This is a genomic window from Microbulbifer agarilyticus, from assembly GCF_019800665.1.
Lineage (GTDB): Bacteria > Pseudomonadota > Gammaproteobacteria > Pseudomonadales > Cellvibrionaceae > Microbulbifer > Microbulbifer agarilyticus_C.
In genome coordinates, this window is the sequence record NZ_JAHVKO010000004.1 from 576,715 (window position 1) to 692,057 (window position 115,343).

Annotated in this window: 101 protein-coding genes (2 of these 101 only partly in view); 49 read left to right on the forward strand and 52 right to left on the reverse strand. The window is 58.8% G+C overall.

Annotated features, from left to right (window positions below; translation table 11 throughout):
• Positions 1 to 1,060, reverse strand: the start of a protein-coding gene (locus tag KUV22_RS11930; protein ID WP_222231392.1) for a TonB-dependent receptor. The gene continues 1,166 nt to the left of window position 1, outside the view; only the first 1,060 of its 2,226 coding nucleotides appear in the window; the start codon lies at positions 1,058 to 1,060; the stop codon falls past the left edge of the window.
• Positions 1,061 to 1,173: 113 nt separating this feature from the next.
• A complete protein-coding gene (locus KUV22_RS11935) occupies positions 1,174 to 1,464 on the reverse strand; it encodes a hypothetical protein (protein ID WP_222231394.1) in 291 nt (96 codons plus the stop codon).
• Between the two features lie 153 nt (positions 1,465 to 1,617).
• Here KUV22_RS11935 and hisB point away from each other — a divergent pair, with 153 nt between their 5' ends.
• The 4 genes from hisB (at position 1,618) to hisF (ending at position 4,606) form a co-directional block, all read left to right on the forward strand.
• Positions 1,618 to 2,205 carry an imidazoleglycerol-phosphate dehydratase HisB gene (gene hisB / locus KUV22_RS11940; protein WP_077407486.1) on the forward strand — a complete coding sequence of 196 codons (588 nt, stop codon included), beginning with the start codon at positions 1,618 to 1,620 and terminating at the stop codon, positions 2,203 to 2,205.
• Between the two features lie 18 nt (positions 2,206 to 2,223).
• A complete protein-coding gene (gene hisH, locus KUV22_RS11945; RefSeq protein WP_222231396.1) occupies positions 2,224 to 2,868 on the forward strand; it encodes an imidazole glycerol phosphate synthase subunit HisH in 645 nt (214 codons plus the stop codon).
• A gap of 206 nt (positions 2,869 to 3,074) precedes the next feature.
• The gene (gene hisA / locus KUV22_RS11950; protein ID WP_077407482.1) at positions 3,075 to 3,818 is read left to right on the forward strand and encodes a 1-(5-phosphoribosyl)-5-[(5-phosphoribosylamino)methylideneamino]imidazole-4-carboxamide isomerase; all 744 of its coding nucleotides are present in this window, start codon (positions 3,075 to 3,077) and stop codon (positions 3,816 to 3,818) included.
• 17 nt (positions 3,819 to 3,835) lie between these two features.
• Positions 3,836 to 4,606, forward strand: coding sequence for an imidazole glycerol phosphate synthase subunit HisF (gene hisF / locus KUV22_RS11955; RefSeq protein ID WP_222231397.1), 771 nt, complete (start codon positions 3,836 to 3,838; stop codon positions 4,604 to 4,606).
• 84 nt (positions 4,607 to 4,690) lie between these two features.
• Here hisF and KUV22_RS11960 read toward each other — a convergent pair whose 3' ends face one another.
• The 4 genes from KUV22_RS11960 to gpmI form a co-directional block, all read right to left on the reverse strand.
• Positions 4,691 to 4,933, reverse strand: a complete 243-nt coding sequence (locus tag KUV22_RS11960; protein ID WP_222231399.1) for a DUF6316 family protein — start codon at positions 4,931 to 4,933, stop codon at positions 4,691 to 4,693.
• Between the two features lie 243 nt (positions 4,934 to 5,176).
• Positions 5,177 to 6,574, reverse strand: coding sequence for a S41 family peptidase (locus KUV22_RS11965; RefSeq protein WP_222231401.1), 1,398 nt, complete (start codon positions 6,572 to 6,574; stop codon positions 5,177 to 5,179).
• A gap of 209 nt (positions 6,575 to 6,783) precedes the next feature.
• Positions 6,784 to 7,926 carry a murein hydrolase activator EnvC family protein gene (locus tag KUV22_RS11970; RefSeq protein WP_222231403.1) on the reverse strand — a complete coding sequence of 381 codons (1,143 nt, stop codon included), beginning with the start codon at positions 7,924 to 7,926 and terminating at the stop codon, positions 6,784 to 6,786.
• Between the two features lie 51 nt (positions 7,927 to 7,977).
• Positions 7,978 to 9,522: a 2,3-bisphosphoglycerate-independent phosphoglycerate mutase gene (gpmI, locus tag KUV22_RS11975; RefSeq protein ID WP_222231404.1), complete on the reverse strand. Its 1,545-nt coding sequence runs from the start codon at positions 9,520 to 9,522 to the stop codon at positions 7,978 to 7,980.
• A 412-nt stretch (positions 9,523 to 9,934) separates the two neighbouring features.
• Here gpmI and KUV22_RS11980 point away from each other — a divergent pair, with 412 nt between their 5' ends.
• From KUV22_RS11980 to smrA, 6 genes are all read left to right on the forward strand, one after another.
• A complete protein-coding gene (locus KUV22_RS11980; RefSeq protein ID WP_222231405.1) occupies positions 9,935 to 10,345 on the forward strand; it encodes a rhodanese-like domain-containing protein in 411 nt (136 codons plus the stop codon).
• 44 nt (positions 10,346 to 10,389) lie between these two features.
• Positions 10,390 to 10,641, forward strand: a complete 252-nt coding sequence (grxC, locus tag KUV22_RS11985) for a glutaredoxin 3 (RefSeq protein ID WP_222231406.1) — start codon at positions 10,390 to 10,392, stop codon at positions 10,639 to 10,641.
• A gap of 137 nt (positions 10,642 to 10,778) precedes the next feature.
• Positions 10,779 to 11,282, forward strand: a complete 504-nt coding sequence (gene secB / locus KUV22_RS11990) for a protein-export chaperone SecB (protein WP_077407468.1) — start codon at positions 10,779 to 10,781, stop codon at positions 11,280 to 11,282.
• Between the two features lie 65 nt (positions 11,283 to 11,347).
• Positions 11,348 to 11,794: an acyl-CoA thioesterase gene (locus KUV22_RS11995; RefSeq protein WP_222231684.1), complete on the forward strand. Its 447-nt coding sequence runs from the start codon at positions 11,348 to 11,350 to the stop codon at positions 11,792 to 11,794.
• A 42-nt stretch (positions 11,795 to 11,836) separates the two neighbouring features.
• The gene (locus KUV22_RS12000) at positions 11,837 to 12,700 is read left to right on the forward strand and encodes an SDR family oxidoreductase (protein WP_222231407.1); all 864 of its coding nucleotides are present in this window, start codon (positions 11,837 to 11,839) and stop codon (positions 12,698 to 12,700) included.
• Positions 12,701 to 12,738: 38 nt separating this feature from the next.
• Entirely contained in the window at positions 12,739 to 13,335 is a 597-nt protein-coding gene (smrA, locus tag KUV22_RS12005) for a DNA endonuclease SmrA (protein WP_315857549.1), read from the forward strand.
• Positions 13,336 to 13,599: 264 nt separating this feature from the next.
• Here the strand turns inward: smrA and KUV22_RS12010 are convergent, their stop codons facing one another.
• The 4 genes from KUV22_RS12010 to KUV22_RS12025 form a co-directional block, all read right to left on the reverse strand.
• Positions 13,600 to 14,178, reverse strand: coding sequence for an META domain-containing protein (locus KUV22_RS12010; RefSeq protein ID WP_222231408.1), 579 nt, complete (start codon positions 14,176 to 14,178; stop codon positions 13,600 to 13,602).
• Positions 14,179 to 14,293: 115 nt separating this feature from the next.
• Entirely contained in the window at positions 14,294 to 14,767 is a 474-nt protein-coding gene (locus KUV22_RS12015; RefSeq protein WP_222231409.1) for an META domain-containing protein, read from the reverse strand.
• A 176-nt stretch (positions 14,768 to 14,943) separates the two neighbouring features.
• Positions 14,944 to 15,228, reverse strand: a complete 285-nt coding sequence (locus KUV22_RS12020) for a hypothetical protein (RefSeq protein ID WP_222231410.1) — start codon at positions 15,226 to 15,228, stop codon at positions 14,944 to 14,946.
• 249 nt (positions 15,229 to 15,477) lie between these two features.
• Positions 15,478 to 17,637, reverse strand: coding sequence for a TonB-dependent receptor (locus KUV22_RS12025; RefSeq protein ID WP_222231411.1), 2,160 nt, complete (start codon positions 17,635 to 17,637; stop codon positions 15,478 to 15,480).
• A 181-nt stretch (positions 17,638 to 17,818) separates the two neighbouring features.
• On the opposite strand from KUV22_RS12025, the gene KUV22_RS17520 reads away from it, so the two are divergent.
• The 3 genes from KUV22_RS17520 (at position 17,819) to KUV22_RS12040 (ending at position 23,433) form a co-directional block, all read left to right on the forward strand.
• On the forward strand, positions 17,819 to 21,247 hold the full coding sequence (locus KUV22_RS17520; protein ID WP_222231412.1) for a hybrid sensor histidine kinase/response regulator: 3,429 nt from the start codon (positions 17,819 to 17,821) through the stop codon (positions 21,245 to 21,247).
• A 67-nt stretch (positions 21,248 to 21,314) separates the two neighbouring features.
• Positions 21,315 to 22,514 carry an MFS transporter gene (locus KUV22_RS12035; RefSeq protein ID WP_222231413.1) on the forward strand — a complete coding sequence of 400 codons (1,200 nt, stop codon included), beginning with the start codon at positions 21,315 to 21,317 and terminating at the stop codon, positions 22,512 to 22,514.
• The gene (locus KUV22_RS12040) at positions 22,501 to 23,433 is read left to right on the forward strand and encodes an alpha/beta hydrolase (protein ID WP_222231414.1); all 933 of its coding nucleotides are present in this window, start codon (positions 22,501 to 22,503) and stop codon (positions 23,431 to 23,433) included. Before KUV22_RS12035 ends, KUV22_RS12040 begins: the two co-directional genes overlap by 14 nt.
• A 373-nt stretch (positions 23,434 to 23,806) precedes the next feature.
• Here KUV22_RS12040 and KUV22_RS12045 read toward each other — a convergent pair whose 3' ends face one another.
• The 5 genes from KUV22_RS12045 to KUV22_RS12065 all read right to left on the reverse strand — a co-directional run bounded on the left by KUV22_RS12045 (position 23,807) and on the right by KUV22_RS12065 (position 27,674).
• Entirely contained in the window at positions 23,807 to 24,484 is a 678-nt protein-coding gene (locus KUV22_RS12045; RefSeq protein ID WP_222231416.1) for a response regulator, read from the reverse strand.
• A complete protein-coding gene (locus KUV22_RS12050; RefSeq protein WP_224918208.1) occupies positions 24,469 to 25,254 on the reverse strand; it encodes a 3-hydroxybutyrate dehydrogenase in 786 nt (261 codons plus the stop codon). Before KUV22_RS12050 ends, KUV22_RS12045 begins: the two co-directional genes overlap by 16 nt.
• 118 nt (positions 25,255 to 25,372) lie before the next feature.
• A complete protein-coding gene (locus KUV22_RS12055) occupies positions 25,373 to 25,618 on the reverse strand; it encodes a hypothetical protein (protein ID WP_222231420.1) in 246 nt (81 codons plus the stop codon).
• Positions 25,619 to 25,910: 292 nt separating this feature from the next.
• On the reverse strand, positions 25,911 to 26,195 hold the full coding sequence (locus KUV22_RS12060) for a hypothetical protein (protein WP_222231422.1): 285 nt from the start codon (positions 26,193 to 26,195) through the stop codon (positions 25,911 to 25,913).
• A gap of 384 nt (positions 26,196 to 26,579) precedes the next feature.
• A complete protein-coding gene (locus KUV22_RS12065; RefSeq protein ID WP_222231424.1) occupies positions 26,580 to 27,674 on the reverse strand; it encodes a hypothetical protein in 1,095 nt (364 codons plus the stop codon).
• A 178-nt stretch (positions 27,675 to 27,852) separates the two neighbouring features.
• Here KUV22_RS12065 and serB point away from each other — a divergent pair, with 178 nt between their 5' ends.
• Positions 27,853 to 28,896, forward strand: coding sequence for a phosphoserine phosphatase SerB (gene serB / locus KUV22_RS12070; RefSeq protein ID WP_222231425.1), 1,044 nt, complete (start codon positions 27,853 to 27,855; stop codon positions 28,894 to 28,896).
• A gap of 28 nt (positions 28,897 to 28,924) precedes the next feature.
• Here serB and KUV22_RS12075 read toward each other — a convergent pair whose 3' ends face one another.
• The 7 genes from KUV22_RS12075 to epmB form a co-directional block, all read right to left on the reverse strand.
• Positions 28,925 to 29,116 carry a hypothetical protein gene (locus tag KUV22_RS12075; RefSeq protein WP_222231426.1) on the reverse strand — a complete coding sequence of 64 codons (192 nt, stop codon included), beginning with the start codon at positions 29,114 to 29,116 and terminating at the stop codon, positions 28,925 to 28,927.
• Between the two features lie 159 nt (positions 29,117 to 29,275).
• Positions 29,276 to 32,395: an efflux RND transporter permease subunit gene (locus tag KUV22_RS12080; RefSeq protein WP_222231427.1), complete on the reverse strand. Its 3,120-nt coding sequence runs from the start codon at positions 32,393 to 32,395 to the stop codon at positions 29,276 to 29,278.
• The gene (locus tag KUV22_RS12085) at positions 32,392 to 33,471 is read right to left on the reverse strand and encodes an efflux RND transporter periplasmic adaptor subunit (protein ID WP_222231428.1); all 1,080 of its coding nucleotides are present in this window, start codon (positions 33,469 to 33,471) and stop codon (positions 32,392 to 32,394) included. The genes KUV22_RS12080 and KUV22_RS12085 overlap by 4 nt, the downstream gene beginning before the upstream one ends.
• A gap of 243 nt (positions 33,472 to 33,714) precedes the next feature.
• Positions 33,715 to 35,733, reverse strand: coding sequence for a M1 family metallopeptidase (locus tag KUV22_RS12090; RefSeq protein ID WP_222231429.1), 2,019 nt, complete (start codon positions 35,731 to 35,733; stop codon positions 33,715 to 33,717).
• 220 nt (positions 35,734 to 35,953) lie between these two features.
• Positions 35,954 to 38,041 carry a GGDEF/EAL domain-containing response regulator gene (locus KUV22_RS12095; protein ID WP_222231430.1) on the reverse strand — a complete coding sequence of 696 codons (2,088 nt, stop codon included), beginning with the start codon at positions 38,039 to 38,041 and terminating at the stop codon, positions 35,954 to 35,956.
• Positions 38,042 to 38,320: 279 nt separating this feature from the next.
• Positions 38,321 to 40,129 carry a hypothetical protein gene (locus tag KUV22_RS12100; RefSeq protein WP_222231431.1) on the reverse strand — a complete coding sequence of 603 codons (1,809 nt, stop codon included), beginning with the start codon at positions 40,127 to 40,129 and terminating at the stop codon, positions 38,321 to 38,323.
• Between the two features lie 228 nt (positions 40,130 to 40,357).
• Positions 40,358 to 41,407, reverse strand: coding sequence for an EF-P beta-lysylation protein EpmB (gene epmB / locus KUV22_RS12105; protein ID WP_222231432.1), 1,050 nt, complete (start codon positions 41,405 to 41,407; stop codon positions 40,358 to 40,360).
• Positions 41,408 to 41,514: 107 nt separating this feature from the next.
• Between epmB and efp the strand changes: the two genes are divergently transcribed.
• Together efp and epmA are read left to right on the forward strand one after the other, a co-directional pair.
• A complete protein-coding gene (efp, locus tag KUV22_RS12110) occupies positions 41,515 to 42,087 on the forward strand; it encodes an elongation factor P (RefSeq protein ID WP_222231433.1) in 573 nt (190 codons plus the stop codon).
• Positions 42,088 to 42,352: 265 nt separating this feature from the next.
• Positions 42,353 to 43,321 carry an EF-P lysine aminoacylase EpmA gene (gene epmA, locus KUV22_RS12115; protein ID WP_222231435.1) on the forward strand — a complete coding sequence of 323 codons (969 nt, stop codon included), beginning with the start codon at positions 42,353 to 42,355 and terminating at the stop codon, positions 43,319 to 43,321.
• A 27-nt stretch (positions 43,322 to 43,348) separates the two neighbouring features.
• Here the strand turns inward: epmA and KUV22_RS12120 are convergent, their stop codons facing one another.
• The 3 genes from KUV22_RS12120 to KUV22_RS12130 all read right to left on the reverse strand — a co-directional run bounded on the left by KUV22_RS12120 (position 43,349) and on the right by KUV22_RS12130 (position 46,129).
• The gene (locus KUV22_RS12120) at positions 43,349 to 44,209 is read right to left on the reverse strand and encodes a GNAT family N-acetyltransferase (RefSeq protein WP_222231437.1); all 861 of its coding nucleotides are present in this window, start codon (positions 44,207 to 44,209) and stop codon (positions 43,349 to 43,351) included.
• 63 nt (positions 44,210 to 44,272) lie between these two features.
• Positions 44,273 to 45,103, reverse strand: a complete 831-nt coding sequence (cysE, locus tag KUV22_RS12125) for a serine O-acetyltransferase (RefSeq protein WP_222231439.1) — start codon at positions 45,101 to 45,103, stop codon at positions 44,273 to 44,275.
• A 39-nt stretch (positions 45,104 to 45,142) separates the two neighbouring features.
• Entirely contained in the window at positions 45,143 to 46,129 is a 987-nt protein-coding gene (locus KUV22_RS12130; protein ID WP_222231441.1) for a serine/threonine protein kinase, read from the reverse strand.
• A 132-nt stretch (positions 46,130 to 46,261) separates the two neighbouring features.
• On the opposite strand from KUV22_RS12130, the gene KUV22_RS12135 reads away from it, so the two are divergent.
• Positions 46,262 to 46,582 carry an antibiotic biosynthesis monooxygenase family protein gene (locus KUV22_RS12135; RefSeq protein WP_222231442.1) on the forward strand — a complete coding sequence of 107 codons (321 nt, stop codon included), beginning with the start codon at positions 46,262 to 46,264 and terminating at the stop codon, positions 46,580 to 46,582.
• Between the two features lie 101 nt (positions 46,583 to 46,683).
• On the opposite strand, the gene KUV22_RS12140 is transcribed toward KUV22_RS12135, so the two are convergent.
• The 3 genes from KUV22_RS12140 to KUV22_RS12150 form a co-directional block, all read right to left on the reverse strand.
• The gene (locus KUV22_RS12140; RefSeq protein ID WP_222231444.1) at positions 46,684 to 48,666 is read right to left on the reverse strand and encodes a S8 family serine peptidase; all 1,983 of its coding nucleotides are present in this window, start codon (positions 48,664 to 48,666) and stop codon (positions 46,684 to 46,686) included.
• Between the two features lie 430 nt (positions 48,667 to 49,096).
• Complete coding sequence (locus tag KUV22_RS12145) at positions 49,097 to 50,242, reverse strand: beta-ketoacyl-ACP synthase III (protein WP_222231446.1); 1,146 nt, start codon at positions 50,240 to 50,242, stop codon at positions 49,097 to 49,099.
• A 208-nt stretch (positions 50,243 to 50,450) separates the two neighbouring features.
• Positions 50,451 to 51,173 carry a ComF family protein gene (locus tag KUV22_RS12150; protein WP_222231448.1) on the reverse strand — a complete coding sequence of 241 codons (723 nt, stop codon included), beginning with the start codon at positions 51,171 to 51,173 and terminating at the stop codon, positions 50,451 to 50,453.
• Positions 51,174 to 51,390: 217 nt separating this feature from the next.
• Here KUV22_RS12150 and bioB point away from each other — a divergent pair, with 217 nt between their 5' ends.
• Genes bioB through bioC form a run of 3 tightly spaced genes read left to right on the forward strand, consistent with a single transcriptional unit; the run spans position 51,391 to position 55,297 of the window.
• Positions 51,391 to 52,458 carry a biotin synthase BioB gene (bioB, locus tag KUV22_RS12155; protein ID WP_222231686.1) on the forward strand — a complete coding sequence of 356 codons (1,068 nt, stop codon included), beginning with the start codon at positions 51,391 to 51,393 and terminating at the stop codon, positions 52,456 to 52,458.
• Between the two features lie 14 nt (positions 52,459 to 52,472).
• A complete protein-coding gene (gene bioF / locus KUV22_RS12160; protein ID WP_222231450.1) occupies positions 52,473 to 53,678 on the forward strand; it encodes an 8-amino-7-oxononanoate synthase in 1,206 nt (401 codons plus the stop codon).
• Between the two features lie 8 nt (positions 53,679 to 53,686).
• A complete protein-coding gene (gene bioC, locus KUV22_RS12165; protein WP_222231452.1) occupies positions 53,687 to 55,297 on the forward strand; it encodes a malonyl-ACP O-methyltransferase BioC in 1,611 nt (536 codons plus the stop codon).
• A gap of 20 nt (positions 55,298 to 55,317) precedes the next feature.
• Here the strand turns inward: bioC and KUV22_RS12170 are convergent, their stop codons facing one another.
• Positions 55,318 to 56,220 (reverse strand): cyclase family protein, encoded by a 903-nt coding sequence (locus KUV22_RS12170; RefSeq protein WP_261319471.1) that lies wholly within the window; start codon positions 56,218 to 56,220, stop codon positions 55,318 to 55,320.
• Between the two features lie 109 nt (positions 56,221 to 56,329).
• Between KUV22_RS12170 and KUV22_RS12175 the strand changes: the two genes are divergently transcribed.
• The gene (locus KUV22_RS12175; protein WP_222231454.1) at positions 56,330 to 57,448 is read left to right on the forward strand and encodes a winged helix-turn-helix domain-containing protein; all 1,119 of its coding nucleotides are present in this window, start codon (positions 56,330 to 56,332) and stop codon (positions 57,446 to 57,448) included.
• A gap of 27 nt (positions 57,449 to 57,475) precedes the next feature.
• Here KUV22_RS12175 and KUV22_RS12180 read toward each other — a convergent pair whose 3' ends face one another.
• The 6 genes from KUV22_RS12180 to KUV22_RS12205 all read right to left on the reverse strand — a co-directional run bounded on the left by KUV22_RS12180 (position 57,476) and on the right by KUV22_RS12205 (position 64,798).
• Positions 57,476 to 58,132, reverse strand: a complete 657-nt coding sequence (locus KUV22_RS12180) for a DUF6515 family protein (RefSeq protein ID WP_222231456.1) — start codon at positions 58,130 to 58,132, stop codon at positions 57,476 to 57,478.
• A gap of 102 nt (positions 58,133 to 58,234) precedes the next feature.
• A complete protein-coding gene (gene speB / locus KUV22_RS12185) occupies positions 58,235 to 59,113 on the reverse strand; it encodes an agmatinase (RefSeq protein ID WP_222231458.1) in 879 nt (292 codons plus the stop codon).
• A gap of 198 nt (positions 59,114 to 59,311) precedes the next feature.
• On the reverse strand, positions 59,312 to 60,505 hold the full coding sequence (nspC, locus tag KUV22_RS12190; protein WP_222231459.1) for a carboxynorspermidine decarboxylase: 1,194 nt from the start codon (positions 60,503 to 60,505) through the stop codon (positions 59,312 to 59,314).
• 75 nt (positions 60,506 to 60,580) lie between these two features.
• Complete coding sequence (locus KUV22_RS12195) at positions 60,581 to 61,780, reverse strand: saccharopine dehydrogenase family protein (protein ID WP_222231461.1); 1,200 nt, start codon at positions 61,778 to 61,780, stop codon at positions 60,581 to 60,583.
• Between the two features lie 38 nt (positions 61,781 to 61,818).
• Entirely contained in the window at positions 61,819 to 63,741 is a 1,923-nt protein-coding gene (gene speA, locus KUV22_RS12200) for a biosynthetic arginine decarboxylase (protein WP_222231463.1), read from the reverse strand.
• A 298-nt stretch (positions 63,742 to 64,039) separates the two neighbouring features.
• Positions 64,040 to 64,798: a DUF6515 family protein gene (locus KUV22_RS12205; RefSeq protein WP_222231465.1), complete on the reverse strand. Its 759-nt coding sequence runs from the start codon at positions 64,796 to 64,798 to the stop codon at positions 64,040 to 64,042.
• A 226-nt stretch (positions 64,799 to 65,024) separates the two neighbouring features.
• Between KUV22_RS12205 and panC the strand changes: the two genes are divergently transcribed.
• The 4 genes from panC (at position 65,025) to KUV22_RS12225 (ending at position 69,502) form a co-directional block, all read left to right on the forward strand.
• Positions 65,025 to 65,873, forward strand: a complete 849-nt coding sequence (gene panC / locus KUV22_RS12210; protein WP_222231467.1) for a pantoate--beta-alanine ligase — start codon at positions 65,025 to 65,027, stop codon at positions 65,871 to 65,873.
• Positions 65,874 to 65,889: 16 nt separating this feature from the next.
• Positions 65,890 to 66,279 carry an aspartate 1-decarboxylase gene (panD, locus tag KUV22_RS12215; protein WP_222231469.1) on the forward strand — a complete coding sequence of 130 codons (390 nt, stop codon included), beginning with the start codon at positions 65,890 to 65,892 and terminating at the stop codon, positions 66,277 to 66,279.
• 428 nt (positions 66,280 to 66,707) lie between these two features.
• Positions 66,708 to 68,573 (forward strand): GNAT family N-acetyltransferase, encoded by a 1,866-nt coding sequence (locus KUV22_RS12220; RefSeq protein WP_222231472.1) that lies wholly within the window; start codon positions 66,708 to 66,710, stop codon positions 68,571 to 68,573.
• A 2-nt stretch (positions 68,574 to 68,575) separates the two neighbouring features.
• Positions 68,576 to 69,502: a histone deacetylase family protein gene (locus tag KUV22_RS12225; protein ID WP_261319472.1), complete on the forward strand. Its 927-nt coding sequence runs from the start codon at positions 68,576 to 68,578 to the stop codon at positions 69,500 to 69,502.
• Positions 69,503 to 69,677: 175 nt separating this feature from the next.
• Here the strand turns inward: KUV22_RS12225 and KUV22_RS12230 are convergent, their stop codons facing one another.
• Complete coding sequence (locus KUV22_RS12230) at positions 69,678 to 70,031, reverse strand: cupin domain-containing protein (RefSeq protein WP_222231474.1); 354 nt, start codon at positions 70,029 to 70,031, stop codon at positions 69,678 to 69,680.
• A 368-nt stretch (positions 70,032 to 70,399) separates the two neighbouring features.
• On the opposite strand from KUV22_RS12230, the gene acs reads away from it, so the two are divergent.
• From acs to KUV22_RS12275, 9 genes are all read left to right on the forward strand, one after another.
• Entirely contained in the window at positions 70,400 to 72,337 is a 1,938-nt protein-coding gene (gene acs / locus KUV22_RS12235; protein WP_222231476.1) for an acetate--CoA ligase, read from the forward strand.
• A 457-nt stretch (positions 72,338 to 72,794) separates the two neighbouring features.
• Positions 72,795 to 73,646, forward strand: coding sequence for a universal stress protein (locus KUV22_RS12240; protein WP_222231477.1), 852 nt, complete (start codon positions 72,795 to 72,797; stop codon positions 73,644 to 73,646).
• Between the two features lie 43 nt (positions 73,647 to 73,689).
• Positions 73,690 to 74,166: a YciI family protein gene (locus KUV22_RS12245; RefSeq protein WP_222231478.1), complete on the forward strand. Its 477-nt coding sequence runs from the start codon at positions 73,690 to 73,692 to the stop codon at positions 74,164 to 74,166.
• Between the two features lie 31 nt (positions 74,167 to 74,197).
• Complete coding sequence (locus KUV22_RS12250; protein WP_222231480.1) at positions 74,198 to 74,614, forward strand: RipA family octameric membrane protein; 417 nt, start codon at positions 74,198 to 74,200, stop codon at positions 74,612 to 74,614.
• A gap of 155 nt (positions 74,615 to 74,769) precedes the next feature.
• The gene (locus KUV22_RS12255; RefSeq protein ID WP_222231482.1) at positions 74,770 to 75,159 is read left to right on the forward strand and encodes a VOC family protein; all 390 of its coding nucleotides are present in this window, start codon (positions 74,770 to 74,772) and stop codon (positions 75,157 to 75,159) included.
• 16 nt (positions 75,160 to 75,175) lie between these two features.
• The gene (locus KUV22_RS12260) at positions 75,176 to 76,162 is read left to right on the forward strand and encodes a TIGR00341 family protein (protein ID WP_222231484.1); all 987 of its coding nucleotides are present in this window, start codon (positions 75,176 to 75,178) and stop codon (positions 76,160 to 76,162) included.
• 358 nt (positions 76,163 to 76,520) lie between these two features.
• The gene (alaE, locus tag KUV22_RS12265; RefSeq protein ID WP_222231485.1) at positions 76,521 to 77,117 is read left to right on the forward strand and encodes an L-alanine exporter AlaE; all 597 of its coding nucleotides are present in this window, start codon (positions 76,521 to 76,523) and stop codon (positions 77,115 to 77,117) included.
• A 321-nt stretch (positions 77,118 to 77,438) separates the two neighbouring features.
• Positions 77,439 to 78,869 carry a response regulator gene (locus KUV22_RS12270; protein WP_222231487.1) on the forward strand — a complete coding sequence of 477 codons (1,431 nt, stop codon included), beginning with the start codon at positions 77,439 to 77,441 and terminating at the stop codon, positions 78,867 to 78,869.
• A gap of 90 nt (positions 78,870 to 78,959) precedes the next feature.
• Positions 78,960 to 79,331, forward strand: coding sequence for a DUF4870 family protein (locus KUV22_RS12275; protein WP_261319473.1), 372 nt, complete (start codon positions 78,960 to 78,962; stop codon positions 79,329 to 79,331).
• Between the two features lie 137 nt (positions 79,332 to 79,468).
• Here the strand turns inward: KUV22_RS12275 and KUV22_RS12280 are convergent, their stop codons facing one another.
• The 7 genes from KUV22_RS12280 to KUV22_RS12310 form a co-directional block, all read right to left on the reverse strand.
• The gene (locus KUV22_RS12280; RefSeq protein WP_222231489.1) at positions 79,469 to 80,728 is read right to left on the reverse strand and encodes a DUF945 family protein; all 1,260 of its coding nucleotides are present in this window, start codon (positions 80,726 to 80,728) and stop codon (positions 79,469 to 79,471) included.
• 140 nt (positions 80,729 to 80,868) lie between these two features.
• A complete protein-coding gene (locus KUV22_RS12285) occupies positions 80,869 to 81,789 on the reverse strand; it encodes a hydroxymethylglutaryl-CoA lyase (RefSeq protein WP_222231490.1) in 921 nt (306 codons plus the stop codon).
• Between the two features lie 86 nt (positions 81,790 to 81,875).
• The gene (locus KUV22_RS12290) at positions 81,876 to 83,879 is read right to left on the reverse strand and encodes an acetyl/propionyl/methylcrotonyl-CoA carboxylase subunit alpha (protein WP_222231492.1); all 2,004 of its coding nucleotides are present in this window, start codon (positions 83,877 to 83,879) and stop codon (positions 81,876 to 81,878) included.
• Positions 83,880 to 84,090: 211 nt separating this feature from the next.
• Positions 84,091 to 84,888, reverse strand: a complete 798-nt coding sequence (locus KUV22_RS12295; RefSeq protein WP_222231494.1) for an enoyl-CoA hydratase/isomerase family protein — start codon at positions 84,886 to 84,888, stop codon at positions 84,091 to 84,093.
• A 51-nt stretch (positions 84,889 to 84,939) separates the two neighbouring features.
• Positions 84,940 to 86,547, reverse strand: a complete 1,608-nt coding sequence (locus KUV22_RS12300) for a carboxyl transferase domain-containing protein (RefSeq protein ID WP_222231496.1) — start codon at positions 86,545 to 86,547, stop codon at positions 84,940 to 84,942.
• Positions 86,548 to 86,720: 173 nt separating this feature from the next.
• Complete coding sequence (locus tag KUV22_RS12305; protein WP_222231498.1) at positions 86,721 to 87,890, reverse strand: isovaleryl-CoA dehydrogenase; 1,170 nt, start codon at positions 87,888 to 87,890, stop codon at positions 86,721 to 86,723.
• Between the two features lie 44 nt (positions 87,891 to 87,934).
• Entirely contained in the window at positions 87,935 to 88,336 is a 402-nt protein-coding gene (locus tag KUV22_RS12310; protein WP_222231500.1) for a MerR family transcriptional regulator, read from the reverse strand.
• 285 nt (positions 88,337 to 88,621) lie between these two features.
• Between KUV22_RS12310 and KUV22_RS12315 the strand changes: the two genes are divergently transcribed.
• The 3 genes from KUV22_RS12315 to KUV22_RS12325 all read left to right on the forward strand — a co-directional run bounded on the left by KUV22_RS12315 (position 88,622) and on the right by KUV22_RS12325 (position 90,142).
• Positions 88,622 to 89,119, forward strand: coding sequence for an RNA polymerase sigma factor (locus tag KUV22_RS12315; protein WP_222231502.1), 498 nt, complete (start codon positions 88,622 to 88,624; stop codon positions 89,117 to 89,119).
• Complete coding sequence (locus tag KUV22_RS12320) at positions 89,116 to 89,748, forward strand: hypothetical protein (RefSeq protein WP_222231504.1); 633 nt, start codon at positions 89,116 to 89,118, stop codon at positions 89,746 to 89,748. Before KUV22_RS12315 ends, KUV22_RS12320 begins: the two co-directional genes overlap by 4 nt.
• A gap of 106 nt (positions 89,749 to 89,854) precedes the next feature.
• Positions 89,855 to 90,142: a superinfection immunity protein gene (locus KUV22_RS12325; protein ID WP_222231505.1), complete on the forward strand. Its 288-nt coding sequence runs from the start codon at positions 89,855 to 89,857 to the stop codon at positions 90,140 to 90,142.
• An 86-nt stretch (positions 90,143 to 90,228) separates the two neighbouring features.
• On the opposite strand, the gene hutH is transcribed toward KUV22_RS12325, so the two are convergent.
• The 3 genes from hutH to hutC form a co-directional block, all read right to left on the reverse strand.
• Positions 90,229 to 91,779, reverse strand: coding sequence for a histidine ammonia-lyase (gene hutH, locus KUV22_RS12330; protein WP_222231506.1), 1,551 nt, complete (start codon positions 91,777 to 91,779; stop codon positions 90,229 to 90,231).
• Positions 91,780 to 91,812: 33 nt separating this feature from the next.
• Positions 91,813 to 93,504: a urocanate hydratase gene (gene hutU / locus KUV22_RS12335; RefSeq protein ID WP_222231508.1), complete on the reverse strand. Its 1,692-nt coding sequence runs from the start codon at positions 93,502 to 93,504 to the stop codon at positions 91,813 to 91,815.
• 239 nt (positions 93,505 to 93,743) lie between these two features.
• Positions 93,744 to 94,481, reverse strand: a complete 738-nt coding sequence (gene hutC, locus KUV22_RS12340; protein WP_222231510.1) for a histidine utilization repressor — start codon at positions 94,479 to 94,481, stop codon at positions 93,744 to 93,746.
• Between the two features lie 384 nt (positions 94,482 to 94,865).
• Between hutC and hutI the strand changes: the two genes are divergently transcribed.
• Positions 94,866 to 96,095 carry an imidazolonepropionase gene (hutI, locus tag KUV22_RS12345; protein ID WP_222231512.1) on the forward strand — a complete coding sequence of 410 codons (1,230 nt, stop codon included), beginning with the start codon at positions 94,866 to 94,868 and terminating at the stop codon, positions 96,093 to 96,095.
• Complete coding sequence (hutG, locus tag KUV22_RS12350) at positions 96,079 to 97,032, forward strand: formimidoylglutamase (protein WP_222231514.1); 954 nt, start codon at positions 96,079 to 96,081, stop codon at positions 97,030 to 97,032. Before hutI ends, hutG begins: the two co-directional genes overlap by 17 nt.
• Positions 97,033 to 97,053: 21 nt before the next feature.
• Here hutG and KUV22_RS12355 read toward each other — a convergent pair whose 3' ends face one another.
• Positions 97,054 to 97,650: an NUDIX hydrolase gene (locus KUV22_RS12355; RefSeq protein ID WP_222231516.1), complete on the reverse strand. Its 597-nt coding sequence runs from the start codon at positions 97,648 to 97,650 to the stop codon at positions 97,054 to 97,056.
• Positions 97,651 to 97,933: 283 nt separating this feature from the next.
• Here KUV22_RS12355 and ampC point away from each other — a divergent pair, with 283 nt between their 5' ends.
• The 4 genes from ampC to rluA all read left to right on the forward strand — a co-directional run bounded on the left by ampC (position 97,934) and on the right by rluA (position 101,703).
• Entirely contained in the window at positions 97,934 to 99,148 is a 1,215-nt protein-coding gene (gene ampC, locus KUV22_RS12360) for a class C beta-lactamase (protein ID WP_222231518.1), read from the forward strand.
• Between the two features lie 47 nt (positions 99,149 to 99,195).
• Positions 99,196 to 99,972: a 4'-phosphopantetheinyl transferase family protein gene (locus KUV22_RS12365; RefSeq protein WP_222231519.1), complete on the forward strand. Its 777-nt coding sequence runs from the start codon at positions 99,196 to 99,198 to the stop codon at positions 99,970 to 99,972.
• 225 nt (positions 99,973 to 100,197) lie between these two features.
• Positions 100,198 to 100,887, forward strand: coding sequence for a TetR/AcrR family transcriptional regulator (locus KUV22_RS12370; RefSeq protein WP_222231520.1), 690 nt, complete (start codon positions 100,198 to 100,200; stop codon positions 100,885 to 100,887).
• Positions 100,888 to 101,025: 138 nt separating this feature from the next.
• Positions 101,026 to 101,703 carry a bifunctional tRNA pseudouridine(32) synthase/23S rRNA pseudouridine(746) synthase RluA gene (rluA, locus tag KUV22_RS12375; RefSeq protein WP_222231521.1) on the forward strand — a complete coding sequence of 226 codons (678 nt, stop codon included), beginning with the start codon at positions 101,026 to 101,028 and terminating at the stop codon, positions 101,701 to 101,703.
• Positions 101,704 to 101,772: 69 nt separating this feature from the next.
• On the opposite strand, the gene KUV22_RS12380 is transcribed toward rluA, so the two are convergent.
• On the reverse strand, positions 101,773 to 104,121 hold the full coding sequence (locus KUV22_RS12380) for a Tex family protein (RefSeq protein WP_222231522.1): 2,349 nt from the start codon (positions 104,119 to 104,121) through the stop codon (positions 101,773 to 101,775).
• Between the two features lie 328 nt (positions 104,122 to 104,449).
• Between KUV22_RS12380 and KUV22_RS12385 the strand changes: the two genes are divergently transcribed.
• From KUV22_RS12385 to KUV22_RS12405, 5 genes are all read left to right on the forward strand, one after another.
• Complete coding sequence (locus tag KUV22_RS12385) at positions 104,450 to 105,670, forward strand: efflux RND transporter periplasmic adaptor subunit (protein ID WP_315857552.1); 1,221 nt, start codon at positions 104,450 to 104,452, stop codon at positions 105,668 to 105,670.
• A 2-nt stretch (positions 105,671 to 105,672) separates the two neighbouring features.
• Positions 105,673 to 108,807 carry an efflux RND transporter permease subunit gene (locus tag KUV22_RS12390; protein WP_222231523.1) on the forward strand — a complete coding sequence of 1,045 codons (3,135 nt, stop codon included), beginning with the start codon at positions 105,673 to 105,675 and terminating at the stop codon, positions 108,805 to 108,807.
• A gap of 183 nt (positions 108,808 to 108,990) precedes the next feature.
• Positions 108,991 to 109,731, forward strand: coding sequence for a 16S rRNA (uracil(1498)-N(3))-methyltransferase (locus tag KUV22_RS12395; RefSeq protein WP_222231524.1), 741 nt, complete (start codon positions 108,991 to 108,993; stop codon positions 109,729 to 109,731).
• A 13-nt stretch (positions 109,732 to 109,744) separates the two neighbouring features.
• Positions 109,745 to 110,107, forward strand: coding sequence for a hypothetical protein (locus KUV22_RS12400; RefSeq protein WP_222231525.1), 363 nt, complete (start codon positions 109,745 to 109,747; stop codon positions 110,105 to 110,107).
• A 22-nt stretch (positions 110,108 to 110,129) separates the two neighbouring features.
• Positions 110,130 to 110,789, forward strand: a complete 660-nt coding sequence (locus tag KUV22_RS12405) for an HAD family hydrolase (RefSeq protein ID WP_222231526.1) — start codon at positions 110,130 to 110,132, stop codon at positions 110,787 to 110,789.
• Positions 110,790 to 110,802: 13 nt separating this feature from the next.
• Here the strand turns inward: KUV22_RS12405 and KUV22_RS12410 are convergent, their stop codons facing one another.
• Positions 110,803 to 111,555, reverse strand: coding sequence for a hypothetical protein (locus KUV22_RS12410; protein ID WP_222231527.1), 753 nt, complete (start codon positions 111,553 to 111,555; stop codon positions 110,803 to 110,805).
• A 265-nt stretch (positions 111,556 to 111,820) separates the two neighbouring features.
• On the opposite strand from KUV22_RS12410, the gene KUV22_RS12415 reads away from it, so the two are divergent.
• Positions 111,821 to 112,474, forward strand: coding sequence for an OmpA family protein (locus tag KUV22_RS12415; RefSeq protein WP_261319476.1), 654 nt, complete (start codon positions 111,821 to 111,823; stop codon positions 112,472 to 112,474).
• 41 nt (positions 112,475 to 112,515) lie between these two features.
• Here KUV22_RS12415 and metF read toward each other — a convergent pair whose 3' ends face one another.
• The 3 genes from metF to metK form a co-directional block, all read right to left on the reverse strand.
• Positions 112,516 to 113,355: a methylenetetrahydrofolate reductase [NAD(P)H] gene (gene metF, locus KUV22_RS12420; protein WP_222231529.1), complete on the reverse strand. Its 840-nt coding sequence runs from the start codon at positions 113,353 to 113,355 to the stop codon at positions 112,516 to 112,518.
• Between the two features lie 63 nt (positions 113,356 to 113,418).
• Positions 113,419 to 114,795, reverse strand: a complete 1,377-nt coding sequence (gene ahcY, locus KUV22_RS12425; RefSeq protein ID WP_222231531.1) for an adenosylhomocysteinase — start codon at positions 114,793 to 114,795, stop codon at positions 113,419 to 113,421.
• 73 nt (positions 114,796 to 114,868) lie between these two features.
• A protein-coding gene (metK, locus tag KUV22_RS12430) for a methionine adenosyltransferase (protein WP_222231533.1) crosses the window boundary here: on the reverse strand, positions 114,869 to 115,343 show its 3' portion. 746 nt of this gene lie beyond the right edge of the window; 475 of the gene's 1,221 nt are visible here — the last part of the coding sequence; its start codon lies beyond the right edge, outside the window; it ends in the stop codon at positions 114,869 to 114,871.

The following is a 115,343-nucleotide window of genomic DNA, read 5'->3' on the forward strand; positions in this document are numbered from 1 at the left end:
GCTCAACGTGCTCGTAGTCGTTGTAACCCAGACGCACGCTCAGTTTTTCCCAGTATTCGCTGTTGAAGCGGTGCTCGCCCTTCAGGTCGTAGCGGGTTTGCTGCAGGGCGATGCGCACGGCTTCTGCGCCCTCTTCGTGTTCTTCATGCTCTTCGGCGAGCTCTTCACCTTCATGCTCTTCTTCATGGTGGTGGTGTTCGTGTGCGCCCAGCGGGATACCGTAGTTGTTGTCCAGCTGGTTTACGGAGAAGCCGACAAAACCGGTGTCGGTGATCCAGGACAGGCCGCCGCTGTAGCTGCTGGCGCGGGAATTGGTGTTGCCCACGAAGCCGTCGGTGTTGAATTCTTCCTCGTGCTCTTCATGGGTTTCGCCGGCCATTTCGTCGGCGTGCTCTTCATGTTCTTCGTGGTGCACGATGGCTTCGCCCGGGATCTGGGTGTTGCCGTTCTCGCGGTACACGCCGTCCAGGTACCAGGCCAGCTGACCTGCACCGCCGTTCAGGCGGAAGACGCCGGCGTCCTGGCTGTTGCCGCTGTCGTGGCGCAGTTCAAAAGCGCCTTCCACTGCTTCCGGTACTTCGCTGGGGATGCGGCCGTCGAGTACATTCACCACACCGCCGATGGCGCCGCTGCCGTAACGCAGGGCAGCCGGGCCGCGCAGGATTTCAATACGCTGGGCCAGCAGGGGTTCGATACTGGCGGCGTGGTCAGAAGAGGTGTTGGAGGCGTCGGATACGTCCAGGTTGTCGCTCAGCACGCGCACGCGGTTGGCGCTCTGGCCGCGAATCACCGGCAGGCCAACGCCGCTACCGAAGGAAGCATTGGCCACGCCCAGTTGGTTGGTCAGGGTCTGGCCCAGGGTGCCGGCAGCTTGCTGGCGCAGTTCTTCGCCGGTGAGGATGGAAACCGGGGCGGCGACTACATCGGCAGGCTTGGCCAGTGGGGAAACGGTGACATTCACCAGCTCCAGGTTTTCGTTCTTGTCAGTGTCGTTTTGAGCGTAGGCAGCAGAAGACAGCGCGCAGGCAACGGCCAGCGCCAGAGTGTTTACTCGGTACATTGTTTTTTATCCTGTCGAACACGGGCAGCGGCCACCCAAGAGGCGGTTGCCCGGAAAATAAGCGTTATTAGGTCGCCCGGCGGCCTGGTAACGGCGGCATGGCGACAGAGAGATCAGCTAAGAGACAGGATTGCGGGAGGCCCACGGGCGGACTGACGTTCCGGTTGGCAGTCGCGTGCTGCTGGGGCCTGCTGCTCAATGTAAAGCGGTGCGAGGTCGTCGGAAACAAAAGTGAGGTCACTACCACCGAGGGCGGGGGCGTGATTATTGGACAGGTCGCACAGCTGGTGCGCGCGATCTTCGATGTGAATATGCTCCGCCGCTACCGGTTGCGCGAGCATCAGCGCAAACAGCAGGCATAGGCTGACCCAGACGGGGGTCTTATGGCGGGGACATAGGTTCATGCCGCGTATGATATTTGATCTTTGGGGTGAATCAAGTTACATCTGAGACTATCCCCCAAATTTCGCCTCATTTGGGCGTATAATCCGCGCCATCTATCCTCTGGGGCCGGCCGAGCGGGTCATCCCCACCTCGCAACAAAGGATGTAGCCCCTATGCGCACCGCCAGCGTCAACCGCGACACTCTGGAAACCAAGATCCAGGTCAGCCTCAACCTCGACGGCAAAGGTACCGGCAAATTCAACACCGGCGTTCCATTCCTCGAGCACATGATGGACCAGATTGCCCGCCACGGCATGATCGACCTGGACATCACCTGTGACGGCGACGTGCATATCGACGACCACCACACCGTGGAAGACATCGGCATCACCATCGGCAAGGCCATCAACCAGGCCATCGGCGACAAGAAAGGCATGACCCGTTACGGCCACGCTTACGTGCCGCTGGACGAGGCCCTGAGCCGCGTCGTTATCGACTTTTCCGGCCGACCCGGCCTCACCATGAACGTGCCCTTTACCCAGAAGCGCATCGGCAACTTCGATACCGAGCTGTTCTACGAGTTCTTCCAGGGCTTCGTAAACCACGCGCTGGTGACCCTGCACATCGACTGCATCCGCGGCTTCAACGCGCACCACCAGATCGAGACCGTATTCAAGGCCTTCGGCCGCGCCCTGCGCATGGCCCTGACCCCGGACCCGCGCATGGAAGGCGCCATGCCCTCCACCAAGGGCGTGCTGTAAGCCAGGAGACTGCTCAAGATGCAAAAGATCGTCGTCCTCGACTACGGCATGGGCAACCTCCACTCCGTGGCCAGCGCCCTGCAAAAGGTCGCACCCGATGACCAGGTCGTCCTCGCCACTACACCGGAAGAAGCCGAAGGCGCTGACCGCCTGATCGTTCCCGGCGTCGGTGCCATCCGCGATTGTATGGAAGGCTTCATCCGCCCGGGCTTCGTGCCCCTGCTGAACCAGAGCATCGAATCCGGCATGCCCATTCTGGGTATCTGCGTGGGTATGCAGATCATGATGTCGCAGAGCGAAGAGAACGGCGGCGTCGACTGCCTGAGTATCTTCCCGCAACCGGTGAAATTCTTCGGCAGGGACCTGCACGAAAACGGCGAACGTTTGAAAGTCCCGCATATGGGCTGGAACCGCGTAAAGCCGACCATCGACCACCCCATGTGGGATGGCATTGAAAGCGGTAGCCGCTTCTACTTTGTGCACAGCTACTATGTGCCCGCGGAAAACAATGATGCCGTTGCCGGCCAGACCGACTACGGTGTGCCATTTGCGGCTGCGGTTACCAAGAACAATATTTTCGCTACCCAGTTCCACCCTGAAAAAAGTGCGGATGCGGGTATGCAGTTGCTGAAAAATTTCGTTGGCTGGAACGGCGTTGCCTAATGGGCCGCGACAGTTGCTAACGAAGTAAGAATCTCATCGCGAAGGCTAAGTGCCGGGGATGGATTTTCGGAAGCGTCGGCGACAGGGATGTCGCCGACGCAGCGTACAGGGACGTATTTACAGCGGTTCCGAAAATCCATCCCCGGCGCTTAGCCGCCACGGGGCCTAATAAGCATCAATGGCCCAAGCTACAGGAAGTTATACAAATGATCGTAATCCCAGCCATTGATCTGAAAGACGGCCAGTGCGTGCGCCTGCGCCAGGGCGAAATGGAAGACGCTACCGTTTTCTCCGACGACCCGGTTGCCACCGCCGAACACTGGCTCGGCCAAGGTGCCAAACGCCTACATATCGTCGACCTCAATGGTGCCTTCGCCGGCAACCCCGTTAACGGTGATGCCGTCAACGCCATCGCCCGCCAGTTCCCGCAATTCCCCATCCAGATCGGTGGCGGCATCCGCGACCTCAAAACCATCGAATGGTATCTGGAAGCCGGCGTTAGCTGGACCATCATCGGCACCGCCGCCGTAAAGAATCCCAAGCTGGTGAAAGAAGCCTGCCGCGAATTTGAAGGCCACATCATCGTCGGCCTCGACGCCAAAGACGGCCTCGTCGCCACCGAAGGCTGGGCCGAAGTCTCCGACGTGCAGGCCACCGAACTGGCCAAGCAATTCCAGGACTGCGGCGTCAGCGCCATCGTCTATACCGACATCGCCCGCGACGGCATGATGCAGGGCGTGAACCTCGAATCCACCATGGATCTCGCCCGCGCCGTGCAGATCCCCATCATCGCCTCCGGCGGTGTCAGCTGCATCGAAGACATCGAACAGCTGCTGAAAGCCGGCGACGACAAAACCGAAATCTTCGGTGCCATCACCGGCCGAGCCATCTACGAAGACAAGCTCGACCTGCGCAAAGCACAGGAACTGTGCGACAACTGGACCAAATAACTTACCGGGAACCGACCATGGGCCTCGCCAAACGCATTATCCCCTGTCTCGACGTTGACGCCGGTCGCGTCGTCAAAGGCGTTAACTTTGTCGACATCCGCGATGCCGGTGACCCGGTAGAGGTGGCACGTCGCTACAACGAAGCCGGTGCCGACGAAGTCACCTTCCTTGACATCACCGCCACCCACGAAGGCCGCGACACCACCCTGCACACCGTGGAAAAAATGGCCACGGAAGTATTTATCCCGCTGACCGTTGGTGGTGGCGTGCGCGAGCTGCAGGACATCCGCAACTTGCTAAACGCCGGCGCGGATAAAACCGCGATCAACTCCGCCGCGGTATTCAATCCAGACTTCGTGCGCGAAGCCGCCGACCGCTTCGGCAGCCAGTGCATTGTCGTAGCGATTGATGCCAAGCAGGTGGGTAATGACAAGGAGCCCAAATGGGAAATCTTTACCCACGGCGGACGCAAGCCCACCGGTATCGACGCGGTGGAGTGGGCGAAGAAAATGGACAGCTACGGCGCCGGCGAAATCCTGCTAACTAGCATGGACAGAGACGGTACCAAAAACGGCTTTGACCTGGCACTGACCCGCGCGATTTCCGATGCGGTATCGGTACCAGTGATTGCCTCTGGCGGTGTGGGTAATCTGCAGCACCTGGCCGACGGTGTATTGAAGGGCGGGGCCGACGCGGTACTGGCGGCGAGCATCTTCCACTTCGGTGAATACACCGTGGGTGAAGCCAAGGCCTTTATGCAGGACGCGGGAATTGAAATGCGACTTTAATCCGCCGCTGTCGTATTAAAAAGGGCCGCACCCGCAGGGGTGCGGCCCTTTTTTGTTTGACCGTGAAGATACGCAAAGCAGCGTTCAGAACTTTTGGTCCCGGCGCCAGCGCCGTGCACGCAGGCTGCCGAACGGGCGTACGTTGCCTGTATAGTCCTGCGCCGGGTTCAGAAATTCATCCAGCGCCTTTTCTGCTTCTTCTCTACAGCGAAAAGGCCCAAACGCCTTGCCGCCACGCACATTGAAATACCAATCGTCACCGAGTTTGTAAAAACGGTCTGAACGTACGGGAATTGGGGTGCCCTGTTCGCCACTACGATACTGCATGACTACCTCGTTACTGCTTTGCGGCTTGGAAGGCACAGGTGCAGCGCAAGTCCGCAACGGACGTCCACTGGCAGAGCCATCCAAAATAGAAAACCGGCGTTCCTGAAGTAAGTTTAGCTACTGGGTAGCTGCAGCAAATCGCAGGGGCGCCGGTTTAATTTTCAGAGCCGTTGTTTGGCAGAACTTTTCAGGTATCTACAGTTCTCTCGGGAATTTTCCTCAAGTGGTTTCTCGGGAGCCGCTCTACAGGTCTTCCGGATTAACCCGTGCAACCTTGTCCTTGGGCTCCGGCTCGGCGGTGGCCTGGTCCGCATCGCGGTTGACTGGCGCGCGGCGCACATACAGGTTCAGGCCCTTCAGCACATTTAATGCTTCGAACACCTGGTTGTCGCGACTGTACCAGTCTTCTTTCTCGGCCTTGGCTCGTTTGCGATCCTGGGAACCGCTTTCCTTGCCGCCGTTGCCGTTGCCCAGGTGGCCCGCCAGATCCGCTTCGGTCGAGCGCGAGCGCCCTTCCATGCGAGTGATCTGTACCCGTTCCACGGTAATGTCAGGCTTGATGCCCTGGGCCTGGATGGAACGGCCTTTGGGCGTGAAGTAGAGCGCCGTGGTGAGTTTGATGGCGCGGTCATCGTTGATCGGAATAACCGTTTGCACCGAGCCTTTACCAAAGCTGTCGGTACCCATCACCACCGCGCGGCGGTGATCCTGCAGCGCGCCTGCCACAATTTCCGCGGCGGAGGCGGAGCCGTCGTTGATCAGTACCACCAGCGGTGCGCCCTTGGTCACATCACCCGGGCTTGCGGAGTAACGCAGATTGGAAGCATCGTTACGGCCTTCGGTGTAGACCACCAGGCCCTCTTCCAGAAACGCATCCACTACTTCGACGGAAGACTGCAATACGCCGCCGGGATTGTTGCGCAGGTCGAGTATCAGGCCTTTCAGTTCGCCTTTTTTCTCCAGTTTTTTCATCGCGCGCATCAGGTCGCCGCCGGTATCCAGCTGGAACTGACTGATGCGCAGATAACCGTAGCCATCTTCCAGCATCTCACCGCGCACACTGTACACGCGCACCTTGTCGCGCTTGAGCGTCACATCGAATGGCTGCTTGTGGCCCTTGCGGCCGATGGTCAGGGTTACGGAAGAGCCCACCGGGCCACGCATCTGTTCCACCGCATCATCCAGGCTTACGCCGCGCATGGATTTACCCGCGAGGCGCAGGATCACGTCCCCGGCGCGCAATCCGGCGCGTTCCGCGGGCGTGTCGTCCATGGGGGTAATGATGGTGATGTAGTCATCCTCGACGCCCACCTCGATACCAAGCCCGGCGAACTCGCCGGTGGTGTTGGCCTGCAGGTCGGTGAACGAGCGGCTGTCCAGATAAGAGGAGTGGGGATCCAGTCCCTGCAGCATGCCCTTGATGGCAAATTCCAGCAGAGTGCTGTCGTCGACTTCTTTGACATAGCCGCGGCGAATCTGCTCGAACACCTTGGCAAAGCTGCGCAGGTCTTCCAGTGGTAGGCGGGATTCTGCCTCCAGCGATACGCGTTCTTCGGGGTCGCCCTGGCTGAGTCCCATCAGCGGCAGTGCGGTGAGTGCCGCCACGCCTAGAAGGCTGGTCAGCATTTTGGGGGTGAACATAATCTGCACGTCCTTGGCATTTATCGTTACTGTCTAAATCGCGGCTACTACTCGTGATGTTCCATTTGAAATTGTAGACCCGGGGTTAACCCGGGGTTTTCAACTTGGCGGCGATTCGAACTGGGGTGCGCGCGGCGGGATAAAAAGGACAGGGAAAATATGTTAGGGCGAGTGGTCGGTGGGCAGCGCAGTAAATGGAGTGTCGGAGGTTATCCCCGACACCACGCGGTAGGATCCTGGGGTTTGCCATTGCGGCGAATTTCGAAGTACAGGCCGGACTGACTGGCGCCACCGGTATTGCCTACCTTGGCAATGGTGTCACCGCGCTCTACCCACTCGCCCACCGCTCGGGTCAGTGACTGGTTTTGTCCGTACAGGCTCATATAGCCGTCGCCGTGGTCGAGGATGATCAGCATGCCCTGACCGCGCAGGTAATCGGAAAACACCACGCGTCCGCGGTGAATGGCGCGCACCGGGTTGCCCTCGTTGGCACGCAGGGTGACGCCGGTCCAGGTGATGCCGTTGGCGCGGCGCTGGCCGAAGGCGTTGGCGCGACGGCCTTTGGTTGGCCACTGCATTCGCCCGCGCTGCTTGGCGAAGGGGGTCTCATCGCTGGGGTTGATCAGGGTGGCAATGGCGCGGCCCACTTCGTCCACCAAGCGCTGCAGGCGACTGCGGTCGCTGTGCAGCTGATCCAGTTCGCCACCCTTACTGGCCAGTTGTTTGGCGAGCTTATCCAGGGTGCGCTGGCGCTTGTCTTGTGCGCTGACTAACGCGCGGCGTTTGTCTTCCAGCTGGTCGCGTTCGCGCGCAAGGGTATCGCGTTCCCGTTCGATACCGGTACTGACGGTGGAGAGTTGGTCGAGGGTGCTGACGTAGTCGTCGATCACGCGGCTGCGTTGTTGGAGAAAGTAGTCGTGGTAGCGGAGTTGGCGGGCGATGTGCTGGGGATCTTGCTGGTTGAGGAGCAGTTTGATCTGCTCCTGGCGACCGAGTCGGTAAGCGGCGGCGACTTCCTGCTCGACCCGCCGCTGCATACTTCGGCGGGATTCCTCGAGCTGTTTTTCTTCCTGTTTCAATTCCTGCAGTTTTTCACCGCGGCTCTGCATGTCGGACTTGATTTTGTCGATACGCTGCAGCAGTTCCGAGATGTCTTTCTCGTTGGCTTCCAGGTCCCTGAGCAGCTGGTCGCGCTCACCTTTCACCTGGTTGAGTTCCTGCTGCAGGGTTTCAATACGCTGCTTGATTTCCGCCAGCCGCGCCTGCTGCTCTTCGTCACTGGCCTGAGCAAAGCAGGTAGGCGCCAGGACGAAAGATAACAGTGCGGCGAAGATAATCCGGGGAAATTTCATCGTCTCTGCTTTTCTCGCATTTGGGAGTGCCCGCGCGGCGGGCATCCTCGATTAATTTACTTTGATCAGCGGCTCGCCGTTCATTTCTGCCGGCTGCGACAAGCCCATCAGCGCCAGCATGGTCGGTGCCACATCCGCCAGGCTGCCACCGTCGCGCATGGTGACGTCGCGCTCGCCCACGTACACAAACGGTACCGGCAGGGTGGAGTGCTGGGTGCTGACCTGGCCGGAGCCCGCGTCAAACATTTCCTCCACATTGCCGTGGTCGGCGGTAATCAGCACTTCGCCGCCGGCAGCCAGCGCCGCCTGGATCACGCGGTCCACACAGCCGTCCAGCGCTTCCACTGCCTGTACCGCAGCGTCGAATACACCGGTGTGGCCCACCATGTCGCCATTGGCGTAGTTGCACACGATGGCATCGAACTTGCCGCTTTCGATGGCGGATACCAGGTTGTCGGTGACTTCCGGTGCGCTCATTTCCGGCTGCAGGTCGTAGGTGGCGACATCCGGGGACTTAATCAGGATGCGCTCTTCGCCATTGTAGGGCTCTTCGCGGCCACCGCTAAAGAAGAAGGTCACATGTGCGTACTTTTCTGTCTCGGCAATGCGCAATTGGGTCTTGTTCTGGCTCTGTAGGTACTCGCCGAAGGTGTTGACCAGGTTTTCCGGCGGGAAGGCGCAGGCAGCGTCAATGGAGCTGGCGTATTCGGTGGTCATCACGAAGTCGGCCAGCTGCGGTGTGGCGGCGCGCTCGAAGCCGTCAAAGTCTGCATCGGTAAAGGCGCGGGTCAGCTGGCGCGCGCGGTCCGGGCGGAAGTTCATAAAGATCAGGGCGTCGCCATCGTTCAGCGGCGCGGGTTCACCGATCAGGGTCGGCGCGACAAACTCGTCGTTCTCATCGCGTGCGTAGGCCGCTTCCAAACCGGCCAGTGCGGATTCCGCCTGGTATTCCGCTTTGCCCTGGGTGATCAGGTCGTAAACCGGTTGCACGCGCTCCCAGCGGTTGTCGCGGTCCATGGCGAAGTAGCGGCCGGCGATACTGGCGATGCGCGCAGTGCCCAGCGCGTCGCACACCTGGCTCAGGCGTGCCAGCGGGGTTTCGGCGCTGCGCGGCGGCGTGTCGCGGCCATCGGTAAATGCGTGGATATACACCGCTTTGGCACCGCGCTGGGCGGCCAGGGTGGCCATGGCGACAATGTGGTCGTCGTGGCTGTGCACGCCGCCTTCGGAGGCCAGGCCCATAATGTGTACCGCGCCTTTGCTGGCGATGGCCTTGTCCACCGCGGCGGTGTAGGCCGGGTTCCGGAAGAAGTCGCCGTCCTGGATCGCCTTATTGATACGGGTGAAGTTCTGGTACACCACGCGGCCGGCGCCGAGGGTCATGTGGCCCACTTCCGAGTTGCCCATCTGCCCTTCCGGCAGGCCTACCGCCATTCCAGAGGTATGGATCAGGGTCTTGGGGCGGCTCGCCCAAATTTCGTCCCACACCGGACTTTTGGCCGCGGCAATGGCGTTGTGTTCGCTGTGCTCGCTGTGGCCGAAACCGTCGAGAATCAGCAGTACCAGGGGACGTTTGGGCGAAGTCTCGGAGGCCATGGGTTCGGAATTCCTGTATTGGGTTTTCTGTGGGTCAAACTCAGGTTTTGACTGGGAGATCGTACGGCGTCATTGCCGGAAACCGGTCGTTAAGCGGATGCACGGCCCGGGCCACGCCGGGAGGTGCACAACAGCAGGTGGCGGATTTTACCCTGTTGTGCGGCTCAGGTCAGTAATTGCTCAGTACCAGTTGGTCATTTTTCCGCGGTGTACCAGGGGAGCTGGTCCCAATTGGCTGAATAAGATATGGCCGTCATCGTGTATACTGCGCCACCTCTGAATTGAGTGTATGAGAGTGTCGCCAAGTGATTGCTGCCCAGCAGTTTTACCCTCGGCGGCACTAAACTGGTGGACTGCCTGGTCTGTGGTCGCACCGTATCAAAACAACGAATTGTGAATATTTGGGGGCGAAGTGGACTTTTTCGTCTTTATCAGCGAGCAATGGCTGCTGGTGAGTCTGTTGGTGGCGCTGATTTATGCGCTGGCTATCACCGAACGTATCAAAGCGGGTAAGCCCGCGTCGGCCCACGAGGCCACCTTGCTGATCAACAGCGATGGGGCCAAGGTGATCGACCTGCGCGACCGCTCCGACTTCTCGGCCGGGCACATTGTGGATGCCATCCACATTCCCCATAGCGAGATCGAGAAGCGCATCGGTGAGCTGGCACCCTATAAAGAGAAGACCCTGATTCTGGCCGACAAGATTGGCCAGCACGCAGGCCCAGTTGGCCGCCAACTGAAAAAGGCGGGCTACACCGTGCGCCGTCTGGAAGGCGGTATGTCCGAGTGGAGCAACCAGAAACTGCCGCTGGTAAAAGGCTGATCCGGCAGTCATTGGACTAAGTGACGCAAAGAGGTTTTCTGGTCGTGAAAGACGTTGTTATCTACACCACCCGTTACTGCCCTTTCTGCATCCGCGCCAAGTACCTCCTGGACAACAAGAATGTCCGTTACAAGGAGATCTCCGTGGATGGCGATCGCGCAGCGCGCGCGAAGATGACCGCCAAGGCCGGGCGCCATACGGTGCCGCAGATCTGGATCGGCGACCATCATGTGGGCGGTTGCGATGAGCTGATGGCCCTCGAGCGCAGCGGCCAGCTGGACACCCTGCTGGCTTGACGTGTGCCGCAAGGCAAAGAAATTTAAAACAGTGCCTTGAAAGGGGTTTTCGAGGCCCCCATAAGTAAGACTCATACAGGGAGTCTTCTTTCAGGGAAGGCATTTAACCAACATTATTGAGTGAACAGGCTACTAACATGGCTGAAGAACAAAACGGCGCTGCGGTAAACGGCGAAGAACAACAACAAGTACAATTCGCGATGCAGCGCATCTACCTGAAAGACCTGTCCTTCGAAACCCCGATGGGTGCAGAGATTTTCAAGAAGCAGTGGCAGCCCCAGGTGAACCAGGAGCTGAACACCAAAACTGCGAAGATCGACGAAGATCTGTATGAAGTGGCGCTGACCCTGACCATCACCGTCAAGGTTGAAGACGAAACCGCTTTCCTGGTGGAAGTGCAGCAAGCCGGCCTGTTCGGCATCAAGGGTCTGGAAGGTCAGCAGCTGGCTCAGGCGCTGAACACTGCGTGCCCGAACATCCTGTTCCCATACGCGCGTGAAGTAATCGACAACGTAGTCACCAAGGGCTCCTTCCCTGCCCTGATGCTGCCGCCGATCAACTTCGACGCTCTGTTCGCCGCCGCTCTGCAGCAGGCGCAACAGCAAGCTGCCGAACAAGGTGGTGAGAAAGCCGACGCCTAAGCGACGGTAACTCGGAAAAAGGCTCCTTCGGGAGCCTTTTTTGTATCTGGAAGGAAGCCGTGTCTATGCAGTGGGACTACCCCAACCCCTTTATCCACCGCGTGCAGGTAGCGCCGGAGCATGTGGACGGCCTGCACCACGCCAACAACGCGGAATACCTGCGCTGGTGTGAACAGGCCGGCTGGTCACACAGTGTCGAACTGGGCCTGGATGTCACAAATTACCAATCCCTCGACCGGGGAATGGCCATTCGTCACGCGGAGTACGACTATATACTGGCGTCGAGAGAGGGCGATGAGCTGCTGATCGGCACCTGGCTGACCAAGGTCGATGGCCGCCTGAATATGACGCGCAAGTTTCAGATTTATCGCGCGAATGACCAGGCGCTGATTCTGCGCGGGGTGTGGCAGCTGGTGTGTATCGAACTCTCCAGCGGCAAACCCAAGCGTATGCCGCAAACCTTCAAAGACATCTATTGCCCGGCAGTGGTGGCGGAGACCTCACACGACTAGGGCGATCGCGAAAAAACCAGAAGATACCCAGGGAGCGCCTGTATGAGCGAAGACATCACTCTCACCAAGAACGCGGGCGCCCTCAAGGGCAAAACGATCTTTATCACCGGTGCCAGCCGTGGCATCGGCCGCGCCATTGCGCTGAAGTGCGCCGCCGATGGCGCCAATATCGCGATTGCCGCCAAGTCCGCCGAACCCCATCCGAAACTCCCCGGTACCATCTTTTCCGTGGCCGAGGAAGTAGAGGCCGCTGGCGGCAAGGCCCTTCCGATGCAGGTGGATGTGCGGGAAGAGGACCAGGTGGCGGAAGCCCTGAAGAAGACCGCAGACACTTTTGGTGGCATCGATGGGGTGATCAACAACGCCGGTGCCATCAACCTCACCAACGTTGAGGCGACCTCGCCAAAGCGCTATGACCTGATGATGGATATCAACGCCCGCGGCGTTTACCTGACTGCGCACCTGGCCATGCCCTACCTGAAACAGTCTGCCAGCGGCCATATCCTCAGCCTTTCTCCTCCCATCAATCTTGAACCCCGCTGGCTCGGCCCCTTTGCGCCTTACGCCCTGTCCAAATACGGCATGACCATCCTCAGCATGGGTTTGGCGGAAGAGCTGCGCGAATCCAATATCAGCGTCGCCACCCTGTGGCCGCAGACCATTGTGGCCACCGCGGCGATCGAATTTGCCGTGGGCAGTCGCGAGATGTTCGACCAGAGCCGCAAGCCCGGAGTAATGGCGGATGCGGCCTACGAGATATTGAGCACCAGCGACAAGTCCCTGAGCGGGGCCCAGTTGATCGACGAGACCCTGCTGCGCGCACGGGGGGTAGACGATTTCAGCCAGTATGCGCACAATCCCGCCAAGGCCGGCGAGTTGATGGTGGATCTGTTCCTCGATCCCTGACAGCTGCGGGCCACGGCAGTCGTTATTTGGGGGTAGTTGTGGATAAGAGTGACCAGGACAATTTTCGCGGCGCGATGGGTGCGCTCGGTGACGTAAAACCGCTGTCCCCCAAGCAGCGCCAAAGCGCATTGAAGAAAGACACCAAGGACCCGCTTAACCTGCGCGCGCGCCGCGAGGCGGCGACCGCACAAACCTATCAAGAGTTGAATCCGCTGGGTGGCGAGTTCGTGGAGCCGGTGGAGCCGTTCGATCCCATCGAATTCAAGCGCGACGGTGTGCAGAATGGGGTTTATCGCAACCTGCGCCTGGGCAAATACACCGTGGATGCGCGTCTTGATCTGCACAACCACTCCGTGGAAATGGCGCGCAGTGCGCTATATCAGTTTGTGAAGGATTGCCTGGAAGCGGATGTGCGCTGCGCGTTGGTTACCCATGGCAAGGGCGAGGGACGTAAAACCCAGGCGGTGCTCAAGAGCTGCGTAAATGCCTGGCTGCCCCAGTTACCGGAAGTGCTGGCATTCCACAGTGCGCAGAAACAGCACGGCGGCCTCGGCGCTACCTATATTTTGCTGCGCAAGAGCGAGCGCAAGCGCCAGCAAAACCTCGAGCAACACCAGCGGCGGTCAAAACCGTAATCTGTTTGTCACGTCCAGCGGTTACATTAGCCCCACAATGAAACCTTTTGTGTAATCTTTTGCTCAATGGCTTGTCCAGTTGTTTCATCGCTCAACTGACGTGTTTTCGTTGTTCTTCTCTCTTTGCATCGTACCAATCGTTTGATTGGTTCTTTTTGCTTCCGAGTTTGGAAGTGCCTCCAATTGGAGGGCTGGGACTGGACGCGGTATTTGCGCGTTCACCCCTTCTTGAATGGTACTAGGCGGCCCCAGTGGCCGCCTTTTTTATTGGGCAGGGGTGGGGAGTTCGCCGGTCTGTTTGAACTCGATGCGGGTGCCGTCGTCGCCGCGTAAGGTCAGCATATCGCCATCGACACTGGCGCGGTTGATACGCGGTAGCGCTTTCAGAAAATCTTTTTCCAGATCGCTGCTGTCGCGCCGGCCTACCATGCGGGAAATCTTCGGTGGCTTGCGCCATTCGATATGACCGTCATCATCCAGCGAGAATTTGCCCAGATAGGGATTGGAGCCGGCACTGCCGCGCACAAAGCCAAGTTTGTCACAGGTTAGGTAGGGGCGATCGCGCACCATTTTTTGCCAGAACAGGCGAGACTTCTGTTCTTCACCATCTACGCGGATACCGTGCAGTATCCACTGGTAATCACAGATTTCGCCGGGGTGACTGGGGAGGCTGACCAGAGAGTTGGGGGTGGTAGAACTGCAGCCGCTGGCGAGGGCGGCAATCAGGCATAGTCCGCTGCAGGCGCTGAATGCGCGTGCACGAATACTGTGAACCAGAGCAGCGCTATAGCGCGTGAATTGCCTGGAAAGCATGCCTGAGTGCGGGCGGTGCAAGAGGTCCATCAAGTCTGTCCTGTAGCCGTTTGCACCATTTAAACGGAAACCCGTGGGGTCTTCTGTGACCCAAGCGCGTTTCTGTGATTCTCCCTGGTTTGGTCGGGTACTTCGCGTGCTGGCCTCAGTAGTTGGCTTTGACGTATTCGATATACACGTCGCCGGAGGCGTCCCGCAGGATCAGGCGACCGCCACCGCTTTTCACGAATGCCTGTCGGGTGCGCGCCAGTGCGCTCAGGTACTGTGCTTCCTGGTCCATCAGCTGTGGTGGGCCGGCCATTTTGGTGGAGGCAAAGCTGCCGGTATCCCACAAGATCTGGCCATTGTCGGTCACGTGCATGGAGCCACGGTAGGTATTGATACCGCTCTTGCCCATGGCCTCGCCACCGCTGTTACACAGGAACGTGAACTCAGACGGCTGGTCAACGGGGATGGCCTGGCCGTTGATGCGCAGCAGACTCAACTCCCATTTGCCACCACACACATCACCCACGGTGCCCGGCTTCTGGGTGGGGCCCGAGCTGCTTTCGCTCATGCTCATACAACCGGCAATGGTGACGGCGATGCCCAACAGCCACACTGGCAGCAATTTGTTCATTGTCTGGGTTCCTTTTTCTGGTCACAGGCCGGGTTGCGGCCGCACTGCGTCCCTGCAGATAGTTCAAGCTTAGTCAGGACGTCGCCCCAACGAGTGGAATGACGCGACAGCTTGTGGCGGAGAGGTTCACAAAAGCCTGCTGCATTGCACGACAGCAGGCGTGCCGAGACCCAGCGCTAGGATTGCCGTACGCAACGCACCACAACTTTTGAATCGAGCTCCTGCTCGAAGCAGCGGAAACGGGTGCCGTTGACGTTGAGCGAGCGGGGCGCTTCGCGAACGCTGCGACGGGGGCGCCGCTCGGAGGAGCGCACCGTAAAGTGCGAGGACTCCAGATGTGGCGGGACGGCGCTACTGAAAGCGCGGTTGGCGTGACTATCCCTGGGCTCGGTCGTGGTACAACCGGCAACAACTCCTGTCGCAATGGCCACCGTCAGCAGAATACTTCTGAATTTCTGCACGCGGATACCTCAATGGCTTGATTCGAGCAGCGGCCTCACTGCCACCGCCTTTCTTCAGATTAGAAGAGCTTTCCGCCAAAGTGTGAATTTGTGCGCCAAATTAATTATTCGTGCGCCGGGGTTGTACAGTTGCCGAAGGAAAAGCAAAGAAAGGAAAACAAAAAAGGGGCCCAGTGGGCCCCAAGGGAAAGTGCAATGAAGGTGCACAAAACGTGCTTTGCAAATTCGCGATGACGTCTATGACAAATCTTAGAAGTTGTAGTTACCTGTGAGGGCGATAGTGCGTGGCGCGCCGTAGAAGCCAGTCTGGAACGGGCCGCCAAAGTCGTAGCCCGCGATACGGTACTCGGTATCGGTCAGGTTTTTACCCTGCAGGCCCAGGTTCCAGTTGCCATCGGCGCTGTAATAAGTCGCGGTCAGGTCAACCAGGGTGTAGCCCTTCTGGTCGAGGATACTTGGCGTTTCAAAGATCTGGGTGTCAGAGCGATAAGACGCGGAAGGCACAACAACCATTTCGCCGCCGGCAACCGGCAGAGACCAGTTCAGCTGAACCATCGCTGTGGTGTCCGGAGTATTCTGCATATCGCGGGTATCAGAGATATCCATGCCGCCTGAAATAAACTCGATGAACTCTGCATCGACCCAACCCAGGTTGGCATTTGCGCTCAGGTTGTCGGTAAGTGCGAGAGACGCTTCCAGTTCGATACCTTGAATGCGTGACTTACCAGCATTCAGAACGTCACCGGCGGTGGTGCCGTCATCCAGCAGACGCTGAGTGGTCAGCTGCATGTCGGTGTAGTCCGCGCGGAACAGCGCGCCGTTCAGTCGCATGCGGTTGTTGAGGAGATCGAGCTTCCAGCCAAACTCTACGGTATCTACGGTCTCGGGCGCGTAACCTTCGGTAGTCTGCGGGTTGGCCGTTGCCACACCGCGCATGTCGAAGCCGCCGGACTTGAAGCCGCTGCTGTAGCTGGCGTAAACCATCGCATCGTCGCTAACTTGATAGTCGAGACCAACGCGCGGGGTGAACTCGCCCCAGGAATCGTCGTTGGTGTAGTCGGTACGTACAGCCAGAACGACGGGGTCGGCTGAATTGGCGTAGTACTTGTCGTGGGACAGGTCGCTGCCCAGGCCAGCTACCACTGCGTTGTACACGTCTGCTTCTTTTTCGTCACGGGTATAGCGGCCGCCCAGGTTCAGGTTCCACTGATCGGCGAACTGCCAGTTGTAGTGTGCGTAGGCAGACAGGCTCTTGGTGTCCACTTCGCCGTTTACCGCAACGGTGATCGGATCCAGTACCGCGTCATAACCGCCCGCTGCAGTGCCGTCGTAGTAGTAGATACCGCTCACCAGGTCAGCGCTGTCGCCCTGCCAGATCAGCTGGAATTCCTGAGAGAACTGCTCGTCATCGTAAACCGCCGGTACGTCAAAGCTCGCGCTGTTCACACTGTCGAAATCAATAACGGTTTCGGTTTCGCCCTTGCGGTTGGCGGTTACCGACTTGATGGTGATGCTGTCGCTTGCCTGCCACTCGGCGGTCAGGGACATGCCGCTGGTTTCTACACGGTTATCGGAAGGCAGATTGGATTCGGTATCGTAAATGCTGCCCAATACGGCTTCGCCGTTAATGCCCGGGTTGAAACGATGGCCGTGCTTGGAGGCAGACTTGTCGATGGTCTTGTCGGCCGCGAAGCGGAAGAACAGGTCATCGGTCGCGGAGTATTCGAGGCTGAGGCGGCCTGCGAGAATATCTTTGTTGTACTGGTCTGCGCCGGTGCGGACGTTCTCACCGAAGCCGTCGCGGTTGAAGCTGGCCACGGCAGCGCCGATGTTCAGTTTGTCGGTCATCGCGGTGGATGCCTTGAACTTCAGGTCGCGCTGGTTGTAGCTGCCCAGAGAGGAGCCGATAGACACTTCGGTGTCACCGGTCATTTTCTTGGTGACATATTTAACTGCGCCACCAATGGTGTTCTTACCGTACAGGGTACCCTGCGGGCCCCGCAGAACTTCGATGCGCTCTACATCGAATACATCCATTACCGCGCCCTGCGGACGAGCGATGTATACGTCGTCGATATAGATACCTACACCCGGCTCATAGCCCCACAGCGGATCCTGCTGGCCAATACCGCGAATAAAGGCGGTCAGGGTGGAGTTGGTACCGCGGCTCACCTGCAGAGTGGTGTTCGGGGACATTTTCTGGATTTCGGTCATATCGGTAATGCCGTTATCCATCAGCTGAGCTTCACTGATCGCCGATACCGCAACCGGTACTTCCTGCAGAGACTGCTCGCGCTTCTGCGCAGTTACGGTCACTTCTTCCAGCTGAGGCTCCGCATAAGCGAAAGATGCACCACAGGCAAGCATGACGCCCGCGGCAAGGGGATTGAATTTACTTGGATTGCGCATGGCTCTCTCCGATCACCGGTTTATGGTTTTTATCTAAGTTACGGACTTGCACTGTATCGGCTGGCGGGGTTCCTGCCTGCTAGACCAAGGTATGACGTGGGTCACACCTCGTGGAGCAGGACAAAAAACACACGATCGGTTAACCTCTTCATCATAAACACAATAATGAATGAGGCGCCAAGTGTTTAGCCTTACCTTGTTGGCCGTTGTGGGCCTCTCATACCTACTACTGTTATTCGCCATCGCCTTCTGGGGCGATCGCCTGCCTATTGCCCGGATTCGCCCGGTCAAACCCCTGCTGCTGGCCCTCGCCGGCACCTACACCAGCGCCTGGATGTTCTTCGGTGTGCCCGCGCAGGCGGTGACCGAGGGCTGGCTGCTGCCGCCGACGTTCGTTGGCGCTTGCCTGATGCTGATTTTCGGCGCGCCGCTGCTGATGCGCTTTGTGCGCCTGTCCAAGCGGCAGGGCTCCACGTCCATCGCCGACTTTATCAGTGCCCAGTTCGGCGGCTCCCAGTGGCTTGCGGCCGTCGTCGCCCTGCTCGCCGTGGTGGCGATTGTCCCCTACCTGTCACTGCAGTTAAGGGCCGTTGCGGACAGTTTCCTGTTATTGGCAGACGGCGCTGACCAGCAGCGCGGCATCAGTGCCTCGGTGGTGACTGCGGTGGTGGGCCTGACTCTGGGGCTGTTTGCGCTGTTATTCGGTACCCGGCATATCGACAGCAGTGTGCACCGCAACGGTATGCTGCTAGCCGTGGCGTTCGAGGCGCTGGTAAAGATTGGCGCTTTGGTAGCGGTGGCCTGTTTCGTGGTCGGTGGCGCGTTTGACGGCTCGGCGGATCTGGCGCGCGCGGCGCTGTCCAGCGAACGAGTGGCGGCACTGGCGGAATCCCGCCCGGCGGATACCGGCTTTTTCGCGGTAGTGGTGCTGGGGATGGCGGCCATCTTCTGCCTGCCGCGGCAGTTCCATATTCTGATGATCGAGAGCGACGGCGAGCGGGATATCAAGACCGTGCGTCGCTTGATCCCACTGTATCTGGCGCTGGTGTCGGCGGCAGTGCTGGTGGTCGGCTACGGCGGCCTGCTGTGGCTGCCGGAGAGCTACACCAATGCGGAGCGCTATGTACTGGGTATCCCGCTGGAAAGCGGTACCCCGTGGCTGGCATTACTGGCGTTTATCGGCGGCCTGTCTGCCGGCTCCAGCATGGTGATTATTGCTACCATCGCCCTGTCCACCATGATCGCCAACACCATGGTGGTGCCCTGGTGGCTGAAGCGTTTGCAGCAGCGTCCGGCCGGTGTGGCACTGGGGAGCGACCTGCGCCGGGTGCGGCGGGTGATTATCGGTCTGCTGATGTTCGCCGCGTTTGGGGTGAGCGAACTGATAGGCTCCGGGGTGAGCCTGGGTACCTTCGGCTTGCTATCGCTGGCACTGGTGGCCCAGCTGGCGCCATCGATGGTCGCCGCAGTGACCTGGCCCGGGCACTGGTTCCAATTGCGCGCCGCCGGTGTGATCGCCGGCTTGCTGGTGGGCTCGGCGGTGTGGGCCATGTCGGCGCTGCCCGCGGCGCTGGGACAAGCGGACCTGATCGCCGGTGCACTGGGGCTTGAGTGGAACGCGTTGACCACCAGCTGCGTATTCGGGCTCGGGTTGAACGCAATCGCGCTGGCGGCAGTGTCGCTGTTGCAGGAGCGTCTGCAGCCCGGTGGTGGTGCGGTGCAGGCCGCTCCTGTGGATAAGTCGCAGCTGCGCCAGTTGCTGGCACGGTTTGTGGGCGAGGCGGCCGCCGAGCGGGCGCTGGCGCCACTGGCCGAGGTTGCGGAGGCCGAATCTGGCAGCAAGGCAGCCAGGGAGGCTGCGCGTAACTACCGCGAGACGGTGGAAAAGATTCTCGCGGGCATCGTCGGCAGTACCAGTGCCCAGCGCCTGGTGCGCCAGCTGAGTGAGCCGGACGTGACCGCGCAGGAATTGCAGCAGGCCTCGGAGATCTATCAGTTTGGCCGCGGACTGCTGCAGAGCAGTATCGACAATATCGACCAGGGCATTTCGGTGGTGGATGCCAACCTTAACCTGGTGGCCTGGAACCGCCGTTATCTGGCTCTGTTCAAATACCCCGCGGAGATGATCTATGTGGGGCGCCCGGTGGCGGAGCTGGTGCGCTACAACGCCAGTCGCGGCGAGTGTGGCCCCGGCGATGTGGAAGAGCATGTGCGCAAGCGCGTGGAGCATTTGCGCAACGGCACGGCGTATCGGGTGCAGCGCAACCGCACCGATGGCACGGTACTCGAGATCCGCGGCAACCCACTGCCCGGCGGCGGCTTCGTAACCACCTATACGGACGTATCCGATTACCAGCGCGCGCTGGGTGAACTGACCGAGATCCGCAACTCCCTCGAACAGAAGGTGGCGCACCGCACCGTTGAACTGGAAACCGTTAACGACGAATTGCAGGAGCTGAACCGCGAGCTGCAGGCGGCGAGCGCCGGTAAGACCCGCTTCCTGGCCGCCGCCAGTCACGACCTGGTGCAGCCGCTCAATGCCAGCCGCCTGTTTATCGATGCGCTGGCCGCGCACTCGCTGGAAGATGACAGTCGACAGCTGCTGACCCGTGCCGACCGCGCCCTCGCCTCCGCCGAACAGCTGATCACCGACATGTTGCAGATCGCGCGCATGGACGCGGGGGATATCCGCCCGAGCTTCGCCCCGGTATCCCTCGACAGTATCCTCGACGACGCCGTGGCCCAGGCCCGGGTCGCGGCCGGCAGCCGGGGTATCCGCCTGCGTTATCGGCGCAGTCATCTGTGGGTGCACAGCGACGAGAAGATGCTGCGCCGGGTGGTGCAGAACCTGCTGGATAACGCAGTGAAATACACCGCGCGTGGTGGCGTGCTGGTAGCGGCGCGCAAACGCGGCGCGGACATTTCTCTGGAGGTGTGGGATACCGGTGAAGGTATCGCCCCCGAACAGCAGCAGGCGATCTTCCGCGAGTTCTGCCGCCTTACCTCGCAGGATTCCGACAATGTGGCACGCCAGCACGGTTATGGGCTCGGCCTCGCCACGGTGGAGCGCCTGTGCCGCCTATTGAACAGCCCTATCAGCCTGTCCTCGGTGCTCGGCCGCGGCAGTGTGTTTCGCGTGCGCCTGCCGCGCGCCACCGCCCGTGCCGCGTCGCGTCCTGCCGTGACACCGATCACCGGGCGCGGTGCCAAGCTCGACCTGCAGGTGCTGTGTGTGGATAACGAACCCTCCATCCTCGAGGCCATGGCGGCACTGCTGAGTGGCTGGGGGTGCACGGTGCACTGCGCGCGCAATCGTGCTGAGGCACTCGCCGCGGCGGAACCGGACCTGCTGTTGATGGACTTCCACCTGGACGATGGCGATAACGGTATCGATCTGGCCGGTGAGCTGTTGTCCCGCTGGAGTGGTGTCGATGTTTGTAAAGTCCCCTGCGTGATCATTTCCGCCGAGAACACCAATACGGTGAAGACCCGTGCCCAGAACGCGGGCTGGCAGTTCCTGCAGAAACCGCTGCGTCCGGCGGCACTGCGCGCCTTGCTGCAGCAGCGGCAGAAGTCGCGCAGTGCGGAGTCTGCGACCAAGGTCGTATAGGCAAAAGCCTGCGATCCGACGCAGTCTGACCTGTGAATACATCAAGAATAAATAGTGGTATCCCGCGATGAAAAAATACGTGTTGGAAATACTGATGTTCAGCGCCTACGCGCTGTTCGCCGCAAGCTGGGTGTCCGGGGCCATTCTGACCCCGGCGATCCAGTCATCCTTTGGTGAGGAAGGCTTCGCGAATGCGACCTGGGGCAGCAATGTCATCACCATTGCCAAAATTGTCGGCAACCTCGCCGCCGCGGCCCTGCTGATGCGCCTCGGTGCCAAGCGCGCGTTTTTGATCGCGATCATCTTGATTGCGGCCGGTGGCTTTGGTGCCCTGGCCGGCAGTTACGGTGCCTGGTTGATGTCCCGCCTGGCCCTGGGCCTCGGCGGCGCGCTGGCGATCGTTTACTTCGCACCGGTGGTGCTGCATTACTTCTCTGCCGAAGAGCGCCCGCTGATCAACGGCATCAATGCTGCCGCGTTCAATACCGGTAACCTGTTGGCCCTGCTGACCACCACCGCGCTGCTGAGCTGGTTGGGCAGCTGGCAGTCTGTAGTGGTGCTGTACGGGGTGATGGTACTGGCGCTGGGTATCCTTTGGTGGCTGAGTGCCGAGAACTTCCCGCTGTCGGGTGGCGGCGACAAGCCGCAGGAAGAGTACGGCTTCAAGCAGGGTGCCCGTGAAGGGTTTAACTGGTGGTTGCCGCTGGCCTACTGTGGTGTGCTGTTCTGCTACATCGCGGTATTTGCACTGTTCCCGCTGATCGACGGCTTTGCGGTGGCGAGTAATCACCTGTCTGCGGTAATGATTGCCGCGGGTATGGTGGGCACCGTAGCCGGCATCATCGTCACCAAACGCTATCCGCTGCGTCTGCCGGTACTGCGCTTCGGTGGCCTTGCGCTGGTGGTATTTGCCGCGCTAATGGTCACCAGTCGTGACCCGCTGATTGCCTACACCGCGGCCGCACTGGCCGGCTTCTGCATGTTCCTGCCGATGACCGCTCTGGTTACCCTGCCGCAGGAGCTCCCCGGTATGACCCCGGCAAAAATTACTGTCACCTTCGCCATGTTCTGGTCCGTTTCCTACGGTGTGGAAACGGTGTTGATGTACGGCGCCGGCGTGCTCGCAGACGTTACCGGTGAGCCGGCGACTGCTGCTTATTTTGCGGTAGCCTGTTCTGCATCCCTGTTTGTGTTTTCCTTCCTGCTGCCGGAAAGCGGCAAGAAACCCAGTGAAGAAAACCTGGAGGCCGACAATGCGACAGCTTAATCCGAAACTCGCCGAATGGCTGGTGGCGGTCAACGCCCAGGTCGCACAGGTTAAAGCCGCCGGTTTCGAGCCGACCCCGGTGAACGCTCGCGAGAGTCTCGCCAATCTCACTGCAGGTTTCGTTACTGCAGGGCCAGACATGAAGGTGTCTGACACGGTAGTAACCGGCGGCGAATACGCGGTGCCGGTGCGAATTTATCAGCCGGAAGATGCGATCGATGGTGCGGCGATTATTTACTGCCATGGTGGCGGCCATATGGCCGGCAGCGTTACGGTGTATGACCCGATTTGCCGACGCGTGGCGGATGCCAGCAAGCGCACGGTTATTTCCCTCGAGTATCGCCTGGCGCCGGAGAATCCCTACCCGGCTGCACTAAATGATTTGATCAGTGTGGTGCGTAATCTGGGCACGGCACTGGACCGCAAGGGTGTTGCCCACAATGGTCGCTGGATCCTGATGGGTGATTCCGGCGGTGGCGCTCTGTGTGCTTCCGCTAGCCGGCTACTGCAACATCAGCCGAACACCATTGATGCGCAGGTGCTTATCTACCCGAGTCTGGACTACACCATGCAGACGCCTTCCATTGAAGAGAATGGGCGAGGCTATTTGCTGGAGAAAGAAAAAATTCTCTGGTACTTCAACAATTATCTGCAGCGTGCGGAAAACCCATATTCGGTTTCTCCTCTACACGGTGAGTTCACCAAAAATATGCCTGCGACCCTGGTTGTTACTGCAGAGTTCTGTGCGTTGCGGGATGAGGGTGTGGAGTATGTGAACAAGGTGCGCGCCGGTGGTGCTAATGCAGAGCTACTGCACTTTGATGACATGATTCACGCGTTCTTGAATGTGGAAAACCTTGTGCCTGAGGCGTGTGAGCGGGTTTATCGTCACGTTGCGGAGTATTTGCAGGGCGTCTAGTTTGTGGTGTGGTCCTGTACAATCCCGGTGGCGGCAGAGCACCGGGTGCGGGCTTTCAGGACCACTGTGAACCCATCCCTGGGCGTTGCGGCGCAAACTTCCTGTTTGCGACGCTCCTGAAAGCCCGCACCCGGCACTCTTCCTTCGCGTCAGCTCTATCACACCTTTGGAACTCTGCTTACGCCGTATAGTGGTAAGAATTGAAGGGGGAGTAGTGGGGATTCGTTTTTGAAAGCGTCGGCGACAGGGACGTCGCCGCCGCAGCGCCCATGGATGGGTTTACAGCGGTTTCAAAAACGAATACCCGCTGCTTCTCCGCCACAAGATTTTAATCAAAGCGCGGAACCAAAGGCTACGGAGCGCAGAGCCAACCTTAGAGTTGAATCAGCGCCTGCGCCTCTCGAATCAGCTGCTTACGATCCCGCAATTCAAGTTTGCGTAAAATCGCAGTCACATGGCTTTTCACCGTTGGCTCGGTGATGTCCAGATCATATGCAATCTGCTTGTTCAGCATGCCCTGCGCAATCATCTGGAAAATCTTCAACTGCTGAGGAGTAAGCTGCGTGAGCTTATCGGCAAGCGCAGACTCGGTCTCCGCCTGCAGTGCTTCCTCGCTGAACCACTGGTCCCCAGAAAGCACGCATTCAATACATTGCAGGATTTCATCCGGCCGCGCAGTCTTGGAAAGGAAACCACTGGCGCCGAGGCCAGATGCTTGTTGAATAACGGAGTGTTTATCACTGCCGGACACAACCACTACCGGCACAGCGGGAAAATCGTTGCGGATACGTGCCAGGCCACTGAAGCCCTCGCTGCCGGGCATATTCAGATCTAACAGCAGCAGGTCGACTTCCGATTGGGAGAGACGTTCCAGGGTGGAATCGAGATCCTCACTCTGTAGCAAATCCGCATTGGGAAAATGACTGGAAAGGGTCGTCGCCAACGCATCGCGATAGAGCGGATGATCGTCGGCAATCAGCAACTGGTAATTCACGGCAGCACCCTGAAGAAGAAAGTGATCGGGTGCAAAGGATACTACTGCGCGGTCCATCCACCGTCCACCGGTAGTGATGCACCCGTAATCGTGCTGGCAAAGTCACCACACAAATACATAGCCAGTTCGGCAATGGCGTTTGGCGGGCTGGCTTTCGCCATGGGTTGTTTGGCTCCGACCAGTTGTGCGCGGGCGGTATCCAGGTCCACGCCTTGTTCGCGACTGATCGACTCGATCTGAGGTTGGATCAGCGGGGTCTCCACCCAGCCCGGGCAAATTGCATTGGCAGTGATATTGCGGTCGGAATTTTCCAGTGCAACTACCTTGGTCAGTCCCACCAGTCCGTGCTTGGCTGCACAATAGCCAGCCTTGTTTTCCGATGCTACGAGACCATGCACCGAAGCGATATTGATGATGCGGCCCCAGTTCGCGGCACGCATGGCCGGCACCAAGTCACGCATCAGGTAAAAACTCGCGCTCAGGTTGATCGCAAGGATCTGTTGCCAAACGTCAGAGGGGAATTCATGGGTGGGTGCGGTGAACTGAATACCGGCGTTGTTCACCAGCACAGAAGGGTTACCAATGGCTTCGCGGGTTTCGCTCACCAGCTGCGCACAGCCTTCTTCACTGGAAACATCGGCGCTGCTAAAGCCTACCTTGCCGTCGTACTGGGCAAACTCCTGACACAGGGCTTGGGCGCTATCTGCATCTGCGAGCCCATGCAGCATCACATGGTAGCCGGCGCGCCCGAAACCGTGGGCAACGGCAAGCCCGATTCCGCTGGTGGAACCGGTAATCAAGACGGCGCGTGATGTATCTTGTTGCACGGCAAACTCCCGCATGCTTTTTTTCTTTGCAGAAATCCTAGCAGTGGCGGGAGTTGCGGGTCTGTATGACCAAGGTATGAGAGAGGCCTCATACCTTGGTCTACTCGGTCTAGATTAACTAGCCAAGCTTAACGGCGATGCGCTCTTCCGCGATGTGCACCACTGCGATGTGCGCGATGTGCTCCACTGCGATGGGCGCGATGCGCTCCGCTACGATGGTAACGATGGGATCCACCGCGATGGTAACGGTTTCCATGATAACGATGCCCACGGTTGTAGTAGTGGCGACCATGGTAGCGGTGGTGACGGTGATAGTAACCGCGTCCATAGCGATAGTAGCTGCCGCGATAACGGGGGTAGCCATAACGGTAATAGCGTGGCGAAGAGTAATAGAAGGACACGCTACTCGACGGATAGACGTAGGGCCGTGAGTACGGATAGCTCGAATAGCCCACGCTACTCGACGAATAATATCCGTCAGAGACACAGGCCCCTAACGTGAGGGTGCCGAACACCGTTATGGCCAAAAGGCCTTTTTTGATAATACTCTTCATGCGAGACCTCCGCGTTGCAGAGTAAGGGTGTGGCCCTGCGCAGACCGGAATGGTTGGCAGTGCGGTACACCGAAAAAATTTAGAAATTACGCGTGTGCTGGATCAGCGAGGCTGATTGATGCGGCTATTCGGTGGATCACGGCGGTAGTCGCCGTCACCACGGGTGTAGTAGTTCGGATGCCGAACGTTGTGGCAGCGCTGGTTCTGGTGGCAGTGGTAGTAGCGGCTCTGGACTCGGTAGTAGCCGGGCCCTTCATTGGTACGGTTTATCGCCGTGGTGGTATCGGTCATGTCTTCCATGGTGGTACAGCCGGTGGCAAGCAGCAGTGCTGTGGCCCCCACTGCTCCGGCGAATCGCCCGGCGAACCGTTCTGGTGAACGCTTCATGAAAACCTCCGCGCCTGTAGGCGGGTAACTTTTTTACTTCCTTTCGATCTGCTCGCTGCTTGACAACAGGTGAAACAGCCTCGAAACCCAAGTGAAAGTTATTTAAAGGTCGCGGAACGGCGATCACTACCCATTGCGATGAATATCAACAACTAAAAAGTTATGAAGGGCGTGGTGTATATAAGCCGAGGTTTTTGTTGCGTGAGACTTCGGGGAGAAGGCGGCGATACCGGGCATATCGTTTCGTGACCTTCCGCGAGAGGGACCTCGCGGAAGAGCCCCCATGGATGGGTTTACGGCGTGTCTCGAAACGATATGCCCGGTAGCGTTGCCGCCACCGCTGCTGGGAAAGGTGATGTACTAAGAAAATACCAGGTTGGCAGGTTATGCCGAAACCAACTGCTGTAACTGGTTATCCAGCAACTGCTGCAACTTGGGATTGAGCCCCGTAACCTCGGCGCCCCAGTCGGTGGTATGGCACTGGATGCGGTCGGCCAGGGATTCGTCATCGAGCAATTGTGGATGCAGGGTCAGGCCGCGCGCCTGGCTTAGCAGTTGTTCGCCATTGAAGCCGAACTGATCGGGCTTGGCCGGCAGCACCGCGAGGGCCAGCTGCAGGCCGGTGGCGCGGCTGGATTGTTGCAGGCCGCGCAGCAACAGGCCGGCACACACCGCGCGGAAAGCGGCATCTTCGCCGGCAAAGCCGAGTCCAACCGAGGGACCGGCACTGGGCAGCGGCTGCGCATCGTAAATACGGGTGAGCAGTTTCAGGCGCTGTTCCAGTTCGCCCTGCAAATTATCCAGGGCGCTGCGCGAGAGCTGATTGCCGAGTTGTGCCCAGTTAAGCGGGCGCAGGTATAGCCCGGAGGTGACTTGCGGCTGCGGTTTGGGTTGGGCCTTGGGCACCAGTAGCGGTTTGCGCTGTTTCGGTTTGCTCGAGCGCAGCTGGGAAATCCCCAGAGCGCAGGCCGCGCTGAACGGCAGTGCGAAGATCATGCTCAGCAGCAGGCTCGCCCAGGGGTAGTCCACCTGCGCGCCGGGCTGAATGTTCAGGGCCACGCTGCCGGCAAAGCTATCGTGCAGTACCACCGGCTCGGTAAGCATTTCCCCGCGGTCGCGTACACCGGTTTGTGCCAGTGGGCTGGAGTCTACGTCCTGAATAGTCACGCCATGTACCGCGGGCAGTGCCAGGGTTTGCTGGGCCAGCAGCTGCAGGCTGATGCGGTCGCCGGCAACGATCTGTTGCAGGCTCTGGCTCGCGAGCAGTTTTGCGGCAGCAGTGGCACTCTCACGGTCGCGATTCTGCGCTGTGGACAACTGCTGGCTGTAGGCGTGGCCCAGAGTGGCCAGACAGAAGCCGCAAAGGGTCAACCAGATGGTGGCGGCAATGAGCTGGCGCTGGCGCTTGGGGCTCAGCGCTTCCAGCCACTGGGGCAGAGATCCGGAAAGTTCGGACAGGCGGGTGAGGAGTGTTTTCATCTTGTTTTTACTGTGCGAACAGAAGTCCGCCCGATTCTATCCCACTTCTTCAGTGAAAAAAGGCGCCGGGCTATAATGCGCGGCCAATTCACCTGCGGCCCGGCGGTCATGTACGCCCGGGCCGGGCAATGCGCGCTCAATGACGCGTGTATAAGCAGCCAGCCAACGAGATTCAGTCATGGACGCCAGCTCCCCATCAGCCCACCCATCCACTCAGTACACCGCCCTCGCCGATGCCAGTCATGCAGCCTTCTCGCTGCCTGTTGCCGGCACTCTGCCAAAGGCTCCCGCGGCGGTCACCGCTGCCTGGTGCCTGACGGTGCTGGCGGACGATATCGAAGCGGTGCAGCTGCGTCGACTGGCGGAGTTTGTCGAGGCGAATGAATGGCGCCCGGTGGCGCTGGATATCCTGGCTGCACGGGAAGATTGCCGCGTGCTGCGTATCCAGTTGGAAGGGGATATTGCGTTTGCCGCGGCGCGCTTGGCCCTGCTGGAGCTCGCGCAAACCCTCGGCCTTGAGCTGGTACTGCAGGCGGGCAGTACCCAGTGCGCACCGAAGCTTGCCTGTTTCGACATGGATTCCACCCTGATCCAGGCGGAAGTGATCGACGAACTGGCGAAGATCGCCGGTGTTGGTGACCAGGTGGCGGAGATTACCCTGTCGGCGATGCGCGGCGAGCTGGATTTTCAGCAGAGCTTCCGCAAGCGTATGGGCTTGCTGAAGGGCTTTACCGAAGCGAGCCTCGCGGAAATTGCCCCGCGTATTCCGATTATGCCCGGCGCCCAGCGCCTGCTGCTGGCGCTGCGCGCACTGGGGTGCAAAACCGCGATTCTGTCCGGTGGCTTCACCTATTTCGCGAATTACCTGAAGGACAACCACCTGGCGGTGGACTTTGTCCACGCCAACCAGCTGGCCTTTGCCGACGGTGCTCTCACCGGTGAGGTGATTGACCCGATTGTGGACGGCGCGCGCAAGGCGCTGCTGTTGCAAGAAATTGCCCAGCAACTGGATCTGTCACTGGATCAGGTGATTGCGGTGGGCGATGGCGCTAACGACTTGCCGATGTTGTCGCTGGGTGCGCTGGGAATTGCGTTCCACGCCAAGCCGAAGGTACGGGCTGAGGCGCCGCAGGCGATTGACGGATTTGGTTTGGATGCGGCGCTGTACCTGTTTGGCCTGAACGACCGTCAGATTGCCGACTTGGTGGGCGAAGCCGCTTGATCGGGCTGAAGCTGTTTAGCGGAAAGTCTTAATCGAAGGCGTGGTAAGCCGCCGCGTAGCTGGCGGCGAGGCCTACCGCTGGCGCCAGCTCGTGTACGGTGCTGGCAAATGGCATGCGCGGCTTGCGCTCCCCATCCCGATAACACACCTGCTTGGTGCAGGCGCTCATCATCATTAGCAGTGAGATCAAAGCCGTGGCGGCGAGAAGTCGCTTGCCCATGAACATGGTCGTTTCCCTGTATACGATGTTCTGTTTCTGTCCAATTGTGCGAGTTAGACGACCTCAACGCGAAAAAAGTTGCGGTCGTCTCACAAAAGACTGGCAGAGGTTAAGAGATCTGCGCCAGCTTAGATAGCCCGGCGCAGAATTAGCCGCCAATCAATCCTGTTTTTGCGCCGGGTACTCCGCGTCCAGCTCACCAATTTTACGCGCCACCTGCCCCGGCGAGCCGGTGCGGCGAGCCAGTACATCGTAGGCCGTGGGCACGATGTAAATAGTGAACAGTGTGGCCGCGAGTACCCCGAACAGCACCACGGTACCGATCACCGCGCGGGTCTCGGAACCCGCCCCGGATGACAGCAGCAGTGGCAGTGAGCCCGCTGCGGTGGTGATGCCGGTCATCAGGATCGGGCGCAGGCGGGTTTCCGCTGCCTGGCGCAGTGCCTGGCCAAATTCTACGCCGCGATCGCGCAACTGGTTTGCAAATTCCACGATCAGGATGCCGTTTTTGGCGGCAAGTCCCACCAGCATGATCAATCCAACCTGACTGTAGATGTTCAGCGATTGATTGGTCAGCAGCAGGCCCAGCAGGGCACCGGCCATGGCCAGCGGTACCGTGAACATGATCACCAGCGGGTGCACGAAGCTCTCGAACTGGGCGGCGAGCACCAGGAATACCACCAGCGCGCCGAGCAGGATCGCGAACAGAATGGTGTTGCCGGAATCCTGGAAGTTCTTGGATTGCCCCTTGTAGTCAACCACCGGGGTGCCTTCTAGATTGTCTGCCACTAGCTGGTTCAGGTAGGCCAGCGCCTCTCCCAGCACCAAGCCATCGGCCAGGTTGGCGTCCAGGGTAATCGCGCGCACCCGGTTGTAGCGTTGCAGCTGCGGTGAGTCCGCGTATTCGCTGACTTCCACCAGGCTCTGCAGTGGGATCAGCGCACCACTGGTCTTGGAGCGCACGTACAGGTTCTCGAGGCTGTCCGGGGTGCGTTGCAGGTCCCGTTCGCCCTCAAGAATGACGTCGTACTCCTCGCCGTTGTTGATAAAGGTGGTGGCGCGGAGGGAGCCGAACATGGTCTGCAGGGTGGTGCCCACATCGCTTACCTGAACGCCCAGGTCCGCGGCGCGCTCGTAATCGACATTGATGCGCAGCTGCGGCTGGGTTTCCTTGTAGTCCCAGTCGACGCCGAGCAGTCCCGGGTTGGATTCCGCCAGTGCCTGGTTCAGCTGGTCACGCCACTCGGTGAGCTGGCCGTAGCTGCTGCCGCCGAGGACAAACTGTACCGGCTTGCCGAGGCCGCCGCCGAAACTCTGGCGCATCACCGGGAAGGCGCGCACGCCACTCAGGTCTTTCACCGCCGCGCGCACCTGGTTCATCAGCTCAAACGCGGAGGGGCGTTCGCCCCAGGGCGCCAGGGTAAAGATCACCATGCCGGTATTGAACGTGGCCGAAGTGCCGAAGGAGCGCGGCGAGCGCACCAGCAGGCGGTTTACATATCCCTTGTCCACCAGCGGCATCAGGCGCTCTTCGATGGTGTCCATGTACTCCTGCATGTACTGGTAGCTGGCGCCCTCGGGACCGTTGACCAGCAGGAAGAAGGAGCCGCGGTCCTCGCGTGGGGCATATTCGGTGGGAATCAGACGGAACGCCAGCGCGGCGAACGCCATCACGCCCACAAACACCACACCGGCAATCCAGTGTTTGCGCAGTAACACATCCAGCCCGCGGCTATAGCGGTGCTGCACGCGGGTCAGCGCCTTGTCCATAAAGCGGGTGGCCGCATTGTGGGAATCGCTGGGGCGAATCAATTTGGCGGCGAGCATCGGCGACAGGGTGAGCGCGGTGATGGAGGAAAAGATCACCGCCGCCGACATGGTCAACGCAAACTCGGAAAACAGCCGCCCGATATCCCCCTCGAGGAAGGTAATGGGTACGAACACCGCAACCAGCACCAGAGTGGTGGCGACCACCGCAAAGCCCACCTCGCGCGCACCGCGATAGGCGGCCAGCAGCGGCGGTTCACCGTATTCATCCATGCGCCGGAAAATGTTTTCCAGCACCACGATGGCGTCGTCCACCACTAGGCCGATGGCCAGTACCAGCGCCAACAAGGTGAGCAGGTTGATACTGAAACCGAAGGCATACAGCAGGATCGAGGTGGCGATCAGGGACACCGGCACGGTAACCGCCGGCACCAGCGTCGCGCGCCAGTTACCCAGGAACAGGTAGATCACCAGGGTTACCAGAATCACTGCGATGGCCAGGGTGGTGTACACCTCCTTGATGGCCTCGGATACGAAAACCGACGCATCGTAACTCTGGCTGAGGCGCATGCCGTCCGGCAGGGATTTGTTGACCTCCACCATCTCCGCCTTGGCCGCTTCTGCGACGGCGACGATGTTGCCGGTGGACTGGCGGGTAATACCGATGCCCACCATGGGCTCGCCATTGCCGCGGAAGGTAGAGCGGTCTTCCGCCGAGCCCAGTTCGACCCGCGCCACATCGCCCAGGCGCACCACGTGTCCGCTGTCACCGGTGGTGATGGCGAGGCGGGCAAAGTCTTCGGCACTCTGGAACTGGCGCTGCAGGCGTAGGGTGAACTGGCGATCGCTGGACTCGAGATAGCCCGCGGGCAACTCGCGGTTTTCCGCACGCAGCGCCTGTTCGATATCCGCGCTGGTGACGTTGTGCGCGGTCATCGCGCCGCGGTCCAGCCAGATACGCATGGCGAAGTCCTTGGCACCACCGACCCGCACCCGCGCCACGCCGTCGAGTACCGAGAAACGGTCTACCAGGTAGCGGTTGGCGTAGTCGGTGAGCTCCGGCACGGTCATGCGGTCGGAGGTCAGGTTCAGCCAGATCACCACGTCGTCGCTGCTGTCGACCTTTTCGATCTCGGGCGGATCCGCTTCCACCGGCAGGTTGTTCAGCACCCCGGAGACCCGGTCGCGCACATCGTTGGTGGCGCCATCCACGTCGCGGTTGATATTGAACTCGATGGAAATGCGCGAGCGCCCGTCGCTGCTGGACGAGGTGACCGTCTTGATGCCCTCAATACCGGCGATGCGGTCTTCGATCAGGCGGGTGATGCGGGTCTCGACAATCTCCGCGGAGGCACCGGGATAGTTGGTGTCGATGGAGACAATCGGCGGGTCGATATCCGGGTACTCGCGCAGCGCCAGCCGGTCGAAGCTGATCAGGCCGAACACCACCAGCAGCAGCGACAGTACCAGTGCAAAAACCGGGCGTTTGACCGCCGTATCACTGATAATCATTGCTTGTGGGCCCCGTTTTCAACTTCTACGGCAACGGGTTGGCCGTCGCGAATATGCAGGGTGCCGCGGGTCACTACCTGGTCGCCCTGAGACAGGCCGGTGAGTACCTCTACCTTGCCTTCATAGCGCTGGCCGATCTGCACCTCCCGGCGCTGCACCATATGCCCGCCTTCGGTTTTCTTCACCACGTACACCGACTGTTCTCCGGCCAGTGGCACCAGCGCGGCTTCCGGAATCGTCAGTGCCCGACGCGGGTTGGCGACAACGCGTACGCGCAACAGCATGCCGGGCTTGAGCTGGCCGTCGCGATTATCGAGGCGGCCGCGCACGGTAAACGCGCGGGTCTGCGGGTCCACACGCGCTTCAACGATCATCACTTCGCCATTGAACACGCGATTGGGATAGGCCTGGCTTGCCGCTTCAATGGCCATGCCGCCGCTGATTGCGGACAGCTGGCGCTCGGGTACGGTGAAGTCCAGCTTCAGGCGCGCGCTGTCCTGAATGGTGGTGATTTCGGTGGTCGGGGTAACCAGGCTGCCGACGCTGATATTGCGCAGGCCCAGCTGGCCGTCAAATGGGGCGCGGATGATGCGATCGTCGATGCGTGCCTGCAGGCCGTCCACCAGTGCGCGGGTTTCCGCCACCTGTGTCTCTGCGGCCTCCAGTTGTTCGCGGGTGGTGAGGTTTTTGGTCACCAGGCCGCGCAGGCGTTTCGCATCGCGCTCGTAGCGCTGCAGGGTGGCGCGGGCCCGCGCCAGTTCCGCCTTTTCCTCACCATGGCTCAGTTCAACCAGTACATCGCCGGCCTTTACGCGCTGGCCGCTCTCAAAGTTCACGCGGCTGATGTGTTCCGTGACCCCCGCGCGAATGGAGACAAACTCCCACGCCTTGGCAGTGCCGAGGGCTTCCACCGGGTTGGAGATCTGTTCCAGCTCGACCGGTGCTGCGCGCACCGGCACCGGGGCCTTGTTCGGTTGCGCCAGGGCGGCGGAGGGCAGCAGCAGTGTGGCGACGAGGGCGAGCCTGGTACAGGTCGGCTGCAGGGCGCTTAGGGTGAATACACCAATGGATTTCATGTTGTGTAGGGCGATCTGTATTTGTGGTTATGGTCGGCGATTGGTCGAAAACCTCCGCCGAGTGGAAATCTTGCGTTGGATCAGAGAAGTTGCTGCAGCAACATTTACGCCAGAGTAACCGGCGGAGATCACAAAGAGGGGGGAGTTTACAAAAATTTACCTCCCGCCGAGCAGACAGCGGGAGGCAAATCGACGAACGTTTTACTCCGCAGGATTATCCGATACGGAGTGTGGTGAGACGGCTTAATCGCCGTAGATAATTTTGCTGTTTACCTTGACGGTGAGCGGGTGGTAACCGGGCTTGGCTTTTTCAAAAATCCGCTTGGCGCTATCACTCTGGCCGTGCACCATCATGTTGCGGTACAGCGGACGCAGGAACTTGTTGCGGCCGATGGTCACCAGGAAATCTTCCAGGCGTGGCTCGGCGGGCTTGTATTGGTTGCGCACCGCAATCATTAGCCAGCTAAATGCGATCTCGTTGTTTTTCGACTGGGTGAGATCAAAGGTGCTGTCCAGCTCCGCCAGTTGGTCTTCGCTTAGTTTCTCCGGCATGCCATCGAGGAAATATTTCCACTGGTGGAAGGTCCAGCCATCGGTCTCGATATCGCTGGCCTTGATCTCGCCGTTCAGCCATTGCTGGCGTACCGGGTCCAGCTTGGTAAACGCATCGGAGGTCGGCTGCGGTGCACCTTCCGGAATACCGGGTTCGAAAATCCACTGCTGGATACGCGCGCGGTCGAGCTTGTCCGGGTACTGCTTTAACAGCGTCTGGTCCAGATACTTCACGAAGTCTTCCGTGGTGATGCTCTGGAAGGCGAAGTGGTTGAAGTAATCCATCAGGAATTGGTCGAAATTCTCGCGGCCGATTTTTTGTTCCAGTTCGTACAGGAACAGAGAGCCCTTCTCGTATGGGATATTGGAAAAGACTTCGTCGGGATCGCGACCGCGCAGGTCGATGGCCATGATCTCGTCTTTGTCTTCGCGGTCGTCCAGGTCGGCCTTCAGGTCGTCGTAACCCAGGGCCATTTCCATCTGATAGCGCTCGTCGCCGTACACGAATTGCATGATGCGGTTGGTGAGGTAGGTGGTGAAACCCTCGTTCAGCCACAGGTCGCGCCAGCTGGCATTGGTAATCAGGTTGCCGGACCAGGAGTGCGCCAGTTCGTGGGCGATCAGTGCCACCAGGCTTTTGTCGCCGGCGATCACTGTGGGGGTGATGAAACTGAGGCGCGGGTTTTCCATGCCCCCAAACGGGAAGCTCGGGGGCAGGATCAGCAGGTCGTAGCGGTCCCAGCGGTAAGGCCCGTAATTTTTCTCGGTAACCTCGAGCATATCTTCGGTGTCTTCGAACTCGGCGGCTGCCGCGTCCAGCAGTTCCGGTTCGGCATAGACGCCGGTGCGCTCGCCCATGGGCTTGAACTCTAGATTGCCGATGGCGAGGGCGATCAGGTAAGACGGGATCGGTTGCGGCATTTCAAATTCGTAAACGCCGTCTTTTTCCGTCTCCGGGTCGTTGTTGGCACTCATCACCGCCAGCAGTTCTTCCGGCGTACGGATGGTGGCCTTGTAGGTCACGCGCACCTTGGGGGAGTCCTGCAGCGGGATAAAGCTGCGCGCGTGGATTGCCTGGGCCTGGGTAAACAGGAAGGGGTGCTTTTTACCGGCGGTTTGCTGCGGCTCCAGCCACTGCACACCGGAAGCGCCCGGGGAGGTCTGGTACTGGATGGCCACCCGGTTGGCGCCCTTGGGCAGGTTGATCTTCAGTGGGGTGCCCAGGTTGGGGTCGGTTTTACCCAGGCTGAACTTCACGTCCTGCAGGCTGTTGCCCACGCCCGCGCGCACATTGGTTATGTCGAGATCGCGGGTGTCGAGAATCAGTGCCGGGTTCTTCTGGGTAAGGCGCTGGATATCCAGGATCGCTTCGCCCTTCAGTACTTTGTTGTCAAAGTCTGCGGTGAGATCCAGATCCACATGTTTGATCAGGTAATCGTTGGTGTTGGCGAAGGAGTGGTAGTCGACGCCGGATTCGGGGCCCGCCTGCTGCGCCATGGGTGCGGACTTTTCCAGGTCTTCTGGCGTGTATTTGGTGGCGCTTTCTGGAATATCGCTGGCACTATCGCCGCTGGCGGTAGCTTCCTGCTTGGCCTTGCTCGCATCGGTGTCCGCGGGTTTGCCGCACGCAGTAACTGTGACCAGGCTGGCGGTAAGCAGTCCGACACCGATCAGGCGGCCGAGGCTGGTGTGAAACAATTGGGGCAGCATGTTGGGCTCCGTGATTGTTGTATTTCTTGAGTGAGAATCGGGTGAATTCTTCGCGGGACAGAATACCCAATCACGCGTGTGGCGGGGAAATCGGATTTCTGTTTTGGTCCTAGATTAGACCGAATATGGAGATTTTGCCCCGGATAGGCAGTGCTGGGCGGTGGTGATGCGCCCCGGGCGTCACCCTGTAACGGTGACACCTGGGGCTTGCTGGGTGGGGTTAGTCCAGGCTGAAGTCGAAGTTCATCTCGTCTGCGGGCGGTTGTACATAATAGCCCTGGATGTAGTCGGTACTGGACTGCCACAGGGTGGGCAGCATGCTGGCCTGTTCGATGTGCGGAACAATGACCTTGATGTCGATTTCCTTGAGCTGGCTGACCAGGTTGACCAGTGTCTCGCTGTCTTCGCCCTGATCCTGCACCTCGCGCACGAAAGAGGTATCGATCTTGGCGAGATCTACCTTGACGTGCTCCAGCGCCTTGAACGGACTGAGGCCGGTACCAAAGCGGCATACGGCAACGCGGCACCCAAGGTCCTGGACCTGCTTGGTAAAGTCGCGCGCGGCATGCAGGTTGCTGCTGATGTCTTCGGCGCGCAGCTGGAAGGTCACGTTCTTGGGAGCCACCTTGGATGCCTTGAAGGCCACACCCAGCCAGGCGGGCAGGCTGCCGTCTTTTAGCGAGGGCGCAGTCAGGTGGATGAGAATGGATGCGGCGTTACCCTGGCTGTTTTCTGCTGCGACGTTTTTCATCGCATTGAGGATTACCCAGCGATCCATCTTGCACGACAGGCCCGCGTCACCAAGGGTTTCCAGGAATGTCATCGGGGCCAGCTCTTCTTTGCCGTCTACGAGACGCACCAGCACCTCGTAGAGCTTTTCGCCGCTGCCCTGCAGACTGAGGATCGGCTGGTACAGCAGCTTGAAGTTGCCCGCTTCCAGCGCCTGCGCAACCCGTGCACGCAGATAGGTATCGGCATCGCCGCCCTGTTGCTCGCTGTCGGGTTCAAACAGCGCAAAGCCGTTGCCATTGTCTTTGGCCAGGGCCTGGTCGTGAGCCTTGGAGGCCTGCTCCAGCACCTTGTCCGCATTGCCGGAGGTTTCACTCAGCAGGGAGATGCCGATGGAGGCGGTGATGTGCACGGTTTTGCCCGCGGCCTCGAAAATGGTATCCGCCACCTTTTGCAGCAACTCTTTCGAGCGGGACTCGGCGCTGTCGGGAGTGGTTTCCGGCATCAGCAGACAGTAGCTTTCCTCACCGTAGCGGGCGATAACGTCACCGCGACGCACACTGCTCTGCAGCAGTTCGGCGAACTTCTTGTGCACCTGATCGGCACCGGCAACGCCAACCACCTGTTGCACGGATTCCTCGAAGCGGTCGATCTCGATAAACATCAGGCCGCCGGTGCGCTGGGACCCAGCGGCAGACTGGATGGCACTGTTGAGCAGTTGCACAAAGCGCTGGCGGTTGTATAGGCCGGTGGCGGAGTCGCGGTTCTTGGCTTCACTGAGCTGCGCTTCCAGCTCCTCGGTGTTGCCGGTGCTGGCGGCGATGCGCACCTGCAGGCAGCGCTCTTCGTCGTACACCGTCGACAGCACTTCCGCCTTGGTGGCGATTGGTGTGCCATTGGCGGTGCGCGCGGTGAATTGCCACTCCTGGGCTTCCACCTCATTGTTGTTGATGGCGCAGCTGCGCAGGAATTCGCGCGCGTCCGGTTGCTCACCTTCGGTGAGCATGTCGATCAGCGGCTGGTATTCCACATCGTCGCGGTCCTCGTAGCCGAAACGCTCGGCGAAGGACTCATTGGCGTAAACGATCAGGCCGTCGGAAATGTAGGCGATAGCGTCCTTGGAACTGTCCAGCAGCTCCTTGGCGCGGTTGAGCGTGGCGTGGTAGCGGCGCTGGTGCTGGCGTGCCTGGCGGCGCTCTTCCAGTGCGCTGAGCTCACGCTGGATGGTCAGCAGCAGATGCTGATCTTCATCGATGGTAACCACATCGCGGGCACCGGCCTTCAGGCCTTCCACCACCGGCTGCGAGCCTGCGCGCTCGGTAAGTAGTATCGCGGGGACGTCTTTCTGCAGTTTGCTGATGGTGCGAATGGCGGTCGCGGCTTCGAGCTGCTTGCCCTGCTCTGCGGCAATCAGCAGATCCCAGGTGTGTTCCTGCAGGAGCTTGGTCAGTGCCGCCTCGCTGGCGACGTGCTTGGCGCGGTTCGGACGGCCGGCATTCTGCAGCATGCTCACCAGTCGCTGGGCCTCGGCCGGGACATCGTGAATAAGAAGAAGGCGGATGGTGTTGTCGCTGCTCATTGTGTTCCTGTTGTACTGCGTCGCGGCGGTTATTTTTAATTGTTCACTCTGATCTGTTTCAGATCGACCGCTTCCCTGCCGGTGCCCGCTCCCTGTTGGGGTGGCCCAGTACCGCGAACCTGATAGTTTAGGTTGTTATAAATACCGTGAACAAGTGCACAGTCGGCACTCTGGGATATGGTTCTACGTTCCTGGCAAAAGAAGGGAAAATCTTCGCCATTGCGCGCAAAAAGTGTGCCGCTGGGGGGCGCGGGCACCGGTGAGGTGCCCGGGGGCCAGTCAGGAAAAGGCAAAGATGGCGATGCTGCCGGTATTCAGGGTTTGCTGGCGCAGAGTCACCGTGCGGGATTGACCGGCGGCGATAATGTCTACAGTGTCACCCTGCTGGAACAGGGGGGTGGGCAGCAGCAGCTCTGGTGGCTGCCCCGCGACGCCGTTCAGTAGGCCGGCCATGGAATCTGTGCGTCGTCCGTCCCTGGTGTGGCGGCGCACCCGCACCGCACTGGTGTGGCCGCCGAGTAACTCCAGCCCAGCGCGACACTGATCGGGCAGGCCGAACTGCCAGCGCACCAGCCCTACTTCCCAATGCTTAGCGACTTTGAGTGCGATCAGGTTGCCGCTGTGCAGACGCCCCTGAACTTCTGCCGGCAGACGCAATCCCGCGCCGTTGTCGCTGGTGTTGAGCAGTGTTGCGGGCGTTGGCGAGTAGCGTTTTGACGTCGTGCCTGCAGCTTCGCTGTGCCGACGCGATACCGATGGCGCGGTGGGCAGTGGCGTGGCCACTTCATAATCCTTGAGTGCGCGACCGGTGCTGAAGTCGATGGAGTCCACCTCCATCACCAGATCCGCGGCATTGCTGGCATTAAAACTTGCCGCCAGCTCAGGGCCTTCATCGCCGTCCTGCTTGAGGTGGTAGGCGATCGCGCTGATGCCAATGGCAACCTGGCAGTCTAACGCCACCGGGGTGCGTTGTTCGCCCCGGCTCTTGGCGCCCGCCCAGATGGCCTGCACCCGCTCCAGCATATCTACCGACAGTGCCCCGGGGCGCCGCAGCCGTTTTTGCAGCAGTCGCAGCGGCCCGCTCAGATCCACGGGCCAACCCAGTGGCGCGGAGAAATGCTTCAAGTCCACCGCGCTGCGGCGCAGGCGCACCGCGGGAATGGGCGGCTGGTCCAGGTTCAGGCAGCACAGCAGAGTCTGCGCGGATTTTTCCGCACGTTCGAGCAACTTTGCCTTGCCCGCCCAGCGGCCGCAGCACAACCACAGTTGCAGCTGTTCATCCAGAGTCAGCTGCAGTGGGTTGGCGCTGGCGAACAGTGCGGTTTGCAGATAGGGGTGCGTCAGCTTTTCCCAGCGGTTCAGCCGGCGAGTGGCGCGCATCGGAGCATCCGCGGCACCCGTCGCCAGCGGATCCACAACCCGGCGTTGTTCCAGGCCGTGCTCGCGCGCTGTTTGCACCAGTTGCTGCAAGCGCAACCAGCTGCCTTGTGGCGGGGCCTGATAGGCGAGGTTGCAGATCTGAATCAGCCGGCGATAGCTGTCGCAGCCGCGATGCAGGGCGCGGGCAAGCCGGCGGCGGAAAAACAGGGTGTGGGTCTCCTCCATAAGCTGGCTGCTCACACTGGCGTAGGCCTGTGCCAGATGCTGATAGAGGATGACGGCGGTAAGTTGCTCGCGACGCTGCCGCTGGTTTTGGCCGCCCTGGGCGCTGGCGAAATTGGCCAGCGGCGCGAGTGCAAGGGTGCCGCAGTGTTCGGCGATTGCTGGGCGCAGTACCTCTAGGCAGGCCAGGCGCAGACGCACCGGTGCATCCCAACGAGTAATTTCCGAGAGCAGGCTGCGCAGGGTGCCGGCGTTGCGTTGCGCCTTTTCATCCAGCGGGTTACGGCTGAGGAAGTCGCGCAACCATTGCTTTAACTGGCGATGATTTCGGCACCCACAGGTGAGCTGGGAAAGATCCCTGAGTGGAGGCGTGGACGGGCCTGCCTGCGTGCTCTGTGGCGGAGGGAAATCGGAGTTGGGGTGATGTGCGGTTTTATTTCCGCGACGGGCATCCTGCCCGACTTCTGTATCTGCTGCGTCCTGCATGGCGATAACCGAGTGTTGCGTGCTTGCAGTATACGAGGCCGCGAAATTTGCACAAATATGTCAGAGGAAATAGGCGTCTAAATAAAGGCTTGCGGCGCCAAAAATCGTCGAACAGGCGGCAAACTTGTCGTCTATTAGCTCTTTTGGGGGGTGCTTTGCGGTTGCTTTGGGTGCGCGTTTGGCGGCTCCATGCGAGCGCCAACGCTCGGGCTCAGCGACAAACGCTGTTTATACCGGTGTCTTGGATTTTTCCGCAGGAATTTCCCGCACTAGGCGCGGTACCAGATAACCTGGCAGTCGCTGGCGCACACTTTCCACCAGTGCCTTCGCGTGGGTGTCTGTCACCTCGAAATGTGCCGCGCCCTGCACGTGATCCAGCTGGTGCAGGTAATAGGGCAGCACGCCATTGGCGAACAGTTTTTCGGATAGCTCGGCCAGTGTGTCGGCGCTGTCGTTGACGTTTTTCAGTAGCACGGCCTGGTTGAGCAGGGTAACGCCGGCAGCGCGCAATCGGCTGAGGGCCGCCGCGACGTCATCGTCAATTTCGTTGGCGTGATTGCAGTGCAGTACCAGTACCGGTTTCAGGCGGCTGTGGGTAAACCAGCCCAGTAACTCTTCGTTGACGCGCGATGGCGCGACGATGGGCAGGCGGGTGTGGATACGCAGTTTGTCGAGTTGCGGGATTTGCTGCAGCTGCTCTGCCAGCCAGGCCAGCTGGCGGTCGCTCATTACCAGGGGGTCACCGCCGCTTAAAATCACTTCGCGCAGGTCCTGCTGTGCGCGGATATAGTCCAGCGCCTGCTGCCACTGCTGACGGTTCAAATGATTGTCAGCGTAGGGAAAGGCGCGGCGGAAGCAGTAGCGACAATTGACCGCGCACTGGCCGGCGGCAATCAACAGCAGGCGGCCCTTGTATTTATGCACGACGCCGGGCACCGGGTTGGCGTTGGCTTCCTCCAGTGGGTCGTCGTTGTAGCCGGGGCTGGGCTGCAGTTCCGCTGCGGTGGGCAATACTTGCAACAGCAGTGGGTCTTCGGGGTCGCCGGGGCGGATGCGGCTCAGGAACGGGCGCGGTACGCGCAGTTCGAAGGTGGCCGAGGCTGTGCTCAGTTGGGGTAGCTGCTCAGCATCCAGTTGCAGCAGCTCGAGCAGCTCCTGTGGGTCGCGCACCAGATCGCTCATTTCTTCCTGCCAGCGGCGTGGGCGCAGGATTTCCTCGCCGGAGGGGGCGATTTCGATACTGCTGATTTCACGTGCGGGCTGGCGGTGCTGTATCATAGCGGGCTGTTTTTTTGGCGCGGTGGCCGTTGGCTACTGGTTGGCCCCGGAGGGGCGCGCGAAGTTTAATCAATTTGACGGCGTAATGCTGATATTTCGAGGAGCTCATGGCTAATTATTCCACTAACGAATTCAAAGGCGGCCTGAAGGTAATGCTGGACGGCGACCCCTGTTCCATTGTGGACAATGAGTTCGTGAAGCCCGGTAAGGGGCAGGCCTTCAACCGCGTGAAGCTGCGTAACCTGAAGACCGGCCGCGTCTGGGAGCGTACTTTCCGTTCCGGTGAGAGCCTGGAGAGTGCGGACGTGATGGATCGCGATATGGAATACCTCTACAACGATGGTGAGTTCTTCCATTTCATGGAGCCGGAGACCTTTGAACAGCATCAGGCAGACGCGAAGGCGGTTGGCGATGCGGCGAAGTGGCTGAAGGAGCAGGACATCTGCGTGGTGACTTTGTACAACGGTTCCCCGCTGGCGGTCACTCCGCCAAACCACGTGATCCTGGAAATCACCGACACCGATCCGGGTGTGCGTGGGGATACTGCACAGGGCGGCACCAAGCCGGCGACCCTGTCCACCGGTGCCGTGGTGAAGGTACCTTTGTTCCTGGAAATCGGTGAGACCATCAAGGTCGATACCCGTACCGCGGAATACCTGGGTCGCGCGAAGGAAGACTAATCCTCTTTTGCTCAGCGATTCCGAAGGGCGAATACTCTGGTATTCGCCCTTTTTGGTTTTGGCCTGTACGCGGGTCTCTGGACTTGTGGCGGCAAAGCAGTGAGCAGAAGTTTTTAGGGCCGCTGTGAACCCATCCCTGGGCGCTTCGGCGCAAACATCCTGTTTGCGACGATCCTAAAAACTTCTGCTCACTACTCTGCCTTCTCCCGCAGATAATTCCGGTTGCCCGACTAGACTGAATTCAATCTAAAGTATCCCCAATCGTATGTCCGATATTTCCCTCTGGCAGCCCACTGCCCCACTCGATAACCTCCGCCGCCGCGCCACCCTACTCGCGGATATCCGCCGCTTCTTCAGCGAGCGTCAGGTGCTGGAGATGGAGGTGCCGATTCTTTCCCGCCGCGCCACCAGCGACCCGCATATCGATTCGATCACAGCGGACTGCAGCGGTGCGCCGGCGTTCCTGGCTACCAGCCCGGAGTTTGGCCTGAAGCGTTTGCTGGCGGCGGGAATGGGGGACTGTTATTACCTCGGTAAAGCGTTTCGCAATGGCGAGGCTGGTGGCCGGCATAATCCGGAGTTCACCATGCTGGAGTGGTACCGGGTGGGCTGGGACGATCATCGGTTGATGATCGAGGTGGGTGAGTTTCTGTCTTGGGTGTTGAACATTTCCCGAGTGTGTTCCTACAGCTACCGCGCGTTGTTTTTAAAGTTTGTCGATATCGATCCGCACCGGGCGTCGCTGGAGGAGTTGAAGGCGGTCGTGGCGCGGGTGCTGGAATTGTCGTTCGAGCCGGCGGATCGCGATGAGTGCCTGGACCTGTTGATGAGCCACCATATCGAGCCAAATATGGACTTGTCAGGTGAGCGCGGTATTACGCTGGTCTACGATTTTCCCGCGAGTCAGGCGGCGCTGGCGCGGGTGGAGCACGATGAGCTGGGCGCCCCGGTGGCGCGGCGGTTTGAAGCCTATGTGGCAGGGATGGAACTGGCCAATGGGTACTGGGAATTGACCGATGCCACGGAGCAGCAGCGTCGGTTTGAGGCGGACCAGAAATACCGTGTAGAGCATGGCAAGTCGGTAAATCCGTACGAGGAGCGTCTGGTGGAGGCGCTGGCGGCTGGCATGCCGGCCTGCGCGGGGGTGGCGTTGGGGGTGGACCGGTTATTGATGCTGGCCTGCGGGGCAGAGCGTATTGATGAGGTGATCGCGTTTCCGATTGAGCGCGCGTAATCAGTAGCGATCAGACGTTAAGAATATTCACGCGCTTTCGCGATCGTCACTCGCATCGTCATTGGGCGCATCCTGGTGGAGACTGCTGGCGCCGCGTTCGGGGGTGAATTCGTAGCTGGTGACTTCGCCCACGGCGTAAAAGCCGGTATCCAGCCAGAGGTCTTGCTGGTCTTCTCCCACCAGTGCCACCGCGTGCTTGTGATGGCTGTTCAACACTTCCCGTACCATTTGCTGAAACATGGCACTGCCGACCCCGTGTGCGCGGTATTCGGGTAATGTCCACAGGTCATAGAAACCGAGCGCATCGGCGGAAGAAAACAGGCAGCCGGTAGCAACCGCTTTTCCCTCGAACTCGCCGATATGCATTTTCAGCCGGCTGTATTTGTGTTCGGGTAATTCGGATAAGTGTTTGTAGAACTTTTTGGTTTGCGCGGCTTCTAGGTTGCAGCTTTGTGATGCTGCAATCAGGTCGCCGTAGGCGATGACATCCTCGGCGCGCGTGACGTTTTTAATCTTCAGCTTGTCATCGGGTTTATCGTTCGGGGCCAGTTGCTTGACCTCCGCCGCCATGGCAATTAATGGTGGCTGGCGAAGCAGGTGTAGTTCCCCCAGCGCCACGTCATCCAGTGGCTTGCTTGCACAGTGCCACAGGGAAAAGGGGCTGTGGCGCTCGGCAAAGTAATCGACGACAAAGCGCTGCAAAATGCGCGGCTGTACCACCGAGTTACTGATGACCTGATTGAAGTGAGAAGAAAGGAGCCCGCTGTCCGTGCGCAGCAGGCCGGTAATTTCTTTGGTCTGATTGGGGTTAGCCAGCCCGGCAAAGTACCCGGCTTTGGTTTCCAGGTTGCGGCAAACGAGGTTTTTGGCGCTGAGACTGTATTTCATGGTTACAGGATAGCCTTGCCGGTGCCCGGCTGGAATGAATGTGTGCAACCTGTGACAGCAGAATCAGCGCAATTGATCCACCTGCGATATTGCCGTCTGATTCATGCTGATGGCGGGCTGGTCGCAACTTGCCGTGCCAATCACTTTGGCGGGCACCCCGGCCACCAAGGATTTCTCCGGTACCGGCTTCAGCACCACACTGCCGGAGGCGATCTGCGAGCAGGCGCCGATCTCGATATTGCCGAGAATCTTGCTGCCGGCACCAATCAGCACGCCACAGCGCACTTTCGGGTGGCGGTCGCCGCTTTCCTTGCCGGTACCGCCGAGGGTGACCGACTGCATGATCGACACATTGTCTTCCACTACCGCAGTTTCGCCGATGACGATGCCGGTGGCGTGGTCGAGCAGGATGCCCTGCCCCAGTTCGGCAGCGGGATGGATATCCACACCGAACACCACCGAGATACGGTGCTGGATAAACAGGGACAGTGAGCGTCGCTGCTGTTGCCACAGCCAGTGGGCCACGCGCCAGGCCTGCAGGGCGTGATAACCCTTGAAGAACAGGAAGGGTTCATACAGCGAGTGGCAGGCGCTGTCGCGCTGCTCGATGGCGGCCAGGTCCGCGCGCGCGGCGGTACCGATGCTCGGGTCCGCGGCCAGGGCCTCGTCGATTACTTCCCGAATCAGCAGGGCCTGTGCCACCGGGCTGTCGAGCTTGTTGGCCAGGTGAAAGCTGAGGGCGGATTCGAGCGTGGCGTGATTCAAGATGGTGGCGTGCAGGAAGCTCGCCAGGATCGGCTCGCGCTCGACCTGTACCGCGACATCCCGGCGAATACCGTCCCAGATCGGGTCCAGTTGGTCGACTTGGTCAGTGCTGGGTTTTACGTTTTCCATCGGATACAGCTCCTTTTATCTCATCACGCGTTACGCGGTTTATACGGCGCCAAGCGTGAGGGGTGGCTCATGCAGCGCGGAAAGCTGTTCGCGCAGGGCCAGAATATGTTCCGCCCAGTAGCGGGGCGTATTGAACCACGGGAATGCCATAGGAAACGCCGGGTCCTGCCAGCGCCGCGCCAGCCAGGCGGCGTGGTGCATCTGGCGCAGGCAGCGCAGTGGTTCTACCAGCTGCAACTGGGCCGGATCAAAAGGGTAGAAGGTTTCGTAGCCTTCGACCACGGTATCCAGATAAGCGGTTGCCTCCGCGCGGTCACCGGAAATCAGCATCCAGATATCCTGGATCGCCGGCCCCTGCAGGCAGTCATCCAGATCGACAAACCACGGGGTATCGTCCCGCCACAGGAAGTTGCCGCTGTGGCAGTCGCCGTGCAGGCGCAGTGTGGGCCACTCCTGCTCAAACCGCGGCGCAATCTGTTCGATGAGGTGGGCCGTGGTGGTGGCGTAGGCCTCCACATTCTCTGGCGGCAGGAAGTCCCCGGCGAGAATGGTTTCGCGGCTATCGAGGGCGAAGCGCTGCAGGCTCAGCTGCGGGCGGTGCGCGAAGGGCCGCGCCGCGCCGATAGCGTGAATACGCCCGAGCATGGTGCCTACCTGTTCCAGGTGGTCAAAATTATCCAGCTCGATCTGGTGACCGCCGCGGCGTGGAAACAGTGCGAAGCGGAACCCGTGGGCTTCCAGCAGCGTGGTGCCATCAAATTCCAGCGGTGCCACCACGGGAATCTCTGCTGCCGCCAGCTCCAGCGAGAATGCGTGTTCCTCCAGGATTTGCGCATCACTCCAGCGCCCCGGGCGGTAGAACTTGGCGATTAACGGCTGCGCCTCGTCGATCCCTACCTGGTAAACGCGGTTCTCATAGCTGTTGAGTGGGAATATACGCGCGTCAGACAGCAGGCCCACGCTCTCCACGCAGTCGATTACCCGGTCGGGGGTAAGCGCGTCGTAGGGGTGTGACGATTCGGTCATGGGGGCTCCGCTGAGCGCGATGGGGCTCGGATCAAATGGGGGCGCTATGCTAACGCGGATGGACTAGCGCACCAACTGTTCATGGAAACGCAAGGGTGTCCATGGAGGCAGAAAAATCGACAGGAGAACGCGGTGAAATACATTTTTGAGGTGCAGATAAAACCGGGCTTCCGCGCGGAACAATACGCCGATGCCTGGGTGCGCGCATCGGAACTGATCCAGCAGGCGCCGGGCGCACGTGGAACCGAACTGCATCGCAAGATTGATGAGCCGGACAAATTGATCGCCATTGCACATTGGGATTCCAAAGCGCAGCGCGATGCGATGCAGGATAATCACAATCCGGAGATCGACAGCATTATTCGCAGTGCCGCCCCTTTTGTTGAGATTCGGGTGCTCGGCTCCTACGAGGAACCCGAGTGGGTGGTAACGCCGCCGAACAGCGAAGAGTAATCGGCAACCTTGTTGCATCGGACAAAAAAAGGGCGCCCTGAAAACAGGGCGCCCTTGTTGCTTGCGAATTGCGATGAATTCGCGCAGTGCGTTAGCGCACCTTAGTTGCTGTACCAGTAAGCATCGAGAGTCACGCCGCTGGCTCCGTTACGGGTGGCCTTGAGGCCGATATGCCAGGTGCCAGCCGCCGGGTTGGCAATGGTGCAGGACTCGTTGTTGCCGCCACCGGTGTCGCGACAGTCGTACTGGTTGTTGGTGGGGTTGGCGCCGAGGCGTACGTACAGGTTGACGTTACCGCTGCCGCCAGAGGTGGATACCTCGAGGCTGGTCGCGCCGGCGGGTACATCAATGGTGTAGTACTCCCACGCACGTGAAGCAACGCTGACATTGTTCTCGGTAAAGCCATCGCTGCTCGGGCCGCCGCTGCCATCGCTGACGGTTACCGATTGGGTGCTGCTATCGGTCGCGCCATCGTCGTCGGTCACGGTGAGGGTCGCAGAGTAGGTGCCGGCAGCACCGTAGCTGTAGCTCGGGTTGGCGTCGGTTGAGCTGCCGCCATCACCGAAGTCCCAGCTGTGGCTCACAACACTGCCATCGCTATCGCTACTGCCATCGGTGAAGGTCACGAACAGGTCTGAAGCGTTAAAGGTAAAGCTCGCGTTCGGTGCCTGATTGGTAGGGGTGCCACCGCCACCGACCGCATCGATCGCCGCGCTCGCGTCGATAATGCCCGCACCACATCCACCGGAGCAGGCGCCGGGCAAGGCACGCGCGGTCGACTTGAGTGCGCTTTCAACCTGAGCCGGGGTAACGCCGCCATTGGCCGCGTACATCAGCGCGGCAACGCCGGATACATGCGGCGCTGCCATGGAAGTGCCCTGGTAGTACACATAGGACTCGGCGCCGGGGCCGGCTGTGCCGTCATTCAGGGTAGAGGCAACACCGTGGGTTGCATCGTAGGCAACGTCACCACCGGGTGCGCTCACATCGACGGTTGTACCGAAGTTAGAGTAATAAGCGCGAGCACCGAAACGCTCGGTAGCGGCAACGGAAATTACGTTGTCGCAGCTGGCGGGGCGGTAACCGGATGCGTCGGCGTCGCTGTTACCCGCACTGACGATTACCGTTGAACCGTTGCCGACCGCCGTGTTGATCGCACTCTGGTAAGTGGAGTCACAGGCACCGCTACCGCCAAGGCTCATGTTGATCACCTGGGCCGGATTGGAGTTCACCGGTACGCCAGAAACGTTACCGCCGGAAGCCCACACGATACCGTCCGCAATGTCGGACAGGTAACCACCACATTTACCCAGCACCCGTACCGGGACCACTTTCGCATCGAAGGCAACGCCGGCTACGCCTTTGTTGTTGTCGGTAACCGCGGCCACGGTGCCGGCCACATGGGTGCCGTGCCAGCTGCTGGTCTGGTCTTGCGGCGGGTTAAAAAGGCCGCACTCGTTGCGCGCAACCGCATCACCGGGGTCTGAAGGGTCTGCATCGCGACCGTCGCCATCGTTGGATACGAAGGTGTCATCGATAAAGTCGTAACCGGGCAGGATGTTCGCATCGAGATCCGAGTGGTACACGTATCCGGTATCGAGTACCGCAACCGTCACGCCCGCGCCGGTTTGCTTGTCCCACGCGGCGGGCAGGTTGATACCGCCAGTGGCTTCAAAGTAGTGCCACTGTACGTTGTAGTAGGTATCGTTCGGTGTGTATTGCGGCACCATAAACGCATCTTCCTCGACGGAAAGAATATTGGGATCCGCTTCCAGTGTGGCCTGCAGCTTCTTCAGCTGGCCCGGCGCCATACGTGTTTCCAGGCGAAATACCTGGCGGTCTTCAAGCGCCATTTTGCGCAGATGCCCCATCTTCACGCCGCCGCGGTTAGACAGAGTGGTTGCCTGTGACTGCCAGTCGCGTGCCTGGGTGTCTTTGTAGCGAACGATCAGGCGCTGCGGCACATTGGAAAAATCTGCGTCGGCAGAAATCTGTGCAACAGCTTGCGAGTGATTGCCGAGTAGCCCCAGCGTAGTGATTGCCGAAATCGCGGCAAAAGAATACCCCTTCAGAATGGATTTCATTCTTATTGTTCTCCCCGTATAAGGATCTATGTTTGGGTTGCGTGCTGAGTTGCAGCGGACTGCTGTTGGCAGGGCTACTTCGCAGCAATAATTTGCGCCAGTACGAGTAGCCGGTGGGGCTGCGCGCGATGGAAAGCCGCAAGTTCGGCGTTGCTTAAACGCCGATGTATGACTGTAAGCCAAACTTGGTTCGCGAGTGCCAGACTTTGATCACGCCAGCTGCACGATTTTCACGCCAAAAAATGTAATTTCGTGAAATATAAATTTTTGCGTCAAATACGTGCCAATAACAGCCGCGATGCACAACAAGTGTGCGCTGAAAAATGCGCAAGGATGAGGGACAGGAAGGGGAAGGCGAGGTTGTAAGCCTCTCCGCGCATTGAAATGCGGAGAGGCTCAAAGATCGCCACATTAAGTGGCGAGGTAAAAATCAAACGGCAATTTTCTCCAGCGCCAAGCTGCCGATGGAGTAGCCAGCACCAAAGGAACAGATCACCCCTTTGCTGCCAACCGGCAAATCGTCGTTATGCAAATTGAATGCGATGATGGAACCCGCACAGCCAGTATTCGCGTACTGGTCCAATACGATAGGTGCGCGCTCCGGGGAAGCGTCGTTGCCCATCAGCTTTTTCGCAATCAATAAATTCATATTGATGTTTGCCTGATGCAGCCACCAGCGATTGACTTCATTCGGTTCGAAACCCAGCTCCTGCACCTGGCTTTCCAGGTGCGCGGCTGCCATCGGACAGACTTCCTTGAACACCTTGCGCCCGTTCTGGCGGAACAGCTTGCCCTCGCCAAACGGATCCACATCCGCGGCGCGCGCGGTGTAACTGAAGTTCGAGCGAATATTGTTGGAGAAAACGGTTTTGGCTTTGGTGCCGAGAATTTCCCAGGCACTGTCGGTATTGCAGCTCTCCTTGCGCTCCACCACGGTGGCCACCGCCACATCGCCGAAAATAAAGTGGCTGTCGCGATCGGAAAAGTCGATCTGCGGTGACGCCAGCTCCGGGTTAATTACCAGTACCGATTTGGCCGAACCGGAACTGATCGCATCCACCGCGCGCTGCAGGGCGAAGGTGGCGGAAGAGCAGGCCACTTCCATATCGAAGGCAAAGCCGTCGATACCCAGCGCAGACTGGATTTCGATGGAGATCGCCGGATAGGCGCGTTGCAGATAAGACGCCCCCACAATCACCGCATCAATGTCTTCCGGTTTTTTGTTGGCCTTTTCCAGCGCCAGCTTTGCCGCGTTCAAGCCCATCTCCGCCTGCAGGCACAGCTCGTCATCGGCGCGCTCCGGCAGGTACGGGCGCATACGGTTCGGATCGAGGATGCCCTCTTTGCTGATCACGTAGCGGTTCTTGATACCGGACGCTTTCTCGATGAACTCTGCGGAAGAAAAAGACTTGGCTTTTACCTGGCCGGATTCGATGGCATCGGCATGTTCGCGATTAAATTTTTCCGCGTGGGCATTCAGCGCCACCACCAGCTCTTCGTTGCTGATGGCCTCAGGCGGTGTCCACAGACCGGTACCGCTGATCACGATGCCGCGAGGCAGTTGGAATTCACTCATGTTTCTGGGTCCCATCATCCTGTGCATCGCACCCGCCGGCCCAGCTAGTGAAGGGGCAATAACGGGCGCGCTCTAGTTATAACGTTAGCAGCCGGTGGATTTTTGCGCAGCGGCGGCGAAAAGGGCGACTATTTTGGCGCCTAGAGTCACATTGGTCTATGAATGGGTACGGGAGTCTAACGAGTCATTGGGGGATATTGGCTGACTGTCACGGGGTTCTGGCCAGGGCGTAAACACTGACTCGCGATGCGCCTGCTGCGAGGAGTGACTGGGACGCCGCCTCCTGGGTGGCACCGGTGGTAATGACATCGTCCACCAGGCCCACATGCAGGTCTTGTATCTGCCGTCCGGCGGCAAAACTGTGGATAAGATTCTTGCGTCGCTGGGCGCGTGAAAGTGTTTGCTGGCTATCGCTGGCGGCCACCTTGCGCAGTGCGCCAGGGGCCACCGGTATGCGCCAGTAGCTGCCGAAGATATCGGCGATCAGCTGCGCCTGGTTGTAGCCCCGGCCGAATAACTGCTTGCGCCAGTGCATGGGAATCGGCACCAGTATGTCGATGCGTGGGGCCTGCAGGATGTGCGGGTGGAGTTCCTGTGCCGCCAGCTCTGCCAGTGTGCGACCGGCGGCAAAGTCCCGCTGGTATTTAAAGCGCTGCACCAGCTGCGCGACCGGGTAAGCGTAGGACCAGCAGGCGACGCTGCTGGCCTGGGGTGGTGGGCGTTGTATGCAGGCCGCACAGTGCCGGTCCTGTGTTTCTGCCAGCGGCAGTGCGCAGCGCACGCAGGCGTGGCCCAGTGACGGTAGATCGCACTGGCACGGCGCGCAGATCCCGGCCTGGACCTCGTCCGCGGTGCCACACAGCAGGCAACGGGCAAAGTGTTTATCCAGCGGCCGGGTGAGTGCCTGACCCAGTAATCGCAATAGCGGCACCGCAATCCTCCCTGACTGCAGACTTGTAAACCAGAATTGGTTCTGTTGGTTGACAGCGATAGGGCCACCGCTACACTGACAGCCTTTCGCGCACGATTTACCTGCAAAAACCAAGAACAACGCGGCTCGGGGTCCTGTCCCGCGGCCGATCGACGGCGAAACCCCGATAGAGTCTCGTCGTCTGAGGAGAGTAATCCCAGTGACCGCCAACCCGCAAATGTCTTCCGCTTCGTCCACCTACGGTGAAGTTCGCCACGACTGGAGCCGCCAGCAGGTACTCGACCTGTTTGCACTGCCGTTCAACGATCTGCTGTTTACCGCGCAAATGGTGCATCGCCAGCACTTCGACGCCAACCGGGTTCAGGTGAGCACCCTGTGTTCGATCAAAACCGGTGCCTGCCCGGAAGATTGCACCTACTGCCCACAAAGCGCCCGTTACGACACCGGCCTCGAACGCGAAAAGCTGATGAAGGTGGAGAAGGTGTTGGAAGAGGCGCGCGCAGCCAAGGCCAGTGGCGCGACCCGCTTCTGCATGGGCGCCGCGTGGCGCTCACCCAAGAACAAAGATATGCCTTACGTCACCCAGATGGTGAAGGAAGTAAAGGCCCTGGGCATGGAAACCTGCATGACCCTGGGCATGCTGAGCGACGAGCAGGCCAAGGGCCTGGCGGAAGCGGGCCTGGATTACTACAACCACAATCTGGATACCTCGCCGGAATACTATGGCGACATCATTACCACGCGCACTTACGAAGACCGCCTGAATACCCTGGAGAATGTGCGCGCGGCGGGTATGAAGGTGTGCGCCGGCGGTATCATTGGCCTCGGTGAAGAGGAAAAAGACCGCGCCGGCCTGCTGATGCAGCTGGCCAACCTGTCCGAGCACCCCGAGTCGGTGCCCATCAACATGCTGGTAAAAGTTGCCGGTACTCCGCTGGAAAACAACAAAGACCTGGATCCGTTTGAATTCATCCGCTGTATCGCAGTGGCGCGCATCATGATGCCGAAATCCCACGTGCGCCTGTCCGCCGGTCGCGAATCCATGAACGACGAGATGCAGTCCCTCGCCTTCCTCGCCGGTGCCAATTCGATTTTCTACGGCGAAAAACTGCTGACTACTGGCAACCCGGAAGCCAACGAGGACATGCAATTGTTCAAGCGCCTGGGCATCAAGCCAGAGGAATACCAGCAGTACGAGGATGAGTCCGCAGTGGAAGCTGAGCTGCAGGCAAAAATTTCCGAACAGGAATCCGACCCCTTCTTCTACGACGCCGCCAAGGCGTAAGTTCAGTTATTGCTGTGACCGCTGTTGTAAATAGCCTGCAGGACTTTCTCGATGCGCGCCTGGCGGAACGCCGGGCGCAGCAGCTGTACCGCAAGCACAAAGTCCTCGCCGCTGCGCCGGGTCCTGTGGCCGAGGTGGATGGCCGTACCCTGGTTACCTTCAGCAGCAATGATTATCTCGGTCTCGCCACCCATCCCAACGTAATTGCCGCGCAGCAGCGCGGTGCCGCGCTGGGTGCCGGGGCCACCGCCTCGCATCTGGTCAATGGCCATTTCGATATTCACCAGCAACTGCAAAATAAGATTGCCGAAGTCACCGGCCGCGAAGCGGCGCTGCTGTTCGGCAGCGGCTATATGGCCAACGTTGGTGTTATCAATGCGCTGGTTGGCCGCAGTGATTTTGTGGTGCAGGACAAACTCAATCACGCCTCGCTAATTGATGGCGGGCGCATCTCCGGTGCCCAGTACCTGCGCTTTGCCCACAATGATCTGGAGGCTTTGGAAGTCCAGCTGTGCCGTGCACGGGAAAAAAACAGCGGAAAAATTCTGCTCGCCGTGGATGGTGTGTACAGCATGGACGGCGACACCGCACCGCTCGCGCAGATGGCCGCGCTGTGTCAGCGCTACGACGCCTGGTTGATGGTGGATGAAGCCCACGGCTTTGGCGTGATGGGAAGCGTCGAGAATCCCAGCGCCGGCAGTGCCGCCGCCGCCGGGCTGGATCAGCACAGTGCGCCCATCCTGATGGGTACCCTGGGTAAAGCGGCTGGCAATGCTGGTGCCTTTGTCGCGGGCTCAAAAGCGCTGATCGAATACCTTACCCAATTTGCCCGCACCTACATCTACACCACCGGTATGCCGCCGGCAGTGGCTGCCGGGTGCCTGCGCGCGCTCGAACTGATGCAGCAACAGCCATTGCGCGAGACCTTGCAGCAGCGCATTGATTATTTCCGCGAGCGCGCCGCGACGCTGCAGTTGCCACTGGAAAACTCCACCAGTGCCATTCAGCCCCTAGTGCTCGGCTGTGAGCAAACCGTGCTCGCCGTCGCCGAACGATTACAGGAAGCGGGCTTTCTGGTGGGCGCCATTCGTCCACCCACAGTACCTGCGGGCACCGCGCGTTTGCGCATCACCCTTTCCGCTGCACACAGCGAGGCGCAGATCGATGGCCTGCTGCATGCACTGGTACAGGCACTGCGCGCGGTGGAGGCTCCGGCGTGACTTGTTCAATGGGTGAAATTAAAAGTCTGGCGCTGATTCATGGTTGGGGCGGCGACTCCCGTTGCTGGCGGCCGTTGCTGGAGCAGTGGCAATCCATTGCCGGTACCTTTGCTGGCCCCATCGTAAATATAGATTTGCCGGGCTTTGGTGCGCGTATTCACGAGCCCTGGCCGCAAACCGAAACCCTGCTTGCCGAACTGGAAGCACAGCTGCCGCAAGACTGCCTGCTGCTTGGCTGGTCCCTGGGTGGGATGCTCGCGGTGCAGCTTGCCGAACGCAGCAAGCGGATTGGAAGTAACAAAGTGCGGGCACTGGTGACCATCGGTGCCAACGGGCGCTTTGTCGCCACAGAGGGCTGGCCGGCGGCTATGCCGGAAACGGTGTTCACAGATTTCTGTCGCGCCCAGCGTGAGGCGCCGGCAAAAAACATGCAGCGTTTTGCCGGCCTGCAGGCGCGCGGTGATTCCGAGATGCGCGGCTTGCTGAAAACGCTGAAGGCCGAGGTGCCCTCAGTAGTTCCACAAAGCTGGTCGCAGGCCCTCGAATGCCTGGGTAACCTGGATAACCGCGCACTGTTGGCGGTGCCTGCAGTGCCAACCCTACACCTGTTTGGTGAAGGTGATGCACTGGTACCTGTACAGGCTGCGAGCGCGTTGGAAGTGTTAGGTGCGTCGTGCAAGGTGATCCCGCAATCCGGGCACTGCCCGCACCTGAGCCGTCCCGCGCAAGTTGCGCAGATCATTCGCGACTTTGTCGGTAATTCACTTCGCGAGTCTATTTTCGGCTATGCCTCTAACTCTGCCGCACCGCTGGAAAAAACTTCCGTGGCGCGGGCCTTTGGTCGCGCTGCAGCGAGTTATGACGCCGCTGCCCATCTGCAGCGCGCGGTCTGTCGCGAACTGCTTAGCCGCGCTCCGGAGCACCGTTCCCCAAGACGTATTCTCGATCTGGGCAGTGGTACCGGCTACGGCAGCGAGCTGCTACGCAAACGTTTCCCCGATGCGGAAATTATCGCACTGGATATCGCCCCGCAGATGCTGCAGTTTGCCCGCGCACATCGCCCGGTGAGCAACGCCTATGTGGCGGCGGATGCAGAGCAGCTGCCGCTGGCGGACGCTTGTATCGATCTAGTGTTTTCCAGCTTTGCCCTGCAGTGGTGCTACCGGTTGCCGCAGTTGTTTGCGGAAATGCGCCGAGTGCTGGCGCCCGCCGGCGACATATTAATTTCCACGCTGCTACCGGGAACGCTCAGAGAGCTGGAGGCCAGTTGGGCGGCGGTGGATGACGCGATACACGTGAATCGTTTCTTGCCCGAGAGTGACTGGCACGGTGCCTGTGTGGCCAATCAGCTGCAAACAACCACCGCGGTCGAGCAGCGCGTACTGCATTTTGATGATGTGAAATCGCTGATGCGGGAACTTAAAAGCATTGGTGCACACAATGTGAATCGCGAAGCGGGCAAGGGGCTGCTGAGCCGGGCGAAATTGCGCAAGCTAACCGAAGCCTATGAGAGCGAACGCACCGACGTAGGGCTGCCTGCGACCTATGAGGTGTTGTATTTACAGTTGGCGCATTCAGCCGCGGCCGCTTCAGCCCTTGATGCCGTCGCTCCGGGTTAAGCGTCGGTGCAATTGCTCTACTAATCCTCCGGAATAAACCCCACCACTCGTGTAGGCCCACCGCTGCCACCACGGATTTTCATCGGTAATGCAATCAGCGTGAAGCCTTTCTCCGGCAGCGCCTGTAGGTTGGTTACGTTTTCCAGTGCGGGAACATTCCGCTTGAATAATTCGCGGTGCGCCTTGAATAGTTTCGACGCGCCATAGTCGATACTCGGCGTGTCCAGCCCAACCGCTTTTATGCCGCGCTGGTCTGCGAGAAAGATCGCCGCCTCGGGTGACAGCCCGGGAAAGTTCAGTTTATCCACCGCCGCCTTGCCGCGCTCTGCGGTGCCCAGATATTTCACCGGGTCTGGCCAGTACTGCGCACTGCCGGTATCAAATAACACGATCGTGTCTTTCTCGATTTTGCCGTGCTGCTGTTCCCAGCGCTCTATGTCGGCAACGCTGATCAGGTAGTTTCTATTGGCATCTTTGCCCGCTTGCGGAATTTGTCCGGCGACCCGGATTACCACTGCGGGCCCGATCAATTGCTGCAGGGGTATCTGATCCACACTTTGCCGGCCGCGACCGAAATGCACCGGGGCATCTACATGGGTGCCGCCGTGTTCGGCCGCCGCCAGGTTATACGCGGAATAGTAATACCCCTTGTCGGTTTCCCCGGCGAACACCGTGTCTTTGTGGAATTTGTCGGACGTGGGCCAGTAGAGGGTGTCATCGGCAAAATCGTGGGACAGGTCGACCCAGCGACCCTTGGGGAATCCTTCTGCGAGCGCGAAGCTCGCCCAGCAGAGCGCCACCACCACCGTGAGATGGCAGACGCCCGGCCAGAGAAAGTGCCAGAAGAAGCGCCAAAAGAGACGCCAGTTAAGATGACAAATGCGGTTCCATGAAGCGGCGAAAAGAGTGAGCCTGTTGCGCAATGTTCTCTCCGATTGTTGTCATTTTTCGAGAGGCTTGGTCTTGAATCTACGCACGGCTGCGCAGATAGTGGTGTGCAGTTATGCGACGCATTGAGGGACACCACAGCCTTTGAAAGCCTATACCAAAGCTCCACCTCTGCCAGTGGACCGGGCCCGCGCACTGGTGCTGGCGCGCCAATTTGTGCAGCAACCGTGGCCCGGCGATGTCGCTGACCTGATCGCCCATCTTGGCGCCTTACAGCTAGATGCGATTCAGGTGATCACCCGTGCCCATTTGCACCAGTTACATGTGCGCCTGGCCAGACCCGGTGAAACCAAGTTGATCCAGATGCTGGAGACCGCGGAGCGCGAGCGCCGGGTATTCGAGTATTGGTCCCACGCCGCCGCCTATTTGCCCATGCAGAGTTACCGCTTTGCCCGTGTGCGTATGGATCGTATTCGCGAAGGGCAGAAACACTGGTTCGAAAAAAATGCAAAGCTGTGCCGCTTTGTATTGGACCGAATTCGTGCGGAGGGCCCACTAAAGGCCAGCGATTTTGTGCGAGCAAAGGGTGGCTGGTGGAGTTGGAGCGAGGAGAAGAAGGCGCTCGAACAGCTTTTCCACGAGGGCGAGTTGATGGTGAGCCACCGCGAAGGCTTTCAGAAGGTGTTTGATCTGCCCGAGCGCCTGCTGCCATCCCAGGTCGAGACGGCAGCGGCGAGTGATGCGGAATATGGCCGCTATCTAGTGCGCAGTTTTTTAAATGCACAGGGGTTTGGCCGGGCAAACGAAATGTCGTATTTGCGCAAGCACGACAAGCCATTGATCAATGATGCCGTTGTCCAGATGAAGAAAACCGGGGAGTTGCTGGAGGTGGGCACGGAGCTGATGCTCGCGGAAGATCTGCACAGTGAGCCGCCGGCGGTGCCGCGCAAGGTGCGGTTACTCTCCCCGTTCGACCCACTGGTGTTGCAGCGCAAACGCCTGAAGCGTTTATTTGATTTTGCTTACCAGCTCGAGTGCTACGTACCCGAGCCAAAGCGCAGGTTTGGCTATTTCTGCCTGCCGATCTTGTACCGGGATGGGTTTGCTGGTGTTGTTGACCTGAAGGCGGATCGGGGTGCGGGGCTATTGCGCGTAAAAGCGTTGCACTGGCGGCAGCAACCGCGGGCGGGACTGATGTCTGGATTCAACAAGGCCCTCGCAGACTTCGCCCGCTATCACGGGGTCGCCTGCGAGGGCCTGTAAACCAATGGGGCTGCTTGTCGCTGGTGATTACACCTGAACCACGACATAGACCTCGCGGCCATCGCGCTGGGTCGGCATAAAGTAGTGGCCGCCGTAGCGGTAGTACTGGATGCCGTTGATCACTTCGGCGGTATAGCCAACCGGCAGCTCGTTGACTACCTGACCCGGCGAGTAGGCCTGTTGGGTCACGCCCACTACCGGGGCTGCTGCCACGGTAGTTACCGGTGCCGGAACCACCACGTAGCGATTCATTTGTGGACGCCACTGATAGTAGGACGCACCGTACTGGTAATAGGTCAGTCCGCCGATCTGCACACGCACGGCGCTGCCGGGCAGGGTGAGTACTGCTGCACCCAGCGGCGCATCGACGACCACAAAGCCGGTTGGTGCCGGGCGGTAGTAGTAACCGCCGGAGTAGTAATAGGGCACTCCGCCCACTGCCAGGTTCACGTAACCCGCCGGTAGTACCGGAACCGTTACCCCAATACTGATACGTGGCCCGCGATAACGGGGGCCCCAGTAGCCGCGCCCGTAGACCGGGCGGTAGCGTGGACCATAAGCCGGAAGGTGGCCGTGATGATGACCGCGGTGCCCGTGATGAGCCTCCGCAGGTGCGGCAAATGCAAAGGAAAGCAGTGCCGCGAGGCCTGCTCCCAGCAAGAGGTATTTAGCCGCTTTTTTCATGAATTCCCCCGCGAGCGAGTACTTACTATCTGTGCAAATAATAACCGCTTTTGGGGGTTCTTTCTAGCGAAGGACGGCGCGTCACCGTTAAGAATTGTCAGTTCAGCTGGCGTTCAGGTTGCGCTGTACTATGCCCATTAATTTGTACAACAGCTGCGCCGCACCGAACTCGTAGGCGTGGAAACCGCGGATGGGCGCGAACTCCAGCAGGTCGAAGCCGATGATCTCGCGCTGCCTGGCCACGGATTCAAACAGGTTCAGGGTCTGGTACCAGCCGAGACCACCCGGTACCGGGGTGCCGGTGGAGGGGAAGACCGATGGGTCCATGCCGTCGATATCTAGGGTGAAGAACACTTTGCTGGGAAAATCCTGTGGCAGCTCGATGGATTGGATCTGGGTGGGCACCAGTTCGTGGGCGTCCATATAGCCAACCCCATACTGTTTGCGCGCCTCAATCTCTTCTTCGCAGTACGCCCGGATACCCAGTTGATACAGCGGGATGCCCGCTTCGCACACTAGGCGCATCACACTTGCGTGACTGTGCTTGTGGCCTTCGTATCGGTCCCGCAGGTCGGCGTGTGCATCGATCTGCACCACACCGAAGTCTTTGATGCCCGCGTCCAGATAGCCCTTGATGATGCCCCAGGTGACCGAGTGTTCGCCGCCGATGCCAACGGGCATTTTGCCGAGCCGCAGGATTTCGCTGGTGGCGCTGGCGATATTCTCCATCACCTGCTCTGCTGGGCCGCTTACGTCCACCGCTTTGCGTGTGTAGATCCCGAGATCACAAGGGGAGGAAAAATTGTCGAAGGTCTCGAGCTGGTGGGATGCTTCAATGATTGCCGCTGGTCCTTTACCGGTCCCGCCTCCGTAGGAGACGGTCTCCTCATAGGGGATCGGTAGGATATGGAACAGCGCCTCTTCGGGTTTGGGCTGTTCGATTTCGGAGCCGAGGAAAATGTTGGGATCTTCTGTGTGCATGGGACTCAAGTTCCGCGATTAACCATTGGTGGCGGCAGAGCGTCGGGTGCGGGTTTTCAGGACCGCTGTGAACCCATCCCTGGGCGCTGCGGCGCAAACATCCTGTTTGCGACGCTCCTGAAAACCCGCACCCGACACTCAGCCTTATCATCAACTTTTGTGCCCCGTCGCTGGGTGAAACGAGCCGAGACGCAACTATCAAGACAGACGGTTCTTAAAATCCTCATAGCCAAACTCTTTGACCATTCGGAGTTCATCCGTATCTGAATTCCACAGCGCAATCGAAGGCAGCGGAATCCCATTAAACGTGTTGGTTTTGACCATGGTGTAGTAAGCCATCTCCTCAAACACCAAACGGTCGCCGATATTCAATGGCTCGGCAAAGCTGTATTCACCAATCCGATCCCCCGCGAGGCAGCTCTGCCCGCCCAGTAAATAGGCGTGGGGCAATTCCTGGGGCAGGCTGGCACCGGTAATTTCCGGGCGGTAGGGCATTTCGATCACGTCGGGCATATGGCAGGTCGCGGAAACATCCAGAATCGCCTGTTGCTTGCCATTCCAGGTTAGATCGATCACTTCACCCACCAGTACACCACAGAACAGGGCCACCGCTTCGCCAGGTTCGAGATAGACCTGCACATCGTGTTTTTGCGAGAAGGCTTTAACCGCATCAATTAACGCTTCAACCTGATAATCCCGCCGAGTGATATGGTGGCCGCCACCAAAGTTGATCCACTCCATCTGTGGCAGCAGATCACCAAACTTCTTTTCCACCGCCGCTATCGTGCGTTGCAGGGGCTCGAAATCCTGTTCACACAAGGTGTGGAAGTGCAGGCCGCTGATACCAGAGAGGTCTTCATCTTCAAACAGGGAGCGCACAATACCGAGACGTGAACAGGGCGCGCATGGATCGTAAATCGGTGTGTGGCCTTCCGAGTGCTCTGGATTGATACGCAGGCCAAAGCGCAACTCGGGCCGCTCCTTTTGTGCCGCAAGACACATGGGCTTGTAGCGCTGCCACTGGGAAAATGAGTTGAAAATAACGTGGTGTGCAAACTGAAGAATTTCCTCCAGTTCTTGCTCTTTGTAGCCCGCGCTGAAGACATGTACTTCCTTGCCAAGACCCTTGCCGCCGTATTCCTCGAAGCCGAGTTTTGCCTCGTTGATACCACTGGCACAGGTGCCGGACAGGTATTCGACGACGATGTGCCCGACGCTGAACATGGAGAAGGCTTTCAGTGCGGCGAGCACCTTGGCACCGCTGCGCTGCTGTACATCGGCCAGCACTTCGAGGTTATCGCGCAGGGCAATTTCGTCGACCACAAAGCAGGGTGTGGGTACCCGGCTGGGGTCGAATTCACCAAAGTAGTCTCTGCGGGGTGTCAGATCCATAATTCAATTCATCCGCTGGAGTGCGAAAGCTCCGGGCTACGCGACGGTACGCCCGGGATGTAAGCGGTGTTGGAATTACAGGAATGGTTTGTCGAGCCAGGTTTCCTGCCACGGCAAGCCGTATTTATTCAGGTCGTTCATAAACGGATCCGGGTCCAGCTGTTCCATATTCCACACGCCGGGTTTCATCCATTTGCCTTCCATCATCATCTTGGCACCGATCATGGCCGGTACGCCGGTGGTGTAAGAAATCGCCTGGGACTTAACTTCCTTATACGCTTCCTGATGGTCGCAAATGTTGTAGACGTAGTAGATCTTGTCATCACCACCACCCTGCGGGGTGCCCTTGATGATATTGCCAATACAGGTCTTGCCCTTGGTCAGCGGTCCCAGGCTTGCCGGATCGGGTAGCAGCGCCTTGAGGAATTGAATGGGTATGATCTGCTGGCCCTGGAACTCCACTGGCTCGATGCTGGTCATGCCGACGTTCTGCAACACTTCCAAATGTTTCAGGTAGCTGGCACCGAAGGTCATCCAGAAACGGGCGCGCTCGATTTCCGGATAGTGCGTGGACAGGGATTCCAGTTCCTCGTGGTACAGCAGATACAGGTCTTTCTCGCCGATGCCTTCGGGGAATTCGAACACCCGCTTTTCTTCCATCGGCTGGGTGGTGACCCATTTGCCATCCTCCCAGTAGCGGCCATTGGCGGTGATTTCACGAATGTTGATTTCCGGGTTGAAGTTGGTGGCAAACGGCAGGCCGTGGTCGCCGGCGTTACAGTCGAGAATATCCAGGGTCTTGATGCGATCAAAGTGGTGCTTTTTCGCATAGGCGGTAAATACGCTGGTCACACCCGGATCAAAACCGCTGCCGAGCAATGCCATCAGGCCGGCTTTTTCAAAACGGTCCTGATAGGCCCACTGCCACTTGTATTCGAACTTGGCCTCTTCCGGCGGTTCGTAGTTGGCCGTATCCAGATAGTGCACGCCGGTTTCCAGGCAGGCATCCATGATGTGCAGATCCTGATAGGGCAGCGCCACATTGATGACCATGTCCGGCTTCACTTTTTCAATCAGCGCGACCATTTCACCAACGTTATCCGCATCTACTTCGGCGGTGTCGATTTTGCGCGGCAACATTTCCGCAATTTTGTCGCACTTGGATTTAGTGCGGCTGGCGAGGGTGATTTTCTCGAACACTTCTGCAACTTGTGCGCATTTGTGCGCGACTACCTGGCCGACGCCACCGGCGCCGACAATCAGAACGTTGGCCATTTCTTTCTCCCTGTTCCTGATAGTGGGGATACCAAAAGTTACTTCTCGAAATAGGTATATCCGCTCATGCTCGCGGTATACGTGTGCAAAATATCTTTGCGCTGCTGTGGCGAAATCCGCTTTTCCTTCACCGCGCGCTCCGCCAATTTGCGGAAACGCTCGAACAAATCCTGCGGCGAGTACTCCACGTAACTCAGCACATCGGCAATGCTGTCACCGTGGATTTCGCGGCTGTAATCCACGTGCCCATCCTCGTCAATCCGTACACTGACCACATTCGTGTCACCGAACAGGTTGTGCAGGTCGCCGAGTGTCTCCTGGTAGGCACCCACCAGAAAAGTGCCGAGAATATATTCCTCGCCTTCTTTCAGTGGGTGCAGTGGTAGCGTTTTGCGCTCGCCCTGGCGGTCGATAAAGCGATCGATCTTGCCGTCACAGTCGCAGGTGATATCCGCGATGATCGCCGAACGTGTCGGTGCCTCGTCCAGACGGTGCACGGGTAATAGTGGAAACAGTTGATCAATCGCCCAGATGTCCGGCAGGGACTGGAACACGCTCATGTTCGCGTAATAGATGTCGGACAGTACTTCCGGTAGCGCTTCCAAGTCTGCTGGGATCTGGTCGACTTCATCGAGTAGCTTGCGGATTTTTTGCGCGCACTGCAGGAACAGGTTTTCCGCCAGCGCGCGGTCGCGCAGGCTCACCTGGCCATGTAAATAAAGTGCGCGGATCTCGTCGCGGTAGTAGAGCCCGTCGTTGTAGCTTTCCTGCAGGTTTTCCGACGCTACGCTCTCCAGTGCTTCCTGCAGGTTCTTCAGCATTGGATGCGCATCGCTGCCGATACGGTCGTCTTCCAGCTCGATGGGCTCGAAGCTGGTGGTATCCAGAATGTTGAACAACAAGACGGACGAGTAGGCGACGGTTGCGCGCCCGGATTCGGTAATAATGACCGGGTGGGTAACGCCCTCGCTGTCGAGGGTCTCCATAATGGCTTCCACCACATCTACACAGTACTCATCCAGTGAGTAGTTCTTGGAGTGGGTGTAGTTGGTTTTGGAGCCGTCGTAGTCCACCGCCAGGCCGCCGCCGAGGTCCAGATAACCCATGGCCGCGCCCTCTTCCACCAGGTCCGCATAGTAGCGGCAGGCTTCCAGCACACCGGTACGGATATCGCGGATATTCGGCACCTGCGAACCCAGGTGGTAGTGCAGCAACCGCAGGCAGTGCAGCATGTTGTGATCGCGCAGTTTGTCGACCATCGCGATCAGGTCATTACTGCCGAGGCCGAAAATACTGCGGTCGCCGCTGGTGGCGTTCCAGTAGCCGCCCACCTTGCTTGCCAGTTTTACCCGCACGCCAATGTTGGGCTCGATCTGTTCGCGTTCGGCGCAGCGAATGATGGTGTCCACTTCCGACGGTGTTTCCACCACGAAAAATACCTGCACGCCGAGGCGCTGTGCCTGCAAACCCAGGTTGATGAATTCCTCGTCCTTGTAACCATTGCAGACGATGAGCGCATCGGTATTGTCGAGGATCGAAAGTGCGGCAATGAGCTCCGCCTTGCTGCCCGCTTCAAGCCCGTGCCCGAAGCTACGTCCGGCCTTGGCAATTTCCTCGATTACCTGGCACTGCTGGTTGACCTTGATTGGAAAAACGCCGCGGAAAACATTGTTGTAACCGCAGCTGTCGATTGCGCTGCGGAACGAATTGTTGATGCGTGCGATTTGTGCGTCGAGCAGGTTTTCAAAACGCACCAGCAGCGGCATGCCCAGTCCGCGCTCGGTGGCGCCGTGGGCAATATCTAACAGTGATACTGCGTGCAATTCGCCGGCGTCATTTTTCACTTCAACCGTGATTTCACCGCGCTGGTTCAGGTTGAAGTAATCGGCACCCCAGTTGCGGATGCCGTAGAGCGCTGCGGAGTCTTCGCAGGTCCAGTTTTCAATCTGTTGTTGCTTCATAGCGCCTGTTAAATTTGGGCAAATATTGGATGGAACCCGGTGCCGTATTCGGGGCGCGAATCTTGGGGTTTGGTTGTGTGGAAATCAATAAGGAATGAAAAGAAATTGCGGATAAATCAACAAGGTTAAAACTAAATTTTTATTCGGTTTTTTATTCGTTTTTTGTATATCGCCAAACATTTGTTTTTGACGCAACGGGTTAGGCGAAAGTCTTAAATAATTTATAAATAAAAAAGGCGACTCGTGAGAGTCGCCTGGGGAAGTAACCGAATAAATATTCGGTTGTTGGGGTTGGAAATCAGAGGAAGCCCGGGTTGGCCACCACCACGTAACCGTGTCGGTGATGGTCCCATTGGTAGTAAGTGTCGTAGGCAACAAAGTAGTTCAGGCCATTAAAGCTGACGCTGAATGCGGTGCCCGGCAGTGTGCGAACAAAGGCGCCTACTGGGGCCTCGGCCACCACGTAGCCGGGACCGTAGGGACGGTAAAAAATACCGTCGCTGAAGTAGTAGCCCAGGCCGCCAAAACTCAGGCTGACATAGGACGTGGGCAAACGCTTCCAGCGGTAGCCGTAACCAAAGTGTGCCGGACGCCAGCGATGCTTGTGCGGGCGGTAGTAAGGCCGATGGTGTGGGCGGTGATGCGGCTTGTAGTGTGGCTTGTGACGGGGCTTGTTGTGCCCGCGGTAGTCCACATACTGATAGTCCTTGTAGTACTTGCGGTCGTGCTTATGTGCCTTGCGTTCATGTTTGCGCGCTTGGCGTTCGTGCTTGCGTGCCTGATGTTCATGCCTATCCGCCTTGCGCTCGTGTTTACGGGCTTCTTGCTTGTGATAGCGTTTTTTGTCCTGGTGGCGATCGTGGCGACGGTCCTGTTCGTCACGCCGTTTGTCGGCGATGTCACGTATCCGGTTGCCGTGCCGCACCTGGTGGTCGCGCTGCTGCATGTGCTTGCGACCGTGGTCGTGGCGGTGGTGACGGTCGTCCCGGTCGGCCAGGGCGGGCGCTGTGGTCAGCAGCAAGCTGGCGGTGGCAACCGCAGTGATCAGTGTTTTCATGGTCGTTCTCCTCAGCCATCCGTGTGACTGACTCTGTGGCCTTATGCAAAGGCTTCTCGATAACGTGGGGGCCAGTGTGCCCCCTGTACACTGAATCCTTCCTGAACCGGTTGCAGAAACTCCCTGTGGCGGCAAAAACTGAATGTGACCAATGCTTCCCGATTTGTTCGGGCACCCCGCGGAAGGTAAGATGCCGCGCAACTAACCACTTGGCGGAACCCCGGCAATGCAAGTTTTTCACCACGTGGCCAGCCTGCGCGAGGCGCTGGCGGAGGCCCGTCGCGATGGCAAGACCATCGGATTCGTGCCCACCATGGGCAACCTGCACGACGCGCACATCGAACTGGTCAATCTGGCCCGCAAGCAGTGTGACGTTGTGGTGGTGTCGATCTTCGTTAATCGCCTGCAATTTGGACTCAATGAAGACTGGGATACCTACCCCCGTACCATGCAGGCGGACATGGCCAAGCTGCGTGCAGCCAACTGTGATTACCTGTTCCACCCGGATGAAGCCGAAATCTACCCCAATGGGATGGACGAGCAGACCAAGGTCATCTGCCCGGCGATGACCGATGTACTGTGTGGCGCGAGCCGCCCGGGGCACTTTGAAGGCGTGACCACGGTGGTGGCAAAGCTGTTTAACATCGTGCAGCCAAACAAGGCGGTATTCGGTATCAAGGATTTCCAGCAGCTGGCGGTAATCCGCCGCATGGTGGAAGACCTGTGTATGCCGGTGGAGATTGTTGCGGCACCGGTGCACCGCGAAGACGATGGTCTGGCGATGAGCTCGCGCAATGGTTATCTGAGTGAAGAGGAGCGCCCGCGTGTGGCGATTCTCAACCAGTCGCTGAACTGGGTGAGCGATGAGATCAAATCTGGTCGCAAGGATTTCCCGGCGCTGGAAGATGAGGCACGGGCGAAAATCGAGCAAGCGGGCTTTAAGGTGGATTACTTTTCCATCTGCAACAGCAAGGACCTGCAGCCTGCGGCCCACGACGATAGCGAGATCACAATTCTCGGCGCCATGTACACCAGCGGTGCGCGCTTGATCGACAATGTTTCCTTGAGTGTGTGAAGTCAGGAGTTCGTTAATGCAAATTGAGATGTTGAAAGGCAAGCTGCATATGGCGGCGGTTACCCAGGCGGAACTCTGGTACGACGGCTCCTGTGCGATCGATGAAGATCTAGTTGAACTTGCGGGGCTGCGCGAGTTTGAAAAAATCGATATCTACAATGTTTCCAATGGCGAGCGCTTTCACACCTATGTGATTCTGGCGGAGCGCGGTTCCGGCATTATTTCAATGAATGGTGCTGCAGCGCGCCGCGTGCAGGTTGGCGATCGTATTATTATTGCCGCCTATGCACAGATGTCTGAGGCTGAGGCCGACTCTTTCAACCCCAAGCTTGTTTATTTGGATGAGCAGAATCGGGTTGAGCGTAGTACCAATACTATTCCTGTGCAGATGTCTGAGCCCGCTTAACTTTTTTGGGTTTCGTGGTCCGTTTTATTGCTAGATCGGTGGCGGCAGCGCGACGGCTATTAGCTTTCAGGACCACTGTAAACCCATCCCTGGGCGTTGCGGCGCAAACTTCCTGTTTGCGACGCTCCTGAAAGCTAATACCCGTCACTCTACCTTCGATTTCTACCTTTTTGCTTCGTTAGCGATGTCTAAGGTTTCTCCCAACTTGAAGGGAAGGCCGAGTGTTGGAAGCCTGTTTTCAGGACCGTCGGCGACAGGGATGTCGCCGACGCAGCGTACATGGACGTATTCACAGCGGTCCTGAAAACAGGCTTCCGGCGCTCGGCCGCCAAGGAACTCCACAGAATGGGGCCTCGTGGCAAGTTTGTGACCAGATGACCACCCGCCTACCATACCTCCAAATTCAAGGTAGGATTCCACCCATCTCAATGTCATCTCTGACAAACCCCAAAACCAGCGAACCCGTCACTTGGGATCAGCTGCTAAAAAGCGGCTGCCGTATCTTCGTTGGTTCACATGCCGCCGTTCCCGATGCATTAATGGCTGACCTGATTGCCAATAGTCGGGGGTTGAATGACATCGAAGTTACGCAGGTGTTTACACTTTCAGATAATGTCTGGGCGGAACGTAAACACGCTGAGCTGTTTACTATCAATGCCTTGTATATCGGTGGTACCGCGGTGCGCAATGCGGTCGCCGAAGGGCGCGCGGACTATACGCCCACCTTTCTGTCGGAAGTGCCAAAGCTGTTTAGCGATCATGTACTTCCGTTGGATGCCGCACTGATTATGGTAAGCCCGCCGGATGAACTCGGTTACTGTTCGCTCGGTGTGAGTGTAGATGTGGTGTCATCCGCAGTGAAGCATGCCACTACCGTAATCGCCCAGATTAATCCGAGCATGCCGCGTACCTGTGGCCACACGTTTATTCATCGCGATCAGATACATGCCTGGATGACCGAAGATGCTTCCATCCCGGAATCCCCACCACCGGAAATGGATCAGGCGGTGGAGCAGATCGGGCAGTATGTTTCCCTGCTGGTAGAGAATGGGGCTACGTTGCAGATTGGTATGGGCAAGATCCACGATGCGGTGTTGCGCTACCTGGGTAATCATAAAGATCTGGGTGTGCACTCGGAGATGATTTCCGATGGCATCGCTCGGCTAATGAAAAGCGGGGTGATCAATAACCGCAAAAAGACCTTCCATAAAGGTAAAACTATAACCGCTTACTGCATGGGGTCACGGGAACTCTATGACTTTGTCGATGGGAATCCCCATGTCGAGCTGTATCCCGCCGAGCATGTCAGCTCGCCGGTAAAGATCGCGCGCAACGACAAGATGGTGGCGATCAACAGCGCTATTGAGGTGGACCTCACCGGGCAGGTGGTCTCGGACTCGATCGGCCGGCTGCTATATAGCGGCATCGGCGGGCAGGTGGATTTTATCCGTGGCGCCGCGCTGAGTAAGGGTGGCAAACCCATTATCGCCCTGCCATCCACGGCGCGGGACAAAGACGGCAAACTGGTGTCTCGCATCGTTGCTTCCCTCACCCCGGGCAGTGGTGTGGTCACCTCACGCGCGCATGTGCACTATGTGGTAACCGAATACGGTATCGCCTCCCTGCGCGGCAAAAGCGTGCGCGAGCGTACCCTGGAAATGATCCGCATCGCGCACCCGGAGTTCCGCCGCGAGTTACTGGAAAAAGTACGCGAGTTTTACTGGGTGCCGGAATACCAGGAGCAAGCGCCCACCACGGTGCCGGAGCTGGGCCCAGTGGACCAGAAACAGTACACCTTTGATGGAATGCGCTATACCTTGCGTCCACTGCGCCCGTCGGATGAACGACGGTTACAGGAGTTCTTCTACACCCACAATAAAGAAACCCTGATGATGCGCTACAACCACCATGTGACGCAGATGTCGCGAGAAAAGTCCTGTAGTCTGGTGAGCGTGGATCAGGGGCGAGACCTGGCACTGTGCTTTACCGACTTTGATGGTGAAAGCGAAGTGATTCAGGGGGTAGGGCGATATTACTACTATCCGGCGGACAACAGCTGCGAAGTGGCATTCGTGATCAAGGAGAGCCGCCGCGGCAAGGGCATTGCCACCACCTTATTGAAAGAAATGGAAAAGGTTGCACGGGCGCGCGGTATTGCGAAAATGTTTGCCTGTGTGCGCCGCGACAACAAGCCGATGCTCAAAATATTTGAAGCGAACGACTTCACTACCCGTTCTGGTGACTCCATGGATGAGCTCTATCTGGAACTGACTCTGTCTGGGAACAAGGACTGACTATGCCCGCCGTTGGATTCTTCTCTGACCCCGCCTGCCATAAACACGATATGGGCGACGACCACCCCGAGTGTCCCGCGCGCCTAGATGCGATTCAGGATCAGTTACTGAGTAGCGGTATTGAATATGTACTGCGTTTCTTCGACGCCCCGCAGGCAACGCGCGAACAAATTGAGCGGGTACACACTGCGGAATATGTGGAATCGATTTTTGCACGCGCACCCAGCGAAGGCTTTGAAGTCCTCGACGAAGACACCCGCATGAATCCCCACACACTGATTGCCGCATTACACGCAGCCGGCAGCGGCGTGGACGCAGTGGACCGCGTTATGCGCGGCGAGATCAATTCAGGATTCTGTGCGGTACGCCCACCGGGCCATCACGCCGAGCGTGACAAGGCCATGGGTTTCTGTCTGTTTAACAATATTGCAATTGCTGCCGAGCACGCGCGAACACAGCATGGTTTCGAAAGAGTTGCGATCCTCGATTTTGATGTGCATCACGGCAATGGTACCGAAGACTTTGCCGCCGGCCGCGATGGCTACCTGTTCTGCTCCAGCTTCCAGTCGCCGTACTACCCGTTCTCCGGCACTGGAGAATTGCCGGCCAATATCATCAACTCCCCGTTGGAAGCGGGCGCTGGTGGTGACGCGCTGCGCGAGATCGTCGCCGAGCAGTGGCTGCCAGCCCTGGAAAAGTTTCAGCCACAGATGTTGTTTATCTCCGCTGGATTTGACGGACATGTGGAAGACGCTATGGCGCAACTGCGTTTTAAGGAAGACGACTACCTGTGGGTAACCGAGAGGCTGCGGGAATACGCAGACGAGAACTGCGAAGGGCGGATTGTTTCCGCGCTGGAAGGTGGTTATGCGTTATCTGCACTGGGGCGCAGCGTTGTAGCTCACCTCAAGGGATTAATTGGTGGTTAGGGCGGTGTCATGTGTGTAGATGCGAAGGGGCTGTGGTGGGTATGGTTTTTCAGGAGCGTCGGCAACATGGATGTTGCCGACGCAGCGTACAGGGATGTATTCACAGCGGTCCTGAAAAACCATAGCCGCTACAGGGCCGCCACTAAGTTCGCTAGTGGTAGCCCCTCAGGCCGAGTTACTCTTCATAAATCGCATAAAACTTCTTAACCGAACCAATGGTTTCCCAGGTTCCTTCAAATCCCGCCGGAATACAGAATGCATCCCCGGCGGTAACCCGCTCACTGTCCCCGTCGGCATCGGTAATGATCGCCTCGCCATCAATGATGTAGCAGAACTCGTCCTCACTGTAAGTAAGTGACCACTTGCCGGCATCGGAAGACCAGATACCACAGAAGAAGTTGTCCTTCTTGTTGGTGAAAAAGTGCTCGGTCCACTGCTGCGGGTTGCCCGCCAGTACCTTCTCCGGTGCCACCACCCCGGACTCTCTCTCCACCTTACCCTCTGCAACGCGCATCAACTTCGCAGTCATACCTACCTCCGGCAATATCAAAATGTGATCACTTTTATTGTCGCCATATTTTGCCTGCTTGCGACAAAAAAGGCACGGGATTCCAGCCAGACGGTGGGAAAGCGCAAAGACGTCAGGCTATGATGAAAGGACAGGATCGGTGACAGCGTTGTCATGCAGCCGCCGCCAGTGGTATAACTTGTCGGGATAGCAGCGACTCGAATATCAGTGACACAGTGCCAGCGACACATTTCCAGTGATAGATGGCCGTGCCACACAACGCGCCGGGTATAGCGATTGCCGGGCGTATCGCTGTGATGCCTGCAGCCAACAGGTCTCAATGAATGGGGCCGTGCAGCATCCCGATAATACTAATAAGGGAGAAAATGATGTCTGAAGTGCACACCTACCCGGTGCCCGAAACCTTTGCCGCCAATACCCTCGTCACCAATGACGACTACCAGCGGATGTACCGCCAGTCCGTAGAGGACCCGCAGGCGTTCTGGTCCCAGCAGGCCAACGACTTCCTGCAGTGGAGCAAGCCGTTCACCAAGGTGGTCGAGGAAGACCTGACCAAGGGTCACGCGGCCTGGTTTGCCGACGGCGAACTGAATGTTTCCGTTAACTGTATCGACCGCCACCTGCCAACCCGCGCAGCGCAGACCGCATTGATCTGGGAAGGTGATGATCCGGCCGACAGTAAGAACATCACCTATCAGGAGCTGCACGACAACGTAGGACGCCTGGCCAACCTGCTCAAGGCGCGTGGCGTCAACAAGGGTGATCGCGTGTGCATCTACATGCCGATGATCCCGGAAGCGGCCTACGCCATGCTTGCCTGTACCCGTATCGGTGCAGTGCACTCCGTGGTCTTCGGTGGCTTCTCCCCCGACTCTCTGAAAGACCGTATTCTCGATTCCGACTGCCGCCTGGTGATCACTGCCGACGAAGGCGTGCGCGGTGGCCGCAAGGTGCCACTGAAAGCGAATGTGGATAAGGCCCTGGCTAGCTGCCCGGACGTGCATACCGCGGTTGTGGTTAAGCGTACCGGCGCCAATGTGGATTGGGACAGCAAGCGCGATATCTGGTACGCAGAATCCGTCGCCGAGCAAAGCACCGACTGCGCCCCCGAACCGATGAACGCGGAAGACCCGCTGTTTATCCTGTACACCTCCGGCTCTACCGGTAAACCCAAGGGCGTACTGCACACCACCGCTGGCTACCTGCTGGCCTCTACCATGACGTTCAAGTACACCTTCGATTACAAAGAAGGCGACGTCTTCTGGTGTACCGCAGACGTTGGCTGGATCACCGGCCACAGTTACATCGTCTATGGCCCGCTGTGTGCCGGCGCCATATCACTGATGTTCGAAGGTGTACCGACCTACCCGGATGCCTCTCGCTGCTGGCAGGTTGTGGAAAAACACAAGGTAAACACCTTCTACACCGCACCCACCGCGATTCGCGCGCTAATGGGCGCCGGCGACGATTTCGTTACCAAGTGCGACCGCAGCTCGTTGAAACTGCTGGGCACCGTGGGCGAGCCGATCAACCCGGAAGCCTGGGAGTGGTACCACAATGTGGTCGGCGAAAATCGCTGCCCGATTGTGGATACCTGGTGGCAGACCGAAACCGGCGCGCACATGATTACCCCGCTGCCCGGCGCAACCGCGATGAAACCCGGTTCCGCGACACGCCCGTTCTTCGGCGTACAGCCGGCGCTGCTGGATGAGAAAGGCCAGGAAATTGACGGTGAAGGTGAAGGCGCTCTGGTGATGAAGGCCAGCTGGCCGAGCATGATCCGCAGTGTCTACGGCGATCACCAGCGCATGATCGACACCTATTTCTCCACCTTCCCCGGCTACTACTTCACCGGTGACGGCGCGCGCCGCGACGCCGACGGTTACTACTGGATTACCGGCCGTATCGACGATGTACTGAATGTCTCCGGCCACCGTCTGGGCACCGCAGAAATCGAAAGCGCGATCGTGCTGCACGAAGATACTGCCGAGGCCGCAGTGGTGGGTTATCCACACGACATCAAGGGCCAGGGTATCTACTGCTATGTGACCCTGAAAAATGGCCGCGAGCCCTCCGAGGAATTGCGCAAGGAACTGATCAACCTGTGTGTGCAGGAGATCGGTCCTATCGCCAAGCCCGACATCATTCAGTGGGCCCCGGGCCTGCCGAAAACCCGCTCTGGCAAAATCATGCGCCGCATCTTGCGCAAGATCGCCTGCAACGAGTTGGATTCTCTGGGTGACACCTCCACACTTGCCGATCCTTCTGTGGTTGATGAGCTGGTGGATCATCGCGCGAACAAGTAATTACGTTCCTCCGTCCCTGGACGTTCTATTGGGCGTCCGGTGGGGAAAAGCGCTGGGGGCGGGTTTTCAGGACCGCTGTAAACCCATCCCTGGGCGCTGCGGCGCAAACCTCCTGTTTGCGACGCTCCTGAAAACCCGCCCCCAGCACTTTCCCTTCCATTCCCGCTGCCGCGTGCAAGTTTTACCGGGTCACAAGTGAAATATATTCGCTAAATGCGAAGGTGGAGTGCCGGGTATCGCTTTTCGAAAGCGTCGGCGACAGGGATGTCGCCGACGCAGCGTACAGGGACGTATTCACAGCGGTTTCGAAAAGCGATACCCGGTACTTCACCGCCAGAGGGCGCCAACAATACGAGCCCCGAGCTGGGTCGTCTTGCTCTGAGCCAAGACAAAATCGACATCCAGTGATTTAATGAATTAAAGGATTTGAATATTTCCCTGTAGCAACGGAGGCCACATGCAGAATATTCTCGTCATCCTCGACAAGCCCAAGCATGAACAGATAGCCTTGGAGCGGGCACTGGAGCTGGCGGAAAAGTCGGGCGCGAAGCTGCATCTGGTGAGCTTTGTCTACGAGCCCGTGGTCTCCATTCCTCTGCTGTCCGGTTCCGTGCTGAACGTCAGCGACCAGATTCAAAATGAGCGCAAAAAATGGCTGCAAGAACTGCAGAGCGAGCACTCACTTCCTGCGGGCTCCACCGCCGAAGTCATCTGGCACCACGATATCCCCTACTGGACCCTCGACTATCTCGCCGCCAATGACTGCGACCTGGTGGTAAAAACCGCACAAAAACAATTCGGCCGTGGCGGCTTCGGCTCCATTGACTGGCGCATGATCGAGTCGGTTCCCGCGCCCCTGTGGCTCGCAGTGAGTACCCACTGGGTGAAGCGCGATCGCATCGTTGGCGCCCTGGATCCCGCCATCGACAACCCTCTGCATGTGGAATTAAACCAACGCGTACTCGCCGTGGGTGGTACATTGAGCGCGCTAGTCGGGGCCGACCTGGAAGCCGTAGCCTGTGTGCCTACGCCCGATGAAGTGGCGGACCTGGATGAATTCCGCGAGCAGGCCGGTGCCCTGTTGTCAGCTATAGATACGGTTATTGCCGACAGCGGGGTAGAATGTAAAAAAACGCACTTTGTCACCGGCAAGCCCGCGGTCGAAGTAAACCGTGTCGTGGACCGCAATAAAGCGCGCGCAATACTTGTGGGGCGTGGTGTGCGCAAGGGGCCAAAAGGCTTCTTGCTGGGTAATACCGCCGAGCGTATCCTCGGCCGTGCCAACACCGATGTGCTGATTGTGCCCTGACCATTTTTGCCCCAAGACCCGATAAAAAATAATAAGTAATAACATGATGAAACTACGCAACTGGATAATTCCGACTCTCACGGCCGTGCTGCTATCGACTGGTGCCGCGGCGGAGGAGTCCGTCGACAAAAAGCCCACCTACGACCCCCAGTTGGCATCGGAGCTCGGTGCCGATAAATATGGAATGCACAAATATGTGCTGGCACTGTTAAAGGCTGGCCCGAATCGCGATCAGGACGAAGCTACCGCGGCGGAGCTGCAACGTGCGCACATGGCAAATATCCAGCGTCTGGCGAGCGAGGGCGTGCTGGTGCTGGCCGGCCCATTTCTTGATGGCGGTGCATTGCGCGGAATTTATGTATTTGATGTGGATACGGTAGAAGAAGCGCGCAAATTGACCGAGACAGATCCGGCAATACAGGCCGGTCGCCTGGTGATGGAACTGCACCCCTGGTATGGTTCCGCGGCACTGAAAGCCGTTAATGATTTGCATGGCAAGCTGTCTCAGCAAACGCCGTAATTGTCCCACCTAAAGCAGTCAGAGCACTTCCGTGAACGAACAGCAGTACCTGTGTGACCACTATCGTTTTAACGCCGAACAGCGTTTAAAAGCCTTTAACTTTTTTGTGGTGCTTTCCATGTTTGCCGATGGCGGTATTTTTACCGCCGTGGAAAAAGGCTTTCATCCGCTCATCCTGGTGCTGCTGGGCGGATTTGTGGTGATTGTATCTGCCGTATTCTGGGTGATGGATATGCGCAGTCGCCAGCTGTTGAACCTGACGGTACCCGGCTTACGCGCCATCGAAGCGCAACTGCCAGAGCCGGCACGAATTTTCACCCGTGACCTGAATAACCAGGGCCGCTGCATTCGCTACACCTTCGCTATCCGTGCGCTGATCCTTGGGCAGTTTATTTGCGGCACTGCTGTGGTGGTCTACGGAATGCTCGCCTGTTTCGGCGTCATTTGAAACGTCCCTCCCTCAATCGTATCTCAGCTCCAGCCTGACTTCTTCCTGCCCGTTTCTTAACGGGCACTGCCATCGCCGCGTGTGCGGGATCTTTTCCCTATGCGCTATCTATACTCATCTCCCCAAACAAAAAGATTCTCTAGCGGGAGGCCTCCATGCTCGACCATATCGGTTTGACTGTGCACGACTACGAGCGCAGCAAGGCATTTTACCTGGCGGCGCTGGCGCCTCTGGGATACGAGCTGGCCATGGAAATGGGCAACTGGGCCGGATTTGGTTGGGGTGGTAAGCCGCAGTTACTAATCAAAGGTGGCTCGACCACGACACCCGCAGTGAACATCGCCTTTAGCGCCGAAGACCGGGAAACCGTGCACGCCTTCTATCAAACTGCGCTGAAGGCTGGTGCTGCAGATGACAGTAGCGAAGACGGTGGCGCGCCACGTCTGCGTCCGGAATACCACGCGGATTACTTCAGTGCCTATGTGCGCGATCCGGATGGACACCAAGTAGAGGTGGTGTGTCATATCCCCGAAGATGCCTTTTGAGCGGGTTTGACTTGCCGTGAAACTGCTTGCCATTCTCACCGACCCGCGCGATACCGACCGTGTCGCGGCTATTGCCGAAGCGCGCAAGGCCGAGGAGTTTCGCATCGAGGGGCCGGTGCAGAGCGGGCACCAGGCCATGCGGCTACTCACCAGCGACGACAAGGTACAGGTGTTTCTCGACGATCTCGCGCCGCTGGTGGATGGCGTGGCCGGAGCGCGCGTGCTGGTTATTCCGGTGGAGCTGTCGCTGCCCAAGCCCAGCGATGCGCAGCGCAAGAAGGAAGACACCGCCCTGGCAGCGCGCGAGGCGCTGTACGCCAGTGCGGAAAAGAGTGCCCGACTGGATCGGGATTACGTGATCCTGGTGGTGCTTTCCACCCTGGTTGCCGCCATCGGCCTGCTGGAAAACAATGTTGCCGCGGTCATCGGCGCCATGGTGATCGCGCCGTTGCTGGGGCCCAATATGGCGTTTGGCCTGGGCACCGCGCTGGCGGACACGGCGTTGATGCGCAGCGCGTTGAAAACACTGGTGGTAGGCCTCTCGGTGGCCGTGGGCCTGTCGGTGGTGATTGGCCTGATCTGGCCCTGGGGGGCGCTCAGCAACGAGCTATTGTCACGCACCTATGTGGGGTGGGACTCGGTGGTGCTGGCGCTGGCGTCCGGTGCCGCCGCCGCACTGTCGATGACCTCCGGGTTATCCAGCGTTTTGGTCGGGGTGATGGTGGCCGTCGCACTGCTGCCGCCGGCAGCCACCTTCGGCATGATGCTGGGCTCCGGCAAGTGGCAGCTGGCCCTGGGTGCCGGCCTGTTGTTGGCGGTGAATATCGTGTGCGTCAATCTTGCGTGTAAGTTGGTGTTCTTGATGAAGGGGATTGAGCCGCGTACCTGGTGGCAGAAGAAGTCTGCCAACAAAGCCATGAAGATCTACATCGCCGTGTGGGTGTGCACCCTGCTGTTATTGATGGCGGCCATCTACCTGCGCGATCAGTTTAATCTGCAATAGCCTTCCCCATGCCCCGCACTCCTCGCACTCACCGGAACTAGCGCTACAGGGTCTTCTGAGCTCCGGTGTCGCGGCCCCAAACACCAACAGTCTCTCTGTAGACGACGGCCAATACGCGACCGGTATGGCCTTAGGAGTGTCGAGTTTTGCTTGTAGGTAAGCCGCCTTAGGATGGCTTTGGAGGTGAAAACCGTAAAGTAGGATGTAATTGCGATAAATAATTAAAATTTAATATGTGAAGGCTGGATTTTGAAAATTTGGTGGATATAATCGCCGTCGTCACCAAAAGTGACCAAATAATGTTCAGTTCTCGCCTGTGGGGGCCACAAGCCCGCCGCGGTTCAGGTCAAGTATCACTATGTCGCCCCAGTCTCTATCGCAGGCAACCGAAGCCATTCCTGTGTCTCCGCCCGTTATGGTGCTGGAGGACGAGCAGCCGGTTGAAACTACCCAGTCTACAAATTCGCAGGTCAACGAGCGCCGCAACCGTCGCACGCGCTGGAATGAGTGGCTGCTGGACGTGTTCGCCATGAACAGCTTTTCCTGGGCAATCGCCATTCCCATCGAGCTGTTGCTGGCGGGGATGAGCTGGAGTGAACACCTGAAAATTCGCCTGCTGGCGGTGGTGTTTAACTCGGTGATCGCGCGTCCGTTCAGTATGTACCGCGCTTGGATCGTAAAACGCTTTGGTCGCGGCGGCGCCCTGCATAATTACGCAGTGGATACATTTGTGTTTCTGAGTTTTCAGCTACCGCTGTACACCGTCAATATGATGCTCGGTGGCGCGTCTATGGCAGAGATCGCCACTGCCTGTATTACCTTCGCCATGATCGCCGGCGTTCTTGGGCGTCCGTACGGAATCTATCTGGATTTCCTGCGCCGTGTTTGGGCGCGGCGCAGCGCGGGGACGCATGTCACGGATGACATGGATACCGCCACCTGTGGCGTTAAGTAGCTGTAATCGCGTGAAGTTGACTTGCCCGGGCGGGTGACTTCCAATGCGCCTGGCAAGATTTCCGGCACGTTCGGGAATATTGGCGTAAAATTGACTTAAGTGGGACGCTTGTTTGGTGTAAAACACCGCTAAGCGAATTGCTCCACTGAGCCTATGGACGTAGGAATAGCGTCCAAGAATTCGCAGCAGGATGCGAAATATCCGCCGGGGTGTAAATACCGGCGCACACAAAACCCTCTAATAAGTGCCCCGTTAACGGGTATACAACGTGGGTTTTGATCGGGTTGCAGGATTAACCCGTACGTACCAATGGTTTCAAGGATGAATATGACCATGACCTACTGCCGCCCGGTGGGTAGCCCCGTTGTTGGTGCTAACACCATAAATGCTCGCCCTATCGTTGCCCGTACCTGTATCGCCTGTGCGCTGATCGCCCTCGCGCCGACGGCTGCATACGCCTTTCCCGGCCAGGCACTATTGCTTGATACTGGGATCCCCCTGTTCTGGTTATTGCTTACAGGAGCCTCACTCGTTGGCCTTATGGCGCTCTATATGCGGTTGCGGGCCCAGCTGCAGGCGGCCCAGGAATCCGCAGCTGTCCGTGTCTCAGATTTGCAGGCAGAGAACGCCAAACTGTTTCGCCAGGTGCAGACCCGGGTTCATGAGCTGATGGAGCGGGATAAGTTGTTGGAGGAGGTCAAGCTTTCCGCTGCGCAGTCCGAAGAAGAGCACCGGGATTTCCTCTCCATGACCGGGCACCGTATGCGCAAGCCCTTGGAAACCCTGGTCAGTACCATGAGCTTGCTCGCGCGCGGCGGCAATGATGAAAGCCGGCACCTGGCGGACGCGGCATTGGGGCAGTGCCGTACGCTACGCAGCAATATCGAAGAGATCCAGCGGGCCGGCCAGGGGACTCCCGAGGGCGTAGGCGCCGCTGGCCAGGTACCGGCAGTTTCGGCACAGGGTGTTGAGGAGGCGCATCAGCCACTGAATATTCTATTGGTGGAAAATGATGGGCACGCCAGCTTACGCCGGCGACTGGAGGCCGGGGGGCATGAGGTACGTTGCGAGAGCAATGGAATTGATGGCGCCGAGGCAGCCCTCAAAGCGAAATACGACTTGGTGCTGATTGATGTACGCCTACCCCTGATCGATGGTGTGGAAACGGCGCGGAAAATGCGCGGCGATTATTCCAATGACAGCCTGCTTATTTTTGGCATGCTCGACAGCCTGAATAAGGGTGATCGCGAGCACTATATGGCGAAGGGATTGACCGGAGTGTTGCCGAGCGAGCCTTCCGAGGCGCAGCTGGCGCAGTTGTTGAGCTGGGTGGAGCAGAAAGCCCAGGGCAAACGGACCAAGAGCAAAACGTCTCGCGCCAACAAAGTATTGAACTCAATCACGCTCGAGCGGCAACGGGATACCCTCGGCCACTTGGCGTTTGCCGAGTTACTTGGGGAGCGCCTCGCCAGCCTGCCCAAGAAAATCACCGCCTTCACCAGCGCTCTGACCGGTCGACACTGGCTCGACGCCCAACACCAGGCGCAGGCGATCGCCGCGGAAGCAGAAAGTGTCGGCTTGGAGGTGGTTGCCGGGCGCCTGAAAGCGTTGTCGGCCCGCTTGTCCATCGACAGCGAGCGCGACTACTGCCGCCACCAGCGCACCGAGATCCTCGGGCTGATGCGCACTTCCATTCAACAGCTGAAATCCTGGCGCGAGAAAAACGTCCATACCGAGTGGGCACTGAGATAAACCCGGTGATTGTCGCGATGGGTAGCCGCTGGCAGCGGTTATCCTGAGTGGCAATAGCGCTTACACTTAGCGCTGGTTTAATGAAAGTGAATGAATGGAAGTCGAGCCATGCCCGAGCAGTACCCTGTTGAGCAACAAACGGAACGTGAGCGCTCTGCGCGCGATGTCGCCACCCTGGTGTACCTGATTCAAGCGATCAGTATTTTCACCGCGGTCCCCTTCTTTGTCGGCGTGATTATCAACTACGCGAAGCGCGGCGATGTGCGCGGCACCCTGGCCGAGTCCCATTTCCGCTGGCAAATCCGCACCTTCTGGTACAGCCTGCTGTGGTTTGTGATCGGTTGGGCGACGGTGTGGATTCTGATTGGTTTTGTGGTCTGGGGAATCAGTTGGATCTGGGTAGTTTACCGCGTAGTGCGTGGCTGGCTGAATCTGGCAGACAATCGCCCTGCTTACTCTTAAGTCGCAGAGTCTTAAGTCGCAGCGCCGATTGGTAAAAGAATTGAAGTTGTAACGATAAACGGTGAGAGAAAACCGTTGAGCGGCCCAGGAGGCCGCTCTTTTTTTGTCTGCAAAATGCGGGGTGGTGTGCGGGGGGCTTAGAGCCCGCCCATCAGCGCGAGCACAAACAGGTCCGCGGGCAGCTGCTGGCCGTTGACCGCCAGCACCCCTTTATCCAGCTGCAGGTGCATGGTCAGCTGGCCGTTCTCTTCCAGCAGAAAGCCGTACTGTTTCAGCGCGCTTGCCTGCATGATCAGTGGTGACTGCATCAGCGCCTGCTCAGACGCTGAAATATTCGCGCTGCCCTCCAGGCTGTCCAGCCAGAACAGCTTGTCATTCTGTACTCGCTGACTGCGCGGGATCCCTTTCCAGTCCACATCCAGTTGCAGTTGCATGGGTCCATTTGCGGTGGCGATATCCAGCTGCTGTTGCGCCTGTAGTGGACGCTGGAACACCTGTGGCCAGCTGCGCTCGGCGGAGGGCTTTAGTAACAGGCTGTACAGGAAGTGGTGCAGGTCGTCATAGGTGACCGCGGGCAGGTGAAGCTGCTGAGTCAGGCTGCTGGCAGGTGTGGCGGACTGGATGTCCGGCAGGTTGATTGCGGTTTGCACCTTTAGGGTCTTTGGCGCAACCAGCTCGCCGGTGTAGTCCAGTGCAACATCCCGCAGTTCCAGCGGGCCGGAATCATTGTTGGTGCGCACCAGTGGCAATTTGAGCTGCAGGGTGCCTGCGCCGGTTGGCGCCAGAGCGAAGTCGCCACTGGCGGATTGCAGGTACAGCGCCTCGCGGTGGCCATCCATGCGCACAAACTCACCCAGTTCGAAGCGGCTGTCTTGTTGCTGTCCAGTGTAATCGGTCACTAGGCGAATCTTGCCCCCGGCAAACTGGATTTGCTGGTCCGCCACGTTGCGGTCGATGGGCTGCAGGTGCAGGGTGTTGATCACCCGATTGTTGGTGGCAACGAGGGTTTCGACCACTACCGGACTTTCATCCAGAACCTGGCTTATCGGGCCGTAGTAGGCCTCTAGCTGGTGACGCAGAGACGGTTCCAGCTGTTTGCCGGTCAGGCGGGTTTCCGCGTACAGGGCGCCGACCTTGAGGCCGCTGCGGGTAAACAGCACCGGACCGTGCTGGATGTCGCTCTGGGTCTCGGTTTTGCCGTCCTTGCCGGTGAGCAGGGTCACCGCCTCGGCGCCAAACCAGCCGCGTCGATAACCGGTCAGTTCGATATTGTCTTGCTGGCTGAGCTGCTGTTGCAACACCGTCTCCACCTGGGGCCCGATCAGACGGGGGGCGATCAGGGCGGCCAGTAGCAGCAGAGTGGTGACGACGATAAGGCCAAAACGTAAGACTTTCATGCGGACAAATTTCAGGCGATTGGATAAGAGCGCTCGATAGTAGCAGATCAAGATGAATCTAGTGACCCCGGTGCTGCTATCGCCCTAATAGGAGGGACTGATAGAGGATACCTAATAGAGGGTGCCTGACAGAGGGTACCTTAATCCCCCTCGATGCAGCCGCTCTCACCGGCGATCGCCCGCGCTACTTTCGAGTTGCTCTCGCGCTCCAAGGCGCGGGAAATAAAATTGCCCGCCTTGGCTAGCCGCGCCAGGTCCACACCGGTGTGAATACCGAGTCCGTCGAGCATATACAGCACATCTTCGCTGGCCACATTGCCCGAGGCGCCGCGCGCATAGGGGCAGCCACCGAGGCCGGCCACCGCCGAATCGATAACGCTCACACCCGCCTGCAGTGCCGCGTAGATGTTTGCCAGCGCCTGCCCGTAGGTATCGTGGAAGTGCACGGCGAGTTTTTCCATCGGGACTTGTTGTGCGACAGTCTCGATCATGTGGCGCGCTTTCTCCGGGGTGCCAACGCCGATGGTATCGCCGAGGCTGATTTCGTAGCAGCCCATATCCAGCAGGGCGCGGCTGACCTCGGCAACTTTTGCCGCAGGAATGTCACCCTCGTAAGGGCAGCCGAGTACACAGGAAACATAGCCGCGTACCGGGATGCCATCCATGCGCGCCTGTTCGGCGAGCGGGCGGAAGCGCTCGAGGCTTTCTTCGATTGAGCAGTTGATGTTTTTACGGGTAAAGCTTTCTGATGCCGCACCGAACACCGCGACTTCGTCGGCCCGTGCGTCGCGGGCGCGCTCGTATCCAACCATGTTGGGGGTGAGCGCACTGTAGGTGACGCCGGGGGCGCGTCGAATACCGGCAAGTACGTCTTCACTGGCTGCCATTTGTGGCACCCATTTGGGGCTGACAAAGCTGCCTGCTTCGATGACCTGCAGACCGCTGTCGCTCAGTAGGTCGATCAGCTGCACGCGGGTCGCCACCGAAATCGGCTGTTTTTCATTTTGCAGCCCGTCGCGGGGGCCGACTTCGACCATCTTTACCTTGTGGGGCAGTGACATTGCCTTGAACCTCGTTAGGTATTTTTCGCTGGTTACGCCTGGCGGGCTGCCCCGCCTGTTGTGCCTGGCTCGCTGTACGTGGGCTGTTAGTTTTTGACTGTTTCACTGCTGAAATCGATCAGCAGGCTGCCACCATCTACCAGTTCGCCCGGCGCGCAAAAGAATTGGCTCACGGTGCCGTCCGCCGGTGCGCGCAGGGTGTGCTCCATCTTCATTGCCTCCATCACCAGCAGTGGTTCGTCCTGTGCAACCTGCGCACCAGGCTCAACCAGCAGGGTGACAATGGTGCCGTTCATCGGCGCTTCCAGTCCGTGTGCGGCATCGGCCCCTTCGCCGATATCCGGTGGCAGGATTTTGAAGTCGACCTGCTCGCCGCTGACAAAAACCGTGCCTTCGTCATCGTGGGACACACTGGAATAATTCACCCGGCGCCCATCCAGAACTGCAACGCCCTGGCCATGCAGCGCGGAAACGGTACCGCTCTGGTTGTCCACGGCAGCGCTGCACTGCCAGCTGAGGTTTTGCTCGCTGCCAGAAAAATGAATCTCGATTTCGCGTCCGTGCACTTCCACCTTTTGGCTGCGCCAAACCGTCAGGCCGTTGCGCCAGTTGTTGCCACTGTGCCACGGTGAGTGCGTGTCTGCCTTGGGGGCAGAGCGGTGCTGGTCGCGGGTTTCGCGGTGGGCAAGAAATACGGCAATGGCGGCACACTGTTGCGAACGCAGCTGCTGCTCCTGTTGCAGGATTTCCTGTTCGTGATCCTCAATAAAGTGGGTATTCACACGGCCGTTCACAAATGCGGTGTGATTGATCACGCGGCGCAAAAACTCAATATTGTGGCGCAGGCCGGCAATCTGATAGTGCTGCAGTGCGCGGTCGAGTTTTGCCAGCGCTTCGCGGCGGTTGCTGCCGTGTACGATGAGCTTGGAGATCATCGGGTCGTAGTGCACGCTGATTTCATCGCCGGTCTGCACGCCAGTATCCACGCGCACGGATTGGGTCTCCGGCGGCGGCTGGTGGCGCAACAGCTTGCCAGTGGCCGGCAGGAAATCGTTGTCCGGATCTTCCGCGTAAATGCGCACTTCAAAGGCGTGGCCGACGATATGCAGGTCGTCTTGTGCAAGCGGCAGGGGATCACCGGCGGCGACGGCGAGCTGCCACGCGACAAGGTCTTGCCCGGTGATCATCTCGGTGACCGGGTGCTCCACCTGCAGGCGGGTGTTCATTTCCATAAAGTAGAAAGAGCCACCGGCATCCAGCAGAAATTCCACGGTGCCGGCACCGACATAGCCGATCGCGTGCGCGGCGCGCAGTGCGGCTTCGCCCATTTTTTTGCGGGTCTCCGCCGGTAGGCCTGGAGCCGGTGCTTCTTCGACGACTTTCTGGTGGCGGCGCTGTACGGAGCAGTCGCGCTCAAACAGGTAAACCCCATTGCCCTGTTTGTCGCAGAACACCTGGATTTCCACATGGCGCGGATTTACCACGTAGCGTTCGATCAACATGATGTCATCGTTGAAGGCGTTCAGCGCTTCACGCTTGGCGGCATCCAGTGCAGCGTGGAACTCGTCGGGTTTATCCACACGGCGCATACCTTTACCGCCGCCGCCAGCAGCTGCTTTCAGCAGTACCGGGTAGCCAATGCGGTTGGCGTGGCCTTCGAGAATACCCGGGTCCTGACTTTGGCCGTGGTAGCCCGGTACCAGTGGCACCTTGGCTTCTTCCATGATTCGCTTGGCGGCGGACTTGGAGCCCATGGCTTCGATGGCGCCGGCGGGAGGACCGACAAAGATAATGCCGGCTTCTTCACAGGCGCGGCAGAAGTGCGCGTTCTCCGACAGGAAACCGTAGCCCGGGTGAATGGCGTCGGCACCGGTGCGTTTGGCTGCGTCGAGGACCTTGTCGATATCCAGATAGGATTCTTTGGCGGGCGCCGGGCCCAGGTGCACGGCTTCGTCGGCTTGCTGCACGTGCAGGGCATTGGCGTCTGCATCGGAGTAAACCGCGACGGTGGCAACGCCGAGACGGCGTGCGGTGCGGATAATGCGACAGGCAATTTCGCCGCGGTTGGCGATCAGCAGTTTGCGAATCATGGCTGGCTCTGTTTGGTTTTTCGCGCTCTTGGTGGAGCTCTGTTCCGGCTTTTCTGGCGGCCGGGTAGCGGAGACGAGTTTTCAGGAACGCTGTGAACCCATCCCTGGGCGCTTCGGCGCAAACTTCCTGTTTGCGACGATCCTGAAAACTCGCCTCCGCTACCCGGCCTTCAATTTAGACTTCTGTACTGTGCAAGCGTTGTTGTGCGTTTCAGTCTTCGCTGGTGTTCATCCAGCTTGGTGCGCGTTTTTCCAAGAACGCGCTCAATCCTTCCTGGCCTTCTGGGGAAACCCGCACGGCGGCAATCAGTGCACTGGTCTGGCCCTGAAGCTCCGAATTGATTACCCGGTTGGACATGGACATGGCCAGCTGTTTGGCCATGGTGACGGCGTTGGGGCCGTTGTCGGTAATACTGTTCACCAGTTTCTGTACGGTCAGGTCCAGATCGCCCTCGGCAACAACTTCCGAAACCAGCCCGATTTCCTGGGCACGCGCTGCAGAAAAGCGCTCGGCGGTGACGAAGTAGCGGCGTGCCTGACGCGCGCCGATGGCGTTGATCACGTAGGGGCTGATGGTGGCGGGCAGCAGGCCGATTTTTACTTCGCTCAGGCAGAAGCTGGCGCGCTCGGTGGCAATGGCGATATCGCAGCAGCTCACCAGTCCAACGGCACCGCCAAAGGCTGCACCCTGCACGCGCGCGATGGTCGGTGCCGGGAACTGATCGAGTTTGTGCAGCATGGCCGCGAGCGCTGCCGCGTCCTGGCGGTTTTGCTCTTCGCTGTATTCCGCCATGCGCTTCATCCAGTTCAGGTCGGCGCCGGCGGAGAAACTCTTGCCATTGGAAGCGAGAATCAGTGCGCGCACGCCGCCGCTGTTGGCGAGCTTGTCGAAGGTCTCGCCCAGCTGGCGAATCAGATCGTCGTCAAAGGCGTTGTGAATCTCGGGACGGTTCAGGGTTACCGTCGCGACGCCTTCGCTATCGATCTCGCACAGCATTTTATCGGTCATGTTCTTTCCTTAATTCGTATAGGCAGAGGATTAGCCGGTTCAGCCAACATTCTACATGCGGAAAACGCCGAACTTGGTTTCCTCGGGCTCTTTGTGGGTGGCCGCGGCCAGACACAAGCCCAGTACCGTGCGGGTATCTTTGGGGTCGATCACACCGTCGTCCCACAGGCGTGCCGACGCGTAGTAGGGGTGCCCCTGGTGTTCGTAATCGTCGATGATTGGCTGCTTGAACTTGGCGATCTCTCCCTCGCTCCAGCTTTCGCCTTTTGCCGCCATTTGGTCATTCTTGACCTGTGCCAGTACACCGGCTGCCTGCTCACCGCCCATCACGGAAATGCGCGCGTTGGGCCACATAAACAGGAAGTTGGGATCGTAGGCGCGGCCGCACATACCGTAGTTGCCGGCCCCGAAAGACCCGCCGATCAAAATCGTGATCTTGGGTACCTTGGCGGTGGCCACCGCGGTCACCATCTTGGCACCGTGCTTGGCGATGCCGCCGGCTTCATACTGCTTGCCCACCATAAAGCCGGTGATGTTCTGCAGGAATACCAGCGGAATGTTGCGCTGTGCACACAGCTCAATAAAGTGCGCGCCTTTTTGTGCGCTCTCGGCAAACAGGATGCCGTTGTTGGCGACGATGCCCACAGGATAACCGTGAATACGGGCAAAACCGGTCACCAGCGTGGTGCCGTACATCGCCTTGAATTCGTCAAATTCAGAACCGTCCACCACGCGCGCAATAATCTCGCGCACGTCAAACGGCTGGCGTGAATCCTTCGGCACAATCCCGTAAATATCTTCCCGTGGGTAAATCGGCTCGATCGGCTTCTTGATGTCCAGACCCGGATTCTTGACCCGGTTCAACCTGGCCACAGAATTGCGCGCGATCTGCAGCGCATGGGTGTCGTTGTTGGCGAAGTGATCGGAAACCCCGGAAGTCTTACAGTGCACCTCGGCACCACCCAGCTCTTCGGCAGTCACCTCTTCGCCGGTAGCGGCTTTTACCAGCGGCGGGCCGGCGAGGAAAATGGTGGCCTGTTCCTTAACCATAATGGACTCATCTGCCATGGCTGGAACGTAGGCTCCACCGGCGGTACAACTACCCATTACCACTGCGATCTGCGGGATATTCTTTGCCGACAGGTTGGCCTGATTAAAGAAGATGCGCCCGAAGTGTTCGCGATCCGGGAACACCTCATCCTGCCGCGGCAGGTTGGCGCCACCGGAATCCACCAGATAAATACACGGCAGATTGTTTTCGTCGGCAATGGCCTGCGCACGCAGGTGCTTCTTCACGGTAAGCGGATAATAGGTACCACCCTTCACCGTTGCATCGTTGGCCACAATCACACAGGGTTGGCCGGATACGGTACCGATTCCGGTCAGAATTCCTGCCGCTGGCACGTCTTCACCGTACACATCGAAGGCGGCGAGCTGCGAGAATTCCAGGAAAGGACTGCCGGGATCCAGCAGTGCATCAATACGGTCACGCGGGAGCAGCTTGCCGCGCGACACATGCTTCTCACGCGCACGCTCACTACCGCCCTTGGCGATGGTTTCCAGTTTCTCCCGCAGGTCGTCAACGATGCTTTGCATCTGTTCGCGGTTTTCTGCAAACGCAGGGTCGCGGGAATTAATCTTGGTCTGAATCTGATTCATAAAAAATACGAGGCCAATTCGTAGTCAGAACCTGGATGCGAAGGTGTTGCCGCCGTAGCCGCTTTTCCAGACCTTCTAAAACAGGGATGTTTTAGAAGAGCCCCCATGGATGGGTTCACGGCGTGTCTGGAAAAGCGGCTACGGCGGCAGCACCGCCACGGAATTTCAAAAAGTTATCGGGTCTCGTTAAACAACTCGCGCCCGATCAACATACGACGAATCTCAGAAGTACCCGCGCCAATCTCATACAGCTTGGCATCGCGCAGCAGGCGGCCGGTGGCGTATTCGTTGATGTAGCCATTGCCGCCCAGGGTCTGGATCGCCTGCAGTGCCATCTGCGTGGCGCGTTCCGCAGTAAACAGGATTACCGCCGCAGAATCCTTGCGCGAATCCTCACCGCGATCACAAGCCTGAGCCACCGCGTACAGATACGCGCGGCTCGCATTCAGGTCCGCATACATATCCGCAATCTTGCCCTGCATCAGCTGGAACTCACCGATCGCCTTGCCAAACTGTTTGCGCTCGTGAATGTACGGCACAACAACATCCATACACGCCTGCATAATGCCAACCGGGCCGCCAGACAGAATCGTGCGCTCGTAATCCAGGCCGCTCATCAGCACGCGCACACCGCCGTTCAGCTGACCCAGAATATTCTCTTCCGGTACTTCGCAATCCTCAAACACCAGCTCACAGGTGTTGGAGCCACGCATGCCCAGCTTGTCCAGCTTCTGCGCCTGGGAGAAACCCTTAAACCCGCGTTCCACGATAAACGCCGTGATACCGCCGGAGCTGATACCCGGCTCGGTGCGCGCATAGATCACATAGGTGTGTGCATCCGGCCCATTGGTGATCCACATCTTGTTGCCGTTCAGGATGAAACGGTCACCCTTCTTTTCGGCCTTCAACTGCAGGCTCACCACATCGGAACCCGAGTTCGGCTCACTCATAGCCAGTGCGCCGACATGCTCACCAGAGCACAGCTTCGGCAGGTACTTGGCTTTCTGCTCCGGGGTACCGTTCTTGCGGATCTGGTTTACACACAGGTTGGAGTGCGCGCCGTAGGAAAGGCCGACAGAGGCCGACGCGCGCGAGATTTCTTCCATCGCCACCGCGTGAGCCAGGTAACCCATATTCGAGCCGCCGTATTCTTCCTCTACGGTCATGCCCAGCAGGCCGAGTTCTCCAAACTTCTTCCACATATCCGCGGGAAACAGGTTGTCCTCGTCGATCTGTGCTGCGCGCGGGGCCAGTTCTGCCTGGCAGAACTTGTAGACCATATCCCGCAGCATTTCGATGTCTTCGCCGAGGCCGAAGTTAAGAGTTGGGTAAGGCGTATTCATGGGTTGCTCCGCGATGACTCAGTCAGAGTGTTATTAGGTTGAAATTAGTTACGGTGTTCTTTGAGGGCCGCCTGGGTGCGGGCGGTGGCGTCATCCAGCTGCGCGAGCATCTTCTCGATGTCGCGCTGCTGCTGGCGCAGTTGCTCGCGCTTGCTTTCGATGCGCTCCAGCAGGCGATTGAGCTGCTCCACGTTGCCGTGGGCCGGGTCGTACATATCGATGATTTCCCGGCTCTCATCCAGCGAGAATCCCAGGCGCTTGCCGCGCAGGATCAGCTTCAGGCGCACCCGGTCTTCCGGGGAATACACCCGCGTCTGCCCACGCCGCTCCGGGCTGATCAGCCCCTTGTCTTCATAAAAGCGGATGGTGCGGGTGGTAATCCCGAACTCCTGGGCCAGCTCGGAAATGCTGTAGTTGTCGGCGCTATTGGTGGCGGTGGCGTTCATTTGCGGTCCTCTGATCTGCCCGAAGTCTAGTTGACGTTTACGTTAACGTAAACTTCAATCTGGGCCAGATTGTGACCGAAATTGGCCTTGGGGTTTCCAGAATCCATAAATAAAGATGAGCTGGGTGTCAGGGTGCCGGGACTGCGTGGCCTGCAGGGGAGATAGTGCTTGCGCTGAAAGGGGGAAATTTTATGTAAGGTTTCCGTCCCGCTGGGTACAGTAGCCCGTATCAACCGCTGCCAGTGATGGCCCAGCGGCCTATTTCAACGGATAGATAACGATAACTTGGATACTCGGGAACGGACCTTTCAGCAGCTGGTGGATGAATGCGGCGGCGGTATTGCCCGTGTCGCGGGTAGCTACGTGCGCAATCGGGCGGAGCAGGAAGATCTCGTGCAAGAGATCTGGATGGCCATCTGGCGGGCACTGCCGAATTTCCGCGGCGATTCGAGCTTGCGCACCTTTGTTTACCGCATTGCCCACAACCGCAGCGTGACCCAGTTGGTCCGGCGACGGGACACTGGCGACAGCGACCTACTGGAAAGTGTGTGTGACGAGCGGCCGGGACCGGAGGGCAGCTTGATACAGGCGCGGGATGCGGAGAGGCTGATGCGCGCGGTGGCGCAGCTGCCCCTGGGCATGCGCCAGGTACTGAGCCTGCGCTTTGAGGGGCTCAGCTATAGCGAGATATCCGAAGTGTTGGGTATTAGTGAATCCAATGTGGCGGTGCGCCTGAATCGCGCCCGCGAGCGCTTGAATACAAAATTGGGTAAGACGGTATGAGTGGCGACGCAAACAACAAGCCGGTAAACGATACGGCAGAAAATGACGAGCTGCAGGCCCTCGCGGAAGTGTGGCAACAGGCGACAGTTGCGCCGCCGGTACCAGACGTTATTCGCAACAGGATTCGTCGAGAGGAGCGGAAGATGCGCTTGTACGCGCTGCTCGAATGGGGCGCGGCAATAGTGGTTGGGTTTTGCGGAATTTACCTGATGCTGACCAGTGAGGTGCGCGACGCACCGTGGCGTGCGCTGCTGGTACTGGTGTTGTTGATCGGGGCAATGGCGTTCTCTGTCTCCAACCGTCGAGGCTTGTCGGCGCCGCTGGAAGAAACCACGCAGGCGTATCTGGAGCGCGCGCGGCTGCGGCTGGTGCGCAAGCGTCGCACCCTGCAATTCGCATGGCTGCTGTTTGTCGCAGAGCTGGTGATTCTTGCGCTGTGGCAGTGGCTGTCGCAATTTGGTTGGCTGGAGCCCATCTTTGGGCAAAACAGTGCCGCCAGCATTGGCCTGCTCGGTGTTTTTACCCTGGCGATGGCCGCGTGGAGCCTGTGGTATTGGCGCCGTATACAGCGCAGTGCACAGCAGATTGATTGCTGGCAGCGAGAAAATAAGGCGATCAACGAAAAGTAAAAAAATAAGAAAAATAAGTTGTAAGAAAGTTTTGTTCGCCGGTACTAAAGCAAACGTCGATCGAACAACCTGATTCAATTTTCCATCAGATATAGAGACCTTGCTTATGTTGTCGAACCTTGAACAAAAAACTCAGGATTTCCTCGAACTACTGTCGGGACTGGACCCAGTGCAGACTGCGATCTTTGTGGTGTTTTTCTTTGCAGTGTGGTTTTTGCCGAGCCTGCTGGCGATCTTTTTCAATCGCAAGCATTTGGGGAAAATCTTTCTCGCCAATGTGCCTGCAGGACTGTCGTGGATTGCCTGGGTGGCGTTGCTGGTGTGGGCGGTGACGGGAAAGCTCAGCGGCAAGCTGGCGAAGAAGTACGAGTCCCAGCAGGCAGCCGCCAGTTAACTTTTGCAGGCTAAGGAATAAGTAGTAAGACCTTCGCTCACGCGCAGATGAACACTGCGCACAAGCGAAGGTCGGCGGCAGGCTAATTACTGATTGCTGGGCAACATTTCTGTGGCTAGATAATCGCGGTAATAGGCGCTCGCCAGCAGTTGCTTGGCCTCTTCGATGTCCGGCGCGAAATAGCGGTCCTTGTCATAGAAAGGTACGCGCTCGCGCAGGGCGGCCTTGGCATCTTCCAGCTTGTCGGTGGTTTTCAGTGGCGCGCGGAAGTCGAGGCCCTGACAGGCGGCCAGCAATTCCACTGCGAGAATGCCGCAGGTGTTGTCAGCCATGTCGCGCAGGCGACGACCGGCGAAGGTGGCCATGGAAACATGGTCTTCCTGGTTGGCGGAGGTAGGCAGTGAATCGACGCTCGCTGGATGGGCGAAGGTTTTGTTTTCACTGGCCAGCGCTGCGGAGGTCACCTGGGCAATCATAAAGCCGGAGTTCACCCCGCCGTTGTCCACCAGGAAGGGCGGCAAGCCGGACAGGTTGGAATCAATCAGCAGCGCCATGCGACGTTCGGACAGAGAGCCGATTTCGGCAATGGCCAGGGCCAAATTGTCGGCAACCATGGCTACCGGCTCCGCGTGGAAGTTACCACCGGAAATAATGTCGGAGTTTTCCGGGTTTTCCTCGTCGGTAAACACTAGCGGGTTATCGGAAACACCATTGGCTTCCGCCAGCAATACCTCGGCGGCAAAGCGGATCTGCTGCAGGCACGCGCCCATTACCTGTGGCTGACAGCGCAGGGAGTAGGGGTCTTGCACCTTTTCACAGTTTTCATGGGAGTCACCAATGTCACTGGCCGTGCCGAGCAGGTCGCGGTAGCTGGCGGCGACGTCGCGCTGGGCAACCTGTCCGCGGGCTGCGTGAATGCGGTCGTCGAACGGGCGGCGTGAGCCCTTGGCCGCTTCCAGAGTCAGTGCGCCGGTTACCACCGCGCCGGCAAAAAGGTCCTCCGCGGCAAACATGCCTTCCAGTGCGAAGGCAGTGGAGGCCTGGGTGCCGTTCAGCAGTGCCAACCCTTCCTTCGGCGCCAGTACCAGCGGCGTCATGCCGGCAAAGCTCAGGCCTTCGGCGGCAGACTTGCGTTCGCCATTGATAAAGCACTCGCCTTCACCAAGCAGTACCACGCTCATATGCGATAGCGGCGCCAAGTCACCGGAGGCTCCCACGGAACCTTTTTCCGGGATTGCCGGGTAAACGCCGGCGTTAACCAGCTTGATCAGTGCTTCGATCACTTCCAGGCGGATGCCGGAAAAACCGCGCGCGAGGGAGTTGATCTTCAATACCATCAGCAGGCGCACGGTATTGGCATCCATAAAGTTGCCGGTACCGGCCGCGTGCGATAGTACGATGGCGCGCTGCAGGGTTTCCAGGTCCTTCTTTTCGATACGAGTGTTGGCCAGCAGGCCAAAACCGGTATTGATACCGTATACGGTGCGGCCCTGTTCGATCACATCCGCCACGGTTTTCGCCGAGGCTTCAATTGCCGCGTGGGCGTCTTTGTGTAGCGACAGTTGTACCGGTTCCCGTGCAACGCGGCGCAGTTGTTCCAGGCTCAATTGGCCCGGGATAATTTCCAGTTGATACATAATTTTTTACCGCAAATCTCTTCGCAAAACTTTTTAGTCTTTGAGCATTGGCAGGTCGAGGCTCTGCTCCCGTGCGCAGTTTTTGGCGATGTCATAGCCCGCGTCGGCGTGGCGCATAACACCGGTGGCCGGGTCATTCCACAGCACGCGTTCGATGCGTTTGCGCGCGGCTTCGGTTCCGTCACACACAATCACCACACCGGAGTGCTGGGAGAAGCCCATGCCCACGCCACCGCCGTGGTGCAGGCTGACCCAGGTGGCGCCGCTGGCGGTATTTAGCAGCGCGTTCAGCAGGGGCCAGTCGGAGACGGCGTCGCTGCCGTCCATCATGGATTCGGTTTCGCGGTTGGGGCTGGCAACGGAGCCGCTGTCCAGGTGATCGCGACCGATGACCACGGGCGCTTCCAGTTCGCCATTGGCCACCATTTCGTTGAAGGCGAGTGCCAGGCGCGCACGGTCTTTCAGGCCTACCCAGCAGATACGTGCCGGCAGCCCCTGGAACTGAATGCGCTCGCGCGCCATATCCAGCCAGTTGTGCAGCTGTGGATTGTCCGGGATTAGTTCCTTTACCTTGGCATCGGTCTTGTAAATATCTTCCGGGTTGCCGGACAGTGCTGCCCAGCGGAACGGGCCGATGCCTTCGCAGAACAGTGGGCGGATATAGGCGGGTACAAAGCCGGGGAAGTCGAAAGCATTTTCCACTCCCACTTCGAAGGCCATCTGGCGAATGTTGTTGCCGTAGTCGAGAGTGGCCGCGCCGCGTTCCTGTAGAGCGAGCATGGCTTCGACCTGAATACCCATGGATTCTTTCGCAGCCTTCACCACGGCCGCTTCGTCTTTCTGGCGCATCTCGGCGGCGTGTTCCATGGTCCAGCCTTTCGGCAGGTAGCCGTTCAGCGGGTCGTGGGCAGAGGTTTGGTCGGTAACACAGTCGGGGAGGATGCCGCGCTCGACAATTTCCGGGAAGACGTCGGCGGCGTTGCCGAGCAGGCCCACGGAAATGGCTTCGCCTTTTTCCATGGCGTCGTTGATCATCTTCAGGGCTTCGTCGAGGCTGGTGGCTTTTTTATCCACATAGCCGGTGCGCAGGCGGAAGTCGATGCGGGTTTCGTCGCACTCGACGGCGATCATGCAGAAACCGGCCATGGTGGCGGCGAGTGGTTGAGCACCACCCATGCCGCCGAGGCCGCCGGTGAGAACCCATTTGCCTCTTGCCCCGCTTCCGCTTGTAGCTCCGCCGTCGAAATGTTTGCGCGCTACCGCGGCGAAAGTTTCGTAGGTGCCCTGGACGATGCCTTGGGAGCCGATATAAATCCACGAGCCGGCGGTCATCTGGCCGTACATGGCGAGGCCTTTTTTATCCAGCTCGTTGAAGTGTTCCCAGTTGGCCCAGTGGGGTACCAAGTTGGAGTTGGCGATCAGTACGCGAGGGGCGTCGGCGTGGGTTTTGAATACGCCGACGGGTTTGCCGGATTGCACCAGCAGGGTCTCGTCGTCTTCAAGGCGCTGCAGTACTTCGACGATTTTGTCGTAGCACTCCCAGTCGCGCGCGGCGCGGCCGATACCGCCGTATACCACGAGGTCTTCCGGGCGTTCGGCAACGTCCGGATGCAGGTTGTTCATCAGCATGCGCAGCGGGGCTTCGGTAAGCCAGCTTTTTGCATTTAGTTTGGTGCCGGTGGGTGCGGCAATCTTGCGGCTAGGGTCGTGACGTTTGTCGGTCATGGTTGCCTCGTCTGTTCCAAATTCTGTGGATAGTTTGAATTTGATTTTTTGGGGCTTTTGGCCCCGGGGTTCATTTGTGTGTCTTGTGGCGGCAGGCCACCGGGTAAGAGTTTTCAGGACCGCTGCGAGTACATCCATGTACGCTTCGGCGCCGCCATCCATGGCGACGACGATCCTGAAAACTCTTACCCGGCAGCCTGCCTTCAATTCGGCTTCTGCACTGCGTAGGGGTAGATCCTCTAAAACCTCAGCTGTGCCCCGAGTCGGTATCGATTTCCCGGGTGTACCAGCCGCGCAAAACTCACAGTGCCCGCACGGCTCATGGTGCGCCGCCAGATCTGCAGGCAGGCGCTTCCACTATCGATTTCCAGCGCCTCTGCCACAGCGCCGTCCGCACCAATGGCTTCCACCGTAGTATCGGCTTCGGTCAAAGGGGCCACGCGGGTCAGGTATTCATTTGGCGTGGCCGCACTGAAGTCCTGTTGCAGGTATTCCGGCACCAGTGTGGGGTTGGTATAGCGTTCTTCGAACTGGATTGGCAGGCCGTTATCCAGATGCACGATGATCGAGTGATACACCGCTGCACCTTCGGCGAGCCCCAGGGCAACGGCCACTTCCGTACTGGCGGTGGTCTGTTCCAATTTAAGAATGCGATTACCGTAGCTGTGACCACGTGCCGCAACTTCGTCGGCGATATTGCGAACTTCCAGCAGGGAACCGGCCGGTACCGGTTCGGCGACGAAGGTGCCGAGGCCCTGGGAGCGCATGAGTACGCCTTCGTCGGTGAGCTCTGACAGGGCGCGTCGGGCGGTCATGCGACTGACGTTGAAGTCTTGCGCGAGCTGGTTCTCCGAGGGCACACGAAAGTGGGCCGGCCACTCACCGGATTCGATCTGCGCGCAGATGTGTGCCTTGATGGCGGCATAGCGCGGTTGGCTGCTGGCTCCGGTGGTCGTGCTGGAAATCTGACTGCTCATACTTGTGTGGTCTTTGCCTGCTCGGGTAAAGTGGCTACCATCTTGTACGCTCTTGTATATACAAGCTTGGTTGGGGCCAACTATGGAGCGGAGACTTTTCCCTGTCAAGACTGGTGGGGCAGGCAATCTGAGAGGCTAACGGAGCTTTGAAGGCCAAATTGAAGGGCGAGTGCCGGGTATGACTTTTTGAAAGCGTCAGCGGCATGGACGCCGCTGACGCAGCGTACAGGGACGTATTCACAGTGGTTTCAAAAAGTCATACCTGGTGCTTGCCCGCCACCGGAGCGAGAACAGAGTTCTAGCTACTTGGTATAGGGTGAGAATCCGCGCCAAATCCCCCCAACAGGGCTATGGTTACAAATAACGCCAATTCAGTGAGCGACTATGACCGAACGCTGTGATCTGCTGATTACTAATGTCCATGCGGCCACGATGGATCCGTCTCTGCCCGGCGCCTATGGCGCGGTGGAAGACGCTGCGGTGGCGGTGACGGGCAACAAAATTGTCTGGATCGGCCCGCGCCGGGAACTGCCGGAAACTGCGGCGGATCTGGTGATTGATGGTGAGGGGCAGTGGCTGACCCCGGGGCTGATCGACTGCCATACCCATCTTGTATACGGTGGCCACCGCGCCAGCGAATTCGCCCGGCGTTTGGGTGGCGAAAGCTACGAAGATGTCGCCCGCGCCGGCGGCGGCATCCTGTCCACCGTGCGCGCTACTCGCGCCGCCAGTGCCGAAGAGCTGTATCACGCCGCCGAACCGCGCCTGAAAGCCCTGATGAGCGAAGGGGTCACCACCCTTGAAATCAAATCCGGCTATGGCCTCGACCTCGACAATGAATTGAAGCAGCTGCGCGTGGCGCGCCGTCTCGCCCAGCACTACCCGGTAAATATCCTTACTACTTGCCTCGCCGCCCATGCCCTGCCACCGGAATACGATGGTCGCGCCGACGAATACATCGACCTGGTGTGCAACGAAATTTTGCCCGCGGTCGCGCGGGAACAGCTGGCCGATGCGGTGGACATGTTTTGTGAAAACATCGCCTTCTCGGTGGAACAGTGCCAGCGCGTAATCAGCGCGGCACGCAAACTCGATTTACCGGTCAAAGTACACGCGGAACAGCTCGCTTCCACCGGCGCCACCAAAATGGCGGCCAGTGCAGGCGCGTTGTCGGTGGAGCATATTGAATACATCACCGACGAAGATGTCGCGGCGATGGCGGAGAGTGGTACTGCTGCGGTATTGCTGCCCGGAGCCTTTTACACACTGAAGGAAACCCGCGTACCACCGGTGGACAAGTTACGCGCGGCGGGCGTGCCCATGGCGATTTCCACGGATCTGAATCCGGGTAGCTGCCCGATCGCTTCGCTGCGCCTGATGATGAATATGGGCTGCAACCTGTTCGGGCTGACCCCGGCAGAAGCGCTTGCCGGCGTGACCCGTTCCGCGGCGCGTGCACTGGGCATTTGTTGCTCGCGGGGTGTATTGCGCCCGGGGCTGCGCGCGGATATGGCGCTGTGGCCGATGGAGACGCCGGACCAGCTTGCCTATGAAGTGGGTGCGCTGAAACCCGCGGAAATGTTTTTAGGGGGACAACATGTTACAGCTGGCTGATATGCGCCTGTGGAGTGGCCGCGTTGATGGTGAAGACGGCAAGGCGGGCAAGCGCTGGCATCAGGACATAGTACCGCTGCATCTGGATAGCCCGCCGGGGTTCTCGATTCTGGGTTTTGCCAGTGATGAAGGTGTGCGTCGTAACAAGGGGCGTATCGGTGCCGCCAAGGGCCCGCGTATTCTGCGTCTGGCACTGGCCAATCTGCCCAAAACCTTTGGTGCGCCGCTGTACGATGCGGGCAATGTGCGGGTGGAAAAGGACGACCTGGAATCCGGGCAGGCGATGCTCGGCGCGCGGATTACCGAACTGATGAGTGCCGGGCACTTCCCCATGGTGCTCGGCGGTGGTCATGAGATTGCTTACGGCAGCTATCAGGGCATCGCGCGCTGGATGCGCGAGCAGCATCGGGACAAAACCCTGGGCATTATCAATTTCGACGCCCACCTGGATATCCGACTACCTGCGCCGCAGGGGTCATCCGGCACCCCGTTTTACCAGATCGCGGAACAGTGCGACCTGAACGGCCGCCCATTCAATTATCTCTGTGTGGGTGCAGCGGCGACCGCAAATACCCCGGCGCTGTATCAGCGTGCGGAAGAGCTGGGTGCGCAGGTCATTTCCGATCGTGAGATCGTGCCCTGGCGCATCGAGCTGGTACAGCGCCAGATCGCTGATTTCATCGACCGCGTTGATTTCGTGTACCTGACCATCGACCTGGACTTCCTGCCTGCGGCGGTCATGCCCGCAGTGAGTGCGCCCGCCGGCCGCGGTGTGGCCTTCGAGCTGTTCGAGCCGCTGCTGGATACGGTGCTGGAATCGAAAAAGGTCTGTCTGGCGGATATTGCCGAGTTTAACCCTTACTTCGATATTGAAGATCACGCAGCGCGCACTGCCGCGCGGGTGGTGTTTCAGATTGCCAATGGCATCAAGGGCTGACGCGGGCCGTCCGCGGCAGCATTAGGGGGAGGGCGACTGCCGTTCCGGTGGTGAGGGCGGCGCTGGCTCTTCCACCGGCAATTGCCGCGGTGGCCTCCGCGCATCCAGATAGCGCTTGATATAGGGCTTATGGGTGTAAATCACATCTTCCGGCAGGCGGTGCAGGTCAAAGAAGCGGTAGCCATAGATTTCACCGTCGCGGATTGCCACCTGCTTGTCCTTCAGGCGCCCACGAATGGCGATATTGATAATTCCTGAACGCGGCACCTTGTCGACTTCGAGTACCTCGAAATCGTCGATCTTGATATCCAGCTCTTCGCGCAGCTCGCGCCGCGCCGACTCTTCGAACGATTCATTGCGCTCTACCCAGCCACCGGGAAGGGACCACTTGTCCTGATAGGTGTGGCGCACCAGCAGCAGCTGATTGTTGCGCTCGACGAAATACACCATCCCCACCACAAACTTGTCGGTCAGGGCGTAGGAGATATTCCAGCGGATCTTGGGGGGGAGTTTGCGGTACAGCTCGTACTTCAGCCCCGGAAAAGCCACAAAAGCCCCCGCTGCCAGCAAGCCGAGCAACAGTAGTAAGAGGAAGCTTTTTAAGACAAAAGATCGCATGGGTCCGGTACGGCTTATCTCGCGGTCATTCAATGGCTCAAAACCAATCGCCAGGGCCCGTTGTGTTGCGGTGGCCCTGAAGCTGAGTGCACAGTGGGTAAAGTGTATCCGACAGTGGTGGCATGTTTCGAGCGCTAGTTTATAAACGCACATTTAAGGTGCAGGCGCTGAGGCGGAAAGTTATTCCGGCTAAACTGCACTTTATCTCGGGTATATGGTCAGACAAAAACATGCCCATGAGTTTCCATCACTCACGGGTAGTCTGCACAATAAGGAAGACAAGATGTCGCTTTCTCTGTTTATGTCGCGCTCGCTGAAGAGCCTGCTTGCCGGTGCCGGCATTATTCTGGGCGGCTTGGCGCACGCTGAATCTGGCGTGAAAATCAGTGCGGACCAGCTGGAAGCTGCGGTGGTCGAAGCGATTCAACCCGTGGTGGAAAAATATCAGGTACCAGGCATGGCTCTGGCCCTCACCATCGATGGCGAGCCGTACTTTTTCAACCTGGGCGAAACCGCGCTGGAGGACGGTGCGCCGGTAACCGAGCACACTCTGTTCGAGGTGGGTTCGGTCAGCAAGACTTTCACTGCCACCCTGGCGGCGTATGCGGAAGTCAAAGGCGCGCTGGATTTTGCCAAACCCGTGAGTACCTACTTGCCGCCGTTGCGCGGCAGCGCCATGGATCGGGTATCCGTGCTAAACCTCGCGACCCACACGGCGGGGCACTTCCCGTTGCAGGTACCGTCCGAGGTGCAGGACGAGGACCAGCTACTCAGTTATTTTCGCGACTGGCAACCGCAATACAGTCCCGGCAGCAAGCGTACTTATTCCAACCCAAGCAGTGGCCTGCTGGGCCTGGTTGCCGCACGCAGCCTGAACCAGCCGTTTGCCGAGGCAATGGACCAGCATATTTTTCGTGGTCTGGGTTTGTCAGAGACCTACGTACAGGTCCCCGCAGAAAAAATGCTGGATTACGCCGAGGGGCACAACCGGCGGCACGAACCGGTGCGGGTAAATATGGGCCTGCTCGGTGAAGAGGCCTATGGCGTGCGCGCCAGTGCCGCCGATTTGACTCGCTATATTGCTGCGCAGATGCAACTGGTGAAGGTTGACGAAGATCTGCAGCAGGCACTGGAAAAAACTCGCAACGGTTACTTCAGCACCAAGTATTACGTGCAGGATATGGTGTGGGAGCAGTACGCCCTGCCGGTGGAGCAAGCCCAGCTGCTCGCGGGCAACAACTGGAAGAATATCAGCGGCGACCGGCCGGTGGATGCAATCCAGCCTCCCATGGCGCCGCAGCAAAATGTTCTGATTAACAAGACGGGTTCCACCGGGGGTTTTTCCACCTATGTTGCGTTTATCCCCCAGCAGCGGTTTGGTTTTGTGATGCTGGCAAATAAATACTTTCCCAATCAGGCGCGCGTTGAGATGTTGTATGCCCTGTTGCAGTCACTACTTCCGGAGGTTGTGGCAGAACCCGCTGTTACCACAGAATAATCGGTAGCACCTTTTACGTGCGGCCGGATCTGCCGCAGAATGAACGGATGAGTCTTACACCAGAACAGCAAGCACCAGCGAAGTCGTCTGCCAGCGCGCTGCTGCGCAGCGGGTTTATTCTCGATCCAACCTGTGAGCATCACGACTCCGCGGGCTTCTATCAAGCCACTTGTCGTTTCGATGTCGATCGATACCAGCCCTCACTCTTCGCAGAAGCCGGGATCCTGTTGCCCGCTCAGATTGCGCGGGCGGTGCCGCAGCGTCAGGCAGAATTCCTTGCCGGTCGTTATCTCGCCCACAGCATACTTGGCGAACTCCACTCACCGGATCGGGAAGCGCCGCAAATAGGTATCGGTGAAAGGCGCGATCCGGTGTGGCCGAAGGGGGTGGTGGGTAGCATTACTCACTGCGGTAGCGAGGCCGCCTGTGTGCTCGCCTGCACGACGCGCGTTCGCTACCTGGGCATCGACCGCGAAAACTGGATGAGCCAGAACGTGTACGACGAGGTAGTTTCTTCCGTTATGGATGCGGACGAGCTGACGCGACTCGCCGACGTGCACCTGCCCTCCACGCAGGCTGCGACCCTGATCTTTTCGGCCAAGGAGAGCCTGTTCAAGGCGCTGTACCCGACTGTGCAGTGCTACTTTGGATTCGAGTGCGCGAGGTTGGTATCCGTCGATATGGATAAACGCAATCTGGTGCTGGAATTGCGCGAAGATTTTGCACGAAGGTACCAATTGCAGAGAGATTATTTGGTTTCCTTCCGTGTCTTGTTAGTCGGGGTAGAAACCCTGACGCTGGGGCGTGTCGCTAATCCGCAATAACGCGCTTTTCGCAAAACGCAGCAAAATGAATCTGCAGACGCAGATAATGCGTAGAAATTACCAAAGGGCGGTTATTTCTGCGAAGTTTGGCGCTAAACGCAGCATTGTGCTGTATACGGCGCCAAGCTGGCATAAACCTTGTACGATTGACCAATAATTGACCATTGTATAGGGTTCGTATACCGTACATTTAGTGCCCTGATTTTACTCTCTTGAGGTTACGACATGGTTTCCAGCAGCGGAGCTGGCGAGAACACTCCCACAGCCCCCAGCGCTAAGCCCTCCTCTGTGAACAAGAAGGCAGAGAAGCGCGAAGTCGCCATGGCGAAGATTCTCAATGCCACTCTGGATCTCATCGCGCGCAAGGGACTGGCAGCCCTGTCTCACCGGTCGATTGCCAGTGAAGCGGGTGTGCAGCTGGCGATGACCACCTATTACTTCGGTACTATCGACAATATTCTGGTCGAGGCTTTCCGCGAGTACAGAAAGTCCATGGAACCCGTGAATATGGGTATCGTGGTGGCCTATTCTGAATTGCTGGCGCGATGCGTTAACGAGCAGGGTGAGCTGGCGAATCGCGATGGTTACATCGAGGGACTCGCGGATATTTTTGCCCAGCTGATCGACACCGGCCCCACGACCCGTTTGCGCCAGTTACAGATCGAGTGCCAGTACCTGTACGAGCAGCACCCGTCTCCTGCATTGGCCAAAGAGATTCAGTCCTACACCGATGAACTCACCGGCCATTCCCGTGAATTTATTGCGCCGCTGGCAACCCGCTCTCCCGATCTGGATGCGCAGATGTTCCTGTGGATGATTCAGAGCCTGGAATTCTCGCAGGTCACCAGCGTCGGTATCAAAGGACAGTCCAGCCGCGACGTGCTGGTGCGCATGTTGCGCGGCTTTCTAGTTTAACTCGTCTAACTAGTCTGACCCGCTGTTTCTGAATACATAGTCCGGCCGCCAAATGCGCGGCCGAGCAAAATTGCGTAAGCTTGCGGCCATTCCCGATTGATAGCCGACTGATTGTTGACTGATAGCCGAGCCCGAGTTTTGCGCCCCTACAATCCCCCCTCTGATCCCCTTCTGGATGTCGTATACAGCGATGCCCACCTGCTGGTGCTGGATAAGCCGAGCGGCTTGCTTTCGGTGCCCGGCCGCGATCCCGCTCACAAAGACAGCTTGGCGCTGCGCGCGCAGCAAGAATATCCACAGGCATTGATCGTGCACCGGCTGGATATGGACACCTCGGGTCTGGTGGTGATGGCGCTGGGTGCCGAGGTGCACCGACAGTTGAGCGCCCTGTTTCAGAATCGCAAGGTGGAAAAAAGCTATCTGGCGCGGGTCTGGGGTGAGCCCGCGCAGCATGAGGGCGAGGTCGACCTGCCGCTGATTTGCGATTGGCCCAACCGGCCGCGGCAGAAGGTTTGCTTTGAATCCGGCAAGCCGTCCCTGACCCGCTGGCAAAAACTCGACAGCGACGGGCACACCAGTTTGTTACAGCTAACCCCGGTAACCGGCCGCTCACATCAATTGCGGGTGCATATGCAGGCCCTTGGGCATCCAATACTCGGCGATCCGTTTTACGCCCAACCTGAAGCGCGCGCCGCGGCATCGAGGCTTTTGTTGCATGCACAGGAGCTGGGCTTCGAACACCCGGTGCTGGAGAAAGAGATGCACTTTCTGTGCAATCCCGGAGAAGATTTTCTCGAACTCAGTCGCGAAACATAAGTGCCCAAACGAAAAAGGGCGATCCAGTGGATCGCCCTTTTTTATTGCTCGGGCTGATTACCTGGGTAATTACTTCTTGCCCTTCATTGCCGCCGCCAGCAGGTCGCCCATGCTGCCGCGACCACCGTTGCCGCCGCCCTGTTGCTGGCGGCTGCGGTTGTTATGACGTTGGGCTTGTCTGCTCTCGCGGTGATCACCACGCTTCACGCCGCCGCTGCCCTGCTCGCCGGGCTCGTCAGACATGCGCATGGACAGGCCGATACGCTTGCGCGCCACGTCCACTTCCATCACCTTCACCTTGACGATGTCGTTCGCCTTGACCACTTCGTGCGGGTCTTTGACGAACTTCTCCGACAGCGCAGAGATATGTACGAGGCCATCCTGGTGCACACCGATATCCACGAAGGCACCGAAGTTGGTGACGTTGGTGACGGTGCCTTCCAGCACCATGCCCGGGCGCAGGTCTTTGATTTCCTCGACACCGTCCTCGAACTTGGCGGTGCGGAATTCCGGGCGCGGGTCGCGGCCGGGTTTTTCCAGTTCGCTGATGATGTCTTTCACCGTCGGTACGCCGAACTTCTCATCGGTGTAGTCCGCCGGGTTCAGGCGGCGCAGGAAGGCGGAGTCGCCGACCAGGCCGTTGATCTCGCGGCCGTTCTTCTCGGCGATGCGCTTGACCACGATGTAGGACTCCGGGTGTACCCCTGAGCGGTCCAGAGGATTCTCGCCGTTATTGATGCGCAGGAAGCCCGCGGCCTGCTCGAATGCCTTGGGCCCGAGGCGCGGGACTTCTTTCAGCTGGTCGCGGTTTTTGAAGGCACCGTTCATATCGCGATAGGTGACGATGTTGGCGGCGATGGACGCGCTCAGGCCGGACACGCGGGTCAGCAGCGGCGCGGAAGCGGAGTTCAGCTCGGCACCGACGCCGTTCACACAGTCTTCCACCACCGCGTCCAGGGAGCGCGCCAGCTGGGATTGGGACACGTCGTGCTGGTACTGGCCCACACCGATGGACTTGGGCTCGATCTTCACCAGCTCCGCCAGCGGATCCTGCAGGCGGCGTGCGATAGAGATAGCGCCGCGGATGGTTACGTCCAGATCCGGGAATTCCTTGGCGGCAAACTCGGAGGCGGAGTACACGGACGCACCGGCCTCGTTCACCATCACCTTCTGTGCAGTCAGTTTGAATTGCTTGATGGTCTCGCCGACAAACTTGTCGGTCTCGCGGCTGGCGGTACCGTTGCCGATGGCGATCAGGCCCACGTCGTATTTCTTGCACAGCGCGGCGATTACCGCGGCGGACTCGGCCAGTTTGTTCTGCGGCGGGTTGGGGTAAATAGCGGTGTGGTCGAGCACCTTGCCGGTGGCGTCGACCACGGCCACTTTCACCCCGGTACGCAGGCCCGGGTCCAGACCGATAGTGGCCTTTTGACCAGCGGGGGCGGCCAGCAGCAGATCCTTGAGGTTGCGGGAGAAGACCTTGATGGCCTCTTCTTCGGCTTTTTCGCGCAGCTGACCCAGCAGGTCGGTTTCCAGGCTGGTGAGCAGCTTGATGCGCCAGGTCCAGCGCACCACTTCACCCAGCCATTTGTCGGCGGGGCGGCCCTGGTCTTCGATATCCACATGGCGCGCAATGATGGTTTCGCAGGGATGGCCGGCGGTGGCCGGGCGCTCTTCATCGCCCTCCAGTCCCAGATTGATGGCGAGGATACCTTCGTTGCGGCCGCGGAAAATCGCCAGCGCGCGGTGGCTGGGTACCTTGGACCAGTCCTCCCCGTACTCAAAGTAGTCGCGGAACTTGGCGCCTTCCTCTTCCTTGCCATCCAGCAGCTTGGACTTCACCTGACCGTCACGGCTCAGGAAGTCACGCAGCTTGCCCAGCAGCTCGGCGTCTTCGGCGAAACGCTCCATCAGGATGAACTTGGCACCGTCCAGCGCGGCCTTGATGTCTTTTACATGCAGGGCGGCGTCTTCGTTATCGGTGTTGAGGTATTTTTGCGCCTCTTCTTCCGGGTTCAGGGATGGGTTGCCGTACAGGTCGTCGGCGAGAGGCTCGAGGCCCGCTTCGATGGCGATCTGGCCTTTGGTGCGTCGCTTGGGTTTGTAAGGAAGGTAGAGGTCTTCAAGGCGGTTCTTGGTGTCGGCCGCGTTGATCTGCTGGGCCAGCTCGGGCGTAAGTTTGCCCTGCTCGTCGATGCTTTTCAGGATGGCTGCGCGGCGCTCTTCCATTTCGCGCAGATAGCGCAGGCGCTCTTCCAGGGAGCGCAGCTGGGTGTCATCCAGCTCCCCGGTCACCTCTTTCCGGTAGCGGGCAATAAACGGCACGGTCGCGCCTTCGTCCAGCAGTCCCACGGCGGCAGCCACCTGTTGTGGGCGCACGTTCAGTTCTTCGGCGATACGGGCGTTGATATCCAACATCTTGTTATCTACTTCCTCAATGTCACATCAGGTGTTTTGCGGCGGGGAAATCGAGAGCTGACAGCTCGTGCCCGACCAAAAAAATCGGCGGCCATTATGGGCCATGCGGCGGCGGTCACCAAGGTGGAAAGTGGTACGATTTCTCAGTGCGGAAGGTGCCTGCTGGCGCTTTGCGACCAATTGGAATTTTGCTGCGGTGTTCTGAAGCTGGCGCTGGTTCCAATACGCCGCCAGCCCTGTAGAATGCGCAACTAGTTAAATTTTGATCAATGGGACAGCTGTGAATCCTTCGAACAAACGCTCTAGCAAGAATAAAGTTTTGGGTCTTGTGGCTCTAATTGGCGGCGCTGCGGTGGCTGCAGTCATTGCCCTTGCGCCGAAGCCTGAGGAAAAAGTTGCCGAGGCAGCGGTGCCACCGGTGGCGGATATCCTGTACGCGGAACCCGGCCGTCACACCCTGCTGGTGCCGAGCCAGGGCTCGGTGCACGCCCGTCACGAGATTGAAGTTGTGGCCCGCGTGGGTGGTGTCATCGAAAGCGTCAGCGACGGTTTTGTTGCCGGTGGTTTCTTCGAGAAAAGCGATTCCCTGCTGCAAATCGAGCCCGCAGACTACCGCCATCAGCTGACCCGCTCCCAGTCGCAGGTCGCCAATGCCGCCGCGGCGCTGGCCCAGGAAGAAGGGCGGGCCAAGCAGGCCAAGCGCGAATGGCGCGATCTAGGTAGCGAGGCTGCCAACAACCTGTTCCTGCGCAAGCCACAGCTGGCTGCGGCCAAGGCGGAGCTTGCAGCCGCCAAGGCCGACCGCGACCAGGCCAAACTGAACCTGGAGCGTACCGCGGTCAAAGCGCCGTTTGCCGGCCGTGTGGTGGAAACCCTGGTAGACATCGGCCAGTACGTGACTGCGGGCACCAAGCTCGCCCGTATCCACAGTGTGGGCATCGCCGAAGTACGCCTGCCTTTGACCGACCACCAATTGTCGCTACTGGAGCTGCCACTCGGTCGCGCTATTGAGAATGGCCCGGCGGTGCGCCTGAGTGCCAATCTCGCCGGCCAGCCCCGCGAGTGGCGAGGCCAGATCGTGCGCACCGAGGCGGCGATCGATCCTAACAGCCGCTTCGTGTACGCCGTGGCCCAGGTGCCGAACCCGTATCAGGGCGATGCGCCGCTGATCAACGGTCTGTTCGTGGAGGCGCACATTGCCGGTAAAACCTACGACGACATCACCCTGCTGCCGCGTCAGGCCCTGCACGAGGGCGACCATATTCTGGTGCTGAACGAAGAGAACCAGCTCGGCTTTAAAGATGTGCAGCTGCTGCAGGCTGCCGGCGACCAGGTTTGGCTGCGCGGCGACATCAATGCCGGGGACAAGGTAGTCATCTCCAGCCTCGGCTACTCCCGTGAGGGCATGGTACTGAGCCCGAACCCACTGAATGAAAAGCCGTCCGGCATTTATCTGGGTGAGCAGTCCGAGAAGCCGTCCGAAGAACAGCAGAGTGAGGGTGCGGAAACTGCCGGCGGCAGCTCTGCATCCGCGCAGGGAGCCTATTAATTATGCAGGGCATTATTGGATGGTTCGTCCGCAACAGTAAGGCGGCCAACCTGCTGATGGTGATGATCATCATCGGCGGTATCTTTGGTATTTCCCACGTCGGGCGCGAAGTGTTCCCGGCGATTAACCCCGGCGTGGTGCGGATCAATATCAGCTTCCCCGGTGCCGGCCCTGCGGAGGTGGAGCAGCAGGTAACCCAGCGGGTCGAGCAGGCGATTTCTGAAGTGAAGGGCATCAAGGAGGTGAACTCCTGGTCCTCGCGCAGTAACAGCACCGTGCGCATTCAGGCCATCGACGGCTACGACGAACTGCGCCTGTTGAACGACATCAAGGTGCAGGTGGATTCCATCAACACCTTCCCGGCGGATATCGAGCGCCCGGTGATCTCGCTGGAAGAGTGGGAACAGCAGATGATGATGATCGCCATCGGCGGTCCCGTCTCTCCGCGCCAGCTCAAGGAAACCGCGCTGGACCTGCGCGACAAGCTGATGCTGATCCCCGGTGTGCGCCGTGTGGATGTGTGGGGTGATCGCGCGGACGAGGTGTCCATTGAAGTCTCCGAAGTGAATCTGCGCCGCTTCAACCTGTCCTTCGACGATGTCGCTAATGCGGTGCGCCGCTCCTCTCTGGACCTTTCCGCCGGTCGCGTGCGTTCCGATCGCGGTGATATCCAGGTGCAGACCCGCGGACAGGCCTACACCGCGGAAGATTTTGCGCGTATTCCGGTGATCAGCCGTGCCGACGGTACCCAGCTGTTGCTGCGTGACGTGGCGACAATCAATGACGGCTTTGAGGAAGAGGGTTCCATCATCCGCTTCAACGGCAAGCCGGCGATGAACCTGCGGGTCATGCAGGGCGAGCCGCTGGACGTGGTGGCCACCGCCGAAGGCATTCGCGAGTTTATGCAAGAAGCGCGGAAAACACTGCCGCCGGGCATGGAGTTCGAGACCTGGTTCGATTTTTCTGAATCCTACGAAAGCCGCATGAGCATGCTGTTCTGGAATGCGGTGACCGGTCTGGCACTGGTATTTGTATTGCTGATGCTGTTCCTGCGCCCGGCGCTGGCGGTGTGGGTAACCGTGGGTATCTTTACCGCATTTATGGGCGCCTTCTGGTTGCTGCCGGTTACCGGCATCACCCTGAACATGCTGTCGTTGTTCGCCTTCCTGATGATCCTCGGTATCGTGGTGGACGATGCGATTATCGTTGGCGAGGCGGTGCACGCCGCCCACGACCGCGGCGAGACCGGGTTGAAAGCCGCCGAGGCCGGGGTGAAAACCGTATCCGCGCCGGTGATCTTCGCGGTGGTGTCCACCATGGTGTTCTTCGTGCCCATGCTGTTCCTGCCGGGCTACACCTCGCAGATGATGATGGCGCTGCCGGTGGTGGTTTTGCTTTGCCTGGTGTTCTCCCTGGTGGAATCGCTGCTGATCCTGCCTGCGCACCTGGTGGGCCTGAAACCCGAAAAGAAAGCCTCTTCGAGTGTGGGGCGCAAGCTGCAGGACGTGCGCGGCAAGTTCGCCGGCGCCATGAAGATTGCGGGCGACAAGTACTATCTGCCGCTGCTGGAAAAATCGCTCAGCAACAGCCGTACCACGGTGATGGTTTTCTTCCTCGCCCTGATTCTTTCGTTCGCGTTGTTCGGCAAGGGTTATGTGGGCAAGGCGTTCTCGCCGTCGGTACCCTCGGACCTGCTGGAGCTCAGAACCACCATGGCCCAGGGCGAGTCCTTTGAGGAGGCCAAACGAGTACTGGAGCAGTTCGAGCGTGCCGGTATGCAGCTGGCGAAAGACCCGGAGATGCTGGCGCTGAACGGCGGCAAGGAATTTGTCGATAACACCATGGTATTCCTGTGGCGCGGCAACGTAACTGTGCTGCTGCAGCTGACCGAAGGTGAGGAGCGTGACGTTACCTCCGAGCAGTTGGCACTTAAATGGCGCGACTATGTGGGCAAGCTGCCGGCGAGCGTTGAGGAGATGAATATCCAGCACACCATCAACGATGGTGGCAAGGGTATGTCCCTTAATCTGAGCACCGCCTCCGGTGATATGGCGGAAATGCGCCGTGCCGCCGATGCAGTGAAAGAAGCACTGAATAACTTTGCCGGCGTTTACGATGTGCGCGACAACCTGATCGCCGCGCGTCAGGATATCGAGATCCAGCTGAAACCCCACGCCACCAATATGGGCATCGGCCTCGCCGACGTGGCTAGGCAGGTGCGTCAGGGTTTCTATGGCGAAGAAGTGCAGCGTATTCCGCGCGGTCGTGAAGACGTGCGGGTGATGGTGCGTTATCCACAGGAAGAGCGTGCCAGTGAGGAGCAGATTGATCGTATCCGTGTCCGCACCAATGACGGTGAAATCCCGTTCAGTGCGGTGGCCGATGCGGTCTACGTTCCCGGCTACACCACTATTCGTCGCAGCGATCGCGAGCGCACGGTGCAGATTACTGCGGAGTTGATCCCGGGTACCTCGCCGGCACACGAGATTCTCAAGCAGGTGCGTGAGAAAAATCTGAAGAAATGGGAAAACGAGTTCCCGGGCTTCAGTCTGAAGACCGCGGGTGAGATGCAGGAAGAGGAAGAGTTCGGCAGTGCCATTCTGGCGTTCTTCGTGCTGTCTTTGTTTACCATCTACGCGCTGCTGGCGATTGCGTTCCGCTCCTATTCACAGCCGCTGTTGATTCTGACTGCGGTGCCGTTTGGTTTCTTCGGTGCGGTATTGGGCCACCTGATCATGGGGTACGACATCAGCATCATGTCCATGCTTGGCTTCCTGGCGGCTGCGGGCGTGGTGGTGAACGATAACCTGGTATTGATGGATCGCATTAACCAGTTGCGCGCGCAGGGCATGGCGGTGATGGATGCAGTGGTGCAGGCTGGTCGTGATCGCTTCCGTCCGATCATCCTGACTTCCATCACCACGTTTATCGGTCTGGTGCCGATTATGTTCGAGCGTTCGATCCAGGCGCAGTTCCTGATCCCGATGGTGGTCAGTCTGGCGTTTGGCGTACTGTGTGCGACCTTTGTGACGCTGGTGCTGGTGCCTAACCTGTACAAAGTCATTGAGACGATGCGGGTTAAGGTGAAGGGCGACAAGCCTGCTGAAGAACTGCCGCTGGATATTGAGCGGGCCTGATTCATAGGCATCGGTGTTGTTAGTGCGGGGCGGCCGTTTGGTGGCCCTGCACTTCACAACCTGGGCGGCAACTGTTCCGTGCAGGACCACCAAACGTCCTTCTCCCATATTTCCGTGTAGCTACAACTTCCCTTCTGCCTGTATTACTCTTCACGCAATGTTTTCCTAGATCTGGAAGTTCCTTTGCGTATTCCTCGTATTTTTTCTTCGCAGCCATTGGCTGGCCAAGCAGAGCTTCAACTCGATGAAGCGGCGTCGCGTCATCTGGTTAAGGTGTTGCGCCTGGGGCCGGGGCGCCCGCTTATTTTGTTTGATGGTCATGGCGGTGAGTACGCGGCGGAGCTGGTTGAGGCGGGCAAAAAGGCGCGGGTGAAAATTGGCGCCTATAGCGAGGGTAACAGGCAGTCGCCGCTGGCCATCACTTTGGCGATAGGTATTTCCCGCGGTGATCGTTTTGACTGGGTGATCCAGAAGGCCACTGAGTTGGGGGTGGCGCAGATTCAGCCGCTGTTTACCGAGCGCTGTGAGGTGAAACTTTCCGGTGATCGCCTGCAGAAAAAGCTGGGCCAGTGGCAGCAGATTGCCATCAGTGCTTGTGAGCAATGCGCGCGCAATCTGGTGCCGGAGATTTTACCGCCACTGAAATTGCCGCAGTTGCTCGATCAGGCCAAGGACAGTGAGGCTCTGAAGCTGGTGTTGCACCATCGCACCGATGCGACCCTGGCGGAGCTGGAACAGCAATCCGGGCGCCCAGATGCCGCGCTATTATTGGTGGGGCCGGAGGGTGGCTTGTCGGCAGAGGAAATTGCGCTGGCGCTGCAGCAGGACTTTCACCCGCTGCGGTTGGGGCCGCGGGTTTTGCGCACCGAGACGGCGCCGGTCGCGGCACTATCGGTGCTGCAATATCAATGGGGCGATATCTAACAGGGAATACACTATGAAAGCTCTCGTTTGGTTGATTGGCGTTGCCATTACCGCCATGTCGATTCTGATTATCCTCAAGCCGCAGATCGCGCGCGACCTTGGCGATCGCATGAACCCGCAGATGTTTTACTTTGGTGCCTGGGTGCGGATTGTTATTGGCATTATCTTCCTGTTGATTTCCGATACCCGCAGTTGGGATACATTGTTCAATGTGCTGGGTATCTTGCTGGTGGTGATCGGCGCCTACGCGTTGCAGGCTGGTTATGAGCGCACCCGTGAGTTTGTGCTGAATATTGCCCACGGCAATGAGAATATCGTTCGGGTCGCGGGTGCTGCGGGTGTATTGATCGGCATCCTGTTAATCTCCGCAACCTGATAGAAGTAATACTGGAAGTAACATGGATAGCTTTGCCACCCAAACCCGTTTGGTTATTTTCGATTGCGATGGCGTGCTGGTGGACAGCGAATCGATCGTTTGTCGCGTGGTTGCGGAGGAAATGACGAAACTCGGTATGCCGGCAACCGCCGAGCAGTTGGATGAAGAGTTCAGCGGCCGTTCGACCCAGGACTGTCTTTTGGATATCGAAACCCGTTACGGTGGCCCGCTGCCGCAGTCTTACTTCAATGCAACGGAGAGCCGTATTCGCGCCGCGTTTCACTCAGAGCTGGAGGCGGTAACCGGGATTCACGAGGTGCTGGAACGATTGCAGACAACTGATCTGCAAACCTGTGTGGCCTCATCCGGTCCGCATGCGAAAATGCAGATCACGCTAAATAAGACCGGTCTGTGGGATTACTTTGCCGGGCGCATCTACAGCGCCGACGATGTTGGCCGCGGTAAGCCCTGGCCGGATCTGTTTCTGCACAGTGCGGCGCAGTTTAATGTCGCACCGGAACACTGTCTCGTGGTTGAGGATTCCATTGCCGGGGTGCAGGCTGCGGTATCGGCAGGTATGCCAGTGATTGGATATAGTCAACATGCTACACGCACGCGCCAACTGGAAGCGGAGGGTGCGCGGGTGATCAACGATATGCAGCTGCTGCTAGATTATTTTTGAGCGTATTGTGGCGCTACTCCTTCAATTGAACCTGCACCGAAGCGCTGCGCCGAGTGTCTTTCTCATCGACAAATGTCCGCGTGTAGCGCACCTCACTTATTCCCTGCGCCAGCAATGACCGCACCAAGCCCGGCGGTAATTCAACGGTTTCCCGTAATGGCTTGCCGGCCTGTGCGGTTACCGCTTCCGAAACCTCGTAAATTACCGTATCGCCCACCAAAAACTGTCCGCTGGTGGATGTTGCGCTGATGTCGCCAAGGTCACTATCCAGGTTCCACGCCATCATCATTTGACGGGATTTGCCGCTGACGGTTTGGGAGGGTGGTGATGCCTCTACCTGTGCCAGGCGACCGCTGGAATCCAGATCAAACAAGATGTGGTTGGAAAGGCTGCCAGCGGGGCCGGCAAACACACGGCGGTAGCCAACTCTTCTCACCCCTTTCTGGTGCCAGCTGCGCGCCTGCACCGGAGAAATCTGTACGATTTCAGTGAGCTGACCGCTGTCGCCACTGAATTCGAGAATTTGGTCTACTACCGCGAGCTCTTCGTTGTTATCCAGATTGACAAATACCCCGCGCGGCGAGGCGGCACCGCCCTTACTGGCAATGCGCCAGGTTACTTTCTCCTGATACCCTTCACTGGCATTCAGCCAGGCATCTCCCGGATCGACAGTGACGATTTGCTGTGCGGTGACCTTGGCGTTAAATACCAGTGCCCAGGCAATAGCGGCAATGCCGAGAATAGTAAGCAGGAGCTGTTTGTTCATAGCCATCTCCCAGAGGGCTTGGGGCATTTTGTGAAGGTTAGAGTCCCTCCGGTCTTATCAGAAATTCGCTTGTGCATCGCGCAATCCAAAGGGCATATGTCGCAAAGGTTATATGGTGAGAGGAGATGTTGGCTGGGGGCGTTCTCTAGTAGCGCCTAGGTTAGCGTCGCCTAGGGAATACTTTTCTCCGACCCTAGAATCGTTAGAACGCTAGGTGCCTGCATTCGTTGCGGGCGCCCATCGATCCTGGTTAAGGAGCTGGCCCATGCCCAACGCATGTTCAACGTCTTCATCGCGTAGCCATCGTAGTTATACCCATGCAATGCCGCCTCTCGTGTTCGCGATTCTACTTGCGGCGGGTTGTACCGATCCCACCAAGAAATACACCCTTGATCCACGGGATCTCGTGAGCAATGGCTTGAGTGAGCAAACCGCCCGCGCAGCCGCGCCATTTGGCGATGATATGGTGCGCTACTTGATGGGGCAGGCGCGAGAGCACGGGGATACCTTTGTGCTGACTGTGGATTTCATTCCCGGTGGCTTTGCACCGAAGATGGATACGCTGGGGGACGTCGAGGCCCTACTCGTCATCATGCGCGATTTTCCCGCGCTCAAAATTGTGGTGGAGGGGCATACGGACAATGCCGGTGATCCCGACAAAAACCGCAAGCTTTCGCAGTGGCGTGCAGACTGGGTGCGTCAGTTTTTGCTGGAACGAGGGATTGATTCCGGCCGAGTGGAAGCCGCAGGTCTCGGTGATTCCGATCCTATCGCGGATAATGCTACCCAGCGCGGGCGTGAGAAAAATCGACGGCTGGTGGTGCGGGTGATCGACTTCGACGGCAAGCCACTCAATGTGCGCCTGGGGTCGCCGAAGCAAGCTGGCCGAGACGGGGGAAGTGGAGCTCCAGCGAATTGAGAGTTGGCAGCGCCGCTAACGGCGCCGCCGGCGAAATGCAATCAGGCTTCTTGCTGCAGTTGCAGTGCGTCCAGAATACTGGCCGTCGGTCCCACCTGGTTCATGGTGTAGAAATGCAGCCCCGGTGCGCCGCCCTCAAGCAGGGTTTCACACAGGTCGGTAACGATTTCCAGGCCCAGCTTTTTCACATCTTCCGGGTTGCTGAAGCTTTCCATGCGGTACTTCAGCCAGCGCGGGATTTCTGCGCCGCAGTTGCGGGAGAAGCGCGCCAAGTTGGTGAAGTTGGTGATCGGCATGATGCCCGGGTAAATCGGCGCATCGATACCGGCCTTGGCGCACTGGTCCAGGAAGTAGAAGTACGCATCCGGGTTAAAGAAGTACTGAGTCAGGGCGCTATCTGCACCTGCGTCAAACTTGCCTTTCAGGTAGCGAATATCGTCGTCGTAGCTTTCTGCTTCCGGGTGAATTTCCGGGTAGGCGGCAACTTCCAGATGAAAGTGGTCACCGGTATGACGGCGGATAAAAGCCACCAGTTCGTTGGCATACACCAGCTGGGCAACGGCACCCATACCGGAAGGCATGTCACCGCGCAGGGCCACGATGCGGTCGACGCCGGCTTCCTTGTAGCGGTTAAGCAGGCCCAGCACGATCTCTTCGTTGTCGCCGCCAAATGACAGGTGCGGCGCAATGGAAACCCCCTTTTCCCGCAGGCCGCACACAATATTGGCGGTGGTATCGCGGGTGGTGCCGCCGGCACCGTAGGTAACGGAGAAAAACTCCGGGTTAAATGCTTGCAGCTGCTCGCGGGTGCTCTTCAGTTTCTCCCGGCCCTCTTCGGTCTTGGGCGGGAAAAACTCAAAACTAATACGTAAATCACTCATTGTTCTTTTCCGTTCCCTCGGATACCGGTCGCGATGGTGATGCGCGACCGGTCCTGAGGCATCTTAATACTTGTAGCTTTCTGGCTTGTACGGGCCGTCAACCGATACGCCGATATATTTGGCCTGGTCTTCGGTCATACGGGTAATTACGCCGCCAAAGCCCTCGACCATGTACTTGGCCACTTCTTCGTCCAGGTGCTTCGGCAGTACTTTTACGTACAGCGCAGATACTTTCTGGTCTGCGGGCAGGTCGGCAAACTTTTCCTTGTACAGGTGGATCTGAGCCAGTACCTGGTTGGCAAAGGAGCCGTCCATGATGCGGCTGGGGTGGCCGGTGGCGTTGCCCAGGTTTACCAGGCGGCCTTCGGACAACAGCAGTAGGTGATCGTTGCTCGTTGCGTCGCGCACAATCTTGTGCACCTGCGGTTTCACTTCCTGCCACTCCCAGTTTTCGCGCATAAACGCGGTGTCGATTTCGTTATCGAAGTGGCCGATGTTGCACACCACTGCACCGGACTTCAGCGCCGCCAGCATGTGTGCGTCACACACATTCACGTTGCCGGTAGTCGTCACGATCAGGTCGGTGTTGGCGAGCAGGGTGCGGTCGATGCAATCTGCGGTGCCATTGTTTTCGCCGTTGATGTACGGGGAGACCAGTTCGAAACCGTCCATACAGGCCTGCATGGCGCAGATGGGGTCAACCTCGGTCACTTTTACGATCATGCCTTCCTGGCGCAGGGAGGCCGCAGAGCCTTTGCCCACATCACCGTAACCGATAACCAGCGCCTTCTTGCCGGACAGCAGGTGGTCGGTGCCGCGCTTGATGGCATCGTTCAGGCTGTGGCGACAACCGTACTTGTTGTCGTTTTTGCTCTTGGTTACTGCGTCGTTTACGTTGATCGCCGGAACCTTGAGGGTGCCTGCCTTCAGCATGTCCTGCAGACGGTGTACGCCGGTGGTGGTTTCTTCACTGATACCGTGACAGTTGTCCAGCAGCTCCGGGTACTTGCGGTGCAGCAGTTCGGTGAGGTCACCGCCGTCATCGAGAATCATGTTTGGCTGCCAGCCAGCGGCGTCTGCGCCGATAGTGCGCTCCAGGCACCACTCGTATTCCTCTTCGGTTTCACCTTTCCAGGCAAATACCGGGATTCCGCGCGCGGCGATGGCCGCTGCGGCGTGGTCCTGGGTGGAGAAAATATTGCACGAAGACCAGCGCACCTCTGCGCCCAGCGCCACCAGGGTTTCAATCAGCACCGCGGTCTGGATGGTCATGTGGATGCAGCCCATGATGCGGGCGCCTGCCAGCGGCTGCTCCGCGCGGTACTTTTCACGCAGGGTGATCAGTGCCGGCATTTCACCTTCGGCAATTTCAATTTCCTTGCGGCCCCAGTCGGCCAGGTTGATGTCTGCAACCTTGAAGTCTTTGAATTCGGTGCTCATTTGGTTCACTAGTTAGATCCTTGAGAATTTTCTTGGAGGCCCGTGCGGGCCTCTGTATTCGGTATTGTTTTGATTAGAAGCCCGCTTGAGCGCGCAGGGTTTCCGCTTTGTCGGTTTTCTCCCACGGGAAAGCGGTGAAGGTCTCTACCTGTTCCTTGCCGTTGCTGTCGATCCACTTGTAGCTGTGCTCGAACGGCTCGCGGCCAAAGTGGCCATAGGCAGCGGTCAGCTGATACATGGGGTGCAGCAGGTCCAGCGCATTGGAGATTGCGTAGGGGCGCAGGTCGAAGTTTTCCCGTACCAGTTCAATCAGCTTTTCGTCGCTGATGTTGCCGGTGCCGAAGGTGTTAATAGAAACAGAGGTCGGCTCGGCGACACCGATCGCATAGGACACCTGGATCTCACAGCGCTTGGCGAGACCGGCAGCGACGATATTTTTCGCTACGTAACGACCAGCGTAAGCGGCGGAACGGTCAACCTTGGACGGATCCTTACCGGAGAAGGCGCCGCCGCCGTGACGGGCGGAACCGCCGTAGGTGTCCACGATA

Excerpts from the sequence above, each read along its gene's own strand:
- ampC (WP_222231518.1), top strand. The coding sequence starts at position 97,934 with ATGTCGCTTTCTCTGTTTATGTCGCGCTCGCTGAAGAGCCTGCTTGCC.
- acs (WP_222231476.1), top strand. The coding sequence starts at position 70,400 with ATGTCTGAAGTGCACACCTACCCGGTGCCCGAAACCTTTGCCGCCAAT.
- KUV22_RS12195 (WP_222231461.1), bottom strand. The coding sequence starts at position 61,780 with ATGGCCAACGTTCTGATTGTCGGCGCCGGTGGCGTCGGCCAGGTAGTC.
- ahcY (WP_222231531.1), bottom strand. The coding sequence starts at position 114,795 with ATGAGCACCGAATTCAAAGACTTCAAGGTTGCAGACATCAACCTGGCC.
- KUV22_RS11965 (WP_222231401.1), bottom strand. The coding sequence starts at position 6,574 with ATGTTCACCCCCAAAATGCTGACCAGCCTTCTAGGCGTGGCGGCACTC.
- KUV22_RS12010 (WP_222231408.1), bottom strand. The coding sequence starts at position 14,178 with ATGGACCTCTTGCACCGCCCGCACTCAGGCATGCTTTCCAGGCAATTC.
- efp (WP_222231433.1), top strand. The coding sequence starts at position 41,515 with ATGGCTAATTATTCCACTAACGAATTCAAAGGCGGCCTGAAGGTAATG.
- hutU (WP_222231508.1), bottom strand. The coding sequence starts at position 93,504 with ATGACCGACAAACGTCACGACCCTAGCCGCAAGATTGCCGCACCCACC.
- KUV22_RS12320 (WP_222231504.1), top strand. The coding sequence starts at position 89,116 with ATGAGTGGCGACGCAAACAACAAGCCGGTAAACGATACGGCAGAAAAT.
- panC (WP_222231467.1), top strand. The coding sequence starts at position 65,025 with ATGCAAGTTTTTCACCACGTGGCCAGCCTGCGCGAGGCGCTGGCGGAG.
- hutG (WP_222231514.1), top strand. The coding sequence starts at position 96,079 with ATGTTACAGCTGGCTGATATGCGCCTGTGGAGTGGCCGCGTTGATGGT.
- KUV22_RS12365 (WP_222231519.1), top strand. The coding sequence starts at position 99,196 with ATGAGTCTTACACCAGAACAGCAAGCACCAGCGAAGTCGTCTGCCAGC.
- bioB (WP_222231686.1), top strand. The coding sequence starts at position 51,391 with ATGTCTTCCGCTTCGTCCACCTACGGTGAAGTTCGCCACGACTGGAGC.
- hisA (WP_077407482.1), top strand. The coding sequence starts at position 3,075 with ATGATCGTAATCCCAGCCATTGATCTGAAAGACGGCCAGTGCGTGCGC.
- KUV22_RS12390 (WP_222231523.1), top strand. The coding sequence starts at position 105,673 with ATGCAGGGCATTATTGGATGGTTCGTCCGCAACAGTAAGGCGGCCAAC.
- KUV22_RS12040 (WP_222231414.1), top strand. The coding sequence starts at position 22,501 with ATGCGACAGCTTAATCCGAAACTCGCCGAATGGCTGGTGGCGGTCAAC.
- KUV22_RS12245 (WP_222231478.1), top strand. The coding sequence starts at position 73,690 with ATGATGAAACTACGCAACTGGATAATTCCGACTCTCACGGCCGTGCTG.
- KUV22_RS12035 (WP_222231413.1), top strand. The coding sequence starts at position 21,315 with ATGAAAAAATACGTGTTGGAAATACTGATGTTCAGCGCCTACGCGCTG.
- KUV22_RS12180 (WP_222231456.1), bottom strand. The coding sequence starts at position 58,132 with ATGAAAAAAGCGGCTAAATACCTCTTGCTGGGAGCAGGCCTCGCGGCA.
- KUV22_RS12015 (WP_222231409.1), bottom strand. The coding sequence starts at position 14,767 with ATGAACAAATTGCTGCCAGTGTGGCTGTTGGGCATCGCCGTCACCATT.
- KUV22_RS12145 (WP_222231446.1), bottom strand. The coding sequence starts at position 50,242 with ATGAGTGAATTCCAACTGCCTCGCGGCATCGTGATCAGCGGTACCGGT.
- KUV22_RS12310 (WP_222231500.1), bottom strand. The coding sequence starts at position 88,336 with ATGAACGCCACCGCCACCAATAGCGCCGACAACTACAGCATTTCCGAG.
- KUV22_RS12255 (WP_222231482.1), top strand. The coding sequence starts at position 74,770 with ATGCTCGACCATATCGGTTTGACTGTGCACGACTACGAGCGCAGCAAG.
- serB (WP_222231425.1), top strand. The coding sequence starts at position 27,853 with ATGGACGCCAGCTCCCCATCAGCCCACCCATCCACTCAGTACACCGCC.
- KUV22_RS12120 (WP_222231437.1), bottom strand. The coding sequence starts at position 44,209 with ATGAAATACAGTCTCAGCGCCAAAAACCTCGTTTGCCGCAACCTGGAA.
- KUV22_RS12065 (WP_222231424.1), bottom strand. The coding sequence starts at position 27,674 with ATGAAAACACTCCTCACCCGCCTGTCCGAACTTTCCGGATCTCTGCCC.
- KUV22_RS12080 (WP_222231427.1), bottom strand. The coding sequence starts at position 32,395 with ATGATTATCAGTGATACGGCGGTCAAACGCCCGGTTTTTGCACTGGTA.
- KUV22_RS12130 (WP_222231441.1), bottom strand. The coding sequence starts at position 46,129 with ATGACCGAATCGTCACACCCCTACGACGCGCTTACCCCCGACCGGGTA.
- KUV22_RS12075 (WP_222231426.1), bottom strand. The coding sequence starts at position 29,116 with ATGGGCAAGCGACTTCTCGCCGCCACGGCTTTGATCTCACTGCTAATG.
- KUV22_RS12415 (WP_261319476.1), top strand. The coding sequence starts at position 111,821 with ATGCCCAACGCATGTTCAACGTCTTCATCGCGTAGCCATCGTAGTTAT.
- KUV22_RS12100 (WP_222231431.1), bottom strand. The coding sequence starts at position 40,129 with ATGCAGGACGCAGCAGATACAGAAGTCGGGCAGGATGCCCGTCGCGGA.
- KUV22_RS12220 (WP_222231472.1), top strand. The coding sequence starts at position 66,708 with ATGTCATCTCTGACAAACCCCAAAACCAGCGAACCCGTCACTTGGGAT.
- KUV22_RS12295 (WP_222231494.1), bottom strand. The coding sequence starts at position 84,888 with ATGACCGATAAAATGCTGTGCGAGATCGATAGCGAAGGCGTCGCGACG.
- alaE (WP_222231485.1), top strand. The coding sequence starts at position 76,521 with ATGTCGCCCCAGTCTCTATCGCAGGCAACCGAAGCCATTCCTGTGTCT.
- secB (WP_077407468.1), top strand. The coding sequence starts at position 10,779 with ATGGCTGAAGAACAAAACGGCGCTGCGGTAAACGGCGAAGAACAACAA.
- cysE (WP_222231439.1), bottom strand. The coding sequence starts at position 45,103 with ATGGAAAACGTAAAACCCAGCACTGACCAAGTCGACCAACTGGACCCG.
- KUV22_RS12095 (WP_222231430.1), bottom strand. The coding sequence starts at position 38,041 with ATGAGCAGCGACAACACCATCCGCCTTCTTCTTATTCACGATGTCCCG.
- KUV22_RS12410 (WP_222231527.1), bottom strand. The coding sequence starts at position 111,555 with ATGAACAAACAGCTCCTGCTTACTATTCTCGGCATTGCCGCTATTGCC.
- KUV22_RS11970 (WP_222231403.1), bottom strand. The coding sequence starts at position 7,926 with ATGAAATTTCCCCGGATTATCTTCGCCGCACTGTTATCTTTCGTCCTG.
- KUV22_RS12270 (WP_222231487.1), top strand. The coding sequence starts at position 77,439 with ATGAATATGACCATGACCTACTGCCGCCCGGTGGGTAGCCCCGTTGTT.
- KUV22_RS12380 (WP_222231522.1), bottom strand. The coding sequence starts at position 104,121 with ATGTTGGATATCAACGCCCGTATCGCCGAAGAACTGAACGTGCGCCCA.
- KUV22_RS12000 (WP_222231407.1), top strand. The coding sequence starts at position 11,837 with ATGAGCGAAGACATCACTCTCACCAAGAACGCGGGCGCCCTCAAGGGC.
- KUV22_RS12285 (WP_222231490.1), bottom strand. The coding sequence starts at position 81,789 with ATGTCACTGCCCCACAAGGTAAAGATGGTCGAAGTCGGCCCCCGCGAC.
- KUV22_RS12280 (WP_222231489.1), bottom strand. The coding sequence starts at position 80,728 with ATGAAAGTCTTACGTTTTGGCCTTATCGTCGTCACCACTCTGCTGCTA.
- hutC (WP_222231510.1), bottom strand. The coding sequence starts at position 94,481 with ATGAGCAGTCAGATTTCCAGCACGACCACCGGAGCCAGCAGCCAACCG.
- hisH (WP_222231396.1), top strand. The coding sequence starts at position 2,224 with ATGCAAAAGATCGTCGTCCTCGACTACGGCATGGGCAACCTCCACTCC.
- speB (WP_222231458.1), bottom strand. The coding sequence starts at position 59,113 with ATGCACACAGAAGATCCCAACATTTTCCTCGGCTCCGAAATCGAACAG.
- nspC (WP_222231459.1), bottom strand. The coding sequence starts at position 60,505 with ATGGATCTGACACCCCGCAGAGACTACTTTGGTGAATTCGACCCCAGC.
- KUV22_RS11995 (WP_222231684.1), top strand. The coding sequence starts at position 11,348 with ATGCAGTGGGACTACCCCAACCCCTTTATCCACCGCGTGCAGGTAGCG.
- KUV22_RS12045 (WP_222231416.1), bottom strand. The coding sequence starts at position 24,484 with ATGGACCGCGCAGTAGTATCCTTTGCACCCGATCACTTTCTTCTTCAG.
- KUV22_RS12055 (WP_222231420.1), bottom strand. The coding sequence starts at position 25,618 with ATGGCTACCCCCGTTATCGCGGCAGCTACTATCGCTATGGACGCGGTT.
- KUV22_RS12085 (WP_222231428.1), bottom strand. The coding sequence starts at position 33,471 with ATGAAATCCATTGGTGTATTCACCCTAAGCGCCCTGCAGCCGACCTGT.
- KUV22_RS12275 (WP_261319473.1), top strand. The coding sequence starts at position 78,960 with ATGAATGGAAGTCGAGCCATGCCCGAGCAGTACCCTGTTGAGCAACAA.
- KUV22_RS12370 (WP_222231520.1), top strand. The coding sequence starts at position 100,198 with ATGGTTTCCAGCAGCGGAGCTGGCGAGAACACTCCCACAGCCCCCAGC.
- gpmI (WP_222231404.1), bottom strand. The coding sequence starts at position 9,522 with ATGGCCTCCGAGACTTCGCCCAAACGTCCCCTGGTACTGCTGATTCTC.
- panD (WP_222231469.1), top strand. The coding sequence starts at position 65,890 with ATGCAAATTGAGATGTTGAAAGGCAAGCTGCATATGGCGGCGGTTACC.
- epmA (WP_222231435.1), top strand. The coding sequence starts at position 42,353 with ATGTCCGATATTTCCCTCTGGCAGCCCACTGCCCCACTCGATAACCTC.
- hutH (WP_222231506.1), bottom strand. The coding sequence starts at position 91,779 with ATGTATCAACTGGAAATTATCCCGGGCCAATTGAGCCTGGAACAACTG.
- KUV22_RS12225 (WP_261319472.1), top strand. The coding sequence starts at position 68,576 with ATGCCCGCCGTTGGATTCTTCTCTGACCCCGCCTGCCATAAACACGAT.
- hisF (WP_222231397.1), top strand. The coding sequence starts at position 3,836 with ATGGGCCTCGCCAAACGCATTATCCCCTGTCTCGACGTTGACGCCGGT.
- hutI (WP_222231512.1), top strand. The coding sequence starts at position 94,866 with ATGACCGAACGCTGTGATCTGCTGATTACTAATGTCCATGCGGCCACG.
- KUV22_RS12140 (WP_222231444.1), bottom strand. The coding sequence starts at position 48,666 with ATGAAATCCATTCTGAAGGGGTATTCTTTTGCCGCGATTTCGGCAATC.
- KUV22_RS12290 (WP_222231492.1), bottom strand. The coding sequence starts at position 83,879 with ATGATTCGCAAACTGCTGATCGCCAACCGCGGCGAAATTGCCTGTCGC.
- epmB (WP_222231432.1), bottom strand. The coding sequence starts at position 41,407 with ATGATACAGCACCGCCAGCCCGCACGTGAAATCAGCAGTATCGAAATC.
- KUV22_RS12090 (WP_222231429.1), bottom strand. The coding sequence starts at position 35,733 with ATGCTGCCCCAATTGTTTCACACCAGCCTCGGCCGCCTGATCGGTGTC.
- KUV22_RS12240 (WP_222231477.1), top strand. The coding sequence starts at position 72,795 with ATGCAGAATATTCTCGTCATCCTCGACAAGCCCAAGCATGAACAGATA.
- KUV22_RS12060 (WP_222231422.1), bottom strand. The coding sequence starts at position 26,195 with ATGAAGCGTTCACCAGAACGGTTCGCCGGGCGATTCGCCGGAGCAGTG.
- hisB (WP_077407486.1), top strand. The coding sequence starts at position 1,618 with ATGCGCACCGCCAGCGTCAACCGCGACACTCTGGAAACCAAGATCCAG.
- KUV22_RS11960 (WP_222231399.1), bottom strand. The coding sequence starts at position 4,933 with ATGCAGTATCGTAGTGGCGAACAGGGCACCCCAATTCCCGTACGTTCA.
- KUV22_RS12205 (WP_222231465.1), bottom strand. The coding sequence starts at position 64,798 with ATGAAAACACTGATCACTGCGGTTGCCACCGCCAGCTTGCTGCTGACC.
- speA (WP_222231463.1), bottom strand. The coding sequence starts at position 63,741 with ATGAAGCAACAACAGATTGAAAACTGGACCTGCGAAGACTCCGCAGCG.
- KUV22_RS12405 (WP_222231526.1), top strand. The coding sequence starts at position 110,130 with ATGGATAGCTTTGCCACCCAAACCCGTTTGGTTATTTTCGATTGCGAT.
- KUV22_RS12025 (WP_222231411.1), bottom strand. The coding sequence starts at position 17,637 with ATGCGCAATCCAAGTAAATTCAATCCCCTTGCCGCGGGCGTCATGCTT.
- KUV22_RS11935 (WP_222231394.1), bottom strand. The coding sequence starts at position 1,464 with ATGAACCTATGTCCCCGCCATAAGACCCCCGTCTGGGTCAGCCTATGC.
- metF (WP_222231529.1), bottom strand. The coding sequence starts at position 113,355 with ATGAGTGATTTACGTATTAGTTTTGAGTTTTTCCCGCCCAAGACCGAA.
- KUV22_RS12325 (WP_222231505.1), top strand. The coding sequence starts at position 89,855 with ATGTTGTCGAACCTTGAACAAAAAACTCAGGATTTCCTCGAACTACTG.
- KUV22_RS12300 (WP_222231496.1), bottom strand. The coding sequence starts at position 86,547 with ATGAATCAGATTCAGACCAAGATTAATTCCCGCGACCCTGCGTTTGCA.
- KUV22_RS12305 (WP_222231498.1), bottom strand. The coding sequence starts at position 87,890 with ATGAATACGCCTTACCCAACTCTTAACTTCGGCCTCGGCGAAGACATC.
- KUV22_RS12355 (WP_222231516.1), bottom strand. The coding sequence starts at position 97,650 with ATGCGATCTTTTGTCTTAAAAAGCTTCCTCTTACTACTGTTGCTCGGC.
- KUV22_RS12230 (WP_222231474.1), bottom strand. The coding sequence starts at position 70,031 with ATGACTGCGAAGTTGATGCGCGTTGCAGAGGGTAAGGTGGAGAGAGAG.
- bioC (WP_222231452.1), top strand. The coding sequence starts at position 53,687 with ATGGGTGAAATTAAAAGTCTGGCGCTGATTCATGGTTGGGGCGGCGAC.
- KUV22_RS12400 (WP_222231525.1), top strand. The coding sequence starts at position 109,745 with ATGAAAGCTCTCGTTTGGTTGATTGGCGTTGCCATTACCGCCATGTCG.